Source organism: Embleya sp. NPDC056575 (genome assembly GCF_042793325.1).
Taxonomy (GTDB): Bacteria; Actinomycetota; Actinomycetes; order Streptomycetales; family Streptomycetaceae; genus Embleya.
This window is the reverse complement of record NZ_JBHTVA010000037.1, coordinates 1-111,458: the sequence shown is the minus strand read 5'-3', so window position 1 is coordinate 111,458 and position 111,458 is coordinate 1. Positions and strand designations below refer to the sequence as shown.

Sequence of the window (111,458 nt, the reverse complement as noted above, 5' to 3'; positions counted from 1 at the left end):
CTCCCGCACCCGGGAGGGGGCCGACGCGCGAGGGTTCGGCGACTACTTGAACCCGATCCGGTCCATGAAGAAGACGCCGGTGTTGAACTGCACGACGCCGGTGATCTTCTTGTTGGAGATCACCGCGATCGAGGACTCCGCGTAGGTCCACGCCGGCAGGTCGGCGACCATCGCCTTGCTCAGGTCCGAGGCGGCCTTCTTGCGGACGGCCGGGTCGGTGGAGTTGCGGCCGGTCAGCAGCGCGGTGTCCACCGCGTCGCTCTTCCAGCCGACGAAGTTGGTCGGGCTCTTGGAGAACCAGTTGTTGAACGTCACCGGTTCGGGGTCGGCCAGCCACTGCTGGAAGAGCATCGCCTGGAAGTCCTTGCGGAACGCGTACTTCTCGACGTACGCGCCGATCTCCAGCGGCTCCAGCTTCATCGACACGTTCTTGTAGTCGGCCAGCTGGGTCTGCATCCACTCGGCGACCTTGATCGACGACGGGTTCTGCGGCAGCAGATAGGTGAACTCGACCTTCTTGCCCTCCCGCTCCAACTCGTCGAAGAGCTGCTTGGCCTTGGCCTTGTCCGGTGCGGCCTGCACGGCGGCCGGGTCGTAGAACGGCGACTTCTGGGCGAAGAAGCCCTTCGCCGGCACGTAGCCGTTGGCGAGCGTCTTGGGGATGCCGGCCGGGTCCAGGGCCAGCGTGATCGCCTGGCGCGCCCGCAGGTCGTCGAACGGCGGCCGGGTCATGTTGAACTGGATCATCTGGCCGCCGTCGACCGTGCGCTGGACGACGCCGATCTCCTTCTCCGCCTGCGCGATGGTGGCGTTGTCGGAGCTGACGAACACGTCGGCGCCACCGCTGGTGACGGTGCTGTACTGCTGCTTGATGTCCGGCACGTTCTTGATCGTCAGCTTGTCCAGCTTGGGCAGACCCTTGTCCTTCTGCCAGTACTTGTCGTTCTTGACGAAGACCTGCTGGCTGCCGCGCGTCCAGCTCTCCAGCTTGAACGGCCCCGCGCCCACGGGCCGGTTGCGGTACTCGTCCGGACCCTTGGCCAGCGAGGCGGGCGAGGCGATGTAGGTCAGGTCGATCGCGATCGCCCGGTCGAGGTTGGCGTTCGGCATGCCGAGCGGGGTGATCTCAAGGGTGTTCGGGTCGACCACCTTGGTGGTCAGCCCGGCGGCGATCTGGCGGTGCAGCGACTGCACTTCGGCCTTGGCGTGCATGTCCCAGTTGGTTTTGACCGCCTCGGCGTTCAGCGGCGTGCCGTCGGAGAACACGACTCCGGGACGGAGCTTGAGCAGCCACGTCTTGCCGTTGTCCGCGGTGGTCAGCGCCTCACCCAGGTGCGGCTTGACCGAGTTGTCCTTGTCTATATAGAAAAGCGGGTCGTACAGCGCCGCCAGGCGCGGCTCGTCCGCCACCGCGACCGAGGAAGCCTTGAACGGGTCGAGCGAGGCGGAGTCCTGGACGGCCAGCATGGTCATGCCGCCGCCGGACTTGGCCTCGCCCTGGACCGCGGACTGATTGCCGCCGGAGGACTTCGAGTCGTCCGAACCGCCACACGCGGTGGCCGTGATGCCGAGAGCCAGCGTCATCGAGACCAGAGCCGTGCGACGTGCGGTCGTGCGTCGTGCAGACAACGTTCTTGCCACCTCCGCCGGGGAACAACACAAGTGGTGCCGGGAGCCTTGAGCGTGGAGCGTGGAGCGGGGACTGCCGAATCGGTACTGCGTGCGGCACACCGTAGATCCACTCGGCGCAACATGCACGACCTGTACGCCGATCTGTTACATCGTTACAGGCAGTCGTTGAATCGTGTCGGAACCTCGCCCCGCACGGCCCCGCGGAACCGGCCGGGAAGCCCGTCCGCGATGTGCGAACGGGCCTCCCGAACACCGTCGGTGACGGTGCGTCGGATCCGGCCGGGGTCGATCCGGCGCGCGGGATCGGCTACTTCAGCCCGACCCGGTCCATCAGCATGCCACCGTCCTGGACGCCGACCACACCCACGGCCCGGGGGCCGGAGATGATGTTGGTGACCGCCTCCTGGTAGGCGAGCATCGGCAGATCCTTGACCAGCGCCTTCTGCAGATCCGCGTAGGCGGCCTTGCGCACCGTCTCGTCGGTGGTGGAGCGGCCCTTGATCAGCGCCGCGTCCGCCTCGGGGCTCTTGTAGCCGGTGAAGTTCAGCGGGGTCTGCGAGAACAGGCTGTTGAACAGGATCGGTTCCGGGTCGCTCGACCAGATCTGGTAGAGCGCCGCGGTGTAGTTCTTCTGCACGGTCAGTCGCAGGTAGTAACTGCCGACCTCGGCCTTGTCGAGCTTGACCTCGACGTTCTTGAAGGCGTTCAGCGCCGTCATGGTGTATTCGGAGGTCGCGTTGGAGGTCGGGTTCTCCGGGACCAGGTAGTTGAACTTGACCGGCTTGCCCTCGCCCGCCAACTCGTCGAAGAGCTTTTGCGCCTCGGCCTTGTTCGGGCTCGGCTGCACGGCGGTGGGGTCGGTGAAGTTCTTGCCGCTGTGGAAGATGCTCTTGGCCGGGGTCGCCGTGCCCGCGAACATCTTCTGGTTCAGGTCGGCCGGGTCGAGCGCGAGCGCGACCGCACGGCGGGCGCGCGGGTCGTCGAACGGCGCCTGCGAGGTGTTGAACACGATCATCTGGCCGCCGTCGAGGGTGAACGGCGTGACGCCCAGGCCCGCTTCCTGGGCGGCCTTGGTCTTTTGCGCGTCGATGGTGAAGGTGATGTCGGCGCCGCCGGCCTTGATCGTGTCGACCTGCTGCTTGACGTCGTTGACCACCTTGATGGTCAGCGTGTCCAGATACGGTTTGTCCGCGCCCTGCCAGTAGCCGGGGTTCTTCTCGAACACCATCTGGCTGTCCCGGTTCCAGGTCTTGAGGATGAACGGCCCCGCGCCGACCGGCCGTTCGCCCTTCGGGTCGATCCCGTACTGCTTGGGCGACTCGATGTAGGACAACTCCGTGGCCACGGTGCGGTCGAAGTTGGCGTTCGGCATCGGCAGGGTGACCTTGAGCGTCAGCGGGTCGGCCACCTCCAACCCAAGGCCGGACGCCGCCGGGCGGTGCTGGCTGAGCACCTCCGGCTTGGCGTGCATCTCCCAGTTGAACTTGACCGCCGCCGCGTCCAGCGGGGTGCCGTCGCTGAACTTGACGTTCGGCTTGACCTTCAGCTCCCAGGTCTTGCCGCCGTCGTCGCTCTTCAGGCTCTCGCCGATCTGCGGGACGACCTTGTTCTGCGTGTTGTCCACGTAGAACAGCGCGTCGTAGACCGCGAGCATGCGGTTGAGGTCGGTGACCGCCGCATAGGACGCGTTGAACGGTGTCATGCTGCGGGCGTCGGACACGGTCAGCAGGGTGAGGTTGCCACCCTTCTTCGCGCCCGCCGAGGCGTTCGGGTCCGCCTTTCCGCCCGGGGCGTCGTCACCGCCGCCGCACGCGGCGAGGGTCAGGGCCAGGACCGAGGCGCCGGCGAGGACCGCCGTACGCCGTCGTGCGATGGTGCCGTGGTGCTTGCTCATGTGACTCCTCCGTTGTCACAAGGCACACCGGTCCCCGTTCGGACCGGATGTGGTGGTGCGGTGGTGCACGGCCGGGTGGTGCCCGCGGCGCCCGAAACGCGGCGTCGTGGCGGCCACCCGGCCGGGTCTGTGGGGTCAGCCGTCCATCAGCGCCGCCCGATGGCGTCGAAGTGGATCAGCCCGTCGTTGTACAGCTGGATCCCGACCACGTCGGAGCGGTGGACCGCGCCGATCACCGCCGACGAGTAGACCCAGAACGGCAGATCACGATTGACCTGGTTCTGCAGCCGGGTGTAGGCGTCGCGGCGAGAGGCGGCGTCGGTGGAGCGCCGGCCGTCCTCGAGGGCGGCGTCCACGACGTCGTTGGCGTAGCCGGTGATATTGCTCAACCCGGCCTTGCTGTACAGGAACTGATAGATCGTCGGTTCCACGTCGTCGGCCCACAGCTGACACACCGTGGCGTCGAAGTCGCTGCCGGCCAGCCGGGTCACCAGCGAGGCCATGTCGGTGACCTCGACGATCACGGTCACGCCCGGATAGCCCTCCAGGGTCTGCCGGATGTATTCCGCGGTGTCCCGCATCTTGCCCGCGTCGGGCACCAGATAGCGGAAGACGAACGGTTTCTTGCCGTTCGCGGTGATCTGCGCGAACAGCGCCCTGGCCTCCTCCGGCCGGTTCTCCGGCGCGGCCAGGTTGACGTTGGCCAGCGGCGAGGAGGCGTCGAAGATGCCCCGCGCCGAGTCGTCCCGGCCGCCGTAGAAGCGCCGGTTGATCTCCGTACTGCTCAGCGCGAGCGCCACCGCCCGGCGGGCGTTCGGGTCCTGGAAGGGGCCCTTGCGCACGTTGAAGGCGACCATCAGGCCGCCGTTGAGCCGGGCGTCCTCGACGACGAGCCCGTCCGCGCGGGCCTGGGCGATGCTCTGCGGATCGGTGCTCAGGGTGAGGTCGGCCCGCTTCGCGCGGATCGTCTTGTTGCCCGACTCCGCGTCCTTGTCGACCCGGAAGACCACCTCGTCCAGATAGGGGCGATTGTGTTGCCAGTACTGGGGGTTGCGCTCCAGACGCAGTTCCCTGCCCGGCTCCCAGCTCTTGAGCTTGAACGGGCCCGCGCCGACCGGCGCGTGCTTGAGCTCGAAGCGGCCCTCCGGGGTGGCGGCGAGCCGCCGGGGCGCCACGAACGACAGGTTGCGGGCGACCGTGTGGTCGAAGTTCGCGTTGGGAGACGGGAGTTCGATCTTCAGCTGGAGCGCCGAAACCTCGGTCAGCTGCACCTTCTGCAGCGGACCGCCGACCAGCGAGCGCACCGAAGGGTCGCGATGCGCCTCCCAGTTGGCCTTGACCGTGCCGGCGTCGAGCAGGCTGCCGTCGGTGAAGCGCACGTCCGGGCGCAGCGTCAGCGTCCAGATCCGCGAGGTCTGGTCCGACACCAGCGACTCGGCCAGTTTCGGGCGCACCCCGCCGGTGGTCGGATCGGTCCACACGAGGACGTCGTACAGCGCGGAGAGTCGGTTCGAGTCGGCGATGCTGGAGTAGGACGCGGTGAACGGATCGAGCCCGCGTTCCTCTCCCGGCATCAGGATCGTCACCGAACCGCCGTGTGGGGGTTCGCCGGACGAGCCCTTGGAGTCGGACGAGCCCAGCCCGCAGCCCGCCGCGGCCAGCACCGTCATCGCCGCGAGCGCGAGGGCGAGCGAGAGCCGGCGGCGCGGGCCCCGGTGTCCTGGTGGTAAGGGTGTCTTCTTATCGGGTACCACTGCCGGCCTACCTACCTATCACTGTGGGGTTCGAACGTGCGTCGTGCGTCGGTGCAGTCGTGCAGTCGTTCCAAAAGTGCGGTAGCGCTGTGGTGCGAGGGTGCGGATCGGCGGAGGGATCGGGCCCGTCCGCGGTTCGGGGGAGGGGCGGACCCGGATGCGCCGGGGGCGTCCCGCCCGGGTTCACGGATTCCGGGCGGGACGGGGTGGAACGACTAGCCGGTGGTTCCGATCCGGTCCCACAGGACGATGCCGTCGTTCATCAGCTGGACGCCGGTGACCCCGGGGGCGTAGATCGCGGCGGTGACCGCTTCCTGGTACACCCAGAACGGCATGTCCTTGTTCACCTGCAGCTGTACCCGCGTGTACGCGTCACGTCGGGCCGCGGGGTCGGTCGTCTTGCGCGCGTCCTCGAGCGCGGTGTCGACCGAGGCGTTCTCGTAGCCGCTGTTGTTCGTCATGCTCTTGCCGTGCAGGAGATCGTAGATGCCCGGCTCCGGGTCGTCGATCCACTGCTGCCCGAGGGCGGCCTGCCATTCGGTGCTGCCGCCGCCGCGGACGGTCTTGACGTAGGTCGCGATGTCGACGACCTTGACCTCCATCTCGACGCCGGCATACGTGCCGAGCACCTGCTTCATGTACTCCGCGACCCGGATCGAGGCCGGGGCCTGCGGCACCCAGTACGTGAACTTGATCGGCTTGGTGCCGTTCGCGGTGACGTCGTCGAAGAGTTCCTTCGCCCGCTGCTTGTCGTTCTCCGACGCGGCCAGCTGGATGTTGGCGACGGGGGAGGACGCCGCGAAGATGCCCTTGGCGGGGATGCCCTTGGAGCCGAAGAACTTCTGGTTGATCTCGGCGCCGCTGAACGCGAAGACGAACGCGCGGCGGGCGCGCAGGTCCTTGAACGGCGCGACGTTCATGTTGAACACGACCATCTGGCCGCCGTTGAGGCCGATCCGCAACACGCCGAGCTTCTTGTCCTCACCCTGCGCGACGGCGAGGGGGTCCACCGCGACGGTGAGATCGGTCTTGCCGTCGTCGACCGCCGCCACCGAGTGGGTGACGTCCGTGTCGACGGTGATGGTCAGGTTGTCCAGGTGCGGCAGCCCCTTCTCGCGTTGCCAGTAGTCGGGGTTGCGGGTGAAGGTCTGCTTGACCCCGCGCTCCCACGTCACCAGCTTGTAGGGGCCCGCGCCGACCGGCTTGTCGGCGATTCCGGCCGGGCTGGCCCGCAGCGCGGTGGGCGAGGCGATGAAGGCGAGCGAACGGGTCACCAAGTGGTCGAAGTTCGCGTTCTCGGAGATCAGTTTGACGTCGAGCGTGAGCGGGTCGCTGACGGTGAGCGAGAGGATGTTGCTCGCCGCGCCCCGCTGGAAGGAACCGACCTTGGGGTCCTTGTGCCGGTCCCAGTTGAAGCGGACCGCCTCGGCGTCCAACACCGTGCCGTCGCTGAACTTCACGTTGGGGCGGAGCTTGAGTCGCCACGTGTCGGCTTTGTTGCCGAGGACGGCCAGCGACTCGGCGAGCTGCGGGCGCACGCTGCCGGTGGTGGGATCGGTCCACACCAGCGAGTCGTACAGCGCGGACATCCGACTTCCGTCGGCGACGTTCACGTACGAGGTGGAGAAGGGGTCCAGGCTCGTGGAGTCGCCCGGGAGGCTCATCGTGAGCGAGCCGCCCTGCTTGGGCGTGCCCGCGGCCGACGGTTTGGTGTCGTCGTCGTTCCCGCAGCCGGCGAGGCCGCCGGCCAGCGCGGTCGCCGCGACCAGCGCGACTATTCGGCGGCGGGTACGACACGAGGATCGAAGGGACAACAGGGAAGTACGAGTCACTGCAAGGCCAACCTTCACCTGACGGACCGTCCGGGCAACCGGGCCCGGGCGGCGGACGTGCTTGGTGCCGGGGGCGCCGGCCGACTCGGGGGGAGAGGGCGACGGTGCCCCGGGTGGAGCATGGTGGTGCGTCCGTGCGGTTGTGCTGTCGTGCGGTGGTACGGGGTGTACGGGAGTACTCGACTGTCTGCGACCTGGAGACGAGATGCGTGAAGGCCGGGAATCGAGGAATGATTCCCGGCCTCCACGAACCGACTGGTAAGGGCGCCGTCCCTTTCTACTGCCTTCCGGCGAACGGGTCCATCAAGATCGGGTCACCGTTGTACTTCTGATGACCAGTCAGCCCTTTTTGCCGAGCCGGTCGAACAGGAAGATGCCGTCGTTGCACAGCTGCACGCCGGTGACCCCGGAGTTGAACACGCCCGCGACCACCGCCTCCTGGTAGACCCACAGCGGCATGTCACGGTCCAACTGCAGCTGGAGCTGGGTGTAGGCGGCGCGCCGGCGGGAGGGGTCGGTGGTGTTGCGCGCGTCGTCGAGCGCGCGGTCCACCGCGTCGTCGCCGTAGAAGCAGCAGTTGCTCGGGCTGCCGCGGTGCAGGTACTGGTAGACCACCGGCTCCGGGTCGTCGGCGAGGAGTTGGCTGACCTTGACGTCGAACGCGTCGGCCAGATTCGATCGTTTGACGAACTCGGACAGGTCGGCGGTCTCCACGTCGAGGGTGACGCCGGGGAACTTCTCCAGCGTCTCCTTCATATAGCGGCCGAGTTCGTCGATCGCGGCGCTCTTGGGCGCGATGAACTTGATCCGCATCGGCTTGGCGCCCTTGTCGGTCGCCTTGGCGAACAGCTCGGCCGCCTGCTGCGGCTTGTTCTCCGGCGCCGACAACTGCGGATTGGCCAGCGCGGTCGACTGGTTGAAGATGCCGCGGGCGGGGGTGCCGGCGCCGCCGAACACGCGCCGGTTGATCTCCTCGCTGCTCAGCGCCAGCACGATCGCGCGCCGTACGTCCGGGTTGGCGGTCGGGCCGCCGGAGGTGTCGAAGCTGAGCAACTGGCCGCCGGACAGCGCCAGTGACTCGACACCGATCCCGAGCGCGCGCGCGGCCTTGAGGGTGAACGCGTCGCTGACGTTCGCGACGTCGGCCCTGCCCTTCTTCACCTGGTTGACCGCCGTGAGGCCGTCCGACTCGTAGCGGAACGTGAGGGAGTCCAGATACGGCTTGGCCGGACCCTGCCAGTAGGTCGGGTTCTTCACCAGGGTCAGGTGGTCGCCCTTGACCCAGCCGCCCGGGGCCAGCATGAACGGTCCGGCACCGACCGGGCGTTCGGCGAGCTTGTCGATGCCCTCGGCGATCGCCTTGGGCGAGGCGATGAAGGACAGGCTGCGCGCGACCAGGCGGTCGAAGTTGCCGTTCGGCTTGTCCAGGATGATCCGCAGCTCCAGCGCGTCCGCGCCGATCTGGCTCTTCATCCCCACGGTGGCGTCGCGCTGGCGGGAGTTGGTGGTGGGGATCGCGTGCGTGTCCCAGTTGATCTTGACCGCCGCGGCGTCGAAGACGGTGCCGTCGGTGAACTTCAGATTGGGCCGCATCCGCAGGCTCCAGATCTTGTTCCCGCCGCCCTCCACCGGGTTCAGGCTCTCCGCCAACTGCGGCTGTACGGCGCCTGTGACCGGGTTCGTCCACAGCAGGCTGTCGTACAGCGCCGCCATCCGGTTGCCGTCGGCCTGCGCGGCGTAGGAGGGCAGGAAGGGGTCCAGGCTGCGCGCGTCGGAGGTGGCCAGGACCTCCAGCGAGCCGCCGGCCCGGGGCTTGCCCACCGCGCTGGGCGGCTCACCGGAGTCGGAGCCGCAGCCGGCCGCGGCCAGCAGGCCGATCACCGCGACGACGGCGGCGGCGCGGCGGCGGGCCCGAAGGGCGAAAGGTCGTGCGTGTGCCACAGAAAACGTCCTCAAGCGTGGAGCAGGCCGGCCGGAGGCCGGTTGCCGCGCGAACAGCGCGGTCAGCGCCGTGAGGCTATAGCTCGACACGTGCCGCATCGAGGGTGGGATGCCTGATTCGGGCCCCGATCGGGCCGCCCGGACACGGCCGTGTACGCACAGCGACGCGGTACGGCCGGTCGTGGGCCGTACCGCGTCGGACGAGGGCGGGTCAGTCCTGCTTCGGGGCCTCGGAACCGGGCTCCGCGACCGGTTCGACGGCCGCGGGCTCCGCGGCGGCGGGCGCGGCCTCGGCCTTCGGCACGCCGGCGGTCGCGCCGGCGGTGAACACCGCCGCCTCGCCCACCAGCGGGAAGTGACACGCGACCCGGTGTCCCGGCGCGATCTCGCGCAGCGTGGGCACATGCGCGGCGCACTCCGCGCGGGCGATCGGGCAGCGGGTGCGGAATCGGCACCCGCTGGGCGGGTTCATCGGCGAGGGGATCTCGCCGCCGAGCGCGGGACCGGACGGGGCGGCCGCCGGATCGGGCGCGGGCACCGCGTCCAGCAGGGCCCGGGTGTACGGGTGCGCGGGCGTGTCGTAGATCGCCGCGGTGTCCCCGGTCTCGGCGATGGTGCCCAGGTACATCACCGCGACGTCGTCGCTGATGTTGCGCACCACCGCGAGGTCGTGCGCGACGAAGATCATCGACACGCCGGTGCGGTGCTTCATCTCGTCGAGCAGGTCCAGCACCTGCGCCTGTACCGACACGTCGAGCGACGCCACCGGTTCGTCGCAGATCAGCAGGTCGGGGTCGACGACCATGGCCCGGGCGATGGCGATCCGCTGGCACTGGCCGCCGGAGAACTGGTGCGGCCGGCGATCGGAGACCAGCTCCGGGTCCAGCCCCACCTGGCGCAGCACCGCCTCCACGCGCGGGCGGATCTGCTCGGCGGGCAGGCCGGAGATGACCAGGCCCTCGGCGACGATGTCGAAGATCTTCCGGCGCGGGTTCAGCGCCGAGATGGGGTCCTGGAACACCATCTGGATGCGCCGGCGCATGGTGCGCAGGCCCGCCTTGGGCAGCGTGGTCAACTCCTGCCCGTCGAACCGCACCGAGCCCTCGGACGGCTTGGTCAGCTGCAGGATCGCGCGGGCGAGGGTGGACTTGCCGCAGCCGGATTCGCCGACCAGGCCGAGGGTGCGGCCGCGGCCGAGTTCGAAGCTGACCCCGGCGACCGCGTTCATCATCCCGCCGGGGACCCGGAAACGCTGGACCAGGTCGGTGACCGTGAGCAGCGGGTCGGTGCCCGTGGCGGCCGCGGGCTTGTCGTCGAGGGCGAGCGCGCCCGGCGCGGTGTCGTCGGCCGTCATGCGGGGGTCTCCTTCATCAGGGACGGCTTCTCGTCGGCGCCGGTGCCCGAGGCGGCGTCGTCGGCGCCGTCGGCCGGCGCGTCGGTGCCGACCGGGTGGTGGCAGGCGAACCGGTGCGTGCCCAAGTCCTCGCCCAACTCCGGGCGTTGCGCGCGGCACAGGTCGTCGGCCGCGCCGCAGCGGGCCGCGAACGCGCACCCGGAGGCGAGCGTGATCAGGTCGGGCGGGCTGCCCGGGATCGCGCGCGGCCGCTGGTCCCGCGGTACGTCCAGGCGCGGCACGGCGCCGAGCAGGGCCTCGGTGTAGCGGTGCCGGCGATGCGCGAACAAGTCTGCGGTGGGCGAGTGTTCGACCATCCGACCGGCGTACATCACGGCGATCTGGTCGGTGCGTCCGGCCACCACGCCCAGGTCGTGGCTGACCAGGATCATGCCCATGCCGCGCTCGGCCTGGATCTCCTGGAGCAGGTCGAGGATCTGGCGCTGCACGGTCACGTCGAGGGCGGTGGTGGCCTCGTCCGCGATCAGCACGTCGGGGTCGCAGGCGAGCGCCATCGCGATGGTCACCCGCTGGCGCATGCCGCCGGAGAGCTGGTGCGGGTATTGCCGGGAGCGCTTGAGCGGTTCGGGGATGCCGACCAGCGTGAGCAGTTCGATCGCCCGCTCGCCGGCCTCCTTCTTGCCCAGGCCCAGGTGCAGCCGCATCGACTCGGTGAGCTGGCGGTCGATCCGCAACACCGGGTTGAGCGAGGTCATCGGGTCCTGGAAGACCATCGCGATCCGGTTGCCCCAGATCTTCCGGGCCTCCTTGCGCGGCACCCCGACCAGTTCGCGTCCGTCCAGACGCACGCTGCCCCGGATGTTGGCGATCGAGGGGCAGATGCCCATCAGCGAACGCACCAGCATCGACTTGCCCGAGCCGGACTCGCCGACCAGCCCGAGGGTTTGGCCGCGTTCGATGGCGAAGGACACGCCGTCCACGGCCTTGAGCAGGCCGCGCGGGGTGTCCAGGTGCACCCGCAGGTCCTCGGCCCGCAGCAGGGGCTCGTCCGGCGTGGGCGAGTCGGTCGTGCTCGGCTCCGCCATGGTCACCACGCCACCTTCGTGCCGCGCGGCCGTTGGATCCCATTCATGAGAGCGGTCCCGTCTGTGTGATGGGGTCGAAGCAGGGCACCGGCGACGGCCGTTCGGGAGGGGCCGTCGCCGGTGCCGCGGCTACAGCTTGGTGTCGCGGACGTCGAACTTCGCGCGCAGCCGGTCGCCGATGACGTTGAGCGAGAAGACGGTCAGGAACAGCACGGCGCAGGGCACGAACACCTGGGACGGATACAGCGACAGATCGTCCTTCGCGGAGTTGATCATGCCGCCCCAACTGGGCATCGGCGGCGGGATGCTGAGCCCGAGGAAGGACAGCGAGCCCTCCGCGACGATCAGCACGGCCATCACGATCACCGAGTAGGACATCACCGCGGGGAAGGTGTTGGGCAACAGTTCCTTGAAGATGATCCGGCCCGGACCCGCGCCCATCGCCTTGGCCACCGTGACGTATTCGCGGTTGGACTGGGCGATCGCGCTCGCCTTGGTCAATCGGGTGAAGCCGGGGATGGTGAGCACGGCGAGGCCCGCGGTGATGCTGGTCTGCGACGGCTCGTACACCGAGGACAGCGCGAGCAGCAGGATCAGCGGCGGGAAGGCGAGCAGCGCGTCGGAGAACAGGTCGATGACCATCTCGGTGACGCCGCGGAAGTAGGCCGCGACCAGGCCGAGCAGGCCGCCGACGAGCACGCCGACCACGACCGACACCAGCGCGACGATCATCGACACACGCGCGCCGAAGGCGAGCCGGGTCAGGTGGCTGCGGCCGAGGCCGTCGGTGCCGAGGAATTCCGGCCAACTGGAGAACGGTGCCTGCTTGGCCTCGCCGAACGCCTTGTCGTACCCGTGCGGGAAGACGCCGGAGGCGACCAGGCTGAGCAGCGCGCCGAGCAGGACGACGGCCATCCACGCGATGGCGAACCAGAGCAGGAAGCTCGGCCGCTTGCGGGCCTTGCCGCTCTTGGCGGCGGCCACCGTCGCGGGGGTCTCGCCGACGGCGGGGGCGGTTTCGAGTGTGCTCATCGGGCCCTCACTCTCGGGTCGATGAGGGAGTAGCCGATGTCCACGAGCGTATTGAGCAGCACGTAGATCAGCGCGATGACCACGACCGTGCCCTGCACGACGGGGATGTCCTTGCCGTTGATCGCCTGGTACATGCCCTGTCCGAGGCCGGGGATGGCGAAGTAGGACTCGACGATGACGGTACCGCCGATCAACCGGCCCAGGGTCAGCCCGGAGACGGTCAGCAGCGAGAACGACGAGGGCCGCAACGCGTGCCGGAAGAGCACGTACGGCGTGGACAGGCCCTTGGAGCGGGCGGTGAGGATGAAGTCCTCCTGCAGCGTGGCCAGCATGTCGCTGCGCAACAGGCGCTGGAACTGCGGGATCTCGGCGAGTGCGAGGGCGAGCGCGGGCAGGAACGCGAACTCGATGTTCTTGGCGAAGTCGACCGAGATGTACTCCCATCCGGTCGGCTTGAACGCGAGCATCATCTTCGGGTTGGCGAAGAAGTAGACCAGGATGAACACGCTCACGAAGGTGGGGATGGACAGCAGCCCGGAGGAGACGCCGCCGATCACGCGGTCCACCCGGCCGCCGGCCTTGGCGGCCGTCCACACACCCAGCGGCACGGCCACGATCAGGGCCATGAGCAGGGCGAAGACGGCGAGTTCCAGGGTCACCGGGAAACGTTCGGCGATGCCGTCCATCACGGAGGTCCGGGTCTTCAGGGACTCCCCGAGGTCGCCGGTGAGCGCATTGCCCACCCAGGTCACGTATCGGACGGGCAGCGACTTGTCGTACCCGAACTCGTGCTCCAGGTCCTTCAGGTCCTGCGGCGTGGAACCGGGGCCGAGCATCTGGGCGACCGGTGAACCGTCCACCAGGTCGGGCAGGGCCGTGGTCGCGAAGGTGACCAGGAACAGCACCGGAATCAGGGCCAGCAACTTGCGACCGAGCAGGCGCAACACGACGGTGTCACCCCCTCTCGCTGGTCTGGTCGGTTGACGAGGTCTGTTGAACATTCCGTGCGGTGGTACACCCGCGCCGAGGCGACGAGGCCCGGGTCGGCCGGATCACCGGTGGTGACACGTGCCTTGACGGGTCGTCAGTTAAGCGCGGTGATTAATTACGGCAGTGGGCGCGATCAATGTCAATGGATTCATCGCAACCGTTAGCGGGTCGAAAACGTCCGTCGCGAGCCGGCGCGCCGCCGGCCGTCGGCACGTGTCGACCTGCGGGAACAAGGTGTGGAGAGCAGCTAACTGACGGTGCGTCAGATGTCGTCGACGGGCCGTGTGCGGGACGCGTTCCGCTCGCCCGGCGGACACCCCTCGGACACTCCCGGCGACCGGTCGGGACGGTCTCGGTGACCGGCTCGGCGGGTGCGGGTCGGCGCTGTGGATGCTCCCGGTGACCACCCCGGACGTGTCGGTGACCGGCGGGATCCGGCCGTCCGGGGGCGTGAGCGGACGTTCATCCACCGGAAACACTCGTGCGGCAAGCGTCACGTCGGCGAAACACGGGGCGCCACGGCGTGAAACCTCACACCCCGAAGCTCCTTCCCATGAGCTCCCGGAGGTCGGCCGGGGCCACGGAGAAGAGAGGCAGAGTATGGACACGGGTAACACCGCATTCGTACTCCTGAGCGCCGCACTGGTGATGCTCATGACGCCCGGGCTGGCGTTCTTCTACGGCGGCATGGTCCGCGTGAAGAGCGTCCTGAACATGTTGATGATGAGCTTCATCTGCCTGGCTGTCGTGACGGTGCTGTGGGTGCTCTACGGGTTTTCCATGACGTTCTCCACGGACGCCTTCGGCGGAGTGGTGGGCAACCTCGACTGGTACGGCATGCGCGACATCGGAGTCGCGGAACTGTGGGACGGCTACACGATCCCGGTCACGGTGTTCGCGGCCTTCCAGCTGATGTTCGCGATCATCACCCCCGCGCTGATCAGCGGCGCCGTCGCGGACCGCACCAAGTTCACCGCCTGGGCCCTGTTCGTCGCGTTCTGGGTCACCCTGGTCTACTTCCCCGTCGCGCACTGGGTCTGGGCCGCGGACGGCTGGTTGTTCGAGAAGGGCGTGATCGACTTCGCCGGCGGCACCGCCGTACACATCAACGCGGGCATCGCGGCACTGGCCCTGGTCCTGGTGATCGGCAAGCGGGTCGGCTTCAAGCGCGACCCGATGCGCCCGCACAACCTGCCGCTGGTGATGATCGGCGCCGGGCTGCTGTGGTTCGGCTGGTTCGGCTTCAACGCCGGCTCCTGGCTGGCCGCCGACGGCGTCACCGGACGAGCCCTGATCAACACCCAGATCGCCACCGCCGCGGCGATGCTCGGCTGGCTGTTCCTGGAGAAGATCCGCGACGGACACCTGACCACGCTCGGCGCCGCCTCCGGCGCGGTGGCCGGCCTGGTCGCCATCACTCCCGCGTGCGGCGCGCTCAGCCCGCTCGGCTCGATCGCGCTCGGCGTGGTCGCGGGCGCGGTCTGCGCGTGGGCGGTGGGCCTGAAGTACCGGCTCGGCTACGACGATTCGCTCGATGTGGTCGGCGTGCACCTGGTCGGCGGCATCATCGGCTCGCTCGCCCCCGGCCTGCTGGCCACCGGCCACGTCCAGAGCGACGCGAAGGGCCTGTTCTACGGTGGGGGCTTCGACCAGCTGGGCAAGCAGCTGATCGGCGTCGGTGCCGTCCTCGGTTACTCCTTCGTGGTCACGTACATCCTGGGCACGGTCATTCACAAGACCATCGGCTTCCGGGTGTCCGAGGACGACGAGGTGGCCGGCATCGACCGGGTCGAGCACGCCGAGACCGGGTACGACTTCGCCGCTCTCGGCGGTTCCACCCGACCGACGGCGGGCATCGGCACCGCTACCGGCGCGGGTGCCGCGGCACCCGCCGACACGAAGGTGGACGCGTGAAGCTCATCACGGCGGTGATCAAGCCGCACCGGCTCGACGACGTCAAGAACGCCCTCCAGGCGTTCGGCGTGCACGGCCTGACCGTGACCGAGGCGAGCGGCTACGGCCGGCAGCGCGGCCACACCGAGGTCTACCGGGGCGCCGAGTACCAGGTCGACCTCGTGCCCAAGGTCCGCATCGAGGTGCTCGCCGACGACGAGGACGCCGAGGAACTGCTCGAAGTCCTGGTCAAGGCCGCCCGCACCGGCAAGATCGGCGACGGCAAGGCGTGGATCGTCCCCGTGGACAGCGTGGTCCGGGTCCGCACCGGCGAACGCGGCCCGGAAGCCCTGTAGGACCCGATGGCCGGTCCCGCCCCGAAGCGCGTGCTCGGGAACGGGTCCGGCCATCGACCTTTTCGGGTCGAGCGCGCGGCGCGCGCCGATGCCCGTGAACGAGGGAGCAGTCACCATGGAACCGACCGCCGGCTCGCGCTACACCCGGGCCCGGGACGACCTCCTGGCCGATCCGGCCGGGCCCGCCGGCGCCGCCCGCCGGCAGGCGCTCTGCGCGCTGACCGACCGCTGGCTGACCGAATTGTTCACCGCCGCCGGCGCCCCACCGCAGGGCGTGGCCCTGGTCGCCGTCGGCGGCTACGGCCGCCGGGAGTTGTCCCCGGGCAGCGACCTCGACGTGGTCCTGCTGCACGACGGCCGCGCCGGCGTCGCCGAACTCGCCGAGGCGATCTGGTACCCGGTCTGGGACGCGGGCATCGCCCTCGACCACTCGGTGCGCACCCCCGACGAGGCCCGCCGGGCCGCCGCCGACGACCTGCGGGTACAGACCGGCCTGCTCGACATCCGGCACATCGCCGGCGACCCCGAACCCACCGCCGCGCTGCGCACGACGATGTTCACCGCGTGGCGCGCCGCAGCGGTCGAGCGGCTGCCCGAACTGCACCGGGCCGGCCGCGAGCGCGCGGAACGCCACGGCGAGGTCGCCTTCCTGCTCGAACCCGACCTCAAGGAGGCCCGCGGCGGGCTGCGCGACGCCACCGCCCTGCGCGCGATCTCCGCCTCCTGGATCGCGGACGCCCCGCACGAGGAGGTGGACGCCGCCCGCGCCACCCTGCTCGACGTGCGCGACGCGCTGCACCTGGTCACCGGGCGCGGCGCGGACCGGCTGCTGCTCCAGGAACAGGACGCGGTGGCCCGCCGGCTCGGCCTGCTCGACGCGGACACCCTGCTGCGCCGGGTCTCCGAGGCGGCCCGGGCGCTGGCCTACGCCGGCGATGTGACCTGGCGCGAGGTCTCCCGGGTGCTGGCCGCGCGCGAGGCGGGCGCGGGGCTGCGCCGGTTGCGCCGGGCGCGCACCGGGGTGTCCGCCCGTACGCCGCTGGCCGAGGGCGTGGTCGAGCACGCCGGCGAGGTGGTGCTCGCCCAGGCCGCCCGGCCCGCCACGGATCCGGTCCTGCTGCTGCGCGCCGCGGCCGCCGCGGCCCGGGCCGGATTGCCGCTGTCGCGGCACACCGTGGACCGGCTGGCGAACGAGTGCCCGCCGCCGAGCGATCCGTGGCCGGCCGACGCGCGCGAGGCGTTCGTGGCGCTGATCGGCGCCGGGCGCGACGTGCTGCCGGTCTGGGAGGCGCTGGAGTCGCGGCGGCTGATCACCCGGTTGCTGCCGGACTGGGAGCGGGTGCGCTGCCGGCCGCAGCGCAACGCCGTACACCGCTTCACGGTCGACCGGCACCTGATCGAGACCGCGGTCGAGGCCGCCGCGCACACCCGCCGGGTGGCCCGGCCCGACCTGCTCCTGGTGGCCGCGCTGCTGCACGACATCGGCAAGGGCTGGCCCGGCGACCACAGCGTGAGCGGCGAGGTGATCGCGCGCGAGGCGGCCACGCGGATGGGCTTCGCCAAGGACGACGTGGACGTGATCGGCACGCTGGTGCGCCACCACCTGCTCCTGGTGGACACCGCGACCCGGCGCGACCTGGACGACCCGACCACCGTGGCGGCGTTCGCCGAGGCGGTGGGCAGCGTGGAAACCCTCGAACTGCTCCACGCGCTCACCGAGGCCGACGCCGCCGCCACCGGACCCGCCGCGTGGAGCGACTGGCGGGACGCCCTGGTCCGGGACCTCGTCGCCCGGACCAGGGCGGTGTTCGCCGGCCGCCCCGCACCGGCGGCGCTCGCGCTGCCGGCCGAGCGGATCGTGCTCGCCGAGGTCTTCGGCGACCTGCCGGTGGTGCGCCTGGAGCCGCTGCCGTTCGGCGCCGAGGTGACCATCGCCGCCGCCGACCGGGTCGGCCTGCTGGCGCTGGCGGCGGGCGTGCTCGCGCTGCACCGGCTCACCGTGCGCGCGGCCGCGATCGACGTCGTCGACGCGCTCGGCGTCACGGTATGGACGGTGGAGACCGAGTTCGGCCGGCTGCCCGACCCGGCGGCGCTGCGCGAGGACGTGCGCAAGGCCCTGGACGGGGGGCTCGACGTGGCCGCCCGGCTGGCCAAACGCGAGGCCGCCTACCCGCCCCGGCGCGGCGCCCCGCGCGCCCCCGCCCGGGTCGAGGTGATCCCCGACGCGTCCGCGACCGCGACCGTCCTGGAGGTACGCGCGCCCGACAGCCCCGGCCTGCTGCACCGGATCGGGCAGGCCCTCGCCGACGCGCACGTCAGCGTCCGGCAGGCCCGGGTGGGTACCCACGGCGCGGACGCGGTGGACGCCTTCTACGTGGTCGACCCCGACGGCGCGCCGCTGGCCGCCGCCGAGGCCCGCGGCCTGGCCAGGACCCTGGAGAAGGCGCTGGCGCCGTGACCGCTCGGGCCCGCGGCCGGCGGAACCGGGACGCGTGCCCCCGTCACGACCGCCCGGTGGGCGGTTAGGCTGGGCCCGACACCACCCGTATCTGACGAAGGACCTCTGCCGACGTGTTCGACACTCTCTCCGACCGCCTCGCAGCGACCTTCAAGAACCTTCGCGGCAAGGGGCGGCTCTCCGAAGCCGACATCGACGCCACCGCCCGCGAGATCCGGGTCGCCCTCCTCGAGGCCGACGTGGCGCTCCCGGTGGTCCGCGAGTTCATCGCCCGGGTCAAGGAACGCGCCCGCGGCGCCGAGGTGTCGGGCGCGCTCAACCCGGCCCAGCAGATCGTCAAGATCGTCAACGAGGAACTGGTCGGGATCCTCGGCGGCGAGACCCGCCGGCTGCGCTTCGCCAAGTCCGGCCCCACGGTGATCATGCTCGCCGGCCTCCAGGGCGCGGGCAAGACCACGCTCGCGGGCAAGCTGGGCAAGTGGCTCAAGGCGCAGAAGCACCAGCCGCTCCTGGTCGCCTGCGACCTCCAGCGCCCGAACGCGGTCAACCAGCTCTCCGTGGTCGCCGAGCGCGCGGGCGTCGCGGTCTACGCGCCCGAGCCCGGCAACGGTGTGGGCGACCCGGTCAAGGTGGCCCGCGACTCGATCGAGTTCGCCAAGACCAAGCAGTACGACGTGGTCGTCGTCGACACCGCCGGCCGGCTCGGCATCGACGCCGAGATGATGCGGCAGGCCGCCGACATCCGCGACGCGGTCAAGCCGGACGAGATCCTGTTCGTCGTCGACGCGATGATCGGCCAGGACGCGGTGGTCACCGCGCAGGCGTTCCTCGACGGCGTCGGCTTCGACGGCGTGGTGCTCTCCAAGCTCGACGGCGACGCGCGCGGTGGTGCGGCCCTGTCGGTCGCCTCGGTGACCGGCCGGCAGATCATGTTCGCCTCCAGCGGGGAAAAGCTCGAGGACTTCGACGCGTTCCACCCCGACCGGATGGCCTCGCGCATCCTGGGCATGGGCGACATGCTCAGCCTGATCGAGATCGCCGAGGCCAAGTACGACCAGGACCTCGCGCTCAAGGCCGCGGAGAAGCTGCACGGCGGCGGCAACAACTTCACCCTGGAGGACTTCCTCCAGCAGATGGAGCAGGTCAAGAAGCTCGGCTCGATCTCGAAGCTGCTCGGCATGCTGCCCGGCATGGGCGCGATGAAGGACCAGATCGACAACATCGACGACCGCGACCTGGACCGGGTCGCGGCGATCATCAAGTCGATGACGCCGGCCGAGCGGGCCGACGTGAAGATCCTCAACGGCTCGCGCCGGGCGCGCATCGCCAAGGGCGCCGGCACCGAGGTCAACGCGGTCAACAACCTGATCGAGCGGTTCGTCGAGGCTCGCAAGATGATGGGCCAGATGGCCAAGGGCGGCGGCATGCCGGGGATGCCCGGCATCCCGGGCATGGGCGGCGGCGCCGGCAAGAAGAAGGGCAAGGCGCCCAAGCAGGCCAAGGGCAAGCGCCAGTCGGGCAACCCGATGAAGCGCAAGCAGGAGGCGGCGGCCGAGGCGGCTCGGCGCGAGGAGCGCGCCGCCAACCCGTTCGGGCTGCCGGCCGGCAACGGCGCGGGCGGCGCGGCCGACTTCGAACTGCCCGACGAGTTCAAGAACTTCCTGCCGCCGGGGCAGAAGTAGCGGCGGGGTACGACCGGCGGGCCGGGGCCGCGACGTGGGCGCACCACGTCGCGGCACACCCGCGGGTGCGGTCCCGACCCGCTCGGACGACGAGGCGAGGATGGAGATGACGGGGGCCATGGACCTGTACACCGTGCAGGGGTGCCGGGTGGGCGTGCGACCGCCGACCGGGGCCGACGCGGCCGCCTCCGCCGAGGCGATCCGCCGCTCCGAGCACATCTCCCGCTGGAACCCGGCCGATCCGAACGACCTGCCGGACCTGATCCGCCGCCAGGGCGACACCTTCCGCACGTTCTTGGCGATCGACCTCGCCGAGCGCGGCCTGGCCGGCCGGATCAACGTCTCGAACATCGTGCGGGCGCGCTTTTGCAACGCGACGCTCGGCTACGACGCCTACACGCCCTACGCGGGCACCGGGCGGATGACCGAGGCGCTGGCCCTGGTGATCGATCGGGTGTTCGCCGCGGACGGCCTCGCGCTGCACCGCCTGGAGATCAACGTACAGCCGGGCAACGACGGTTCGATCGCGCTCGCGCGCCGCATGGGCTTTCGCTACGAGGGCTTCACCCCGCGCATGTTGTTCATCAACGACGCCTGGCGCGACCACGAGCGCTTCGCCCTGACCGCCGAGGAGTGGCCGGGCGCGGAGAAGACCATTCTTCCCTCGTAGGGCCGGACATGGCAGGCTGCCCGCCCATGACGTACGAGGTCGAGCCTGCCGTTCATCCAGAACTCGCCGCGCACACCGCGCACTTCGCCAAGCACGTATACACCGTGGCGGGACACGTGCACGTCGCCGTGGGCTGGTCCTCGGCCAACGCCGCGGTGATCGAGGGCCCCGAGGGCCTGGTGGTGGTCGACACCGGCAGCGGGGCGGACCTGGCCGCGGTGATCGAGGCCGAACTGCGACCGCAACTGCGCGACCCCCGGGCCCCGGTGCGGGCCGTGGTGGTCACCCACCACCACCCCGACCATGTGAACGGGCTGAGCCACTGGGCCGCGACGCCCGACGTGGACGTGTACGCGCACCGGACCTTCCTGGCCGCGCTCACCGACCAGTCCGGGCCCACGCTGCACATCATGGGCCTGCGCTCGGTGTACTCGCTCGGCAACCTCCTCGGCCCCTCGGACACCGAGGGCGTCAACGACGCGGTCGGCCCGCACGCCGGGGTGGGCACGCCGTCGTTCGTGATGCCCACCGTGCTGGTGGGGGACGCGCTGGAGACCGAGGTCGCGGGGGTGCGGCTGCGGCTGTTCCACAATCCCGGCGAGACCGACGACGCGATCAGCGTGTACCTGCCGGACAGCGACGTGCTGCTGTGCGGCGACACCATCCAGGGGCCGACCCTGCCCAACATCCACACCCTGCGCGGGTGCCGCTACCGCGACCCGATGCAGTGGGTGCGCAGCATCGACGCGCTGCGCGCACACGGGGCCGCGCACCTGATCCCCAGCCACGGGCAACCGGTGTCGGGGGCGGACCGGGTCGCCGAGGTGCTGGCCGTGGAGCGGGACTGCATCCAGTACATCCACGACCAGACCGTGCGCCGGATGAACGAGGGGCTGACCCCGGACGAGTTGGCCGAGACGATCGAACTGCCCGAGCACCTGGCCTCGTACGCGCCGTACGCGCGGGAGTACTACGGCACCGTCAAGCACACCGTGCGGCAGATCTTCTTCGGCTACCTCGGCTGGTTCGGCGGCGATCCGGTGGACCTGGATCCGCTGCCCCGGGCCGAACACGCGCGCCGGACGGTGGCGCTGATGGGCGGCCGGGAGCGGGTGCTCGGCGCGGCGACCGAGGCGTACGAGGCGGGCGAGTACCAGTGGGCGGCCGAGCTGGCCACCCACCTGACCCGGATCGACCGCGAGGACACGGACGCGCGGGCGGTCAAGGCCGCCGCGTTTCGCCGACTCGGCTATGCCCAGCTCAACGTCAACTGGCGCAACTGGTACCTGACCAGCGCGGACGAGCTGGAGGACCGGATCCAGCCGATCCTGCCGCTGATCAACTTCGCCGCGGTCTTCGCGCCCAGGGACCTGGTCGCCCGGATCCCGGCGGCCTGGCTGATCGAGCTGTACACCACCCGGCTGCGTGCGGAGGAGGCGCTGGAGGTGGACACCGTGCTCGGCTGGCGGGTGCTCGGCGGCGTGCACGGCGAGGAGGAGGTGGCGCTGCACATCCATCGCGGTGTGGCCCGCTTCCTGCGGGAGATTCCGGCGGACGCCGCCGTGGTGCTCGAACTGCCGCGCGAGACCGTGGAGTCGCTGCATCTGGGCCGGACCGATCTGCGCGGCGCGCTGGCCGGCGGGGACGCCCGGGCGATTCGCGGCGGCGCGGCGGAGGCGGCGGCCCTGCTCGACCTGTTCGACCCGCTCCAGCCGCGCAGGCCCACCGAGTTGACGCTGCGCTGACCGATCCGCGCCCCCGCCGGAGGGCGACGAGCGCCCCCGCCGGGTGTGTTCGGCGGGGGCGCTCGGGGTTCACGCGAGGGGGTCAGCTCGCGTCGAGGACCAGCTTGCGTACGTACTCGACCGCCTCGGCGACCGGGACCAGGGCCTTCTCGCCGCTCGCGCGCGAGACGATCTCCACGTTGCCCTCGGCCAGGCTGCGGGCGCCGACGGTCACCCGGAACGGGATGCCGACCAGTTCGATGTCCTTGAACTTCACCCCGGGGCGCTCGGCGCGGTCGTCCAGGATCGTGTCCACCCGCTGCCGCCGCAGTTCCGCGTAGATCTCCTCGGCGGTGGTGCGCGACTTCTCGTCCTCGACGTCGAGCAGCGCGACCGCGACCTCGAACGGCGCCACCGCGACCGGCCACACGATGCCGTTCCTGTCGTGGTGCGTCTCGACCATCGCGGCCATCGCGCGCTCGACGCCGATGCCGTAGCTACCCATGACCGGGGTGATCCGCTCACCGTCCGCGCCGAGCACGTTCACCCCGAGCACATCGGTGTACTTGTCGCCGAGCTTGAAGATGTGGCCGATCTCGACCGTCTGCTCGACCTCCAGGCCGGTGCCGCACTTCGGGCACGGCTCGCCGGCCACCACCTCGCGCAGGTCCACCCAGCGACCCACCGCGATGTCCCGCTCGACGTCCACGCCGCGCACGTGCATCTTGTCCACGTTGGCGCCGGTGACCATGTCCCGGCGACCGCGCAGCGCCTCGTCGGCCAGGATCGGCAGGTCGGTCACGCCGACCCCGCCCAGGCTGCCCGGGTACGCGCCGAGCGCGGCCTTGATCTCGTCCGGCGTGGCCGGGCGCACGTCGTTGGAGCCGGTGGTGTCGATCAGCTTCTGCTCGACCAGCGCGTGGTCCCCGCGCAGCAGGGCCAGCGTGAGCTGCCCGCCGACCATGTAGACCAGCGTCTTGATCTGCCGGTCGGCCGCGACGCCGTGCGCCCTGGTCAGGTTCTCGATGGTCTTGACGCCGGGGGTGTCGAACCGCTCCGGCGCGTCGAGCCCCGGGCCGTCCTCGATCGCCGCGAGCGTGGACGTGGCCTTCTCCACGTTGGCCGCGTAGTCGCAGTTCGGACAGTGCACGACCAGGTCCTCGCCGGCCGCCGACGGGCACATGAACTCGGTCGAGCCGCTGCCGCCCATCGTGCCGCTGGACGCCTGCACCGCGATCGCGGGGATGTTCAGCCGCTGGAAGATGCGGACGTACGCCTGCCGGTGCGCCTCGAACGAACGGTCCAGCCCCTCGGCGTCCAGGTCGAAGCTGTACGAGTCCTTCATGGTGAACTCGCGCACCCGGATCAGGCCGCTCTTGGGCCTCGGCTCGTCCCGGAACTTGGTCTGGAACTGGTACCAGGTCTGCGGCAGGTCGCGGTAGGAGCTGAGTTCGAGCGCGAGGGTCGTGAAGATCTCCTCGTGCGTCATGCCCAGGGCCAGGTCGGTGCCCTTGCGGTCCTTGAGCCGGAACATCTCGTCGCCCATGACCTCCCAGCGACCGCTCCTCTGCCAGATCTCGGCCGGATGCATGGTCGGCAGGATCATCTCCTGCGCGCCGATCCGGTCCATCTCCTCGCGGATGATCCGCACCACCTTCGCGCGCACCCGCACCGCGAGCGGCAGCAGCGAGTAGTGGCCGGCCATCAGCTGCCGGATGTAGCCCGCGCGCACGAGCAGACGGTGGCTGACCGCGTCGGCGTCGGCGGGGTCCTGACGGAGAGTGGGTACGTACAGTTCGGACCAACGCATGAGACCGTGGCGACCTAACGACTAGGGGGAAGGGCGTGCGACCTGCATTCTAAAAGCCGCGCGAGGTGCGACCACCCGGGTTTTCCCCCGGTCCTCGCCCCGGCTTTGGTCGGCGCCCGGAAGTCTGGCAGAATGGCGAGCTGAGTACCCGGGGCATTGCCGGACCCTCTCTCCGCATGCTTACCGTGTCCACGATCAGCCGAGCCTCATGTCCCCACGTGAACGCCGGCTGTTCACCCACGTCAAGATGCAGGAGACACCACTCTCGTGGCAGTCAAGATCAAGCTGAAGCGCCTGGGCAAGATCCGTTCGCCCCACTACCGCATCGTCGTCGCCGACGCCCGCACCAAGCGTGACGGTCGGGCGATCGAGGAGATCGGTATCTACCACCCGATGGAGAACCCCTCGCGTATCGAGGTCGACTCCGAGCGTGCGCTCTACTGGCTGGGCGTCGGCGCGCAGCCGACCGAGCCCGTCGCGCACATCCTCAAGCTGACCGGCGACTGGCAGAAGTACAAGGGCGAGCCGGCCCCGGCCCCGCTCCTGGTCGCCGCGGAGAAGGCCGACAAGAAGTCGCTCTTCGAGGCCGCCGCCCGCGAGGCGATGGACGAGCCCAAGGACGGCGCCACCACGCCGAAGGCCAAGAAGGAGAAGAAGGTCGAGGCCGCCGCCGAGACCGAGACTCCGGCCGCCGAGGGCGAAGCCGCCGCCGAGACCGCCGCTAACGAGGGCTGACCGTGCTCGAGGAAGCCCTCGAACACTTGGTCAAGGGCATCGTCGAGCATCCGGACGAGGTCAAGGTACGGGCGCGTAATCTTCGCCGCGGTCGCATTCTCGAGGTCCGGGTCCACCCCGAAGACCTCGGGAAGGTCATCGGGCGAGGTGGCCGCACCGCGCGTGCGCTGCGTACCGTCGTGACCGCGCTCGGCGGCCGGGGAGTCCGCGTCGACCTCGTCGACGTCGACCAGGTTCGCTGACGTACCCGGACATCACGTCCAACCGGGAGCTGCCCGGCGGAGTCACATCCGCCGGGCAGCTTCTTGGCATTTCCGGTGCTCGGGCCATCGGGTTCCAGGAGTTTCCGGGTTTCCGGGCAGAGATTGAGGAGTCGCAGGTGCAGCTTGTGGTCGGCCGTATCGGCAAGGCACACGGCATCAAGGGCCAGGTGACCGTCGAGGTCCGTACCGACGAGCCCGAACTGCGGCTCGCGCCCGGAGCGGTGCTGATGACCGACCCGCCGTCGGTCGGTCCGCTGACCATCGCCGACGGTCGGGTGCACAGCGGTCGACTGCTGCTGAGCATCGAGGGTGTGACCACCCGCAGCGGCGCCGAGGCGCTGCGCAACACGCTGCTGATCGCCGAGATCGACCCGGACGAACTCCCCGAGGATCCCGAGGAGTTCTACGACCATCAGCTGATCGGCCTGGACGTGGTCACCGCCGACGGCGAGGCGGTCGGCGAGATCACCGAGGTGGCCCACCTGCCCTCGCAGGACCTGCTCATGGTCCGCCGGGCGGACGGGCGCGAGGTGATGATCCCGTTCGTCCAGCAGATCGTGCCGGAGATCGACCTGGAGAATCAGCGCGCGGTGATCACCCCGCCGCCGGGCCTGCTCGACGCGCAGGACGCGGTGCTCGCGGTGCCGGACCCGGCGGAGGGCGACACGTCAGAGGACCCGTCGTGAGGATCGACGTCGTCACCATCTTTCCCGAATACCTGGCCCCGCTCGACGTCTCGCTGGTCGGCAAGGCGTGCGCCAAGGGCCTGCTGGACGTGCACCTGCACCAGCTCCGGGACTGGACGTACGACGTGCACAAGACCGTCGACGACACCCCGTACGGCGGCGGCCCCGGCATGGTGATGAAGCCCGAGCCGTGGGGGCTCGCGCTGGACGCCGTGCTGGAGCAGGGCGAGAGCGCGGCGGCCCCGGTACCCCGGATGATCGTGCCCACGCCGTCGGGCCGGCCGTTCACCCAGGACCTCGCGGTCGAACTGGCCGCGGAGCCGTGGCTGCTGTTCGCGCCCGCCCGGTACGAGGGCATCGACCGGCGGGTCCTGGACGAGGCGGCGACCCGGATGCGGGTGGACGAGGTGTCCATCGGCGACTACGTGCTCGCGGGCGGCGAGGTGGCCGTGCTGGTCATCGTCGAGGCGGTGGCGCGGCTGCTGCCGGGAGTGCTGGGCAACGCGGAATCGCACCGGGACGACTCGTTCGCGCCGGGCGCGATGGCCAACCTCCTGGAGGGGCCGGTATACACCAAGCCCGCCGAGTGGCGCGGGCGCGAGGTGCCGCCGATCACGGTGTCCGGGAACCACGGCGCGATCGCCCGCTGGCGGCGGGACGAGGCGCTGCGCCGGACCTCGGCCCACCGGCCCGATCTGATCGGCCGGATAGATCCCGCGGCGGTGGACAAGAAGGACCGGGCGCTGCTCGCCGAGCTGGGCTGGGTCGAGCGGGACGGCCGGTTTCATCGGGGCGACCCACCTGTGGCAGACTGAGACGCTGTTGCCATGTCCCGATCCGGACCGGGTTCCCCGGGAGCCGGACGGCACCCCTGCCACAGGGGGAGCGCCATTCGGGACCGGCGACCCCCCTTTCGTAACCACGAATCCCCGTGGGTGACCTGTGGCACCCCCGAGAAAGCGACGCGAGATGAACAAGCTCGACCACATCGATGCCGCATCCCTGCGGGACGACGTCCCGGACTTCCGCCCCGGTGACACCCTCAAGGTGCACGTGCGCGTCATCGAAGGCAACAAGTCCCGCGTCCAGGTCTTCCAGGGCTTCGTGCTGCGTCGCCAGGGCGACGGCGTCCGCGAGACCTTCACGGTCCGCAAGGTCAGCTACGGCGTCGGCGTGGAGCGCACCTTCCCGGTGCACACCCCGGTGATCGAGAAGATCGAGCTGGTCACCCGCGGCGCCGTGCGTCGCGCGAAGCTCTACTACATGCGTGACCTGCGCGGCAAGGCCGCGAAGATCAAGGAGAAGCGCTCGGACCGTCCGACGCGCTGACCCGTGCGCCACACCCGGGGTGCCTCGCCCATGGCGAGCCGACCCGGACGCTACGCTCGTTCGTGATGGACGACGCAGAGCAGAGCAGAGGCCGTGCCTCCACGGCGGAGGAATCCGCCGGTACCTCGTCCACCGAGGTCGTGGAGGCGCGGCCTTCGCGTGTCCCGGGACGGGCGTCGGGCGGGAGTGGTCACGGGGGCGGGCTCGACGGGGCGCTCGGGACGGTGCCGGCGGCGCCGAAGTCCCCTGATTTCGCAAAGGATTCGACGGTGGGCACGGGCGGCGGTGCGGGCGTCGGCTCGGCGGCCGAGGCGAGTGTCGATGCTCCGTCGAAGGGCCCGGAGAAGGCCGACACCCCCGAGGACGGGGCGGGTTCGGCGGCCGAGACGGCACCCGAGCCCGGGACCGCGTCCGAGGCCGCGACCGCATCCGGGACCGACGTTGTCGCCGGGACCGAGTCCGACGGCGACCCCGACGGTGACGCCGAGGGCGATTCCGAGGCCGAGTCGGGCCCCGAGGCCGAGGGTGCTCCCGACGCGCCGCGTCGGCGGCGAATGCCCGCGTGGGTCGAACTTCCGCTCCTGGTCGCGATCGCAATGGTCGTCGTCCTGGTGGTGAACTCGTGGGTCGCCCAGCCGTTCGTGATCCCCAGCGGTTCGATGGAGAACACGCTAGAGGTCGGCGATCGGGTCCTGGTGAACAAACTCGCCTACAAGTACGGGGACATCCACCGCGGCGACATGATCGTCTTCGACGGGCGCGGCTCGTTCACCCCCGAGGGCACCGGCTCGCCCGACCCGGTGACCGGCGCGCTGCGCAAGCTCGGCGGGGTGTTCGGCTTCACCAACCCCGACGACAACGACTTCGTGAAGCGCGTCATCGGGATCGGCGGCGACGTGGTCAAGTGTTGCGACACGCAGGGTCGGGTCACCGTCAACGGGGTGGCGCTGGACGAGGGCGACTACCTGCATCCGGGCGACAAGCCCTCCGACTTCCCGTTCGAGGCCGAGGTGCCCAAGGGAAAGCTCTGGGTCATGGGCGACCATCGCAGCAACTCGGCCGACTCGCGCGACCACCTGGGCGACCCCGGTGGCGGCATGGTGCCGGAGAGCCGGGTGATCGGGCGCGCGCAGTGGATCATCTGGCCGTTCGGGCGGATCCAGGGCGCGGATCGGCCGAAGACGTTCGATCGGTCGGACTTCGACCGCCGTGGGTAAACGCGGCAAGCCCAAGGGCGCCCGGGCCGCCGATCCGGCGCCCGCGCGGCCGAGTGCCCACCCCGAGGGCGGGGCCGGTCCGCTCCCGACTCCGGAGGTCGTGGGCGCGGTGGCGCTCGGCGAGGCCGAACCGGTCCGGGCGGCGCCGTCGGTCGAGGCGCGGACCCCCGCCCCCGCGCGCCGACGCCGGGGCAGGCGTTCGCGCCGCAAGGACAAGGTGGTGCCGCTGTGGCGAGAACTGCCGATGCTCGCGGTGATCGCGCTCGCCCTCGCGCTGCTGATCAAGACGTTTCTGGTGCAGGCGTTCTACATCCCGTCGGGATCGATGGAGCACACCATCGACGTCGGCGACCGGGTCCTGGTGGACAAGTTCTCGCCGTGGTTCGGGTGGACCCCCGAGCGCGGCCAGGTGGTCGTCTTCAAGGACCCGGGCGGCTGGCTGGGCAAGAAGAAGACGGACGATCCGCCGCCCGGCCTCAAGCAGTTCAAGCAGGGTCTCGTGTTCGTGGGCATGTTGCCCTCGGACGACGAACAGGACCTGATCAAGCGAGTGATCGGGGTCGGCGGCGACACGGTGGCCTGCTGTGACCCGTCCGGGCGAATCACCGTCAACGGTGTTCCGCTGGACGAGCCCTACCTGTACAAGGGCAACGCGCCCTCGGAGAAGCGCTTCAGTGTGACCGTGCCCAAGGGGCGACTGTGGGTGATGGGCGACCATCGTGGTGACTCGGCCGACTCGCGGGCACATATGGATCGGCCCTATCAGGGCACGATCCCGGTGGACGACGTGGTCGGGCGGGCCGTCATGGTGGCCTGGCCGTTCGGTCGCGCGCATCGGCTGCCGGTTCCGGACACGTTCGGGAACAAAGCCCTGTCGGTTGCGATCCTCCCGCCCACCCCGGTCGTTATGGGAATGGTGGGTGCGGTTCCGCTGGTCCTGCTACGCCGACGTGTACGCTCGCGCCGGCGCATGCCGGCCCCGTGGGGTCGACATCGACCCGGCGACGTGCGCGGCACGGGTCGGAAATCATCAAGACAGAGCTGTGGGCAGCCGGTGGACAGCCCCGACCGGGTGCCGTGTGGCCTGCACGGGTACGAGGAGGCGCCGTGGGGGAAGTCGTGATCGGAGCGCGATCCGCTGGTGGAGACGACGATCGTGGGCGGGAGCCGCACGAGCGGCATCCGACCGACGCGCCGCACGATCCCGGAGCGCCACCGACCCAACCAACGAGCGGGGACGGGCCCCGGCAGTCGCCCGATCTGGTGAAGCATCCGAAGAACGGGGCCGCCGCCGACGCGGCGCCGATCTTTCCGCCGGTGGCGCCGACCCCCGCGACCGGTGGTCCGGGTGCGGGCGGACCGCCGGACGCGGACGGCCCCGGCGGTCCCGGTGGTCCGGGCGACTCCGGGGGATCGGGCGACTCCGGCGAGCCGGAGGGTGCCGGTGGACCGGAGGGCACCGGCACCGACGAGGGCGCCTCGGCCTCGGGCGAACGGCGCAAGAAGAAGGGGTCGTTCTGGAAGGAGCTGCCGCTGCTTCTGGTGATCGCGGTGGTCCTGGCGCTGCTCATCAAGACCTTCCTCGTGCAGGCCTTCTCGATTCCGTCGGAGTCGATGGAGAACACCATCAAGGTCGGCGACCGGGTCCTGGTGAACAAGTTCTCGCCGTGGTTCGGCGCGGAGCCGGAGCGCGGGCAGGTGGTGGTCTTCCACGACCCGGGCAACTGGCTCCAGGAGGCGCCGAAGCAGTCCGACAACGCGGTGGTGCGCGGGCTGCAAAAGGGCATGTCCTGGGTCGGCCTGATGCCGTCCGCCGACGAGAAGGACCTGATCAAGCGGGTGATCGGGGTCGGCGGCGACCGGGTGCAGTGTTGCGACGCGCAGGGCCGGCTCATGGTCAACGGCAAGCCGTTGGACGAGAGCTCGTACCTGAAGAAGGGCGTGGCCCCGTCGACGAAGGTGTTCGACGTGACCGTGCCCAAGGGCCGGATCTGGCTGATGGGCGACAACCGGGACAACTCGTCCGACTCGCGCTATCACATGGACCAGCCGTTCAACGGGACGGTGGACAAGGACCAGGTGATCGGGCGCGCGTTCACCGTGGTGTGGCCGCTGAACCGGATCCACGGCCTCGGCGTGCCGAGCACCTTCGACCAGCCGGGCCTCGGGCTCGACGTGATCGGCGGCACCCCGATGGCGGCCGGGCTGATCGGGGCGGTGCCGCTGGTGTGGTGGCGGCGCAGGCGGCGCGGCGGGCCCGAGGAGCGTACGGCCACGCGCCCGCCCTCGGCGGCGCCGCCGGCCTGACGGCCGACCTCTCGCATCCGGCCGGGCGCTCGGGAACCCCCTCCCGCGCGACCCGGCCGTTCGCGGCTCGGGGCACAATCCGGGGATGACGACTCAACCCGTGTCATGGCCCGGAGACGTACCGGAGCCGGTGCCGGACTATCCCGCCGACCTGGCTCCCGACCTGGAACGACGCGCCGTGCGCGTGGTGATTCTCGACCCCGACGACCGGGTGCTGCTGTTTCGCACCCGGGTCCCCGAATCCGATCCGTCCGACTGGTACGACCTGCCGGGCGGCGGCCTGGACCCCGGGGAGACCTATGTGGACGCGGCCGTTCGGGAGATTCGGGAGGAGACCGGCCTGCGGATCGAGCCCGCCGAGGTGGGACCGCCGACCTGGCGGCGGAGTGTGACCTGGGTGCGGCCGGGGCATCGGCGGGTGCAACACGAGTTCGTGGTCCTGGTCCGGGTCGCCGAGCGGGCGCCCGCGGTCTGCGAGGACCGTTCGTTGTGGACCGCGGACGAGCTGGCCGAGTACCAGGAGGCGGTGTGGTGGCCGGTGGACGAGATCCGGGCGGCGCCGGCGCGGTTCTACCCGGGCCGGCTGCCCGAGCTGCTGCCGAGGTTCCTGGCCGGCGAGCTGATCGACGAGCCGTTCGAGTGGTGGAACGGCTGAGCACCGCGGCGCCGGCGGCTCGACGGCCGGTCGATCCGGGCCGCCCGGGGTGTCCCGGACGGTTGTGCCATGGTGCGCCGGTGGGCGCGAGGGTCGCCGGTACACAATGGGAGGCGTCAGCGAAGCGCAGGAGCGAGGGGCGCGCATGAGTGCGGAAGATCTCGAAAAGTACGAGACCGAGATGGAGCTGCAGCTCTACCGCGAGTACCGCGACGTCGTGGGTCTCTTCAAGTACGTCATCGAGACGGAAAGGCGCTTCTACCTCACCAACCAGTACGAGCTGCACGTGAGGTCGGCCGACGGGGAGGTCTTCTTCGAGTTGTCCATGGCGGACGCGTGGGTGTGGGACATGTATCGACCCGCGCGATTCGTGAAGAATGTTCGGGTTCTTACGTTCAAGGACGTCAACGTCGAGGAACTGACCAAGAGCGAATTCGAGATGCCCGCGGGCAACGAAGGGTTCGGCGGCTGAGCGGACTCCGCGCGCCCGCAAGGGCGACATCCACAACGACCGGTTTGTCCACAGGTCGCGGTGGGTCGACACACGACCACCTCCGGCTCCGGCAGCGTCGAGCCCGGAGGTGGTTGTCGTGCGGACCGACGAGAGTGGCAGGGAGGGCCGGGGCGGCCCGGCCCGGCAGTCCCGGAACGGCGCGGTGGGGCGCTACGGCGAGCGGGTCGCGGCGCGCTATCTGACCGAGGCGGGCATGGCCGTCCTGGCGCGCAATTGGCGGTGTCGGGACGGCGAGATCGACATCGTCGCGCGCGACGGGCCGGTCCTGGTGGTGTGCGAGGTCAAGACCCGGCGCGCGGGTGGGTTCGAGCACCCGCTGGAGGCGATCGGCCCGGTCAAGGCCGCCCGGCTGCGGGTGCTGGCCGAGCGCTGGCGGGCGGCGAACCCGCTTGCCGGGCCGCCGGGGCGCGAGGTGCGGATCGACCTGGTCGCGGTGGTCGCGGCGGTGCGTGGGGCGGCCGGGGTCGAGCACGTCCGGGGGGTGTGCTGAGCATGGGCTTCGCGCGCACCCGGTCGGTCACCCTGGTCGGGGTGGACGGCGTCGTGGTCGAGGTACAGGCCGACCTGGAGCCGGGGGTGACCACGTTCACCCTCGTGGGCCTGCCGGACCGGACTTTGGTGGAGTCCAAGGAGCGGGTCCGGGCGGCGGTGGTCAACAGCGGCGAGGAGTGGCCGCAGCGCAGGCTGACGGTGGGGTTGTCGCCGGCGACGGTGCCCAAGACGGGATCGGGCTTCGATCTGCCGATCGCGGTCGCGATGCTGGCCGCGGCGGGCGTGCTGGACCCGCGCGCGATCGAGGACCTGGTGATGATCGGCGAGCTGGGCCTGGACGGGCGCTTGCGGCCGGTGCGCGGGGTGTTGCCGGCGGTGATGGCCGCCGCGGCGGCCGGGTGCGCCCGGGTGGTGGTGCCCTCCGTGGCGGCCGGCGAGGCCGAGTTGGTGCCGGGGGTCGCCGTGTGGGGGGCGACGTCGCTGCGGCACCTGCTGGCGAGGCTGCGCGGGGAGCCGGCGCCGGCCGAGCCGGCGGCGGTGCGCGACATCGGTCTGGGCCCCGATCCGCTCGCCGTGGTCGGCACCTTGACGGCGGGCCCGCCCGCCGGGTCGGCGTCGGCCGATCTGGCCGACGTGGCCGGTCAGGGCCGGGCCCGCCGGGCCCTCGAGGTGTGCGCCGCGGGCGGGCACCACCTGTTCCTGCTCGGCAGTCCGGGTGCGGGCAAGACCATGTTGGCCGAGCGGTTGCCCGGGATCCTGCCGGCGCTGGACGGACCGGCCTCGCTCGAAGTCAGCGCGGTGCACTCGATCGCGGGCACGCTGCGCCCCGACCTGCCGCTGGTGACCACGCCGCCGTTCTGCGCGCCGCACCACAGCGCGACGATGCCGGCGATCGTCGGCGGCGGCAACGGCCTCCCACGCCCGGGCGCGGTCTCGCTGGCCCATCGGGGCGTGTTGTTTCTGGACGAGAGCCCGGAATTCAGCGGGCGGGTACTGGACGCGCTGCGCCAGCCGCTGGAGTCGGGCACGGTCACCGTGGCGCGCAGCGGGGGGATGTTGTGCTTCCCGGCCCGGTTCCTGCTGGTGATGGCGGCCAACCCGTGCCCGTGCGGGCGGTTCTCCGGGCGTGGTCTGGACTGCACGTGCTCGTCGCTGATGCGGCACAAGTACCTGGCCCGGCTGTCCGGGCCGCTGATGGACCGGATCGATGTGCGGGTCACGGTGGATACGGTCTCCCGCGCCGAGCTGTTCGCCCCGGAGGGGGCGGGGGAGCGGTCGGAGGTGGTGGCCGCACGGGTGCTGGCGGCCCGGGAGCGGGCCGCGCGGAGGCTGGCCGACACGGGGTGGACGGTCAACGCGGAGGTGCCGGGGCGCGAGCTGCGCACGCGGTGGACGGTCGACGCCGACGCCCTCGACCGGGCGGCGCGCGACATGGAGCGCGGCTTCCTGACCGCCCGAGGTCTCGACCGCGTCCTCCGCGTCGCCTGGACCCTGGCCGACCTGCACGCCCACCCCCGCCCCACCCGCGCCGACGTGGACACGGCCCTCGAACTGCGCACGGGAGTGATCCGAGGCGACACGGCGGACGACGACGGGTTCGAGGGATGAGGAACCGCCGACACGACAGGCCGGTCGCGGATGCGGAAGGCGGGGGCGGGCCCGTGGGGTGGGTGGGAGTTGCGACGGGGTGGTCCGGGTCGAACGGAGCACCGCCCGTGCCACCGCGTCACCACGTAGGTCCGGCAGCGTCGGATGTGGACCCGCCCCTGACCACGCGTCCGGGGCACCGCCGTCGCCTCGCCCCGGGGCTCACCCGCACCGCGGCCCCCGACCGGGCCCGCGCGCCCGCGCTCGCCCGGCGGCTCGCGGCCTCGTGTGCGGCCGGTGGGGGTGGTGCGGGTGTGCGGGGCGGACGGTCGGGGGCGGCCACGGCGGGGTGGATGGGAGTTGCGCATGGGTGGCCCGGGGGGAGCGCGGGGCGCCCGTGCCGGTCCGGCACCGCACGCGGTCGGCATCCGAGGGGTTGGCGGTCTTTTGGCGGGTGGGGGCTTTGCCGGGCCCGGTGGGGCGTTGGGGGATGGAAGGTGTGGGGGTGGGTGGGGTGGAGTCGTTGCCTTGGGGGGATGGGGACTTTCCCGAGCGGGATGTGGAGGGGGAGCGCGCGGCTCGGGCGGTGTTGAGTCGGCTGGTGGAGCCCGGGGACGCGGTGTTCGGGCGGGCCGTGCGGGTGTACGGGGCCGCTCGGTTGTTGCGGGATCTGCGGGGGCGTGGTGCGTTGCCCGGGGAGTTGGCTCGGCGGGATCCGGCGGGGTATCGGGTTCGGCTCGGGGCGCGTGATCCGGACGAGGACCGGGCTCGGCTCGCCGAGGTGGGTGGGAGCTTTCTGGTTCCCGGTGATCCGGGGTGGCCCACCCAGCTCGACGACCTCGGGGACGCCCGGCCGCTGGGGCTGTGGACGCGCGGCGCGACCCCGCTGCGGCTCGCCGCGCTGCGGTCGGTGGCGGTGGTGGGCGCGCGGGCGTGCACCGACTACGGCGCGCACGTCGCGGGGGCGTTCGCGGCCGAGTTGGCCGAGGCGGGCTGGACGGTCGTCTCCGGCGGCGCGTACGGGGTGGACGGGGCCGCGCACCGGGGGGCGCTCGCGGTGCGCGGGTCCACCGTCGCCGTGCTGGCGTGTGGCATCGACGTGAACTATCCGCGTGGGCACGAGCGGCTGCTGGCCCGGATCGCCGAGAAGGGCGTGCTGGTCACCGAGCTGCCGCCGGGCGCGCACCCGACCCGCTACCGCTTCATCGAGCGCAATCGGGTCATCGCGGCACTGACCCGGGGCACCGTGGTGGTCGAGGCGGCGCTGCGCAGCGGTGCGCTGATCAGTGCCCGGCGGGCCGCGCTGCTCGGCCGTCAGGTGATGGGCGTGCCGGGGCCGATCGGCTCGCCGAGTTCGGCGGGCGTACACGTGCTGCTGCGCGAGCCGGGGTCGGTCCTGGTGACCCGGGCGGCCGAGGTGATCGAGCAGGTCGGGGTGATCGGTGACGACCTCGCGCCGGTCCTGGCCGGCCCGAGCCGCCCGGGGGACGACCTGCCGCCCGAGATCCGCCGGATCCTGGACGTGGTGCCGTGGCGTGGCGCGCTGTCCACGGCCGCGATCGCGCACGAGGCGGGATCGGCGCCGGCCGCCACGCGACGCCGACTCGACGTGCTGGCGGCCCGCGAACTCGTGGATCGCACCTCGAAGGGGTGGCGTCGCCGTGGCGGTGCTTGACCTGGGGCCGCAGTGATCATCACCGTGAGGGGAGGAGGCCCGATCGAGGAGGTGTGCCATACCCGTGACCGACGAGCGCGCCCGAGAACGCCGCCCCGGACAGGATCACCCCACCGGCGACCGCGGTCGCCCCGACGGCGACTCGTCGCCGCCCCACCGGACCCACCCACCACACTCCGACACGGCCCACGACGAAGCCTCCGGCGCGCCCCGCCCCCGAGCCCACCCCCACCACCGGCGCGCCCCCCGGGGCGTCGGTTGCCTGGGCGCCGGTGCCGGAGCGTGGAGGAGTGCGGGGGGCGGGGTGTGCGCCCCCTGGGGTGCGGGTGCTGTCCGTGGGCAATGCCGTGCGGGCCGGGCCGGTGGGTCCGCCGCAGGGGGGTCGCCGCGTGCGCGGGTGTGTCGAGGGGCGTGGTGCGGGTGGCGCCGAGCGACCCCTACGCCTCGGTCCGAGGCGGTTCGGCGCGCGCCGGGCGGCTTCGGGCGGGATGCCGTGATTCGGGCGATCGGGGCCGAGCCCCGTCGTTGTAGCGCTCGGGAGTCGTCAGGTCACGCTACGCTCGCGAGGACGCAGATCTACACGCACGTTTCCGTGGAACGACACAAGGCCACGTATGCCCAAGCACACCCCAGGGCGTAAGAGCGCCACCGCGGCCGCGTCCGAGAACGGACCGGCCGTCACCGTCGAGGACGGTGGCGCTTCCAACCGCGCGCTGGAGAACCTTTGGAGCGACTTCAAGCGCTCGGGGGACCCCACCCTGCGGGAACGCCTCATCCTGAATTACTCGCCGCTCGTGAAGTACGTCGCCGGGCGGGTCGGCGTCGGCCTTCCGGCCAATGTGGACCAGGCCGATTTCGTCTCGTACGGGATGTTCGGCCTGATCGACGCGATCGAGAAGTTCGATCTTGATCGCGCGATCAAATTCGAAACCTATGCGATCAGTCGCATCCGCGGCGCGATCATCGACGAACTGCGCGCGCTGGACTGGATCCCCCGATCCGTCCGACAGAAGGCCCGCGCGGTCGAACTGGCGTACGCGGGGCTGGAGGCCAAGCTCAACCGCACCCCCTCGGAGGTCGAGGTGGCCCGCGAGATGGGCATCGCGCTCGAGGACCTGCACGCGATCTTCAGCCAGCTCTCGCTGATCAACGTGATGGCCCTCGACGAACTCCTGCACACCGGCCAGGACGGCGGCGACCGGCTCAGCCTGGTCGACACGCTGGAGGACACCACCGCCGACGACCCGGTCGAGGTGGCCGAGAGCCGCGAGATGCGCCACCTGCTCGCCCGCGCGGTCAACGCGCTGCCGGAACGGGAGAAGACCGTGGTCACGCTCTACTACTTCGAGGGACTGACCCTGTCCCAGATCGGCCAGGTGCTCGGGGTGACCGAGAGCCGCACCTGCCAGATCCACACCAAGGCCGTGCTCCAACTGCGCGGCAAGTTGTCCGACGCGCGGTGAAGGCTTCGCGCGGTGTTCGCGGCCCGGCCTTCGTCGAATGTCGGGGTGATTCCTTAATGTGGACAAGTGGACAGCACATCGGCAGCCCCGGCGACACCCCGCTCCGTACCGCGGCGATACGGCCCCGACGACCTCGCCCGCTGGGTCCCCGAGCCCAACAAACGACGCGGGCGCACCGCGTTCCAGCGGGACCGGGCCCGGGTGCTGCACTCGGCCGCGCTGCGCCGACTCGCCGGCAAGACCCAGGTGGTGACCCCCGGCGAGAGCACCCCGGCCGGCCAGGACAGCCCGCGCACCCGGCTCACCCACTCGCTCGAATGCGCCCAGATCGGCCGTGAGCTGGGCCAGGCGCTCGGCTGCGACCCGGACCTCGTGGAGACCGCCTGCCTGGCGCACGACCTGGGCCACCCGCCGTTCGGCCACAACGGCGAACGCGCCCTCGACGAGGCGGCCAAGAGTTGCGGCGGCTTCGAGGGCAACGCGCAGAGCCTGCGCCTGCTCACCCGGCTCGAACCCAAGACGTTCGCCCCCGACGGCCGCAGCGTCGGCCTGAACCTGACCCGCGCCGGCCTCGACGCGGTGCTCAAATACCCGTGGCCCCGCCGCCAGGACAAGCACGCCTACGGCGCGTACGACGACGACCGGGCCGTGTTCGACTGGGTGCGCGAGGGTGCCGACCCCGGCCGCCGCTGCCTGGAGGCCCAGGTGATGGACTGGTCCGACGACGTCGCCTACTCCGTGCACGACCTGGAGGACGCCGTCCAGTCGCACCGCCTCGACCTGGTCCGCCTGCGCGACGCGGGCGAGCGCCGCGAACTGCTCGACCTCACCGTGCGCCGCTACCGCCCCGACTGCGTGGCCGACGAACTCGGCGAGGCGCTGGACCGGTTGCTCGCGCTCGACTTCTGGCCGGCGGGCTACGACGGCTCGCGCCGCGCCCAGGCCCGGCTCAAGAACGCCACCAGCGGCCTGATCGGCCGCTTCTGCCTGGCCGCCGAGCACGCCACCCGGGAGCTGTACGGCACCGCGCCGGTCCTTCGCTACGCCGCCGACCTGATCGTCCCGCGCGAGATCCGCCTCGAATGCGCGGTGCTCAAGGCGGTCACCGCGCGCTACGTAATGGCCCGCGAGGGCGCCGAACAACTGCGCGAGCGCCAGCGCACCGTCCTCACCGACCTGGTCGAACTGCTCGCCGCCGGCGCCCCCGAGCGGCTGGACGCGTCCCTGCGCGAGGACTGGATCGAAGCCGACACCGACGCGGCCCGGCTGCGCGTGGTGATCGACCAGGTCGCCTCCCTGACCGACCGCGCCGCCCTCACCCTGCACGCCACGCTGACCACCCGATGAACCGGCCCGACCCGTCACCGCCCCCGAGTGTCGGACGGACCCGTAGACTCGACGATCGTGGCCGGCCGTATCCGTGAAGAAGACGTCAGGCGGGTCCGCGAGACGGCACGCATCGCGGAGATCGCCGAACAACACCTGCAACTGCGCAACGCGGGCGGAGGAAACTTCAAGGGGCTCTGCCCCTTCCACGACGAGAAGTCCCCCTCCTTCCAGGTCAGCCCCGCCAAGAACCTCTGGTACTGCTTCGGCTGCGGCGAAGGCGGCGACGTTCTCGACTTCGTCATGCGCCTGGACCACACCACGTTCTCCGAGACGGTGGAGCGGCTGGCCCAGCAGTACGGCATCGAGCTGCACTACGAGGAGGGCGGCTACACCCCCGGGCGCCAGCAGGGCCGGCGCACCCGCCTGGTCGAGGCGCACCGGATCGCCGCCGCGTGGTTCGCCGACCAGCTCGGCACCCCCGAGGCGGAGACCGCCCGCCGATTCCTCGCCGACCGGGGCTTCCCGCAGGACGCCGCCGAGCGGTTCTCGCTCGGCTACGCGCCCAAGGGCTGGGAGAACCTGGTCCGATTCCTGCGCGGCAAGGGCTTCACCCCGCAGGAGATGCTGGAGGGCGGGCTGGCCAGCGAGGGCCGCAACGGCCCGATGGACCGCTTCCGCGGCCGGCTGGTCTGGCCGATCCGCGACATCACGGGCGACGTGATCGGCTTCGGCGCGCGCAAGCTCTACGACGACGACAACGGCCCCAAGTACCTGAACACCCCCGAGACGCCCATCTACAAGAAGTCCCAGGTGCTCTACGGCCTCGACCTGGCCAAGAAGGAGATCGCCAAGTCCGGCCGGGCGGTCATCGTCGAGGGCTACACCGACGTGATGGCCTGCCACCTCGCCGGCGCCGGCACCGCGATCGCCACCTGCGGCACCTCCTTCGGCGACGAGCACATCAAGGTGCTGCGCCGACTGCTGATGGACTCCGGCGAGTTCCGCGGCGAGGTGATCTTCACCTTCGACGGCGACGCCGCCGGCCGAAAGGCCGCGCTGCGCGCGTTCGAGGAGGACCAGAAGTTCGTCACCCGCACGTTCGTCGCGGTCGAGCCGGGCGGCCTGGACCCGTGCGACCTGCGCCTGGAACAGGGCGACGAGGCCGTACTCGCCCTGATCGACGCGCGTGTCCCGCTCTTCGAGTTCGCCATCCGCAGCCGGATCGAGGGCCACGACCTGTCCACCGCCGAGGGCCGGGTCGCCGCCCTCGACGCCGCCGCGCCGGTCATCGCCGGCATCAAGGACCAGGCGCTGCGTCACACCTACGCGGTCCGACTCGACTCGATGCTGGGCTTCTTGGACGAGAAGTTCGTGGTCGGCCGAGTCGCCCAGGTCAACCGGTGGCAGCGCGAGCGGGCCGCGCGCGGCGAGCGCGGCGGCGGCCCCACCCAGGGGCCCGCCACCCCGGCCAACGGCCGACAGCCGGCGGCCCCGCAGCGCCCCGCGGGCTTTCGCCCCGACCCGCGCGACATGTGCCAGGCGGTCCAGCGCGAGGTGCTCAAGCTCGCGCTCCAGGCGCCCGCGCTGGTCGCGCCCGCGTTCGACCACTACGAGGCGGACGAGTTCACCGCCGCGCCGTACGCGGCGGTGCGCACGGCGATCGCGACCGCCGGCGGCGTGTGCTGCGACCTCGCGCAGACCCCGAACTGGGTCGGCGAGGTGCGCGTCGCGGCGCCCGACGACGCCGTGCGGCACATGGTCACCGAACTGGCCGTGGAGAACATGCGGTTGAGCAGCGACCCGGACCGGGCGTACGCCGACGGCAACCTGGTCCGGCTGCGGGTGTTCTCCGCCGAACGCCGGATCGCCGACGCCAAATCCCGTCTGCTGCGCCTGGACCCGGGCCGCGACGCGGAGGAGTACGGGTGGGTCTGGCAGGAGCTGACCACCCTGGAGACGTACAAGCGGGCCCTGCTCGACCGCGGCGCCGAGGCCCTCTACGCCCCCGGCGGCTGAGCACCGTCGGGCCGGGCACCCCAAAGCCCCCTCCCGGCCGGCCGAATCGGGCGAACCGCCCACGCCGGGCGAGATTTCCCCGCCCGGACTCTCGGCTACAGGCCCCCTCGTGCAGCAGACTGGGGAAGGTGCATCGGCGCACCAGAGGGGGGAAAACGCCCGGCGGCGACCCCGCCCACACGGAACGGACGGATGAGCCTGAACCGGGCCCGGCCACCGTCCTCACGAAGCACGTCACCCCAGGAACCGCGCCACCCACCCCGACCGTGGTCGAGGCGACCGCCGCGCCGGCCGGCGACGGCGAACCCGACGAACTCGCCCGCCCCGCCGAATCCGCCGGCTCCTCCGCCGACCTGCTGCGCCAGTACCTGCGCGAGATCGGCCGGGTGCCGCTGCTGAGCGCCGCCGACGAGGTCGACCTGGCCCGCAGGGTCGAGGCCGGACTGTTCGCCGGGGCCCGCCTGCTCGACGACCCGCCCGCCGACCCCGCCGCCCGGGACGCGCTCGCCATCCTGGTCCGCGACGGCGAACGCGCCAAACGCCGGCTGATCGAGGCCAATCTGCGCCTGGTGGTCTCGATCGCAAAACGCTACGTCGGCCGCGGTCTGGGCCTGCTCGACCTGGTCCAGGAGGGCAACCTGGGGCTGATCCGCGCGGTGGAGAAGTTCGACTACACCAAGGGCTTCAAGTTCTCCACCTACGCCACGTGGTGGATCCGCCAGGCGATGAGCCGGGCGCTGGCCGACCAGGCCCGGACCATCCGGGTCCCGGTACACGTGGTCGAACTGATCAACCGGGTCATCCGGGTCCAGCGCCGCCTGTTGCAGGAGCGCGGCGAGGAACCCACCGCCGAGGACGTCGCCGCCGTGCTCGACCTCACCGCCGAGCGGGTCACCGAGATCCTGCGGCTGGCCCAGGAGCCGGTGTCGCTGCACACCCCCGTCGGCGAGGACGAGGTGCTGCTCGGCGACATCGTCGAGGACACCGACGCGACCGCCCCGGCCGAGGCCGCCGCCTACCTGATGCTGCGCGAGCACCTGGAGGCACTGTTGTCCACACTCGGCGACCGCGAGCGGCAGGTGGTACAGCTCCGCTACGGGCTCGCCGACGGTGAACCGCACACGCTCGAGGAGATCGGCCGGGTCTTCGGGGTGACCCGGGAGCGCATACGCCAGATCGAGTCACGCACCCTGTCCCGGCTCCGCGAGCGGTCGTACTCGGAGCAACTGCGGGGCTATCTCGACTGATCCCTGGCGTTTCGGCTTACGTCTGCTGTCAGAATTCGCCCATGCCGACAAGCCCGACACCCACCCTCGTCGCCGGGGTGCACTGCTCAGCGCACCAGTTGCGCATTCTCGTCTGCGACGCCGCGACCGGTACGCCGCTGCGCCAGGGGCGCGCCGCGTACGCCGAGGGCGCCTCGACCACGCCGGGCGCGTGGTTGCGGGCCTTCGGGGAGGCCGCGGCGGGCGGTCTCCTCGACGGCGTGGCGGCGATCGCGGTGGCCGCGCAGAACCACGGCGCGGTGCCGCTGGACGCCCAGGGGGTGATCCTGGGGCATCCGCTGCCCGACGAGGACTCCTCGGCCTCCGGCGCCGCCGCCGACCTGGTGGACGCGCTCGGCGGCCCGGCCGCGTGGACGGCCGCCACCGGCGCGGTGCCGGGCTCCTCGTCCGCGATCGCGCAACTGCGCCGGTTCGCCCGGTTCGAGCCCGAGGCGGTGACCCGGATCGCCACCGTGCTGCTGCCGCACGACTGGGTGACCTGGCAACTGCTCGGCTGCCCGCCGGACCCGGTCACCGACCGGGCGGACGCCTCCACCACCGGCTACTACGCGACCACGGGGGAGTGGCGCGAGGACCTCATACACCTGGCCATCGGCCGGGTGCCGCGCGCGCCGATCGTGCTGCCGCCGGGCGCCGCCGCCGGGCGTACGCCGGAGGGGATCCTGGTCGCACCCGGCACCGGTGCCGAGGCGGCGCTGGCCCTCGGCGCGGACCTGGCCGACGGCGACGTGGTGGTGTCGCTCGGCACCACCGGCGTCGCGTTCGCGGTCCACCCCGTGCCCTTGGCCGACCCCGCGGGCGTGGTCGGCTCGTACGCCGACGCCACCGGGCGATACCTGCCGCTGGTGCGCACCCTCAACGCGGCCCGGGTGCTGCGCGGCACCGCCTCGATGCTCGGCGTGGACGCCGAGGAGTTCGATCGCATCGCGCTGGAGTGCACGCCGGGCGCGAGCGGGCTGGTCCTGCTCCCCTACCTGGAGGGCGAACACATCCCCGACCTGCCGCACGCGGCGGGCACGCTCACCGGGCTGCGCCGGGAGAGCATGACCCCGCCGGCGCTCGCGCGTGCCGGGGTCGAGGGGATGTTGTGCGGCGTTTCGGACGCGTTGGACGCGCTGCGCGATCGGGATGTGGCGGTGGAGCGGCTGATCCTGATCGGTCCGGGAGCACGCTCGGCGGCGGTGGCGGGGATCGCGCCCGCGCTGTTCGGCGTGCCGACCGCGGTGCCGCCGGCGGCGCTCGCGGGCCGGTTCGTGGCCCGTGGCGCGGCCCGGCAGGCGGCCTGGGCGCTGTTCGGGGTGCTGCCGGAGTGGCCTGCGGACATAGACACGTTCATCCGGGCCGACGAGGACGAACTCGCCCTCGGCGACGCGGTCCGGGCCCAGTACCGCGAGGTACGCAACCGCCTGCACCCCGGCGCCGTGACCCCACCACGGGAAAACGCCGAGACGAGCGGCCGCCACAGAAGAGACTGACAAACGCCCGAGACCCCGCCGCCCGCGCCCGCCGCCTGGGCCATGCCGGTCGCCGGCGTGCGGGAATCGACGGATGTGGGTGGAGGTGCCGGCTCGCCCGTCCGGGCGTGCCATGGGTGCCCGCGCCGGTGGTCCCGGGCGGGTCCACGGGTATCCCCGTCGTTCCGCCCGGGACCACCGGCGCGTTGTGGGCGTGGTCCGAGGTGTTACAGCCCCTGGCCGTGGCGCGACGACGTCACCGACGTGCCGTTCGTGCCGTGTCCGCCGAAGCGGTCCGGCAGGTGCCGACCCACCCGCTCGGGCAGGTGCTCGCCGATCGCGCGGCCGGCCTTGGCGCCCGCCTCGCGACCGAGCCCGGCCGCCGCGTGCCCGGCCTTCTGCGCCGGCGGGCTGCTCGCCACCGTGCCGGAAAGCTTGCGGATCTGCTCGTACCGCTCCCGCCCGGCCTTCGCCCCCAGGACGTAGCCGATGGCGAGGCCGGTGACGAAGGTGAGCTTGTTGATCATGGTGTCCTCCGCGGTCGTTTGTCCCGCCCGTGCACGTCAGCGCCTACCCGGGCGACGTGCGTAGGCAACCTGTGAGGTCCTACCGGAAAAACCCTGGTGCGGGCCACCCCTCGGAATGCGCTAATGTATTCCACGCAGCGACCGCCAGACGGTCCGACGCAATCCCGCATAGCTCAATTGGCAGAGCAGCCGGCTGTTAACCGGCAGGTTATTGGTTCGAGTCCAATTGCGGGAGCCATCGACAGCGCCCGCCGGTCCACCGGCGGGCGCTGTCGCGTATCCGGGCCGCGTCGGCTCATTCGCTCCCGGTCCGGGCCCAGAACTCCTGCCAGGACGGCCACTCCTCGGGCAACCGCGCATCGGTGATCATCGGGTTGTCGGGGAAGTGGAAGCGCCCCGGCACGGCCAGCGGATGCTCCAGCACGTCGGCGGCGTAGAAGGCCCTGGGCTTGCGGCTGCGGAAGTACCAGCGCCCGTCCCGCCGTTCGTAGCGATCCCGATACTGCATCGGCATCACCACCCACAGGTCGCCCACCTCGTGCTCGGGACGGCAGTACACGACACCCGTCGCGTGGTCCTCGTCGACCAGGTCGATCACGTGGTTCCCGATCAGGTGGAAGGTGATCCCGTACGGCCGCAACACCGGATCGAACCACTCGGCGAGCGCGGCCCGACCCACACCGCCCGCCCCCGTGCGCACGTCCGGCACGAACAGGTCGGCCAGCGCCGGCACGTCCCGGCTGTCCAGCGCCAGCGCGTAGCGGGCGGCCAGTTGGCGAATCTGCTCGTGCGCCTCCAGGCGATCGAGCCGGGTGGTGATCGAATCCGACATGCTGCCTCCGTAAGCTGACGGCCAGTCAGATATCACGGTGTCAGACGACCGACCCGGACCACGCTCCGGGTCGGCCCGTCGGGACGCCCACCCCGTGGGGAGCGCGCATGGTCGACGTCGGCATCTATCTGGACCTGCGCAATCCGGTCGAGTGGCGCCAGGACTGGTCCCGGCTGTACGCCTTCACACTGGAGCTGTGCGAGGAGGCGGACCGGCTCGGCGTGCACTCGATCTGGACCACCGAGCACCACGGCTTCGACGACGGCTACCTCAGCCAGCCGCTCACGCTGGCCGCCGCGATCGCCGCGCGCACGAAGCGGGCCCGGATCGGCACCGGTGTGACCATCGCGCCGCTGCGCCACCCCGCGCACCTGGCCGAGGAGGCCGCGGTCGTGGACCTGGTCAGCGGCGGGCGGCTGGAGCTGGGCATCGGCACCGGCTACCGCAGGCCCGAGTACGACCTCTTCGACCGAGGCGACCTGCTCGCGACCCGATTCGGCGCCACCGACGCGAGCGCGCGCGAGATTCGCAGGTTGTGGGAGACCGGCACGATCAGCCCGCCGCCCGTGCAGCGCCGGCCGCGGATCTGGCTCGGCTACCAGGGGCCGCAGGGCGCGCGGCGGGCCGGACTGCTCGGCGAGTCGCTGCTCACCGCGAACCCGGCGATGGCCGCGCCGTACCTGGACGGCCTGCGCGCCGGGGGGCACGATCCGGCGACCGCGCGGATGGCCGGGCTGCTCAACGGCTGGATCACCGAGGATCCCGAGCGGGACTGGCCGGTGGTCTCCCGCCACCTCGCGCACCAGTGGGACGGCTACCACCGGTACGCGGCGGAGGGCACCGGGGCCGCGCCGCCGCGCCCGATCGACCCGAACCGTTGGCGAGCACGCGGGTTGTCCGCGGCGCCCGGCCACTTCCTGCACGCCACCCCGGAGGACGCGGCGCGGGAGATCCGGGCCTACGTGGCCGATACGCCGATCGAGACGGTGTGGTTCTTCGCCTCGCTGAGCGGGATGACCGAGGACATGGTCCGCGCCCACGTGACCACGCTGTGCTCCCGCCTGGCGCCGCTGGTGGCATAGCGCGGCGCCCCACCCCTGGCGCGCCCCCCACCTCGCCCCCCGCGCCTCACCCCCGGCGTCGTGACGGGCGCCGAGGGCGAGGAAGCGGCGGACGGATCGCGCGTATGGCACGGACGATCGACTGTCTGCGATCGACGGCGGGATGCGAACGGTTTCGGGCAGGATGAGACCACGCCCGCGAGGATCCCCCCGGGCGTTGGTCGGGCCTGACCGGTTATGCTGCGTCAGGCTGTCCGGCAGCGGACGGCAAGGGGCGGTAGCTCAGCTGGTTAGAGCAGGGGACTCATAATCCTCTGGCCGTGGGTTCGAGTCCCACCCGCCCCACCCGTTCTTCTCGGCGCCGTCGAGTGCCGACCGCATTCGAGTTCCCATGCCGTGCCCTCGTACCGTGTGCTTGCGTGTCGGCTCGTCCCACCCGATGTGTTGGTTGCTGTGTGTCGTCGGGCGACTCTTTTCCGTAGTCGAGTCAGAGCTTAGCGGGCTTTTGATGGATTCCGGGAGTGAAATCACTCGAACGGGCTATCCCCATGTATATCCCTGGCGGGACGTCACCTCGGCGAGCGTGCGCTGGCCGGACGCGCTCGGGTGGAACCAGTCCCAGTGGCTCACGTCGTTCTTGCCGAACCGCTGGGTGTTGACCACGCCGCCGTCGTAGCGGCAGTTGGCCCAGGTCGAACACACCTCGCGCAGCTTGGCGTTGTACGCGGTCACCCGGTCACGGACCCGCTGTCGGCGGTCCAGCGCGTCGGGCTTGGTCGACTGCGGGTCGTCCAGCATCGACTGGCACACGTTGCCCACCGACCACACCGTGCGGGCCAGGAACTCGTCGTGCCCGGTCTCCCACATGCGACCCAGGTCCGGGATGCTGACCACGAGCACACGCGTGTTCGGCAGGCCCGTGCGCAGGACGCCCAGCGCGTCGCGGAACTGGCTCTCGTAGGTGCCCGGCGAGGTCATCTCGTCCACGGTGTGCCGACAGGCGTCGTTGGCGCCGATCAGGATCGTGACGTAGTCGACCCGCTGGCCGACCGCCTGCCGGGCCTGACCCGCCAGATCGGTCATCTTCGCGCCGGTCTTGGCGTTGTTGAACACGGCGTCGGCCGGCAGGCCGAGCCGCTTCGCGTGGCTGTTCACATCGGCCGAGGTGCCCGTGGCCCACGACTTCTCCGGGCAGTCCTGGAGCGGTGAACAGGTATCGAACCCCCGGGTGATCGAGTCGCCCAGGGCCGCCATCGAATGGGGCCGGGGCGGCACGGTCGCGGTGGGTGGTTTCTCGGGTGCAGGCGACAGCACCTTGCCGTTGGGCTGTTCGGCCGCGGTCGGGTTGCCGGGTGTCGGGGTTTGCCCACCACTCGGCCCGGCAATAAGTCGATCCCCGGCAGCCGCCGGATCGGCCTTGTCGCCGTCGCCCGAATCCATGCAGGAGGACAACGTCAACAACGCCGCGACCACCATCGCGGTTGCCGCCCCTACTCGTCGTTTCCGACCCACGCCGCCCCCTCCGCCCCCTAGCATCGACACGACGATGTCCATCGACGGTATGTCACTCCTTCGTGTGAAGGCCGACAATGCCGGGAGTGGCGTCGTCGGCGGCCGGGCACGTTGAGTGCAGTGGCTCACCATTCCGATACGGTGAGTAACGAATTGTTCCTGCACATCGGACAATTGCCCACATGTGATTACGGACAGCAACTGGTGCCTGTGGTACATCCGTGGTCTGTGGGGCACAATGGAAGACCGGGATTCGAACAGGCAGTCCGAGACAAGGCTTGAGGCCGCTGGGGAAGGCGAACCTCGTCCTTGAAGCCTGGAGGTCCCGGTGACGACACGTGGAGTTCTGTACGTGCACTCCGCGCCGCGTGCGCTGTGCCCGCACGTCGAGTGGGCCGCAGCGGGCGTTCTTGGCGTGCGCGTGAGTCTGGACTGGGTCCGCCAACCGGTGGCGCCCGGGATGTTGCGGGCCGAGCTGTGCTGGCAGGGCGCGCCCGGTACCGCGTCGCGCCTCGCCTCGGCGTTGCGCGGCTGGCACCTGCTGCGCTTCGAGGCCACCGAGGAGCCCTCGGCCAACACGGAGGGGGAGCGCTACAGCAACACCCCCGAGCTCGGCATCTTCCACGCCGTCACGGGGGCGCACGGCGACATCCTGATCCCGGAGGACCGGCTGCGCGCGGTGCTCGGTCGGGCGGCGCGGGGCGAGGTCGATCTGCGCTCCGAGGTGGAGAAGCTGCTCGGCAAGCCGTGGGACGACGAGTTGGAGCCCTTCCGCTACGCGGGCGAGGGCACCCCGGTGCGCTGGCTGCACCAGGTGGTTTGAGCACGCGGGGGATCCCCGAGACGAAGACATGCGTATAGACATACCGACACGAGCGGCCCTCCCGAATCATCCGGAAGGGTCGCTCGCGTCTCCGCCTTGGGATCGAGAGCGGCCGTCGGAGCGGGTTGCCGGTGGATGCGCCCCGGGGGCACGGCGGGACGAACGGTCGCCCCGGCGTGGGTGATTCGTCCCTCTTGTGGGTTGCCTCGGGTCGGTCGGCGCCGGTACGCGAGTACTCCCGGGCACGTCGATCACCCGGTCGGCGGCGCCGGATTCGGCCGCGAACATTCGTGCCCCCGCCGCGAGATCCGCGACGGGGGCACGAACGGGTGTGCGACTGTGGGGCCTTACTCGAAGCTGCGGAAGGCGACCACGACGTTGTGCCCGCCGAAGCCGAACGAGTTGTTCAGCGCCGCGATCGTGCCGTCGGGCAGCGTGCGCGGCTCGCCCCGCACGATGTCCATGTCGACCTCGTCGTCGAGATCGTCGACGTTGATCGTGGGCGGCGCGAGGCGGTGGTGCAGGGCGAGCACGGTGGCCACCGACTCGACCGCGCCGGTGCCGCCGAGCAGGTGGCCTGTCATCGACTTGGTGCTGGTGACGGTGACCTTGTCGGCCGCCGCGTCGCCCAGCGTCGCGCGGATCGCCTTGAGTTCGGTGACGTCGCCCGCCGGGGTCGAGGTGCCGTGCGCGTTGACGTGCACGATCTCCTCCGGCGCCAGGTCGCCGTCCGCCAGCGCGAGCGCCATCGCGCGGGCGATGTCGCGGCCGGTGGGCTCGGGCTGGGCGATGTGGTGGCCGTCGGAGCTGAGCCCGGCGCCCGCGACCTCGGCGTACACGCGGGCCCCGCGGGCCGCCGCGTGCTCGGCGCTCTCCAGGATCAGGACGCCGGCGCCCTCGCCCATCACGAAGCCGTCGCGGCCCTTGTCGTACGGGCGGGACGCGCGCTGCGGCTCGTCGTTGCGCTTGGACATCGCCATCATGTTCGCGAACGCGGCCATCGGCAGCGGGTGGATCGCGGCCTCGGTGCCGCCGCAGACCACCACGTCGGCGCGGCCCGAGCGGATCATCTCCAGGCCGTAGGCGACCGCCTCGGCGCCGGACGCGCACGCGCTCACGGGGGTGTGCACACCGGCCCGCGCGCCCAGTTCGATGCCGACGTTGGCGGCCGGGCTGTTGGGCATGAGCATCGGCACGGTCAGCGGGCCGACCCGGCGCGGGCCCTTCTCGTGGAAGGTGTCCCACGCGTCGAGCAGGGTGGTGACGCCGCCGATGCCCGAGGCGATGGCCACACCCAGGCGGGTCGGGTCCACCACGAGGGCGTCCGGGGCGTCCTCGGGCACGGTGTTCTTCGCGGCGTAGCCGGCGTCGAGCCAGGCCTCGCGCGCGGCGATCATGGCGAACTGGCCGGAGCGGTCCAGGCGCCGCGCCTCGACCTTCGGCATGACCTCGAGGGGCTCGACCGCGATCCGCGCGGCGAAGGTGACCGGCAGTTGCTCGGCCCATTCCTCGGTCAGCGCCCGCGCGCCGGACGTGCCCGCGAGCAACGCGGACCACGTGGTCGCGACATCGCCGCCGACCGGCGTGGTCGCACCCAGGCCGGTGACCACCACGGCCCGCGTGGCGTCGTTGCGCTCGGTCGACTTCACTGTCTTCTCACTCTCACGCTGTGGGTTCGGGCGGCCGGCGTGCCGAGGGTGCGGCGATGCCGGGGCCCGTGGTGTGACTGCGACGGACCGGGCCGGACGCGCGAACGCGGTCCGGCCCGGAGAACGACCGGCGCTACATCCGACCTAGGCGGCGGCCTTGACGATGTAGTCCACCGCGTCGCGGACGGTCTTGAGGCCCTTGACGTCGTCGTCCGGGATCTTGACCTCGAACTTCTCCTCGGCCGCCACGACGACCTCGACCATCGACAGCGAGTCCACGTCCAGGTCGTCGATGAAGGACTTGTCCAGCTCGACCTCGTCCTGGGGGACGCCGGCGATCTCGTTGACGATGTCGGCGAGGCCCTCGAGGACCTGCTCCTGGCTAGCCATGATGCTCCTTGATTGGAATCTTGCGGTGACGTAAAGCTGTGCTGCTCGTCCGATCGGCGCCTCGCGGCGACCGACGGGGGACTACGGAAGCGTAATGACCTGCCCCGCGTACACGAGGCCGGCCCCGAATCCCATGATCAACGCGGTCCCGCCGCTGACCGCTTCGCCACTTTCGAGCATGCGCTCCATGGCGAGCGGGATGGACGCGGCGGAGGTGTTTCCGTTCTCGGCGATGTCGCGGGCGACCGGCACCTCGGGGGGCAGCTTGAGCGCCTTGATCATCGCGTCGGTGATCCGCATGTTGGCCTGGTGCGGGATGAACGCGTCCAGGTCCTCGGCCTTGACGCCGGCGGCGTCCAGGGCCTGTTCGCAGACCTTGGCCATCTCCCACACGGCCCAGCGGAAGACCTTCTGGCCCTCCATCTTGAGCGTGGGGAACTCCTGCTCGCGGTCGTCGCGCAGGTCGTTCCAGTCGACGGTCTGGGTGATCGCCTCGGCCTGGGAACCGTCCGAACCCCACACCACGGGGCCGATGCCCGGGGTCGTCGAGGGTCCGATCACCACGGCGCCCGCGCCGTCGCCGAAGATGAACGCGGTGCCCCGGTCGGACAGGTTGGTCAGGTCGCTCAGCCGCTCGACGCCGATCACCAGGACGTATTCGGCGCTGCCGCCGCGGACCATGTCACTGGCGAGCGAGACGCCGTAGCAAAAGCCCGCGCAGGCCGCGGAGACGTCGAACGCCGCCGCCCGGCCGCCACCCGCGCCCAGGCGGTGTGCGATCTCGGTGGCGATCGCCGGGGTCTGCTTGAGGTGGGTGACCGTGGAGACGATCACGCAGCCGACCTGCGAGGCGTCCAGACCCGCGTGCGCGAGGGCCTTGCCGGCCGCCGCGACGGACATCTCGGCGACGGTCTCCTCGGGGGAGGCCCAGCGCCGGGTCCGGATCCCGGAACGGGACTGGATCCACTCGTCGGAGGAGTCGATCCGGTCCACCAGCTCGGAGTTGGGCACGATCCGGGCCGGACGGTAACCGCCGACGCCGAGGATGCGCGCGTGCGCGGCTCCGGCGCGGGGGGTGATGGTTGCGGTCACGCGTGGTCCTCCCGTACGGGTTCGAGGCCGGGTGGGTTCGCGGCCGGGTGCAGAGCGGGTGTCGCGACGGGCATCACGACGGGCTCTGGGGGCCGGTCGGGCCACCGTGCGCCTCGACCAGCTTCCGGGCGGCCTCGAGGTCGTCCGGAGTCTTCAGCGCGACCGTCTCCACGCCCGGCATGGCGCGCTTGGCCAGAGCGGTCAGGGTGCCGGCGGGGGTGACCTCGATCAGGCCGGTCACGCCCAGGTCCTTCATGGTCTCCGTGCACAGGTCCCAGCGGACCGGGTTGGAGACCTGGCTGACCAGGCGCGCGACCACGTCGTGGCCGTCGTGCAGGACGGTGCCGTCGGCGTTGGACAGGAACGGGACGCTCGGATTGCGCACGCTCACGCCCGGGACCAGTTCGGCCAGGCGGTTCACCGCCGGTGCCATGTGCTCGGTGTGGAACGCGCCGGCCACGGCCAGCGGTCGCAGGCGCGCCTTCTCCGGCGGATCGGCGGCGAACGCGGCCAACTGCTCCAGGGTGCCGGCGGCGACGATCTGGCCCGCGCCGTTCATGTTGGCCGGGGTCAGGCCGTGTTCGGCGATCTTGGCGAGCACCGTCTCGGGGTCGCCGCCCAGGACCGCGCTCATCCCGGTCTGCGTGACCGCGGCGGCGGCGGCCATCGCCCGGCCCCGCTCGCGCACCAGGGTCAGCGCCGTCTCGGCGGAGATCACGCCGGTGGCGGCCGCGGCGGTCAGCTCGCCGACGCTGTGGCCGGCGGCGGCGCGTACCGCACCGGGGACGTCGTCGGGCTGCGGGAACAGTGCGAACGCGGCCACCAGACCCGAGGCGACGAGCAGCGGCTGGGCCACCGCCGTGTCACGGATCTCGTCGGCGTCGGCCTTGGTGCCGTAGTGGATCAGGTCGAGGCCGGTGACGGCCGACCACCAGCGCAGCCGGTCGGCCACGCCGTCGAGGTCGAGCCAGGGGGCGAGGAATCCGGGCGTCTGAGCGCCCTGTCCGGGGGCGACGAGTACGAGCACGAGGTCAAGCCTCTCTCCTGCGAGGGGTGGCATCCCCTTATCGGCAGGGACGAAGATCCGATGGTGACTTTGTTGGGTTCGTACAAATAGGTGCGGACTAGCTCTCGATCGCGGCCAGTCGGCCGAGGATCAGCGAGACCTGGAGGGTGAATGCGGAACGGGTCTCGGTCGGTACGAGGCCGGTGACGTCCACGACGCGTCGCAGCCGGTAGCGCACGGTATTGGGGTGGACGAAGAGCATCCGGGCGGCTCCTTCGAGACTCGCCGCCTGCTCCAGGTAGACGGAGAGCGTCTCCAGGAGCGCGGAGCCGGCCGCGTGCAGGGGTATGTAGATCTCCTCCACCAACTGCTCCCGGGCCTCGTCGTCTCCCGCGAGCGCGCGCTCGGGCAGGAGATCGTCCGCGGAAACCGGGCGCGGCGCGTCGGGCCAGGCCACGCACGCGCGGTGTCCCGACATCGCGGCTTGGGCGGAGCGTACGGCGGCCAACAGGTCGGGCACCTGGGGGCCGACCACCACCGGACCGGGGGCGAACTGGCCGATCAGCGACCGGGTCGCGCGGATCGGGTCGTCGGTGCCGCCGAGGATCACCACGAGCCGTTCGCCCTGTACTCCGGTGAGCACGTTCAGCCGGGCGTGTCGGCCCGCCCGGTGGATGCCGTCGACAACCTCCTGGGCGTCCGCGTCCGGGGCGTTGCCCACCACGACCATGACCGAGTCCGGCGAGCCCCAGCCGAGTGCCGAGGCCCGGGACAGGATGCCCTCGTCGGCCTCGCCGCGCAGCAGCGAGTGCACCACCAGGGCCTCCAGGCGGGCGTCCCACGCGCCGCGCGTCTCGGCGGCGTGCGCGTACACCTGCGCGGTGGCGAAGGCGATCTCCCGGGAGTACAGCAACAGCGACTCGCGCAACTCCTGTTCGTAGCCGGGCGCGGCCAGGGTGGCGATCTCCGCCTCGACCACCTCGATGGTGGTGCGGATCAACTCGACCGTGTGCGGCAGGGTGATGGTGCGGGTCAATTCGCGCGGCGCGGTGCCGAATACGTCGGCGCTGACCTTTTGCGGGGTCTCCGGATGCCGGAACCACTCGGTGAACGCGGAGATGCCGGCCTGGGCCACCAGACCGATCCAGGACCGGTTGTCGGCGGGCATGTTCCGGTACCAGGGAAGCGCCTCGTCCATCCTTGCGAGCGCCGCGCCCGCCAGGGCACCGGCGGACTTCTCGAGCCTGCGGACGGTCGCGGCACGAAGATCGGGTTGGGGGCTCACGGGGCCATTGTCCTCTGCCTGATGAGCGGCTCTGCCGCCGGCTCGCGAGGGACCACTTTTTCTTTCCCCCGCTTCGCTCCGCCAAGAAAGAGCGGCTCCGCCGCTCTCCGCGCCGTGCGCGTCGATCGTGTGGGCGGCCTGAGGCGTGGGCACTGACACGCCTCGGGGGTGGTGGTGGGCCGAAGGCTCGGATGTTTCGGGGGGCGGGGCGCGGTCATGCGGGGGCGTGGAGGGTGGTGGTGCGGCGGGTTCGGTCGTTGTGGGCGCCGGTGAGGACCGCGGTGTGCACGGCTCGGGCCAGGCGGGCGCCCCAGGTGGAGCGGGGGCCGGCGAAGGGTTCCACCGGGGTGTTCGGGTGGGGGATCGCGGCCGCTATGCAGATCGCGTCGGACGGGGTGCCGGTACACCGGTGGCCGGCTTCGAGGAGGGCCTGGACCTTGGCCTCTGTGGCCGTGGCGACGGCGTTGACCAGGGCCGCGTCGGACAGGGCGACCGGGATCGCGGCGATGATGTTGATCGTGCCGGGGGGCGGGGTGCCCGGCCGGCCCGGGCCGGGGGCGGCGGCCCAGGTGGGGATGCCGATTCCGGTGGTGGCCAGGGCCTCCACGCCCTCGTCCGCGCCGCGGGTCCACGCGGTGACGTCGGCGGCGGTCATCAGGCCCACGCCGGGGCCGGTCAGGCCGAGCGAGGCGGCCACCTCGGCCAGGTGGGCGGCCGGGTCCATGCGGTCGTAGCCCGGGCGGACCTGGAGGTTGAGCACCCACCCGCGTTCGCCGATCCCGCCGCCGAGCAGGGCGGAGGAGATCATCCGGTGCGGCCCGGCGCGCCAGAGCAGGGCCGGGCGACGGGTGCCGTCCTCGTCGCGGACGGGCTGCTCCGGGGTGAGCAGGGCGGACGGGGTCGGGCGCGGGTGTGGCGGTGCGGTCACGGGGCCTCCTCGGCGGTGTCTCGGGCCGGCCGGCGGGGGCGGACCGGGTGGACCCGGGGGCGGCCGTCCGGGCCCCGGTCGACGGTGACGGTCGCCTGGTAGTGCTCGGCGATCGTGTCGGGGGTGAGTACGTCGGCGGCCGGGCCGGAGGAGACCGCCCGGCCGCCGACCAGCATCAGCAGACGGTCCGCGTATTGGGCGGCCACACCCAGGTCGTGCAGGGTGGTCAGGACGGTCAGGCCGTCGGTGATCCGCAGCGTGTCGACCAGTTCCAGGACCTGCTGCTGGTGGCCCAGGTCGAGTGCGGTGGTCGGCTCGTCCAAGAGCAGCACCGGCGCCTGCTGGGCCAGCGCGCGGGCCAGCACCACGCGCTGCCGTTCGCCGCCGGAGAGCCGGCCCACGTCGCGGGCGGCGAATCGGCCCAGGTCGAGGCGGTCGATCACCTCGCTCGCGATGGCGCGGTCTCGACGCCCCGGACGAGCCAGGTAGCCCAGGTGGGGGGTGCGGCCGAGAAGGACGTACTCGTGGACGGGCATCTGGTCGGGCACGACCGGGTTTTGGGCCGTGTAGGCGATGGTCCGGGCCAGCTCGCGGGCGGAGAGGCCGCGGACCGGGCGGCCCGCCACGGTGATCTCACCCACGTGGGGGAGCAGGCCGGCGACCGCCTTCAGGAGGGTGGACTTGCCGGCGCCGTTGGGGCCGATCACCGCCACCCACTCGCCGGGCTGGACGTCGGCGCGCACATCGCGCAACACCGGGACCCCGTCCCGGTCGACCCCGGCCTCGCGCAGCGACAGACGCGCGCTCACACGTCCACCTTCCGGGTGCCGCGCAGCACGAGGACGAAGAACGGCGCGCCGACGAACGCGGTGACCACGCCGATCGGCAGTTCGCCGGGCGCGGTCAGGGTGCGGGCGAGCACGTCGGTCAGGACCAGGAACGTGGCCCCGCACAGCAGCGACATCGGCAACACCCGCCGGTAGCTGCCGCCGACGAAGCGGCGCACGAGGTGCGGCACGACGATGCCGACGAAGCCGATCAGGCCGCTGATCGCGACCGCCGACGCGGTGGCCAGCGACGCGGCGAGCAGCACCACGAGGCGGACCCGGCCGGCCCGCACGCCCAGGCCCGCGGCCTCCTCGTCGCCCACCGACATCACGTCCAAAAGCCGGCCGTGCAGCACCAGCACCACCGTGCTGAGCAGCGCGTACGGCAGGACCATACGCAGGTCGGACCAGCCGATCCCGGACAACCGGCCGAAGATCCACGAGTAGATCCGGCGCAGCTCGTCGGTGTTGGCGGACTGCACGTAGGTCTGCGCGGCGGCCAGGAACTGGGCGACCGCCACGCCCGACAGGACCAGGTTCGCGGTGCCGCCGGAGCGGTTCGCGCCGGCGCCGATGCCATACGCGAGCAGCACCCCGCCCATCGCCCCGACGAAGGAGGCCAGCGGCACCACCGGCACGCCGCCCACGCTGTCCCCGTGCGCGTACACGATCACCAGCGTCGCGCCCAGCCCCGCGCCGGACGCGGCGCCGAGCAGGTACGGGTCGGCCAGCGGATTGCGGAAGACGCCCTGATACCCGGCCCCGGCCAGGGCGAGCAGCCCGCCCACGGTCACCGCGGCCAGCACGCGCGGCAGGCGCAGGTCCATCAGCACGGCGTGCTGCACCGGGGACAGCCCGTGGTCGACGTGCACGAGCGGCAACTCGTCGAGCAGCGCGAGCACCACCCCGCGCGCGGGCAGGTCGGCCGCGCCCACGATCAGACCGAGCACGACCGCGCCGACCAGCGCCGCGCCCGCGCAGAGCAGGGGCAGCAGTGCCGGCCGGCGTCGGGGCGCCGCGAGATCCCGCATGGGCGGGCCGTCAGCCCTTCGCCGCACCGGCCTTGGTGACCGCGTCCGCCACGGCCCGGACCAGGTCCACCACACGCGGACCCCAGCGCGAGGCGATGTCGTCGTCGAGCGCGACCACACCGCCGCCGCGCACGGCCCGCAGCCGGTCCCAGCCCGGGCGCTTGGCCACCGTCTCGGCGCTTTGGCCGCCGCCCTTGGCGTCGGCGAGGAAGATCAGGTCGGGGTCGGACTGCACCAGGGCCTCGGCGGACAGCTGCGGGTAACCCGAACCGCTCTTGTCCGCCTCGTCGGCGATGTTCTTCAGACCGAACTGCGCGTACACCTGACCGATGAAGGTCTTCGAGGTCGAGGTGAACAGCGTGTTGTCCAGCTCGTGGAAGTAGGTCAGCGGCTTCGCCGGCTTGGGCGTCGCGGCGACGACGGCCGCGATGTCGGCCTTCATCTTCGTCGCCACCTCGCCCGCCTCGCGGCTGTGGCCGGTGGCCGCGCCCAGCGTGTTCAGCTGCGCGTAGGAGTCCTCGAAGGTCTTCGCGGCGGGCGTCAGCACCACCGGGATCTTCAACTTGCCCAGTGCCGCGACCACGCCGTCGGTGTCGTCGGTGGTCACCACCAGGTCGGGCGTGTAGTTGCTGATCGCCTCGACGTTCGGCTTGAAGCCGGACAGCTTGGTCTTGGGCGCGTTCGCCGGGAAGTTCGACTGGTCGTCGACCGCGGTGACCTGGCCGCCCGCGCCGATCGCGTACAACATCTCGGTCGCGGTGGGCGCGAGCGAGACGATCTTCTTCGGCGCGGCGGGGATGGTGACCTTGGCGCCGCCCGAGTCCACCGTCGCGGGGAACGCCTTGGTGTCGGGGCCCGACCCGGTGCCGGAGCCGGACGCCGCGGGCGTGCCCTGGGACTTGTCGTCCTTCGAGTCGTCCGAGTCACCGCACCCGGTGAGGACGAGCGCGCCGAACAGCAGCACGGCGGCGGAGCGCAGCAGGGGTACGGATCTCAACGGAAACTCCAGGTCCACGGGACGCGGCAGGCGTCGGGACCCGTGGGGACGGATCGCCCCTCCTGCGAGGCCGATGTCGTCGGCGCGGACGAGGCGACCCGGCTCGGCCGCGCCCCCGGGGAGCGGGGTGGGCCATCACGGTTGCGGGACAGCGCCGGGATCACACCGGACTTCGCTGCGTTCGACGCCGTCGGCGACAAACCGGTCGCCGACGCGCGAACGATATCAACGCCCTCGTTCACCCTCGGTGATTGGGGGTGGTTTGCCGCCCCTCGCCCACACGGTCCGGCGCCGCTCCGGACTTGACCGACCCGTGAGAGCGGGTGCTTGCTTGGAGTGCGCTCGAACTCCGTAGCGTTCCCGTCATGCCCGTCCCACCGGGGCGGGCCTCCCACCGGAGGCTTCTCGATGTCGGTACAGCAGGCCCGGCCGTCCGCGGACTACGAGGTCGGCAAGTACTCGATCGGCGAGGTGGCCGAACGCACCGGTCTGACCGCGCACACGCTGCGCTGGTACGAGCGGATCGGCCTGATGCGGCACGTCAGCCGCCAGCGCCCCCGGACGGGAGGGGACGGTAGCGGGCAGGGGAGTCGTCGTCGCTACAGCGACCACGATCTCGACTGGCTGGAGTTCGTCGGCAAGATGCGCCTGACCGGGATGCCGGTCGCGGACATGCTCCGGTACGCGGAGCTGGTCCGCCAGGGCGATCACACCCGGCGCGCGCGCAGAGAGCTGTTGGCGGAGCACCGCGAGGAGGTCCGCAACCGCATCAGCGATCTCCAGAGTTGCCTGCTCGTCATCGACCACAAGATCGAGATGTACGCGGACGCGGAGGCGAGCGACGACGATGAGCACTCTCAAGCTGGGTGAGCACGGCCCGGAGATCTTCCCCCAGGGCCTGGGCTGCATGGGCATGAGCGCCTTCTACGCGGGTGCCGAGCACGACGAGTCGGTGGCCACCCTGGAGCGGGCCCTCGACCTGGGGGTCGACCTGTTCGACACCTCCGACGTCTACGGCCCGCACACCAACGAGGAACTGCTCGGGGCCTTCCTGGCCGAGGGCGACCGGCGTGCCCGGGTCACCCTGGCCACCAAGTTCGCGATCAGGTACACCGCCGAGGGCGCGCGGGAGATCCGCGGCGACGCGGCCTACGTCAAGCAGGCCGCCGAGGCCAGCCTGCGCCGGCTGCGCACCGATGTGATCGACCTGTACTACATGCACCGCCGCGACGTCCGGGTGCCGATCGAGGAGACGGTCGGCGCGATGGCGGAACTGGTGCGCGAGGGCAAGGTCCGGCACCTGGGCCTGTCCGAGGTGACCGCGAAGGAACTGCACGCGGCGGCGGCCGTGCACCCGATCGCCGCCGTGCAGTCGGAGTGGAGCCTGTTCACCCGCGACATCGAGGAGAGCGTGGTGCCCGCCGTGCGTGAGGTCGGCGCCGCCCTGGTGGCCTACTCGCCGCTCGGCCGGGGCTTCCTCACCGGTGCCTGGGCCAGCGCCGAGACGCTGCCCGAGGGCGACTTCCGCCGTCTCCAGCCGCGCTTCACCGGCGACAACGCCGCGGCGAACGCGGCGATCCTGGCGCCGCTGCGGACCATCGCCGAGGCACACGGCGTCACCCCCGCGCAGGTCGCGCTCGCCTGGGTGCAGTCGCGCACCCGGGCCTGGGGCCTGTCGGTGGTGCCGATCCCCGGGACCACCAAGCGACACCGCCTGGAGGAGAACGTGGCGGCGGTCGACCTGGTTTTGACCGACGCCGAACTGGCCGCGCTCGAACCGATCGCCGGACGGGTCACCGGTGGGCGCTACCCGGACATGACGGGCACCTTCAACGACCGCGACTGAGCCGAACTCCGAGTCCGCCCCACGCGGGGCGGACTCAGCGGCGACGGCCCTCGCGCTCCAGGCGCTCCACCACGTGCTGCCGCAGCAGGCCCTCGAACCCGGACTCGCGGATCCGCCGGGCCAGCGCCGACGGCGTGGTGTGCAGGGCGGTCGCCGCCGCGTCCAGGGCCCAGTCGTGCGCGTGCAGCGTGGACAGCAGGTGACCCCGACGGACCTGCGCCGCGGACAGTCGAAACGTCTTGCAGTAGGCGAGCCGCCCGTCCCGGTGCACGATCCGCTCGCCGATGTGGTTCTCCTCGTCGAGCCGGAACGAGGGCAGGAAGCGGGACAGCTCGAACGGCCCCAGCCGGTACACCGACTCGCTCGTGTAGGCGCCCTCGCCGGTGAGGCCGGACAACATCAACCGGTGGAACCGCTCCCAGGCCCCGGCCTGCCCCGCCGCCGCCCGGCGCAGATCGGCGAGCGAGGACACCCGAGCGGCCTCGATCCCCACCACGAAGTCCGGCACCGCCTCGACATAGTTCGCGTAGTGGAACAGCACCTCGCCGTACAGGTCTTCGAGCAGCGTCGCGTGCAGGGCCCGGTAGTCGGACGGATGCGGCACCACGAACACGCTCGCGAGCGCGTCCGCGACGTAGAGCGCGACCCCGCACTGGTTCCGATGGATCTCGAACACCTTGAGCGCGTCGGCCAGACCGCGCACCGCGTATCCGCAGTACGCCTCCTCCATCCGCGGCGACAAACCCTCGCGGACGGCCCGATCGGTCCACTCCTCCCACACGATCGAGGGCCCGCCGAAGTGCAGCGCGAGATACCCCTCCATGGCCAGGTGCATCGGCAGGAAACGCAGCCGATCGTTGTTCACGCCGCGGGCCATCCGGCGCAGCGCGCGCCGGCCCGGCATCTTCATCCGCGCGTTGCGCGGCGTGACCGGGCGCTCCTGGAGCTGGGTACCGAACGCCGCCGTTCGATCGCCGTCGGGATCCCACGACGCGACGAAGGCGTGCGGAATGAAGGAGTGGTAGTAGGTGCCGTCGCCGACCTCCACGATCGAGGGGTCGCCGACCTCGTAGACCCGCCGGTCCAGCCGCAGGCCGACCAGCGGCTCCTCGCGCACCAGGGGCACCAGTCGCACCGCGCCCCACACCTGCGCGGGCCGGGCGATCAGCCCGGTCGCCGCGAAACCGCCGTTCACGCCGCCGCCTTCCCGGACCGGAACCGGTCCCGACGATCCGCCAGATAGCGGCGCAGCTCGGCGAACCCGGCCCTCCCCTCGGCGAACCGGGCCAACTCCACCAGCGCCGGCACGTCCTCGGCGTCGCGCACCCCCACCGTCGGCACGCTCGCCGACAGCCGCTTCACGTCGAAGCCCTCGGCGTCGTACACCGGGTTCAGATGCACCACCGCGGTCGCCCCCGTCGGATCCAACCGCTCGCGCCACACCCGCAACACCTCGGCGGCCAGCCCCGGCGGACTGTTGTCCCAGCCGTCCGAGACCACGATCAGCCGGTCGGGGGCCAGTTCCAGCGCGTCGATCAAGCGCTCGCCCAGCGGCGTCGGCCCGCTCGGCCGCACCAGCAGCGGATCGTGCGTGCCCGAGGTCCACAACCCGGTGAACTCCCCGGCCAGCGCCTTGAGCAGGAACCGACACGCGAGCGCCACGGCCAGCGGACGCTGCCGCTTCGCGGTCGAACCGAACGACGAGAAACTGTCGTCGAGCACCGCGACCACCCGCCCCCAGGTGCCCGCCGCGGGGCCCGCCACGCGGCGTGCGGAGACGGTCATCGCGTGCCGCAACTCATCGTGCCGGACCGCCCGTTCGGCCTGCGACAGGGACAGTACGTACGACGCGAGCCGGGTCAGCGGCATCGTGGTGAGATCGGCCCGGACCGCCGCCACCCCGGCCCGCTCGGCCGCGTCCTGCAGGCGCAGGCGCTCCAGGCGGGTCAGCTGCGGGGCGATCTTCTCCAGGAAGGTGGCCCGCTTGATGCCGTGCATCGAGGCCAGCCCCTCGGCCACGCTGTACGGCAGGTCGTAGAGCGCGCGCTGCGCGTAGTGCGCCTGTCGCCACGTCTCGAACAGCGGCGTGCCGAACACCGACACCTTCCGGGGCGAGCTGAACAGGAACGTCCCGGTCTCGGCGGGCACTTCCAGGTGCGCGTGCCGCATCGTCGCCTTCACCCCGGTGCGGTACTTCACCGCGTCGAAGACCGGATCGCGGCGCTGCGCGGTCCAGTCGCGCATGATCGCCCGGGTGCGCCGGTTGTTGACGCCGCGTCGGGCCAGCTCGCGAAACAGCCGCCAGACTCGCTGAGGGGCCATCAGTTCCAGCCGGCGGGCGATCAGTTCGCCCTCGCGGCGGCGCACCTCGGGAGTCAGGTCGCGGCTGCTCACCAGCAGGTTGCGGACGATCAGCGCGGCGTTGAAGTCGTTGATGTCCAGGGCCAGGGACGCGGCGTAGAGCTCGCGGTAGTTGCCCAGGATGTATTCGTGCAGGAACTCCACCGACAACCGCTGTGCGGTCGCGTCGTCACGGAACTCGCGCTGCCCGGTGGAGGTCACCGCCGCGTTGACGAACATCACCACGTCCTCGCACGCGACCAGGTCCCGGCGCTCCACCACGCATCCCCTCGGCCCGACGAAAAGTGGATGCCGGCCGGGGAATGGAGGAGCGAACAGCGAAGTGACGCTTAAGAGGCGATTCCGAAAGTCGCAAACCGAAGTCCCGCGGCCGGCCCGGAAAGTCTAGACCGGGGTGATCCCGAAGGAGCGGGAAATAACGGCCGAGGCCCCGATCCGCGCGTGGATCGGGGCCTCGGCCGCACTATCGGCAGGTCATCGGCGGGTCAGGCGTCGCCGCCGACCGTGCCCACTCCGGCCGCCTTGACGTCCAGGAGCTGGTACTGCGCGATGGCCTTGGCCACCACGCCCGGGTCGATCTCGCCCCGGCGGGACAGCTCCGACAGCACGCCCACCACGACGGACTCGGTGTCCACGTGGAAGTAGCGCCGGGCCGCGCCGCGGGTGTCGGCGAAGCCGAAACCGTCGGTGCCCAGCGACGCGAAGTCGGCCGGGACCCAGCGCGAGATCTGGTCCGGGACGGCCCGCATCCAGTCGCTGACCGCCACCACCGGGCCGGGCCGGCCGTCGAGTACGCGGGTCACGTACGGGATGTGCGGCTCGGCCTCGGGGTGGAGCAGGTTGTGCTCCTCCGCCGCGACCGCGTCGCGCCGCAGCTCGTTCCAGGACGTGACCGACCAGACGTCGGCGACCACGTTCCAGTCCTGGGCGAGCAGCTTCTGCGCGTCCAGCGCCCACGGCATGCCGACACCGGAGGCGAGGATCTGGGCGCGCAGCGCGCCCTCCTTGGCGGGGCCGTCCTGGTAGAGGTACAGGCCCTTGAGGATGCCGTCCACGTCGACGTTCGCGGGCTCCGCCGGCTGCGCGATGGGCTCGTTGTAGACCGTCATGTAGTAGAAGACGTCCTCGGCGTTCTCGCCGTACATCCGCCGCAGACCGTCCTTGACGATGTGCGCGATCTCGTACGAGAAGGCCGGGTCGTACGCCACACAGGCCGGGTTCGTCGAGGCCAGCAGCTGCGAGTGCCCGTCCGCGTGCTGGGTGCCCTCGCCGGTCAGCGTGGTGCGACCGGCGGTGGCGCCGAGCACGAAGCCGCGGCTGAGCTGGTCGGCCATCTGCCAGAACTGGTCGCCGGTGCGCTGGAACCCGAACATCGAGTAGAAGACGTACACGGGGATCATCTGCTCGCCGTGCGTCGAGTACGTCGAGCCCGCGGCGATCAGCGACGCCACACAACCGGCCTCGGAGATGCCGTCGTGCAACATCTGGCCCTGCGCCGACTCCTTGTACGACAGCAGCAGTTCCCGGTCGACCGAGTCGTAGGTCTGCCCGTGCGGGTTGTAGACCTTCGCGGTCGGGAACATCGCGTCCATGCCGAAGGTGCGGTACTCGTCCGGCGCGATCGGCACGAAGCGCTTGCCGACCTCCGGGTCGCGCATCAGGTCCTTGAGCAGGCGCACGAACGCCTGCGTCGTGGCGACCGGCTGCTTCGAGCCCTTCTTCAGCACGCTGTAGACCGGGTCGCCGGGCAGCTTGAGCGCCTTGGACCGGTCGAGCCGCTGCGGCAGCGAGCCACCGAGCGCGGCGCGCCGCTCGCGCATGTACTCCATTTCCTCGGACTTCTCACCGGGGTGGAAGTACGGGGGGAGGTCGGCTTCGAGCTGCTCGTCCGAGATCGGCAGGTAGAGCCGGTCGCGGAACGCCTTCAGGTCCGACTTGGTGAGCTTCTTCATCTGGTGCGTGGCGTTGCGCGACTCGAAGTTCGGGCCGAGCGTCCACCCCTTCACCGTCTGCGCCAGGATCACCGTCGGCTGGCCGACGTGCTCACGTGCCGACTTGAAGGCCGCGTAGACCTTGCGGTAGTCGTGCCCGCCGCGACCGAGCTTTTGGATGTCCTCGTCGCTCAGGTCCTGCACCATGCGGCGCAGCCGCGCGTCGTCGCCGAAGAAGTGCTCGCGCACGTAGGCGCCGGACTCCACCGCGTAGGTCTGGAACTGGCCGTCGGGCGTCGTGTTCATCTTGTTCACGAGCGCGCCGTCGGTGTCCTGGGCCAGCAGCGGGTCCCAGTCGCGACCCCAGACGACCTTGATCACGTTCCAGCCGGCGCCGCGGAAGTACGACTCCAGCTCCTGGATGATCTTGCCGTTGCCGCGCACCGGACCGTCGAGTCGCTGCAGGTTGCAGTTGATCACGAAGGTGAGGTTGTCCAGCTCCTCGCGCGCGGCCAGGCCGATGTTGCCGAGCGACTCCGGCTCGTCCATCTCGCCGTCGCCGAGGAAGGCCCAGACGTGGCTGCGCGAGGTGTCCTTGATGTTGCGGTTGTGCAGGTAGCGGTTGAACCGGGCCTGGTAGATCGCCCCGAGCGGGCCGAGGCCCATCGAGACGGTCGGGAACTCCCAGAACTCCGGCATCATCCGCGGGTGCGGGTAGCTGGGCAGCCCGTTCGGCGCGGCCGACTTCTCCTGCCGGAAGCCGTCGAGCTGGGCCTCGCTCAGACGTCCTTCCAGGAAGGCACGTGCGTAGATGCCCGGCGACGCGTGTCCCTGGAAGTAGATCTGGTCGCCCGACTCCCCATGGTCCTTGCCGCGGAAGAAGTGGTTGAAGCCCACCTCGTACAGGCTCGCCGAGGACGCGTAGGTGGCGATGTGACCACCGACGCCCAGGCCGGGGCGGTTGGCCCGCGACACCATGATCGCGGCGTTCCACCGGACGAACGCACGGATGCGCCGTTCGATGTTCTCGTCGCCGGGGAACCAGGGCTCGCTCTCCGGGGCAATCGTGTTGATGTAGTCCGTGCTCCGCAGGCCCGGCACGCCGACCTGACGTTCACGGGCCCGTTCGAGCAGCTTGAGCATGATGTATCGGGCTCGCTGGCGGCCCTGCTCGTTGATGACTGCGTCCAGCGACTCCAGCCATTCCCCGGTCTCGTTCGGATCGATGTCGGGGAGCTGGCTCGGGAGGCCGTCGCTGATGATCGAGAAGCGCTCTCGTCCGGAAGCCACGCTGTTCCTTCGCCTTATCGGTAGATGGGGACCCTCCCCGCGAGAGCGGGGTCGACCACCCTGAGCGGTGTCGCGCCGTCCCCATCGTGGTACCCGGACGTCGGATCCGTCATCTCTACCGACCGGTAATGGACCGGCGGGGTGCCCGCCTGCGTCTCATCCACCGATCATGTACCGAGCCCGATCCGTGTTCGGTTACCGCGACAGGAGCGGAGCTGCCCTGATCGTCCGGCTGTCACCGGACGCTCCACACGGCGGTTCGCGATTGCGGGGTGATGCAACCGTGAACCTCCAAGACCTTACGCCGACTGTCTTACGGACAGCGCACTGGCGTAGTTCCCCGGGAGGGTGTGAGGGGTTTCGCACCCGTTCGACAGGGAGGTCGGGGCCGATGCGGGCACCGATCGGCGACCGGCTCCGGCGCCGACGCGGTGATCGAGCCGATCGGGGGCGCGGATCCGGCCGCGGGACGGCCCCGGCGCACCCGGTGAGCTTTCGTCTGTCAGGCTGGACCTTCGAATACGTTGCGTGATCCATGCCCGGCGGGGGTAGCTTCCGCACTACATGTGGTGTGGCGTTTGCGCGAGTACGTGACCTGGGTACTTGCGCGAACAGCCTGGCGCGTGTGGACTTACGCGCGTGAGCCCCGAAGCGTTGTGGGGCCGGACAAGGGAGGTTGATTCGTGAGCGCGACCGCGGACCACGCGGAAGAGCGGGCCAACTCGGCCGTTCGACTTGGGTTCCAGCCCGGACAGGTGGTCCAGGAGCTCGGTTACGACGACGACGTGGACGAGGAGCTGCGCGAGGAGATCGCGGAACTCACCGGAAACGAACTCGTCGATGAGGACTACGAGGATGACGTTGCCGACGTCGTCCTGCTGTGGTTCCGGGAGGACGACGGCGATCTCGTCGACACCCTCGTGGATGCCCTCGCCACGCTCACGGATGGCGGCCATATCTGGTTGCTGACCCCGAAGACCGGCCGGGACGGATATGTAGAACCCTCGGACATCGGTGAAGCCGCGCCGACGGCGGGATTGGCCCGCACGACGAGCTTCGGCGCCGTCAAGGACTGGTCGGCGACCCGTCTGGTGTCGCCCAAGGCGGTGCGCAGCGGCAAGAAGTGACTCGACGCCACTGCGGTAAGCAGACGAAGAGACCCCGGTGCGGTGACAAAGGTCACCGCACCGGGGTCTCGGCTGTTCGGGGTCGTCCCGGCGCTCTCGGGTCAGGGGCGGCTTCGGGGGAGGGCGGGGAGCAGGGCCGTTATGCGGCCGACGCCGCCGAGCGCGGCGGCGGTCAGGCGCAGGGCCGGGCCGCCGGGTAGGCCCGGGACGTGGTCGAGCAGGGGGGCCAGGGACAGCAGGCCCGGGAGGTTGTGCGGTTTCAGGTCGCGGCGGGCCAGGAGGGCGGGGACCGCGCGGCGGCCGGCGGAGGCGTCCAGGAGCAGGGCGGCGGTGCGGGCCTCGACGGCGGGCAGGTTCGGCCGGCCGGGCGGGAGCGGGAAGACCTCCCAGCCGGTGCCGGCCGCGCCGGGGGCGGCGAAGCCCCAGCCGCCGCCGGGCACGGCCAGGCCGGTGCGGGCCCGGACGCCGTGCCGGGCGGCGAGCGCGCCGGTGATGTCGGCCAGGGCCAGGACGCCGGCGTCCAGCAGCTCCGGGGGCGGTTCGCCCGCGCCGCAGGGGGCCAGGTCGAGCGCGTGTACGGCCAGCTCGTAGGCGATCGCGCCGAGCTGGGTGAGCAGCGGGACCGGGCCGACCTGCGAGCCGGTGCGGGCCAGGGCCAGGGCCGGGTCCTCGGTGGTGGCGTCGAACGCGGCGACCAGTCGGGCCCGGCCGTCGTCGAGCGCGGCGAGCAGTTCCTCCCGATCGGCGTCGCGGTGGGCCCGGACCAGGCGCGCGTTGACCTCGTCCTGGTGCATCGGCGCCGCGTCCGGGGCCCGTCGGCCGCTCGCCTCGGCCAGCAGGCGGGCCAGCAGCGGGGCGTCGGGCCAGGACGCGAGGTGGGTGATCACGGCGCGGCCGTCCCAGCCCGGCAGGCGGGACGGCGCGTCGAGGTCGACCCGGTCGGCCAGGTCGCGGAAGGCGTCCCAGGCGGCCAGGGCCCGCGTGCGCTGCGCCTCGGCGGGCATGGAGGCGGTGCCCCACGGGCCGCTGACGATCTCGATCGAGGACATGCCCGCATACTGCCCGCTCCCCCGACCCCCGAACGCCGCCCCCCACCCGCGCGTGCCGGCTCCCGCTAGGCTCGCCGGCGCGAAGCGGACGTTGCCCGGGACGAGGAGATGCGCACGATGGCCGTGGAGATCGGTAGCGAGGCCCCCGACTTCGAGCTGCGGAACCAGCACGGTGAGGGCGTGCGGCTCGCGGACTTCCGGGGGGAGAAGAACGTGCTCCTCGTCTTCTATCCGTTCGCGTTCACCGGTGTGTGCACGGCCGAGCTGGGTGCGCTGCGCGACGAGCTGTCCGCCTTCCAGAACGACGATGTGCAGGTGCTCGCGCTCTCCTGCGACGCGCCGTTCTCGCTGCGGGTGTTCGCCGAGGCGGAGGGTTACGGGTTTCCGCTGCTCTCGGACTTTTGGCCGCACGGCGCCGCGGCTCGGGCGTACGGGGTCTTCGCCGAGGACAAGGGGTGCGCGCTGCGGGCGAGCTTCGTGGTCGACCGGGGCGGCGTGATCCGCTGGAGCGTGGTCAACGCGATGCCCGACGCGCGGGACCGGATGGAGTACCACAGGGCGCTCGCGGCGCTGTGAGGCGAGGTTCGCCGGCCGGTTCGCGCGTAGCTCGGGCCGGGGCGGGTACCCATGCCGCGGCGAGACCTCCCGCCGGTCAGGAACTCATGACTAGGATCGGCGCGTTGTCACGTCGTAGGCGAAAACCCCGGGGCACCCGTTGCTCCATGAACTTTTTGGAGGACTCGTGGGCGTCAGCCTGAGCAAGGGCGGCAACGTCTCGCTCTCGAAGGAGGCTCCCGGCCTGACCGCCGTTCTCGTCGGCCTGGGTTGGGACGTGCGTACGACCACCGGCACGGACTTCGACCTCGACGCGAGCGCGATCCTGCTCAACGGAAGCGGCCAGGCGCCGTCGGACGGGCACTTCGTCTTCTTCAACAACCTGAAGAGCCCGGACGGCTCCGTCGAGCACACCGGCGACAACCTCACCGGTGAGGGCGAGGGCGACGACGAGGCGATCAAGGTCAACCTCGCGGGTGTCCCCGGCGATGTCGAGCGGATCGTCTTCCCGGTCTCGATCTACGACGCCGAGACGCGGCAGCAGAGCTTCGGCCAGGTCCGCAACGCGTTCATTCGCATCGTGAACCAGGCCGACAACAAGGAACTCGCCCGGTACGACCTCACCGAGGACGCGTCGACCGAGACCGCGATGGTGTTCGGCGAGTTGTACCGCAACGGCGCGGAGTGGAAGTTCCGCGCGGTGGGCCAGGGCTACGCCTCGGGCCTGCGCGGCATCGCCAAGGACTTCGGGGTCAACGTCTGACCCGGGCGCACGTGATCGACGCCCGCCGACCGCTCACCGCGGTCGGCGGGCGTTCGTCGTCCCGGACCGGTCGGGCCCGCGCCGAGGGTTGTCGAAATGTGCCCCTGTGCACGTCCAGAGCTGTGCAAAAAGGGGGCCCCGGGGGGTCGGGGGCGTGGCAAGGTTGAACGCGAATGTACGACGATCAGGAGGATTCGATGGGGGTCACCCTCGCCAAGGGCGGAAACGTCTCGCTGAGCAAGGCCGCACCCAACCTCACCAATGTGCTGGTGGGTCTGGGCTGGGACGCGCGCGCCACCACGGGCGCCTCGTTCGACCTGGACGCGAGTGCGCTGCTGTGCGGTGGGGCGGGCAAGGTGCTCGGCGACGACTATTTCGTTTTCTACAACAACCTGAAGAGCCCCGAGGGGTCGATCGAGCACACCGGTGACAACCTCACCGGCGACGGCGACGGTGACGACGAGGTGATCCTGGTCGACCTGACGGCTGTCCCGGAGCAGGTCGAGAAGGTGGTTTTCCCGGTCTCCATCTACGACGCGGAGATGCGCGGGCAGACCTTCGGCCAGGTCCGCAACGCCTACATTCGGATCGTGAATCAGGCGGACAACAACGAGCTGGCGCGTTACGACCTGACCGAGGATGCGTCAAGCGAGACTGCCATGATCTTTGGAGAACTTTACCGTTACCAGGGGGAGTGGAAGTTCCGCGCGGTAGGGCAGGGGTACGCTTCGGGCCTGCGGGGGATCGCACTCGACTTCGGCGTCAGCGTGCAATGAGTACGCGCTGACGGTGTGTCAGGGTCGGTCACCCGGTGGGGCCGGCCCTGACGCCTTTTCCGAGGACTCTCGGATGGGGGACGAGGACCGGTCTTCCTGATGACCCACCCGGAGATTGCAATCCCAGGTAGATAAGGACCTCATCCGTGGTAATCCGTACGTTCGGCTGGTCGTTCGCGGTGACGGCGGTCGGTCTCGCCGTCGCCGCCTATTTCTGGGGGGCGACCGGATTCGGCATCGTGCTGATCCTGTCGATCCTCGAGATCTCGTTGTCTTTCGACAACGCTGTAGTAAATGCCACGATCCTCAAGAAGATGAATGCCTTCTGGCAGAAGATGTTCCTGACGGTCGGCATTCTCATCGCCGTCTTCGGCATGCGTCTCGTCTTCCCGCTGCTCATCGTGAGTCTCACCGCGGGGATGAGCCCGACGGATGTGGTCGACCTCGCGTTCCACGAGAACAAGATGATCGACGGCATGACCTACGCCGATCACCTCGACGAGGCGCACCCGGCGATCGCCGCTTTCGGTGGGCTGTTCCTGCTGATGATCTTCCTTGACTTCATGTTCGACGAGGAGCGCGAGCACCACTGGGTCGGCCCGCTGGAACGGTTCACCGGCAAGCTGGGCAACTTCGACGTGCTGTCCACCCTGATCGCGCTGATCACCCTGGTGGTCGTGGCGCAGTCGCTCGCGCCCGCGCACAAGGAGGGCACGGTCATGGTGGCGGGCGTGCTCGGCCTGATCGCGTACCTGGCCGTCGGCGGGCTCTCCGACTACTTCGAATCGCACGGCACGCTCGGCGAGATCAACGCCGAGGAGGACGAGGACGAGGACGCCGAGGAGGGCGCCGGGGCGGTCCAGGCCGCGCGCAGCGGCCCGAACACCGCGCAGCTCGCCGCCGGCAAGGCCGCGTTCTTCATGTTCCTCTACCTCGAGGTGTTGGACGCGTCGTTCTCCTTCGACGGTGTGGTCGGCGCGTTCGCCATCACCCAGGACCTGCTGATGATCACGCTGGGTCTGGGCATCGGCGCGATGTACATCCGGTCGCTCACCGTCTACCTGGTGCGCCAGGGCACGCTGGACGACTACGTGTACCTGGAGCACGGCGCGATGTACGCGATCGGCGCGCTCGCCGGCATCCTCCTGGCGTCGATCAAGTGGGAGATCCACGAGGTGATCACCGGCGTGGTCGGGGTGGGATTCATCGGCGTCGCGCTGATCTCCTCGATCGTCCGCAACAAGCGCATCGGGCACGTCCCCGGGCAGAACGGCGAGGCCAAGACCAAGGCCGGGGTCGCCTAACCACCCGGCGGCACGTCCCGCGAGCACGACCGGTACCGCGTCCGAGCATCCGTCGGGCGCGGTACCGGTTTTTTCCGGCCCGGTTATGTTGTGTACTGAAGCCGCCACCACGCGTACGCGGGCTCGGGATCAGGGGAGGGCTTGATGCCGCTTTTCGACTGGCGTCGGGGATTGATCGAACGCGAGCCGGACCACGGCGGGCACAAGGTCGCGCTGACCCGCTCGACGCCCGAGGTCTCGCTGACCCAGGCGGGCTCGGCGACCGGCACGCTGCGGGTCAACCTGCACTGGAACCCGCAGGTCGAGCAGGCGCCGCCGCGGCAGCGCAGCGGCGGGCTGTTCCGGCCGCTCGCCGTGCAGTCGCCGCCGCTGCCGCAGAAGATCGACCTCGACCTGGGCTGCATGTGGGAGATGTCCGACGGCTCCAAGGGCGTGGTCCAGGCGCTCGGCAACCTGTACGGGCAGTTCAGCCAGCCGCCGTACGTGCGCCTGGACACCGACGACCGCTCCGGGTCGGCGTCGGGCGAGACGCTGTTCATCAACATCGACCAGGCCCGCAACGTGCGCCGACTGCTCATCTTCGTCTACATCTACGAGGGCATTCCGGCGTTCGACCAGGTCAACGGCGTGGTCACGCTGTTCCCGAACGCGGGTCTGCCGATCGAGGTGCGGTTGGACGAGCACGCGCGCGAGGCGCACACCTGCGCGGTGGCGGTGGTGGAGAACCACGGCGACGACATCGTGGTCCGCCGCGAGGTCCGCTACGTGCACGGCTATCAGGCCGAGCTGGACCGCGAGTACGGGTGGGGTCTGCTGTGGGCGCGCGGCTACAAGTGAGCCGCGGGCGCCGGTGATGCGGTGCGCGGGGTGACCCGGTCCGTCGGCGGACCGGGTCACCCGTGCGTGAGGCGGGTCAGCCCTGGAACTGCGGGCCCTGCGGCGGCGAGTCCAGACGGCGCAGTTGCGGCGGGCCGCCGTGGCCCTGGGGCGGGGTGCCCTGGTGCGGCTGCGGGGGCATGCCCATGCCCTGCGGCGGGGTCATGCCCGGTTGGTACTGCCCGGGCGGCTGCGGGGCGCCGTGGGAGGGCGTGTACGGGCCCGGGGGCTGCGGGGCGCCGTGTGCGGGCGTGTAATGCCCCGGAGCCGGGAGCTGCGGGCCGCCCGGAGGCATGTGCATCACGCCCGGCGGGGTCTGGAAGGCGACGCCGTGCGAGGGGGTGCCGGGAGGCTGCGCGAAGCCCTGCGGCGGGGTGCCGCCCGGGCCGGGCGGCGGCGGTACGGGCGCGCCGGCGGAGGGCGTCTGCGGGTAGCCCGGGGGCGGGCCGCCGAACGTGTGCGGGGCCGGCGGCGGCGGGATCGTCGGGCCGTCGTGGCGCGGCGGGGGCGGCACCGAGGCGCCGCCGTACGGCGCGTTGCCCGAGACGGGCAGCACGCCCTGGGGCGGCGCCGGCTGCTGTCCCGCGGGCGGGGCGGGCAGGGGGCCCCGGTCGTATTGCGGCAGCACGGCGGTGGGCGCCGCGTCCTGGTAGGTCGGCTGCGGCTGCGGCGCCGGGGGGTTGCCGAAGGCCGGGGCCGGCGGCGGGGCCGGTGCGGTGGGCGGCGACTGGTGCACCGGCGGCAGCGGCGCGGGAGCCGGGGCCGGCGGGGCGCTCGCGGGGGCCGGTTCGTCGTCGACGCTGATCCCGTAGTCGGTGGCCAGACCGGCGAGGCCGCTCGCGTAGCCCTGGCCGACCGCGCGGAACTTCCACTGGTTACCGCGCCGGTAGATCTCGCCGAACACGAACGCGGTCTCGGTGGTCGCGCCGGTGATCGGGAAGTTGAGCAGCTCGCCGCCGCCGTCGACGTCGTACAGTCGAAGGACCAGACCGGGCACCGCGCCGATCGTGCCGCCGTCGGCGGACGCGGCCACGATCACGTGTCGGACATCCGGGGTGAGCGCGGCGACGTCCACGCGGACGCCGTCGGTGCAGCGGTCGGGGGCGGCGTGCTTGCCCTCGTGGACGACCGTGCCGGAAGGGTGTCTGGGCTGGTTGTAGAAAACGAAATCGTGGTCGCCGCGCACCTTGTCGTCCGCGCCGAGCAGCAGGGCCGAGGCGTCCATGTCCGGGACACCGGCTCCCGGCCGCCATTCGAGGACCACGCGCACGGACCGGGCGGGGAGGGCAGTATTCGCTCCCTTGGACATCACCTGGGTCATGTCCCCATCCTGCCGTCCCGACGGAGTCGGGCTCAACGTGGGTCGGTGCCGTGACGATTGTGTGAACACATGGTCCTATAACCGGATCGTACGTCTTCGATTTTGCTTTTCGGTTACCGTAGGCAGCACCTGCCGGCGGCTCACCGGCTTGGCGCGTAATGCGCCTTTCGATACATCCGGGGCGGGTACGGGTTCCCTTCCCGACGCGCCTGTGTCATCACCACCGACGGTCGAGGGGGATCAGATCACGATGCGGCATTTCGGCTACCTGGACGATGCGGTCCGCGACCATCTGTTCCACCGCGAGCCGCAGACGTTCGACCGGGACAGCGATGCCGCCGTGCTCGCCTCGGCTCTCGGCGCGACCCTGTACAGTCCCGCCACGCGCGCGACGCTCGCGAAGGACATCGCCAAGCAGGCCGCCCGCGGGGTGATCTCGATGGTGTTGTGCCTGGAGGACTCGATCGACGACCGCGAGGTGGTCGGCGCCGAGCAGAACCTGGTCGAGCAGTTGGCCACGTTCGCCGGCTCCGGGGCCGAGGGGCCGCTGCTGTTCATCCGGGTCCGCCACCCCGAGCAGATCACCGACCTCGCCGAGCGGCTCGGCGACACGCTCGGCGTGCTGACCGGATTCGTACTGCCCAAGTTCGAGCCGGACAGCGGCGCGCGCTACCTCAAGGCGCTGGACGAGGCGATCACGATGAGTGGTCGCCGACTGTTCGCGATGCCCGTCCTGGAATCGCCGTCGATCGCCTACATCGAGCACCGGCGGGCCGTGCTCGCCGAACTCGCCGAGCTGATCGCCGTGCACCGCGAGCGCATCCTGGCGGTACGGATCGGGGCCACCGACTTCCAGTCCGCGTACGCGCTGCGCCGCTCGCGCGATCTGACCGCCTACGACGTGCACCTGGTGGCCCAGCTGATCGGCGACATCGTCAACGTCTTCGGTCGGGCCGACGGCACCGGACACGTGATCAGCGGGCCGGTGTGGGAGTACTTCCCGCAGGGCGAGCGGCTGTTCAAGCCGCAACTGCGGCGCACGCCGTTCGCCGAGGCGGAGGACCCGGAGGCGGTCGAGCTGCGCACCCGGCTGATCTCCGCCGACCTGGACGGGCTGATCCGCGAACTCGAACTGGACAAGGCCAACGGCCTGCTCGGCAAGACCGCGATCCACCCCAGCCACGTGGCGGTGATCCACGCGATGTCGGTGGTCACGCACGAGGAGTACTGCGACGCCGGCGACATCCTCGCGGAGAGCGCGGCCGGCGGCGGGGTGCTGCGCTCGGCGTACACCAACAAGATGAACGAGGTGAAGCCGCACCGCGCGTGGGCGCAGGCGGTGATGCGCCGGGCGCACGCGTTCGGCGTGGCCCGCGAGGACGTCACATTCGTGGACCTGCTCGCGGCGGGGGTCATGGAGTGAGCCGGCGGCCGGGGCGAACGCCCCGGCGGGATCGGTCGATACGGGGCAACGAGGGAAGCGGGTTCGTGCGTGACGCAACATCGGATGGAAACCTGGTCGGGAGGGTCGGGCGGGCCGGCGGAGTCGGGCGGGTCGACGGATACGGCGACCTGGTCGGGCAGTTGGGTCGCCCAGCGGCTCGACGTGGCGCTTGCCGGGGACGGGCTCGACGCGCTGGTCGGGCTCGCGCTGCGGCGCAACCCGCGCCGGGCCCACCTGCTGGTGTCCACCGTGTTGGGCAAGCACGTCCCGCAACTGCCCGAGGTGGTGCACGACGCGGGCCGCGACCTGGGCATGCGCGTGGCGCGCGTGCTGGCCGACGAGCCGACGCCGGTGGTGCTCGGCTACGCGGAGACCGCCACGGGCCTGGGGCACTGCGTGGCCGAGGCGCTGCCGGGGGCGGCCTACCTGCACTCCACTCGACGTCCGGTGGCCGGGGTGGACCGGTTCGGCTCCTTCGAGGAGGAGCACTCGCACGCCACCTCGCACCTGATCCTGCCGCGTGATCGCGAACTGCTCTCCGGGAGCGGGCCGTTGGTTCTGGTGGACGACGAACTGTCCACCGGGCGCACGGTGTCCAACACGATCCGGGCACTGCACGCGGTCGCGCCTCGGGCGCACTACGTGATCGCCGCGCTGATCGACGTGCGCGGTCGCGCCGACCGGGCCGAGTTCGAGGCCTTCGCGGCCGAACTCGGCGCCCGGGTGGACGTGGTGGCGCTCGCGGCCGGCACCGTCGACCTGCCCGAGGACGTGCTCGCGCGCGGCACCGCGCTGGTCGCCGCGCACGAGGCGGGCGGGCCGGCGGACGAGCCGCCCGGCACGGTGCGCACCCTCGACCTGGACTGGCCGGCCGACCTGCCCGACGGCGGGCGGCACGGGTTCACCCAGGCCGACCAGGACACCCTGGAGCGGGTCCTGCCCGCCCTCGGCGCGGCGCTGGCCGGGCAGGTGGTGGGCCGGCGGATCCTGGTCCTCGGCTTCGAGGAACTGATGTACACGCCGCTGCGGTTGGCCCGCGCGCTGGCCGAGCACGTGCCGGCCGGGGTCGAGGTGCGCTACTCGACCACGACCCGCTCGCCGGTGCTGGCCGTGGACGATCCGGGCTATGCGATCCGTACCCGGCTGCAATTCCCCGCCCACGACGATCCGGCGGACGGGCCCGGCGAACGCTACGCGTACAACGTCGCGGCCGGCGCCGATCCCCGGCGGCGCTTCGACGAGGTGCTGATCGTCGTCGACTCGGTCGCCGACACCCCCGAACTGCGCGCGCCCGGCGGGCTGTTGGACGCGCTGTCCCGGGTCACCGACCACGTCGGTCTGCTCGTCGTCCCCTCCTTCACCCCCGAGGTGCGCAGGTCATGAACCACCAGTCCGTGAACGATCGGCCCGATGCGGCCGGACCCGACACCGGGAAGCTGCCGGAGCCGCTGTACGGTCCCGCGTTCTCCTCCTACGCCGCCGACGAGGTCGCCTGGCTGCTCAAGGACCTGTCCGCGGTCGAGCTGGAAGCGCCGCTGGAGGAGCGCGAGGAGGCGATCCAGCACGCGGGCGCGCACTACGCCGAGTCGCTGCCCATCGAGTACCAGCCCTCGCCCGAGTACCAGGCGTTGTTCCACGCCGCGCTGGACGCCTCGGCGGAGCGGATCGCGCACGCGGTCGGCGCGGTCACCGAGACCATCCTCGCCGAACGCGGCCGGGACGCGGTGCTGGTCTCGCTGGCCCGCGCCGGCACCCCGGTGGGCGTGCTGATGCGCCGCTGGGCCCGGCGCGCGCACGGCCTGACGCTGCCGCACTTCGCCGTGTCGATCGTGCGCGGACGCGGCATCGACACCACCGCGCTGCGTTGGCTGGGCCGCGAGTTCGACCCGTCGCGGATCGTCTTCGTGGACGGCTGGACCGGCAAGGGCGCGATCACCCGCGAGTTGTCCGACGCGCTGGACGTGACCGCGGCGACCACCGGCATGCGGTTCGATCCGGAGTTGGCCGTGCTCGCCGACCCGGGTTCGTGCGTGCGTACCTACGGCACCCGGGACGACTTCCTGATCCCGTCGGCGTGCCTGAACTCGACGGTGTCCGGGCTGGTCTCGCGCACCGTGCTGCGCGACGACCTGATCGGGCCGGACGAGTTCCACGGCGCGAAGTTCTACGCCGAGTTGGCCGGCTCGGACGTGTCCGGGCTGTTCCTGGACGCCGTCGCCGAACGGTTCGACGTGGTGGCCGAGGACGTGGCGCGCGACCAACCCGTGCTCGCCGCGAGCGACCGCACGCCGACCTGGGCCGGATGGCGCGCGGTCGAGCGGATCGGCGCCGAGTACGGGATCGACAACATCAACCTGATCAAGCCCGGGGTCGGCGAGACCACGCGGGTGCTGCTGCGCCGGGTGCCGTGGCAGATCCTGGCCCGCGAGGGGGTCGGCGCGGAGCTGGACCACGTGCGGATGCTCGCCGCCCAGCGCGGGGTGCCGGTGATCGACGTGGACGACCTGCCGTACTCGTGCGTGGGTCTGGTCAAACCGGGCTTTCGCCGGGACGGGAGCGCCGCGTGAACGTGCTGGTGGCCAGTGACCTGGACCGGACCCTGATCTACTCCAAGGCCGCGGCGCGGCTGGGGTTGGCCCCCGAGGAGCCGACGCCCGAGCTGGTGTGCGTGGAGGAGTACGAGGGCGCGCCGATGTCCTTCGTCACCCGCCGGGCCGGCGAGCTGCTGGCCGAACTCGCCGAGCACAGCACCTTCGTGCCCACCACCACGCGCACCCGGGAGCAGTACGGGCGGATCGTGCTGCCCGGTCGGGCACCGGAGTTCGCGATCTGCGCCAATGGCGGCCACCTGCTCGTGCACGGCGAGAGCGACCCGGACTGGCACGCGGGGGTGCGCAAGACGCTCGCCGCGAAGGCCGCGCCGCTGCCGGAGGTGATCGCCCACCTCGAAGTGGTCGCCCGACCCGAGTGGACGCTCAAACTGCGGGTGGCCGAGGACCTGTTCGGCTACCTGGTGGTGGAACGCGAGGCGCTGCCGCCGGAGTTCGTGCCGGAGCTGACCGAGTGGGCGAACGCGCGCGGCTACGGCGTCTCGCTCCAGGGGCGCAAGCTCTACCTCGTCCCCGACGCGCTGACCAAGGGCGACGCGGTGCGCGAGGTGGCCCGACGGGCCTCCGCCGACGCGGTGTTCGCGGCGGGCGACTCGCTCCTGGACATCGAACTGTTGCGGGCCGCGGTCGCCGGGGTACGGCCCGGGCATGGCGAACTGGCCGACAGTGACTGGTCGGCGCCGCATGTGGAGGCGTTGGCCGCGATGGGGCTGTCCGCGGGGGAGCGGATCGCGGAGTGGCTGCTGGAGCGCAGTCGGAGTCGGCCGGTGGTCGGCGCGTAGGGGCCGGCGCTCCGGCGCGGCGGGTTGGCGCACCTGTTTCGGAGGATCGGGGCCGGGGCCGGTGGTGCGCGGCCCGGCCGGGCTCGACTTCTCCATCTCGCACGCGGGGGAGCGGATCGCCACCGTCGAGGGCACGCTGTCCAGCGCCGAGCCGGCCGCGCGGGACCGGCTCCCGGCGCGCCTGCGGGCGGCCGACGCGATCACCCGGTGGACCCGCGAGGAGGCATTGCTCAAGGTGTACGGGCTCGGTCCGACCGTCGATCCGCGCCGGTTGACGGTGTCCGGCGTGGGCGAGCCGCCCCGATTGTTGGACTGGCCGGACCCGCCGGAGGTGGCGGGGGTGTCGGGCGACCTCGTGGCGGTCGACCATCCGGCGCCGGGTCGTACATCCGCACCGCGGGCAGGATGCGGTGCGGATGTACGACCTGGCGCCGGGTGTCGGCTGTGCGGCGACGGTGGCGCTGCGCGGACACGGTGCGCGAGTGCCGGCCGGACGCGGTTTCGACGCCGGGTGGGGTGGCGCGGGGCGGAGTGGCGCCGGACCGGTCAGACGCAGGCGCCGCGGACGGTCAGTAGTTCGGCGCGGGCGTGCAGCTGTCGGCCGCACTCCATGTCGAAGGTCAGCTCGAAGCCGTCGCGCGCGGCGCGCACCCGGGTCAGCGCGACCTCGGTGAACCGGTCGAGCGCGCCGCACAACTCGTGCATGACCACCCCGGTCGAGGACAGGCCGAGCACCGTGCCGTCGCCGAGGGTGACCAGGTCGCAACCTCGGTTGCCGGCCGCCGCCTGGGCGTCGGTCACCCGCAGCGGACCGCGCCCGAGCGAGTGCAGCCAGCTGACCGCCCGGTGATGCAGCACCGCGCGCTCCTCCTCGTAGGCGACGGCCATCATGCGGTGCATGTCGGTCATGTCGTCGGTGTGCAGGGGCAACACCGGAGCCGTCCGCGGAGCCCGGCGCAGCGCGCGCAGGCAGGGCGGCACCAGGACGAGGAGAAACACGAACAGCAGCATCAAGAGCACGGGCATGTGCGACTTCCCGGTGTCAGCATCGTGGTCGCCGGCGCGGTGCGCGGGATCCGTCCCCGGCGCCTCGGCTCTCCGCCCCGAGCGCCCGGGGTCTCGCACCCGAGCGCCACGGGGTCTCGCCCCCGTGAAATCGGGACCAAGGTCCCGAAGACGGCCGGTCCGTCGACTTTAAACCTTGAATTTCGGGAAAGTGGCCACCGGTGCCGATTCTTTACCCGACCGGTCGAACGTGGCGACGAAATCGCTACGTGGAGTTGCCGAATGTGCGCCGACTGCGGAAAATGTCAGCTTTCGGGCGGCCGATGATCGCTGTGCGTAGTGTCCGGGTTTGGCGTCAGTGCGGGCCGGGGCCGGCCCGGTCCTCGCGGATCACCTGCACGGTGGCCGCGACCTCGGCGCGGATGTCCCGGGTCTCGCTGAGAAAGCGCCACCAGTCGGGGCGGGGCTGTTCCGGCTCCGCGGCGATCGCCTCCAGGCGGTACACCAGCGCGTCCAACCGGCGGGCGTAGCGCTCCTCGGCGTTGGCCCGGCCGCCGAGGGCGAGCCGCTGGGCGTCGCGCAGCGCGAATCGGGTGCGCTCCAACTCGGCCTCCGGGTCGCGGGCCACCTCCTCCAGCGCGTGCAGCCGGTCGTTGACCGAGGCCATCGCCTCGTCGGCGTCCTTGAGGGTGGCCCGGGCGGTGGCGAGCCGGCTGACCGCGTCGGCGTACTCGCCGCGCCCGGCCGCGGCGCCGGCCTCCTCCAGGCGGCTGCGGGCCACGCCCAGGGACTGGCGAGTGCGCGCCGGGACCTGCTCCAGGTCGGCCCAGCAGGACTGTACGTAGTCGCGGCGCAGCCGGTGCAGGGCCGGCTCGATCGTGCCCAGGCGGGATTCCAGAGCCTGGGCGCGGGTGCGCAGCGAGGACAGCCGGTTGGTGACCTCCTCGCGCTGCCTGGGCAGCCGCTCGGCCTCCGCGCGCAGCTCGCCGGCCGCGGTCTCGATCCGCCGGGCCACCTCCAGCGTGCCGGGGATGCCGAGCGCGGCCGGGCCCCGGTCCAGCTCGGTCAGGTCGGCGCGTACGGCGGCCAGTCGGGTGGTGAGTGTGGTCGAGCCGAGGCCGGCCCGCTGGGTCTCGGCGACCGCCTGTTCGGCCTCGGCGGCGGCGCGACGGGCCCGGTCCACGGCGGGGGGCAGTTGGCCGAGCGCCTGTTCGGCGTCGGCGAGCAGCGGGCCGAGCGAGGTGCCGAAGCGGTCCAACTCCTGGCGCACGGCGTCGAGCCGGCTCGCAACCTCCGCCAACTCCCGCCGGGCGGACTCGTACTCGTCGGTCTCCAGCTCCACGTCGAGCGGATGCCGGTCCATCAGCGCGATGTAGGCCGCGCTCGCCTCGTCGATCCGCAGGCTCACCGCGGCGAAGCCGCGCAGCGCGTCCTCGGTGCCGCGCGCGCCGCGCACGGCTCGGACCGTCTCCAGCGAGAGCATCATGTCCCGCTGTGCGGTGTCCAGCTGGAGGAACGCCTCGCCCGCCGCCTCGCGCGCGGCCAGCGCGGCCGAGCGGGCGGCGTCCTTGCGCCGGCGCCACGGGCGGGTCTCGCCGCCGGCGAACGCGCCCGGGAGCAGCGCCAAGAGCAGCGGCGCGAGCGTGATCGACAGGGGAAGGCCGCCCCCGAGGGACCGTCGTGCGGATCCGACCACCACGCCTGCTCCCGTCACCGTGTGAACTGTGCGCACTCCATCCTGCCCATCCTTCCAGGTGCCGTCCGATGGAGGTCCACCAACCGTCCCTTCGGCGCGTGTCCGGGGTCGGACGAGGCGCTCGGGGGCGGTGTGGGGGGTGGGCCGTCGGGCCTGGTGGGGGCGGGTGCGTGGGCGTGGGGTGTGGGCGTGGCGCGCCCGGCGGTCTTGTGGGTGACCGCCGGGCGGGGTGTGACGGGGTGGTACCGGTGGGGCTTCGGTCAGAAGGTCACGTCGGAGCAGGAGTAGAAGGCGTTGTCGGTGTCGTCGATGTCCCAGACGGCGAAGATCAGCGCGCGGCCGGTGCGGCCGGCCGGGAGGGTGCCGGTGTGCACCTGGTGCGCGGCGGGCTGGGCACCGTGGTAGGGGACGGTCAGGAACGGGGTGCTCTCGATCTGGGCGCGGCTGATCGGAGTCGCGGGATTCCAGCTCGGCTTGGTGATGTAGTAGCGGAACGACGTGGTCGAGTGCCGGGCCTCGATCTCCCAGGTGAAGCTGAACGAGGCCCCGGAGGTGAGCGGGGTGGCCGGCCAGGCGCCGTTGCGGGGGTTGTCGAGCGGGGCCCAGCGGCCGTCAGCGCCGGCGCACAGCTGCCCGTCGGGCGGTCCGCCCGCGGGGTAGCCCTTGGGGCCCTCGACGCTCTGCGGCTCCCACTGGATGTCGCCGCAGCGCTTGACCTTGCCCTCGCCGCACAACGCGGAGCGGCTGGCCGGGCTGGAGATGTACCCGTGGGCGGAGGCGGAGGACGCCGGCAGCAGGAACGGCAGGGCGAGCACCGAAGCGCTCAGCGTGGCCAGAATGGTGCTCTTGCGCATCGAACTTCTCCTCGTGAACGCAGTCGTGCCGGGACGGGCAGACTCGTTCGGACGCGGCCTCGAAACGGTCCGCGCGCGTGCGCACGTGCGCCGGAGCGCGGATGTCGCGAGTCGATGGGACGTCGACATCCGCATCCGAACGTGGAACCACACGATCCGGGTGCGGATCGTGTCGGGTGCGACCTGCGCGAGTCGCGTGCCTTCGTTACCGGGGGCGCTCTTTCACGCTAGAAGCGGTGATTCCGGTCGGTCAATGGTCTGGACCACGTACGGCACAAATTGGCTAACCCGGATCGGGGCCGTCGACGGCGCGGGTGGGCGGCGGCGTCGGTCACGGGCTCAGCCGGCCGGGTCGGGGATCGGGACGGCCGGGCCGGAGACGCGGACGCGGGGGTCGTGTTCGTCGAGGTCGACGGTGAGTACGCCGGGGCGGCCGAGGTCGTCGCCCTGGTGCAGGGTGAGGGTGGCCCGCGCGGGGACCAGGGACAGGGCGCGCAGGTAGTGGCCGAGGGCCGCCGCGGCGGCGCCGGTGGCCGGATCCTCGATCACGCCGCCGACCGGGAAGGGGTCGCGCACGTGGAAGGTGTCCGCCGAGGTGCGTCGCACCAGTTGCAGCGTGGTCAGGTCGCGGGCCCGCATGAAGGCGGCGAGGCCGTCGAAGTCGTAGTCCAGGTCGGCCAGGCGGGATCGGGTCGCGGCGGCCAGGATCAGGTGGTGCGCACCGGCGTAGGCGTAGCCGGGTGGCAGTTCGGGGTCGAGGTCGTCGGCGCTCCAGCCGAGCAGGGCCAGCGCCTCGGCGACGTCGGCGGCCGGGGCGGGGGTGTGGTGCGGCTCGACGCTGGTGAGCGTGGCGCGGAGCCGGCCGTCGGGGCCGGGGGTGACGTCGACCGGGACGAGGCCGGCCGGGGTGGTGAAGGCGAGCGGTCCGGGGCCGATGCGTTCGGCGAGGGCGATCGCGGCGGCGATGGTGGCGTGGCCGCAGAAGGAGACCTCGGCGAGGGGGCTGAAGTAGCGGACGGTGTAGGTGCGATGGGCTTCGGCCGGGGCTTCCGCTGTGGCTGTGGCTGTGGCTGTGGCTGTGGCTGTGGCTGTGGGTTCGGGTCCGGCTTCGGTGCGGGTGAGGAACGCTGTCTCGGAGTAGCCGAGTTCGGCGGCGATCGTGAGCATGTCCCGGTCGGTCAGGGCGCCGGCGTCAAGGACCACGCCGGCGGGGTTGCCGCCGTTCGGGTCGGTGGAGAAGGCGGTGTAGCGAAGTGGGGCGGCGGCGGTGATGGGTGCCGGGTCCGATGTCGTCATGTCGCAGGGCAACGTTGCCGGGTGGCGGGACGATTCCCGCGACCGCCGGCGGGTCGTGGGGTCAGGCGTGGGCGGCGAGTTGCCAGAACGCGCGCATCACGGCGGGCGGAGTGGGGCCCGCGAGTTGCACCTGGGTGAACAGGATGGCGGTACTGCCGGTCGCCGGGACGATGTGGGCCGTGGTGCCGGTGCCGCCGACCCATCCGTAGCGGCCGGGGACGTTCCACGGGTTGACGGCCTCGATGTCGACGGAGCCGCCGAAGCCCCACCCCTGGCCCTCCAGGAACAGGTCGGTGGCCTTGCGCTGCACCGGGGTCAGGTGGTTGGTGGTCATCCGGCGGATCGACTCCGGGGAGAGCAGACGCCGCCCGGCGACGGTGCCCTCGGCGAGGAGCAGGCGGGCGAAGGCGTGGTAGTCGTCCACGGTGGAGACCAGGCCGCCTCCGCCGGACGGGAAGGCGGGTGGGGTGCTCCACTGGCCGGTGGGACCGTCGACGGTGCGGAGGGTGCCGTCCGAGTCGGCGAGGTGGCAGGTGGTGAACCGCTCCAGGTCGGCGGGCGGTACCGCGAAGCCGGTGTCGACCATGGCGAGTGGTTCGAACAGTCGTTCGGCGAGGAATTCGGGCAGTGGACGACCGGACGCCCGGGCGATCAGTACGCCGAGGATGTCCGAACAGGTGTTGTAGAGCCAGGCCTCGCCCGGCTGGTGGAGCAGCGGGATGCCGGACAGCCGCGCCATCCACTCGTCGGGCGCGGGGACCTGTTGCGGCTGTGGCGGACCCTGGCCCAGCTTCTCCATCAGCGGGGCGAGCGCGGGCAGCGAGAAGTCGCTCGGGAAGCCGTAGCCGGCCCGGAAGGTGAGCAGGTCGAGCACGGTGATCGGACGATCGGCGGGGACCACGTCGTCGATCGCGGCGGTGGGTGTGCGGACCACGCTTCGGTCGGCCAGTTCCGGGAGGAGGTCGTCCACCGGGTCGTCCGGGGTGATCCGGCCGTCCTCGATCAGCATCATGGCGGCGGCGGCGACGACGGGCTTGGTGAGGGACGCGATGCGGAAGATCGAGTCCCGGGCCATCGGGGCGGTGCCGGCGGTGTCGAGGGAGCCGGCGGCCCGTACCTCGACGCGGTCGCCGCGGGCGATCAGGGCGACGGCGCCCGGGAGTGTTCCCTCGGCGATGTGGGTTTCGAGCAGCGTTCGCAGGTCGTCGGGAGTGTTCGAATTCATCGGATCGGCTCCTCGGGGGCGATGTGCGGGTCGGCTGCGCGTGCGCGCGGAGGGCGTGGGGTGCGGTTCAATATCGTGGCTTCGGAATTCAACTGCCTTGGCGTGGAACGTACTTCATGTTCCGGGCGAATTTCCGTGACGCGCCGTGGGGTCCACTGCGTTCTATCTAGTGGGTGAGCGGGCGGCATGCGGCGCGGTCCGGCGGGTTGCCGGTCGCGCTCCGTGGTCGCGCCCGTATCCGGCACGGAAGGGTACGGAACGGAACGGAACGGCCGCCCGATCCGAGTCGGGAGCGGGCGACCTGCCGACACCGCTCGGGGCGGGGCACGACACGTGGTGGAACGGATGTCTAGGAGACAGCAGGCCGATGGGATCCCCGGGTTCTGAGGAGCAGCAGTTGGCCGCCGCGATGCGCGGGGCGGCGACCGAATTGATCCCGCCCGCGGGGTTGGTCGCGGGCGGGATCACCCGGGGGCGACGGATGCGCCGGGCGCGTCGGATGCGGATCGGCGCGTCGGCGCTGGCGGTGGTGGCGCTGGGCGGGGCCGCCGCGGTGGTGCTCCCGGGGATGGACGACGGCCGGTCGGCGGTACGGGCGACGTCGGGGCCGGCGGGCGTGCAGAGCGGTGCGCCCGGGCCGAGTACGAGTCCTCCTCCCGATCCGGCGACCGTTGCGCCGGCGGGCAAGGAAGTCGTCTCGCCGCAGGAGATCGTGCGGATCCTGCGACAGATGCCGATGGGCGACAACATGCGGGACCCCACCGGGGCCGGGATCGTGCCGAAGACGGGGGACCCGACTTCGGTGGGTGCGTTCGCCGCGATGCTGGTGGTGACCAACAAGGGAGCGGCGACGCTCACGGTGACGGTGCAGGCGAGCGGTCAGGATCCCGCGGGTGACGACTGCGCGGCGGTACGGAAGGTGTACCGCCTGTGTGATGTCTTCGTGGAATCCGACGGTACGCACGGCTACCTCGCGCAGACTCGGCCCGAGGGGCAGACGGCGGATCCCGGCAGCAAGGAACCCTCGGCATGGGCCGCGCAGGTGATCCGGCGCGACGGTGTGCGGGTTTCGGCGACGTCGACGTCGAGGATCGACGTCGGGATCGTGGGGATGCCGGGGTACGCGATCGTGTCGATCAAGCAGCTTCGGGACATCGTGATGTCGCCGAGTTGGGCGCTCTGGGTCGCTCCGGAGATCAATCTGGCCGCGCGGGCGAAGATGCTCGATTTCCGGGGACAGGCCCCGACCGGCACTCCTCGGACGCCGTGGAATCGGGACCTGCCGGGCAGCACCGCGCTCCCGCCCGTGCCGACGGGTGAGCCCTCGCAGTTGCCGGACGCGGGCGGGGGGAGCGGGGGCGTGAGCGGGGGCACGAGCGCGGGGCGGTAGGTGGTTGGTGGTTGGTGGTGTTCAGCTCAGGCGGGTGCAGAGGAGGGCGTCCGGGGTGCCGGATGAGCCGACTCGGCGGGTGAAGGCGACGCCGGCCGCGTACTCGTCGGCGTTGCACTGACCCTTGTACGCGCCGGAGGCGAACTCACCGCCTGTGCCGTTGGTGCCGTTCGCCGGGCGGTTGTCGCCTCGGTCGAACCACAGGGTGCGGGCCCGGGTGCCGAGCGGGGCGCCGGCGGGTCGGGTGCACAGGGCCGCGGAGACGCTCGCGCCGCGCACGCTGTACCCGGTGATCGCCATGCCGGTGGGGCACTGGAGCTTGGTGTAGCCCGTCGCCCAGTCGTCGCGCACGTACGATTCGTCGCGCACCACCGTGGTCTCGGCACCCGGCGCGCCGAGGTCGGGGCCGCCGATCGTGGTGCACAGGCCCCGGTTGCCGGTGTGGGCCAGGCCGATGATCCGCTCGCCGTCGGGGCATACGCCCTTGCGGGCGCCGGAGTCCCAGTCCGGTCGGGCGCGCATGCGCAGGGACGGTTGGGCGTCGGTGCTGCCCAGGTCGAGCATGTTCCACCGGGCGGACGGGGCGATCGGGCCGGTGCGGCCGGCGGCGCCGATCAGCCTGGTCCAGGCGGCGGCGCGCCAGTCGTTCGGGTCGTCGAGGATGCCGCTGCGTACGCCGTTGGGGTCGTAGCGCAGGAGGGCCCAGGAGTCTCCCCGGCCGTTGCCCTTCCAGCCGAGCAACGGCCAGTAGGCGAAGTCGAGATCGCGTGCGACGAGGTAGTCGGTGAAGTTGGCGAACCAGGCCCGCGCGGCCGGGTCGGTCTCCTCCGCGCCGGTGCCGAACTCGCTGATCCAGACGGGGGCGGTGTGGTGTTGCCCGTCGGTGGTCACGTATTGCGCCGATCGGTCTATCTCCGCGAACAGTTGATCACGCGTCAGGTCCTGGTAGCGGGCGTCGTGGGTCTCGCCGGTGCCGTACGCGCCGCTGTGGTTGGGGCCGGTGTACCCGTAGAAGTGCGCCGAGTAGACCAGCTTGTTCGGGTCGACGAGGGTGTGCGACAGGGTGCGGACCGGGGTCAGGGTCGGGCGGCCGTGCGGCAGGCCGTCGAGCGGGATGCCGGTCCAGTTGATGCCCTCGACGATGATCAGCAGGTCCGGGTTGGCCTCGGTGAGGATGCGATTGCCCGCCAGGAGGGAGGCGGCCTGCCAGTCCTTGTCGTTGCCCCAGCCCCAGTTCGGGTCGTCGGTGATGTTGCGGCGGACCTCGTTGTACAGGTCGGCGCCGACGACCCGCTTGTTGGTTCGGTAGCGGCTCGCCATGGTGACCCAGTCGTTCGCCCAGTCGGTGGTGCTGCGCGAGGTGTTCCAGCGTTCGTTGCCGTCCAGGCCGCAACACCAACGGGTGGTGCCGGTGTGGTTGTTCAGCACGACCGCGAAGCCGTCGGCGGTCAATGCGGCGACCACGGCGTCGAAGACCTGGAGCGGGGTCTTGCCGCGCAGTTCGGGGTTGGCGGCGACTGCGGCGTCGGGCACGGGGGTGCTCGCGTGCACCATTTCGTTGGAGAAGGGCAGGCGGATGCTGTTGACGCCGACCGCGTGGAAGCCGGCCAGGATCGACGGCAGGCTCGCCCGATCGAGGCCGAGCGGCATGCCGTTCGCGTTCTCGCCGCTGTGGTGGTTGGCGGGGTCGGCGATGTCGCCGGAGCCGTTCCAGGTGCCTTGGGCGCCCGCCCAGTTGGCGGAACGCAGCTTGAATCGTTGTCCGTTGGCGTCGACGATCCAGCGGCCACTGGCGGAGAGGGGGGCGGCCCAGGAGGCGGTGGTCGGGGCGGCGGGGGCGGAGGCGGTTGGGGCGGAGGCGGTTGGGGTGGCTGGGGCGGCGGCGTCGGCTTGGGTGGTGCTCAGGAGGCCGCCGGTGAGCGCGGTGACGGCGGTGCACGCGGCGAGAGCGGCGCGGACGAGCGGTCGGTGCCGGTTGCGATGCATGAGTACCTGCCTCGGTCAGGGGTTTCGGAACCGGCCCGTGCAACCGCCCTACGACGACAGCACCGGCAGCCCCGCCTCGACACCCACGTCCACGCGGCCCCGGCCAACCAGGCCGGCCCGCGAGGCAGCGGACGAGCCGTGCCCATGCCCGTGCACGGCCACAGCCGCTAGACCCTCCCACCCCAACCCAACGAACTCCAGCCCCACCCAGCCACCCCCGAGCCCCCCCACTTCGCCCACCTTGGCCCCGCCACCCCACGACGTGACCACCCCCACCCCGATCCGGCACGACGCACCCCCGCGGATTCGGTAGGCTGTCCTCTCACATCCGGGCGCATAGCTCAGTTGGTTAGAGCACTGCTCTTACAAAGCAGGGGTCGACAGTTCGAGTCTGTCTGTGCCCACTCGAAATCAAGCCCAGGTCAGCGCGCTGACCTGGGCTTTTTCATGTTCCGGGCCGGTGCCCCCGCCGAGTGGAAGGCCGCGTGGGGTGGCGTGTGTGCGCGATATCCCGATGCGGTTCCCGCCCACTCGGGCGGGGGCGGAGCGAAACGGACACCTTGGCAGCTGTATCGATCCACGGAACAGCCCCGAGCGTGCCTGTCGGTCGTGCTCGCGCACGGGGGCACCCGGATTCCGGGCAGAGTCATGTTCACGGGCGGTGAAACGCTGAGCACACGGTCGGTGGTGGCGTGACCGGGCGCACGGTGGTCACGCCGGTTGGAGTTGCGGTTCCGGTTGCTCCGCCGGCGCGGTCTTCGGGTCCCACACGTTGGTGGTCCACACATAGGCGCAGATGACCGAGATCATCGCCAGAACAAGCAGTGGTCCAAACGCCCACGGATAGCTCGCCATCTCCATCGGCAGATAGCGGTACGACACCAGGAGCGCAGCGAAAACCGTCGCGCCGTAGACGACCAGACGAATTCCTTGCCAGTCCCAGCCGCGGTCGAGTGAGCGCATTGCGGTCTCGATCGTGAGCGCGAATACCACACCGGCCACGAGGTCCACGCCGTAGTGGTAGCCGAATCCCAGCGTGGCCGCGAGCGTGGCGATCAGCCAGAACGTTCCTGCGAATCTGATAAACCGCGAGCCCTTGCGAGAGTGAACGAAAATTATGGTGGCCCACGCCGTGTGCAGGCTGGGCATGCAGTTGCGAGGGGTGATGTCGTCGAACTGCATCGGGAGTGGCGTACTGATCGACGGCACCGCGTTCGGCCACAGGTCGGCCACTGCCCAGGGCCCGCCGTCGGGGCCGTATGCGAAGACCGGTCCGACCACCGGGAAGATCATGTAGATGCCCGGCCCGAGCAGGCCGATGGCCAGGAAGGTGCGCACCAGGTGATGGCTCGGAAAGCGGCGCTCGACCACCACGTTTCGCAGTTGGTACAGCGCGACGATCGCCGCTGCCAGGGGAAGTTGACCATAGACGGTGCCGAGGACATGGGTGCTGATCGGGTCGGTGGCCGCGACCATCCGGCCGGCCAGCCACGACGGGTCGTTCAGCGCGTGATCGGCGGTCGCCACGTACTGGTCGAGCACGGCCGGGCGGGTCTCCGACGTGATGAGCAGCCAGGTGGCGCCGGTCTTGTGGCCCGCCACCAGTAGCAGTCCCAGTCCGGCGCCCTTCAGCATCAGGACGCGTTCCCGGCCGGTGCGGCGCGTGAGAGCAAAGACCGCACAGCCGAAAATCACCCACAACGCGCCGTTGCCGTAGTTCATTCTGGCGTCGACCACCCACCGCACCAGCCAGAAGGCGATGTCGATGCCGATTGCCGCACCCACCGCGATAAACCGTTGCCGCCAGGTGAGAACCACCATCGTCAACGTCAAACCGGCATACAGCAGCTGCCCCGAACGGGGAGCGAATATCACCTCGCGCGCCTGGCCGGTGATCGGCCCCGGTAGCCCGTAGCGACGTGCGAAAATCTCCATCGTGATGAGAAATCCGAGGACCGCAACCCCGGCTGCGCCCCACCGAATCGCCTGCGGTCGGCGCCGCACGGCGACCATGGTCCTGCCACTTATTCGCGAGACTGTTCGCGGTATTATGGATGTCAATTACTTGGCCGATTCATTAGATTTTGGCAACATATCGAAGTCCGCTGGAGCACTGAAGCCGTGCTCCAATATCGCAGCCACGGCTCGCCCGCGTTCTCGGGGGTGTTCGACGCGGGCCCCCGGCTGTTCATCACGTCGTTGCGATTCGCCGACCGTCGACGGGTAGTGTCCCGCCTCGGCTGTCGACCGGGAGAGGGAACGGCGAAGTCGAGTCGTGACCCGACCCGCCCCACCCGGTCGACGACGACACGGCCCGCTCGGCCGCGACACGGGCCCGTGCGACTCGGCGGTGCCGGCCGACGAGACGCTGGTCATCCCGGACACGGTGGTGCAACGGACGCCGATACCACCGCTGTTGCCGGCGCTACCCGGCCTGGAGTCGGCCTGCCACTACCGGACGCCGCGGTCACCTCTTTGTTCCCCGAGTCGTCACAGGTGTAGGTGGGCGTGGTGAGGGGGCGTGGGAGGTGGTTGTGCGTGGATGTGTACGAGGCCGTGGCGACTCGGCGTGCGGTGCGCGGTTTCACCGGCGATCCGGTTCCGCGGGAGGTGCTGGAACGGGTGTTGTCCGCTGCGTCCCGGGCGCCTTCCGGGGCCAATCTTCAGCCCTGGAACACCTACGTGCTGACCGGCTCGGCGTTGGATCGGCTCAAGAAGCGCACCGCCGAGCGGGTGGTCGCGGGTGATCCCGGAGACGCGCGGGAGTACGAGATGTACCCGTCCGAACTGGGCGCGCCCTACCGCGAGCGGCGGTTCGCGGCTGCCGAGCAGCGCTATGGCGCGCTCGGCATTTCGCGTCGGGACACGCGGGCGCGTGCACAGGCCGTGACCGCGAACTGGGACTGCTTCGGGGCGCCCGCCGCGCTCTTTTGCTTCATCGACCGCGAGATGGGATCCGCCCAGTGGGCCGATCTCGGCATGTATCTCCAGACGGTCATGCTGCTGCTTCGCGCGGAGGGCCTGCACAGTTGCCCGCAGATGGCATGGTCGGTGTATCGGGCGACCGTCGCGGAGGTCGTGTCACCCCCGGAGGGGCTGATTCTGTACTGCGGCATGTCGATCGGCTTCGAGGACCCGACCACGCGTCCCTTCCGCACGGACCGGGCCCCGATCACCGAGACGACGACCTTCATGACGGACTGATCCGCTGTGTCGTGGTGGTCAGGGATTCGATGTGGGTTGTGCCGCTGTCGGTGAGGACCTCGGTGAGGGTCTGGGCCGGGCGGATCGGGGTGAAGGTGGTTTCGCTGGTCGGGGTGGTGCGGTAGCCGTGGATGGCCGGGCGGGGGAGCGAGTTGTAGGAGAAGTGGGTGGACAGGGAGTAGGCGCCCGTGTCGTGGAGGGCGAGGATGTCGCCCGGTTCGAGTACGGGCAGGTCGCGGGCGATCGCCGAGAGGTCGCCCGCGAAGCACAGCGGGCCCGCGATGTCGTGGGGTTCGGTCGGGCCGGACTTCGGCCGGCCCTTCGCGTCGAACGCGTCGATGCGGATCGGCCACGCCTCGGGCATCGACATGGCGCGGGTGAGGATCTGGCCGCCCGCGTGGGTGACCGCGATGCGTCGGCCGCCGGTGGTCTTGGTGTATTCGACGATCGACGCGACGGTGCCGTTCTTGGCGAAGATCGAGCGGCCGAACTCGGTGATCAGGTCATAGCGGCCGTCGAACAGGGTCGGTACGGCCCGGCGCAGCTCGGCGACGTAGTCCGCGAAGGTCGGCGTGTCGGTGTCGTCGGCGAAGTTCACCGGCAGGCCGCCGCCGATGTCCAGACCGGTGACCCGGCGCTGCCCCGTCTCGGCGTTCACCCGCTCGGCCAACGCGTGGGCCGCCGCCACGCCCTCGGCCATCAGCGACAACGGGCAGCCCAGCGAGCCGACATGGGTGTGGATGCGGGTCAGCCACGGGTGGCGGACGAACGCCTGGACGACCGCCTCGGTCGCGCCCTCGTCGCGCAGCGCCACGCCGAACTTCGACGTCGCCGTGGCCGTACTCGTGGAGTCCACCGAACCGCGGCCCACCTGGGGGTTGACCCGGATCCCGAGCGGCGCCGGCGCGGGCCCACCGGCGAGCAGGGCGTCGACGCGGGCCAGTTCCTGGAAGTTGTCCACGTTGAGCGCGATGCCGTGGGCGAGGGCGAACTCCAGCTCCGCGACGGTCTTGATCGGGCTGTCGTACACGATGCGCTCGGGCGGGAAGCCGGCCGCCAGCGCCAGCCGCAACTCGCCGGGTGAGGCGACCTCGCAGTCCATCCCCGCGTCCGCCATCAGCCGCATCACCGGGGCGAGGGCGCACGCCTTGGCCGCGAAGGCGTGCCGGACCGGGGCCGGGGCGAAGGCCGCGTGCAGCTTGGCGACCGTGTCGAGCAGCCCGTCCACGTCCAGCAGCCCGACCAGCGGTTCGGCCGCGCCCAGCAGCCCCTGCCGCACGGCCGCCGCCACCGCCGCGTCCCGCGCCGTGCGCCGCCGCCGAGCCGCATCGGAAGTCGTCTCCACCGGATCTCCTCGTCGCTCGTGGTTCGTCGCTCGTCGTTCGTCGTCAGCCGCGTGCCCACGCCCGCCTCGCGGGGGCATCACCGTACGCGCCGCCCCGGCGGACACCCGCCCAGCATCCCCACCCCGGCCGCGCCGAACATCGTCGAGCGCGACGAACCGTCGGCCCGACGTTGTGGCGGGCGACGACCGCGCCCTGCCTCTTCACCGCGGTCGTTTCGGCGGCGCGGCTCCGCGGCGGTTCGGACCGGCCCGCCTCGCGCGACCCACCCACCGACCCACCCGCGCCGGACCGATCCGGTGCGCTGTTCGCGTCATCATTCGGTCGCGTCGTGTGGTTGCCCGGCGTATCCCTCGTTACTACCGTGTTTGTTGAGTCTTCAAGGGACCAGACGCCACGCCGCGATTCTCGGCCGCGGCCGGACCGTTCAGCGCCGCCCCGCCCCGTCGGCACCCGCACCCGCACCCGCACCCGCGCCCGCGCGGTCCCTGTACCTCGCCGCGCCCGCACGCCCCCGCGCACTTCCCGCAACTTCGTCCCCATCCGTCCCCACCGGTCTCCGGGCCCGTCCTCGCCCGGAGCGCAAGGAGAGTTCGATGACCTACGTCTCCGCCACGCCCCCCGGCATCCTCGACTACCTGGTGATCGGCGCCGGCCCCGCCGGGCTCCAGATCGCGCAGTTACTCCGGGCCGCCGGGCACGGCTACCGGGTCCTGGAGAGTGGCCGCACTCCGGGCACCTTCTTCCGCACCTTCCCGCGGCACCGCAAACTGATCTCCGTCAACAAGGTGTACAACGGCACCGACGATCCCGAACTCAACATGCGGATGGACTGGAACTCGCTCCTGTCCCCGGATCCCGAGCTGTTGTTCACCCGGTACAGCAAGCGCTACTTCCCACACGCCGACGACCTCGTGCGCTATCTGGCCGACTTCGCCGCCGCGTTCGAGCTGGACATCGCCTACGACACCCGGGTCGAGCGGATCGGGCGCCGTGCCGACGGCGGATTCACCGTGACCGACCAGCGGGGGACGCGACACCACGCCCGACGGCTGATCGTGGCCACCGGACTGACCCGGCCCAACACCCCTGATATTCCGGGCATCGAGACCGCCGACGACTACTCGACGGTGTCCGTGGACCCGGAGGACTTCGTCGACCGGCGGGTCCTGATTCTCGGCAAGGGCAACTCCGCGCTGGAGACCGCGGACAACCTCCTGGAGACCGCGGCGGTGATCCACGTGGCCGGACCGCACTCCATCCGGCTCGCCTGGAACACCCACTTCGTCGGACACCTGCGCGCGATCAACGCCAACTTCCTCGACACCTACCAACTCAAGCTGCGCAACGCCGTGTTGGACGGCCGCGTGTTGTCCGTGGACAAGGGCGGCGACGCGGGGCGCTACCGGGTGCGGTTCGCGTTCTCGCGCGCCGACGAGGTGGTCAAGGAACTCCACTACGACCGGGTCATCGTCTGTACGGGCTTCCGCTTCGACGCCTCGATCTTCGCCCCGGACTGCCGCCCCGAACTCGCCATCGACGACCGGTTCGCCGCCCTGTCCCCGGCCTACGAGTCGGTGAACGTACCCGGCGTGTACTTCGCCGGCACCCTGATGCAGCAGCGCGACTTCAAGAAGTCCACCGGAGGCTTCATCCACGGCTTCCGCTACGCCGTGCGCGCGCTGAGCCACATCCTCGACGAGCGGTACCACCAACGACCCTGGCCGCACCGCACGTTGCCGGCCACGCCCGCGGCGCTCGCCGATGCCGTGGTGGCCCGGGTCAATCGCAGCTCGGCGCTGTGGCAGCAGTTCGGCGTGATCGGCGACCTGATCGTGGTCGACCACGACGGGCGTGCGCACTACCGCGAGGAGGTGCCGGTCGACTACGCGCACGAGAGCCGATCGCCGGACGGCGGCGACTACTTCACCATCACCCTCGAGTACGGGCCCGACCACGACAAGGTCGACCCGTTCGACATCACCGTGCGCCGCACCGCGCAGAACTCGGTGGACGGTTCCATCGACGCCGCCTATCTGCATCCGGTGATCCGGCACTTCCGGGACGGTGAGTTGTCGGCCACGCACAACATGACGGAGAACCTGGAGAACGAGTGGGACCACCCGCAGGTCCACCACGCCCCACTCGTGGCCTTCCTCGCCCGCGAACTGGACCGGCGGCCGAGCCCGGCCGGGCGGTGAGCGGGGTGCGGTTCACCGTGTACGACTTCGAGGAAGCCGCACGCGCCCGACTGGATCCCGTATACGCCGACTTCATCGCGGGTGGAGCGCGCGACGAGATCACCGTACGGGCCAACGAGGCGGCCTTCACCCGGCTGCGACTGCTGCCCCGGGTGCTGCGGGGCAGTGACGAAAGGGACCTGTGCGTAAGCCTGTTCGGCGGCCGTGCACGCCTGCCGATCCTGCTCTCGCCGACCGCCTTCCACAAGCTGGTCGATCCGGAGGGAGAGGCGGCCACCGCCCGGGCCGCGGCCGCCGCCGGGGCGATCATGATCGTCTCCATGGCGTCCACGGTGGCGGTGGGCGAGGTCGCCGACGCGGCCCGCGCCGCCGCCGAGCCCGGCCAGGCACCGCCGCTGTGGTTCCAGCTCTACCTCCAACCCGACCCGGGGATCACCGAGGCGCTGGTGCGGCGGGCCGAGGGGGCCGGCTGTACCGCCCTCGTGGTCACCGTCGACTCCCCGGTGCTCGGGGCGGGCGAGCGCAACCGGCGCAACGGCTTCCACGACCTGCCGCCGGGGATGCGCTGCGAGAACCTGGTGGATCTGCGGGAGGGCGAGCGCGGGCACGTACGGCAGATCGCGATGTCCCCGGAGTTGTCCTGGGAACACGTGGATCGATTAAAGCGGTTCACCGATCTGCCGGTCCTGCTCAAGGGCGTGCTGCATCCCGAGGACGCGCGGCTCGCGGTTCGGCACGGTGTCGACGGTCTGCTGCTGTCCAACCACGGCGGGCGCCAACTCGACACCGTGCCACCGACATTGGAGCTGCTGCCCGAGCTGGTCGGCGCGGTGGCGGGACGCATCCCGATCGTGCTGGACGGCGGGATCCGCAGGGGCACCGACGTGGTCAAGGCGCTGGCGCTCGGCGCGATCGCCGTGGGTATCGGCCGACCGGTGATGTGGGCGCTGGCCGAGGGCGGCGAGAAGGGCGTACGACGGCTGCTGCACCTGCTGCGGGACGAACTCGACGACGCGCTGGCCCTGTGCGGCGCCGCCGGACTCGCCGATCTGACGCCCGACCTGGTCCGGGTGCCGGGGTGGGGATCCGCGCCAGGCCCCACCGTGACGCCGGGGGCGGACACCCGATTCGGCGGGGTGGTCGCATGAGCGCCGTCGGCTGGTCGATCGTCGGCGCGGTCGCGCTCCCGGTGGCGATGCTGCCCTACTGGCTGCCGAGGATCGTGGTCGCGCTGCGCGTCCGCGTCTTCGCCCGGGCGGGCGGTGCGGACGGTGTGCCCGCGCCCGGACCCGAGGTGCCCGCCGAGGAGTTCAAGCGGGTGTACGGGCATCCGGCGGCGGACGGCCGCAGCCGCGGCGCCGCCCTGTCCGACCTGTTCTGGTACTGGCTGGCCCCGGGCCCGGAAGTACACCAGGAACACCTGGAACCCGGGCCCCGCTACGACGACGTGGCCAGGACCACCCGCCGGATCCTGGCGGGCGTCTCCCGGGAGCAGTGGACCGAACTGGTCGGCCGCTGCACGCGCGATGTCCTGGACGAACTGACCGCCGGCGAACCCACGCCCGACGGTAGGCGCGAACACGAGCGCGCCGCGAGGACTTTGCACGTGCGCCTGCGCGACCTGATGATGCCCGTCTGGGCCGAGGTCTACTACGAGGTGGTCTTCCGCGAGCCCTGCCCGCGCCACGTCCGAAACCTGATCACCGACCACGCGAACGACGTGGTCGACTCGATCAAGTGCCTGGGCCTTCGGCACATGGACCGGCGGGCCCGGCTCACCGACCACCTGCGGACCCGGCTCGCCGACGACCCGCCGCCCGGGCCGCTGCCGGAGTCGCTGGACCGGCGGGAGCAGGCGTACTACCTCCAGGGCACGTTCTTCAACACCGCCGTGGTGCAGATGTCCGAGGCGTCGGCCCACCTGCTGCTGGCCCTGGCCACACACCGCGACGTGCAGACCCGCCTCCAGGCGCCCGGCTCGGATCCGGACCGGCTGGACCGGATCATCGACGAGACGCTGCTGCACTTCCCACTCTTCGGCGTGGCGCACCGGATCACCTCGGGAGAGATCCCCCGGGAGGGACGCGAGCCCATCCCGACCGGCTCGGTACTGCTGTTCAACTACCCCGAGTATCAGGGCTCCCAGGGCCTCGCCTTCGACCCCGATCGGTGGTTGTATCCGGACACGCGGCCCACCGAATACATCCCGTTCGGCGTCACCGCCAACCGCCCGTGCCCGGCCCGCGGCTTCGCCCTGCTCACCCTGCGGGTCGCGGCCGAGGAGACGCTGCGCCGCTTTCGGCTCGACTCCTCGGCGCAGCACACCCGTTCCCTGCCCAACCGGGGACCCTGCCTGCTCATCCCGCGTACCGATCCGGCCGCCGCGAACCCGCGCCGGCCCCGGGTCCGGCTCGCGGTGATGCGCCTCACGGACCGATGGGCCGCCGTCCCGCGCAGCCTCACCCAGCTCGTGCTCGGCGCCTACATGGTCCACGACGCCCGCCGACGGGGGTTGTGCCGCGCCTACTTCGGCGCCGCGTCCGCCGGTCCCGCGTCCGCCGGTCCCGCGCCCTCCGTTCCGGCCGGCCGATGAGAGGGGCGAGGCGATGACTCCGTCGGAACTCGCGCCCGTGTTCTTCCTGGCCGTCGTGGTGATCCTGCTGACGTGTCGGCTGGTCGTCTTCGTGGTGGGCCGCTTCGGGCAGCCGCCCGTGGTCGGCGAGATGATCGCCGGGGTGCTGCTCGGCCCCTCCCTGTTCGGGCTCATCGCCCCCGGCGCCTCCGCCGAGGTGTTCCCGCCCGAGCTGAAGCCGGTGTTGTACGTGGCCGGTCAAATCGGCCTGGTGGCGCTGATGTTCGCCACCGGGTACGAGTTCCGGGCGCACGCCGGACGCGGACTGGCCGGCACCGCGGTCGCGGTCTCCGCCGCCGGGGTGGTGATCCCGCTGGTCCTGGGCATGGGGTTGACCCTGGCGGCGTACGGGCACGTGGGGATCTTCGTCGACGGGGTGTCGGTCTGGGTCACGGCGGCCTTCGTCGGCGTCGCCCTGGCCATCACCGCGTTTCCGATGCTGGCCCGGATCATCACCGAACGCGGCCTGTCCGGAACCAGGTTCGGCTCCCTCGCGCTGGCCTCCGGCGCCACCGACGACGCCCTCGCCTGGATCATGCTGGCGGGGGTGCTGGGCGGGGCGTCCGGCGAGGTGCGACCGGTCGTCAAGACGATCGGCGGCTCCCTGCTGTTCGTCGTGGTGCTGTTCCTGCTGGGGCGCCTGCTGCTTCGCTGGATCGTGGAGCGTCCGGGGCTCGGCGACGACACTCGGCTCCTGCTCGTCGTCGTGGTGCTGTTCTGCGCCGCCTGGTTCACCGACAAGATCGACCTCTACGCGGTGTTCGGCGCGTTCTGCGTCGGGATGGCCATGCCGCGCGGAGAGAACTCGGAGCGGCTGGTGCTGTCCACCCAGTCCGTGACCCAGGTGGTGTTCGTGCCGATGTTCTTCACCTACTCCGGACTGAACACCCGATTCGACGTGTTCGCCGACCCGTCGGTGATGGTGTTCGGGGCGACGGCGGTGATCGTCGCGGTGGTCGGCAAGTTCGGTGGCTGCTGGGCCGCCGCACGGCTGCGCGGGGAGCCCCGGCCGGTGGCCGTCCGGGTCGGCGTACTGATGAACGCCCGAGGGCTGATGCAGCTGATCGCGCTCAACATCGGCCTTGCGGCGGGCATCGTCGGTGACGAACTGTTCGCGGCGCTGGTCCTGGTCGCCCTGATCACCACGATCATGACGGTTCCGCTGTTGAGCCTGTTCGATCGGCGCGAGGCGGGCGCGCGGTCGCGTGTGCCGGCGAGCCCGGAGGAGGAGGCGGTGCCGGCCGGTCGAGCGACCGGTGCGCGCGGCTCGGGTTTCGGGTAATTCCGGGCGCGGGCATGGGAGTTCGAGGCTGGGGCGCGGCCCGGCGGGAGTGCCGGGCCGTGCCCTGTGCGGGTGGTGTGTCGATGGCGTCTGTGTCGTCGCCCGGGGACGGCCTCGCCGGGGCGGAGGGCGGTGACCCTTGCGACGGGTGCGTGCGGTGACGGTGGCGGCTCAGCGTTTCGCGATGCTTCGGGTGCGGGATCCGGCGTCGGTGCGGCGGCCGAGGAAGTGTGCGACGGCCGCGCCCAGGCCGGCGAGGCCGCCGGTGGCTCCGGGTCTGCGGGCGAATCCGGTCAGGCGGCTCTTCCGGTCGAGCCGGGCCGGGGGTTCGGCTCGTTTGCTCCGGTAGACGCGCGTAACCTCCCGGTCGGGCTTGCCGGTCGGATCGGTGCTCGGGGGACCGGGTGGTGTGGCGGGGGGCGCCGGGGAGCGGGCCGAGGTGTCGAGTGTGGGTGTGCCGAGGGTTTCCGTGCCGCCCAGGACGGTGCTTTCCCGGATCGCGGTCAACCGGGCCGCGCGTTCGGCCAACGCCCGTGCGTGTAGGTCGAGCAGGAGTCCCCGCGGAAGCTCGAACAGGCGCTCGTAGGCGATCAGGAGCGGCTCGCCGGGCATGCGTCGGGCCTTCTCGAAGTCGGCGAACGCACTGTGCGAGCTGTATCCGAGACATCGGGCGAGGGCCCGGAGGGATAGCCCGCGCTCCAGACGCAGGCGGTACAGGGTCAGCCCCAACTCCCGGTGGCACGAGCCGATCGGCCGGGGTGCCGGGAGTTCGGTGCCCGTCGGGTCCTCGGGTCGCGGCGCGGCCGTCATCTCGCGGTTCCTTCACGACGGGGTAAGTGCGACATCTGGTGGTTCCTCCTTGGGGTGAAGGTGGTGCCTCCGGTGCGCTTGACGCCCTGTCCCGTCGAGCCGTCGTCGAACCGGGCCGGGTACGTCGCGCCGGCCTCCCGTGGCGTGGCCGGCGGAGATCGGAGGGGTGATCTCCGCACGCGACGTGCCGAACCTCGACGTGGGAAAACGTGGTGCTCGGGAAGGGGATCGGGTCGCCACTGAGCATATCCAGCACCGATCGCGGGCATTCCGGCTCGCACATAACGGCGAATCCGGCCGCGATGGCCGATTGTTGCCGGTGCCCCACGGGCCGGATGACCGATGCGGGCGTGTATCGGGGCTGTACTCGATCTGTACCCAATATGTTCGCGGACACGAAAATCCCGGCCGGAGTGGCCGCATGACGGCCCGTCGAGTGCGCCGAGGAGGCGGTGGCGGTGCCGTCCCGCCCCCTCGGCGACGGGGCGGTCAGGCCGTGACCGGCTCGGGTGTGGGGGAGTTGGGGGTGGCGCGCAGCCGGTCGGCGATGTCGCGGGCGTGGCGGATCGTGTCCGCTCGGGCGTCGACGAGGCACCGGTGGGCGAGCGGACGCAGCTCCGCCAGGGCGGGATTGACGTCGGCGGCGGTGAGTTCGGCCGTGGCGGCGACCACGTCCAGCCCCCAGACGTCGCCGAGGATGCGGTTCAGGTACGGCGTGGCGTGGTCCCAGCCGGCGCGCGGGGTGCCGGGAGCGTAGCCGCCGCCCCGGGCCTGGACGAGCAGGGCCGGGCGGCCGGGCACGATCGGGCGGCTGACGTCGGCGGCGCGGTGGTCGGTGATGATCAGGTCGATCCAGGTCTTGACCTGCTGGGGGACGCCGAAGTTGTACATCGGCACGGCGAGGAGGAAGGCGTCGGCGGACAGGAACTCGTCGGCCAGTTCCGTGCCGAGCGCGGTCGCCGCGCGTTGTTCCCGGGTACGGGCGTGTTCCGGCGTCGTCCGGCTCGCCTCGGCGATCGGCCAGACCGGGGGCAGGGGATGACGACCCAGGTCGCGCCGGACGAACTCGGCGTCCGGAAACGCCCGGGCCCACGCGGCCTCGGCGAGGTCGGCGAGGGATCGGCTGATCGAGCCTTCGACGCGGATGGCGGCATCGAGACGGAAGAACTTCACGGGGGCTCCTGGGGTGTCGGGGTGGGGTGTCGGTGTGACGTCGGGCCGGGGTCGGGGCGTGCGGGGGCGCGCCGGGGCGGCCCGGCGTGGGGCGGGATCTCGAATTTTCGGGCTCGGGCCTCGCCGTGCCGCGCGCGGCACGGGTGCCGCGAGGGGCCGACGGGTCGGCGGTAAAGTCGGCTGTCGTCTCCTCCATCGATCGGCATCGTGCTCGGTAGCGGCTCTTCTCCCCTCTGACTGATGCCTGATCGGAAAGGTGACCATGAACGGAACCGAGGCCCTGGCCGAGCGCTTCGAGGCGCATCGTGAGCACCTGCGCACGGTCGCCTATCGCATGCTCGGCTCGCTGGACGACGCCGACGACGCCGTGCAGGCGGCCTGGTTGCGGGTCGACCGGGCGGGGATCGACGGCGTCGAGAACCTGGGCGGGTGGCTGACCACGGTCACCGCGCGGGTGTGTCTCGACATGTTGCGGATCCGTCGGACCCGGGGCGAGGAACCGCTGACGGCGGTGCCGGAGGCGGTCCTGGAGCGGCCGGGCGGCCCCGAACCCGAACACGAGGCGGTGCTGGCCGAGTCCGTCGGCCTGGCCATGCTGGTCGTACTCGGCCGGCTGACCCCCGCCGAGCGGGTCGCCTTCGTCCTGCACGACATGTTCGCCGTGCCGTTCGCCGAGATCGCGCCGGTGGTGGGACGTACGCCGGTGGCGAGCAAGAAGCTGGCCAGCCGGGCGCGCGAGCGGGTACGCGGGCGGGCCGCGCTCGACGAGGCCGACCTGGCCCGGCACTACACCGTCGTGGACGCGTTCCTGGCCGCCTCGCGCGGCGGCGATCTGGACACGCTGGTCGAACTGCTCGCGCCGGACGTGGTGCGCCGCGTCGACCGGTTCGCGGTGCCGACCGGGGTGGCCGGCGAGGTCCGGGGCGCGCGGTCGGTGGCCGAGGAGACCCGGATGTTCGCCCACCGGGCCCGGCTGGGCACGGTCGCCCTCGTCGACGGGCGGCCCGGCATCGTGATCGCGCCGGGTGGGCGACTGTTCGCGGTACTGCGGCTGAGCTTCGCGGACGGGCGGATCACCGACATCGAGGTGATCGCGGAGCCGGCGCGGCTGGCCGGGGTGTCGCTGGGCGCGGGGCGACCGGGCGACTGAGCCGGCCGCCCGGGCCCGGTGTCAGCGGGTGTGGGGCGGGGCGACGGTGCGGTGGGCGGTCGGGGCGACGGCGGGACCGGCCACCGTCGCGGATCCCGCCGCCGGGGCGATCGCGGTCCACGGCATCGCGATCGGGCCCACGTCGACCGGCAGCGCGAGCGCGGTCCACAGGGATGGCAGGGTCGGGGCGGTGGTCGTCAGACCCAGGAGCACGCCCAGTGCCACGGTCGGCCCCGCCTCGGTGGCCGCCGTGCGTCGCACCCGGGCCGGCGTCGCGCCGGCCGACCGCAACGCCCGCCAGGCGGGGACCTGGTCGGCGGCCGAGATCGCCGCCGTGTTCCGACCGCGGTACCGGCCAGGGCGTTGGTGGTGACCAGCGCGTCGTGCTCGTCGTCCGTGCCGTGGGCCGTGGGCCGTGGCCGACGACGCGAGCACGAGGAGCGTCGTGGTGACACCGGCGACGCCGAGCGCGAGTGTGGGGAAGCTTCCGGCGAGATCGGCGAGCCTGCCGCGCACGGCGGCGCGTACGGCGAGGCGCCCGTGGGCGCGGGCAAGGGTCGACGGCACCCCACAGTCGATCCACGCCGACCCCCGGTGCCCGTGGTGGCGACGTCCCGACGTTTCCCGGGGACAACTCCCGGCTGCCGGGAAAGTCCCAGGCCCCGCCGGGCGTGGCCGCCGTCCCGGTGCGCGGCGATCCGGGTCTTCGGGCCACCCGACCGGAGGTCAGTCGTTCGGGGGAGCTTCGGTCGCCGGGTGGGTGGGGCGGGGTTACGGTGTTGCGTGGGTCACATGTGGTCGGAGTCCAGGGTAATCCGGGTTCTGAGCTGACTCGGTGTCAGGAGGCTTGGCAGGTAAGAGATTTGAGATCTGACGCTTCGTCAACTTATAACTGACGATACGTCAGATTCCTTTGTTTCAGCGGTAGTTGATCGCATCACGAGTCGTGGCTTCGGGGCGAACGGAGTTAGTGTCGGTCGGGTTGCCACGCTCGAGAAGCGACCCGGTCGGCCAGGGGCCGGGCCCGCGACACCTCCCCGGGAGCCGATCGCAGGCCTTGACGGGGACCAGGGATGAGGACCTCATGGCCATAGCGCTACCGCTGCGCGCCACCGACGATCCGTTCGGTACCGCGCCCACGTCGACCCCCGCCGTCTACACCGGACGGCCCGCGTCGACCCCCCGCACGCTCGTGGACATCCTGGACGCCACCGTCCGTGCCCACCCCAACGAACCCGCCCTCGACGACGGCCACCGTACGCTCACGTATCGTGCGCTGGCCGCCGAGGTGGAGGGCCTGCGCCGACGGCTCGCCGAGGCCGGGATCGGGGTCGGCGACCGGGTCGGCGTCCGGGTGCCCTCCGGCAGCAACGACCTGTACATCTGCATCCTCGCCGTGCTCGCCGCCGGCGCCGCCTACGTCCCGGTCGACGCCGAGGACCCCGACGAGCGCGCCGACCTGGTATTCGGCGAGGCCGGCGTGGCCGCCGTACTGGGCGCCGAACGCGACCTGCGCGTCACTCACGTGAGTGACCCGCGCCCGCCCGCCCGCCCCACCCCCGCCGACGACGCCTGGATCATCTTCACCTCCGGCTCCACCGGCAAGCCCAAGGGCGTCGCGGTCACCCACCGCAACGCCGCCGCCTTCGTCGACGCCGAGGCCGGCCTCTTCCTCCGGGACGAGCCGATCGGCCCCGGCGACCGGGTGATGGCGGGCCTGTCGGTCGCCTTCGACGCCTCCTGCGAGGAGATGTGGCTGGCCTGGCGCCACGGCGCCTGCCTGGTCACCGTGCCCCGCTCGCGCGTGCGCTCCGGCGCCGACCTCGGACCCTGGCTGGCCGAGCAGGAGATCACCGTGGTCTCCACCGTGCCCACCCTCGCCGCGCTGTGGCCGACCGAGGCGCTGCTCGATGTACGCCTGCTGATCTTCGGCGGCGAGGCCTGCCCGCCGGAGCTGGTCGAGCGGGTGGTCGCCGAGGGCCGCGAGGTGTGGAACACGTACGGCCCGACCGAGGCCACCGTGGTCGCCTGCGGCGCGCCGCTCACCGGCGAGGGCCCGGTCCGCATCGGCCTGCCGCTCGACGGCTGGGAGCTGGCCGTGGTGGACGCCGAGGGCCGCCCCGTCGCCATGGGCGAGACCGGCGAGCTGGTGATCGGCGGCGTCGGCCTGGCCCGCTACCTCGACCCGGCCAAGGACGCGGAGAAGTACGCCCCGCTGGAATCGATGGGGTGGACGCGCGCCTACCGCAGCGGCGACGTGGTCCGCGCCGACGCCGAGGGCCTGGTCTTCGTCGGCCGCGGCGACGAGCAGATCAAGCTCGGCGGCCGGCGCATCGAACTGGGCGAGATCGACGCGGCCCTTCAGGCACTGCCCGGAGTGGTGGGCGCCGCCGCGGCCGTCCGCACCGTCAAGGGCGGCAACCAGCTCCTGGTCGGCTACCTGGTCACCGGCGACGGCTGGGACCGCGAGGACGCGGTGGCCAGGCTGCGCGCCGAACTGCCCGCCGCCCTCGTACCCCGCCTCGCCCCGGTCGCCGACCTGCCCACCCGCACCTCCGGCAAGGTGGACCGCGACGCGCTGCCCTGGCCGCTCGCCGACACCGAGGACAGCGGCCCCGCCGAACAGCTGTACGGCACCGAAGCCTGGCTCGCCGAGCAGTGGACCGACGTGCTCGGCATCGCCCCCGACACCGCGCAGGACGACTTCTTCGCGATCGGCGGGAACAGCCTGGCCGCCGCCCGGCTCACCACGCTGCTGCGCGAGCGATATCCGGCCGCCGCCGTCGCGGACATCTACCAGCAGCCCACGCTGCGCAAACTCGCCCGCCGGCTGGAGCGCTCCGCCCAGGACGCGGGCGCGAGCCGCAAGGTGGCGCCCACGCCGACCCGGGCCCGGGTGGCCCAGCTGCTCCTGCTCGTCCCGCTGTACACGCTGATCGGCCTGCGCTGGACGGTCGGGCTGCTCGCGCTCGGCAACGTCGCCGCCTGGTTCGGCCACTACCCGTGGGCGCCCACCGCGTCCTGGTGGTGGGTCGCCGCCGGCGCGGTCGTGCTGTTCAGCCCGCCCGGCCGGGTGGCCATCTCCGCCGGCGGCGCCCGACTGCTGCTGCGCGGGCTGCGCCCGGGGACGTATCCGCGCGGCGGCGGGGTGCACCTGCGCCTGTGGGCGGCCGAGCAGCTGGCCGACGCGAGCGGGGCGACCTCGCTGTCCGGGGCCTGGCTGCTGCGCTACGCCCGCGCGCTCGGCGCCAAGGTCGGCCGCGACGTCGACCTGCACACGCTGCCGCCGGTCACCGGCCTGCTCAAGCTCGGCCGGGGCTGTGCGGTGGAGGCCGAGGTGGACCTGTCCGGCCACTGGCTGGACGGCGACCGCCTGGAGATCGGCGCGATCAAGGTCGGCGCCGGCGCGATCGTGGGCACCCGCAGCACGCTCTTCCCGGGCGCGCGGATCGGCCGCTCGGCAGAGGTGGCGGCGGGCTCCGCGGTCACCGGCAACGTGCCGCCGAGCCGGCGCTGGGGCGGGGTGCCGGCGGTACGGCTGGGCAAGGTGGACCGGGGCCGGTTCGGCGACCGGCCGCCGCGTCGGGCCTCCTGGTCGGTGCTGTACGGGGTGGCCGGGCTGCTGCCGACGCTGCTCCCGGTCCTGGCCGCGCTGCCCGCGCTGGCCGTGCTCGGCGCGTTCGTGCACCCCGGCGACGGGCTCGGTACGGCGCTCGGCGGCGCGCTGCTCGCGCTGGTTCCGGCGGTGGCCGCGTTCGCCGCGGTGTACGCGCTGTCGATCGTGCTGCTGGTCCGGCTGCTCAGCGTGGGCCTGCGTCCCGGCTACCACCCGCTGCACGGCCGGATCGGCTGGCAGGCGTGGACCGTCACCCAGTTGATGGACCTGGCCCGGGAGAAGTTGTTCCCGATCTACGCGAGCCTGTTCACGCCGGTGTGGTTGCGGGCGCTGGGGATGAAGGTGGGCAAGGGCGTGGAGGCGTCCACCGTGCTGGCGCTGCCGAGCCTGACCACCGTCGGCGACGGGGCGTTCCTGGCCGACGACACGCTCATCGCCTCCTACGAACTCGGCGGCGGGTGGATCCGGATCGGCGCGGCGACGATCGGCGAGCGGGCCTTCCTGGGCAACTCCGGGATGACCGCGCCCGGCCGCTCGGTGCCCGCGCGCGGCCTGGTCGGCGTGTTGTCGGCGACGCCGAAGAAGACCAAGAAGGGCGGCTCGTACCTGGGCATGCCGCCGATGCGCCTGCCGCGCTCGGCCGACGTCGCCGACCAGGGCCTGACCTACGACCCGCCGGCCCGGCTGCGCTGGGCGCGCGGCCTGGTCGAGCTGTGCCGGGCGATCCCGGTGTTGTGCTCGGCGGCGCTGGCGCTGCTCACGCTCGCGGTGCTGGCCTGGCTCGGCACGTACTCGCTCGTCCTGGCCGCGCTGCTCTCCGGCCTGGTCCTGCTCGCCTGCGGGGTGGCGGCGTGTGTGGTGTCGATCGCGGCCAAGTGGCTCCTGGTCGGGCGTTTCCGCCCCGTCGAGCACCCGCTGTGGAGCGGCTTCGTGTGGCGCAACGAGCTGGCCGACACCTTCGTCGAGGTGCTGGCCGTGCCGTGGCTGGTCGGCCGGGTCTCCGGGACGTCCGTGCTCAACCTGTGGCTGCGCGGCCTGGGCGCGCACATCGGGCGCGGCGTGTGGTGCGAGAGCTACTGGCTGCCCGAGGCCGACCTGGTCACCCTGGAGGACGCGGCGAGCGTGGGACGCGGCTGCGTACTCCAGACGCATCTCTTCCACGACCGGATCATGCGCATGGATACTGTGATCCTTCGCGAGGGCGCCACGCTCGGCCCGCGCGGGATCGTACTGCCCGGCAGCACGATCGGGGCACGCAGCACGCTGGGCCCCGCCTCGCTGGTGATGCGGGGCGAGACCGTTCCGGAGGACACCGGCTGGCTGGGCAATCCGATCGAGGTCTGGCGACGGTAATGCGTTTCGAGACGGCGTCGCGCGACGCGGCTCGTCCCGCGACGGTGGGCGCGACGGGGACGGAGCACGAATCGGTGAGCGACCAGGGGCCGCGCACGGGTGCCGGCGAGGCGTACTTCGCCACACACGGCGACCCGCGCTATCGCGTCCACCGCTACGAGTTGACCCTGGACTACCGCCCGGGTCCCAACCGCCTGGCCGGCAGCGCCCGGATCGGCGCGGTGGCCGGTGACCGCCCGCTCGGCGACATCGTGCTCGACCTGGCCGAGTTCCGCATCGGCCGGGTGCTCGTGGACGGTCACCAGGCGCGCTACACGCACCGCGCGGGCAAGTTGCGGGTGCGGCCGGGCACGGCGATCCGGGCTCGGGCGGCGTTCACCGTCGAGGTGCACTACGTCGGCAATCCCAAGCCGGTACGCAGCCCCTGGGGAGGGGTCGGCTGGGAGGAGTTGACCGACGGCTCGCTCGTGGCCGGTCAGCCGATCGGCGCGCCGTCCTGGTACCCGTGCAACGACCGGGTCGACGACAAGGCGGCCTACCAGATCTCGGTCACCGCGCCGTCGATGTACGCCGTGGTGGTCGGCGGCCGGCTGCTCACCCGCAGCAGCCGGGGCGGCAACTCCACCTGGGTCTACGAGCAGCCCGCGCCCACCGCGAGCTACCTGGTCACCGTCTCGATCGGGCGCTACGAGAGCGTCCCGCTCCCGGGGACGGGCGTGCCGCAGGTCGCGCACGTGCCGGCGCGGCTGGTGTCCCGGTTCCGGTCGGACTTCGGCCGGCAGCCGCAGATGATGACGCTGTTCGAGGAGCTGTTCGGGCCGTACCCGTTCGGCGAGTACACCGTGGTGGTCACCGACGACGACCTGGACATCCCGATAGAGGCGCAGGGGATGGCCACCTTCGGGGCCAATCACGTGGACGGGGCGCGCGGCGCCGAACGGCTGGTCGCGCACGAGTTGGCGCACCAGTGGTTCGGGAACAGCGTGGGCCTGGCCGACTGGCGGCACATCTGGCTGAACGAGGGCTTCGCGCGCTACGCGGAGTGGTTGTGGTCCGAGCGCTCGGGCGGGCGCAGCGCCGCCGTGCAGGCCGCGATCGAGCACACCGACCTGAGCGGTCGGCCGCAGGACCTGCTGCTCGGGTCGCCGCGCCCGAAGCTGATCTTCGACGACCGGATCTACGGGCGGGGCGCGCTGACCGTGCACGCGGTGCGGTGTGCGCTGGGCGATGCGGCGTTCTTCGCGATGTTGCGGGACTGGGCCACGGCACACCGGCACGGGCTGGTGAGCACCGACGACTTCACCGCGCACGTCGCGCGGTACGCCTCCCGGCCGCTGGACACGTTGTTCGAGGCGTGGTTGGACCGCGAGGCGCTGCCACCGTTGCCGGTGGGGCAGGCCGCCTCGGCGCCGCCGGCCGGGCGTGCCGATTCGGCCGCGCCGCCGCAGCGGCGGGGGCGGTTGGGGTGGCCCTGGACGTCGGGGCAGGGCGGATCCTCCGGCTGAACCGGAGGCCGGCGATGTGGGGGCGGGGCGATCCGGCATACGGTGCGGGGAGGCCGGCGTCGACGAGAGGAATGCCGTGATGAGCCAGGACGAGACCGCGAACCCTGCTTCCGCGCCCCGAGGTTGTGCGGTGGTGACCGGCGCAAGCAGCGGGATCGGCGCCGCGACCGCCGTGCACCTGGCGGGTCTGGGCTACGACGTGGTGCTCGGCGCGCGGCGCAAGGACCGGTTGGAGGAGGTGGTCGCGCGCTGCGCCGGAAGGGGCCGGGCGCTGCCGTTGGACGTCGCCGATCCGGACTCGGTCGCCGCGTTCGCCGCCGAGGTGGAGCGGTGTGACGTGCTGGTCAACAACGCGGGCTTCGCGCGCGGCACGGAGTCGGTGGCGGAGGCCGACGAGGCGGCGTGGACGGCGATGTACGAGACGAATGTGCTCGGGACGTTGCGGGTGACGAAGGCGTTCCTGCCACTGCTGATCGCCTCCGGCGACGGTCAGGTGATCACGATCGGGTCGGTGGCGGGGCGGGAGCCGTACGAGGGCGGCGCCGGGTACAACGCGGCCAAGCACGCGGTGACGGCGATGACGCGGGTGTTGCGACTGGAGCTGCGCGGGCAGCCGGTGCGGGTGTGCCAGATCGATCCGGGCATGGTCGAGACCGAGTTCACGCTGAACCGGCTCGGCGGGGACGCCGAGGGCGCGTCGGCGGTGTACGCGGGGATGACGCCGCTGGTGGCCCAGGACATCGCGGAATGCGTGGGGTGGGTGGCGACCCGGCCGCCGCACGTGAACATCGACGCGATGACGGTGCTGGCCCGCGACCAGACGTCGGCGCGCGTGGTGCACCGGCGGGCCTGAACGCGGGCGGCGTGCCTGCGGGTTCACGCCATCACCCCCGCCGCGCGCGCGGCCACGGCCCAGTCGTGGGCGGGCCGCGTGCGGGCGTCGGCCTGCGCGGGTCCTTCGGCGTAGCGTCGTCGCCGCGCGGCGAGTTCGCCCGGCGTCATCAGGTACGGCGGAACGACTGTCGCCGAGTCCTGCACCGGTGGTTCGTCACCGGCGGGCCCCGGCGGCACGAACTCCCGCCACCCGCCTCGCCGGTCCGCCGGTTTCGGCGCGGAGGGCCCGCCCGCTCCCGGGGCTCGCACGGCCCGGCCCCCGGGCCGGTCGCGGGACGCGGGGGCCAAGAGTCGCAGCACCCAAGAACGCGCGCGGGCAAGAGAATTCCTCACGTGGTCGACGTCCTTCCCGGAGGTGGGGACAAGGTCGCGCGCGGCGGCGTGCCGGAACCCGGGTAGCGGCAATCCGGCGAGCACGTGCACGGTGGGTTTGTGGACATGGATACGTCGCCGAACGGCCACGAAGCGAGCCCGCCGGTGAACAGTTCGGGTGGCTTCACCATGTGGGTTCCCGACTGGTCGACGCGGTAGACCGCAAGCCACATCCGGCCACTGCCGGCTGCACGCTGCGGGCTGCGTTCGTTCGGTTCCAGGTCTCGCATTCGACTGCGCTCCTCACGATGTCCGCGCTTCACTGTGCGTATTGCGATGGTGGCGCGGCGCATAGCCACTTTGGAGTGAGCGCCCGTCCCGACTTTTTGTGGGAAAGGTGGGTGACCCCATGCGCTTCGAGGCAGCTCCCGATGGCGAAAAACGTTTGCACCGGTTCGGACTCGCTATCAGGGCACAGCGCGAACGGATGGGCTTGACGCTGGCCGACATGGCGGCGGCGTACGGCTATTCGACGTCGACATGGTCTCGCTACGAAAACGGCAGTCCCATCCCGCCGGAGCTGCCTGCGAAGTTGGACGAACTCATGGGAACCCACGGCATGTTCGCCGTTCTCTGGGACATGATCAAGGATGAGCGGTGGCCGAACCGGTATCGCGATTACATGCGACTCGAAGATGGGGCAAAGGAGATCGCCGAGTACGCGCCGTACGTAGTCCCAGGTCTGTTGCAGACCCCCGAGTACGCTCGTGCGCTGTTCGAAGCCGTGAACCCGGATGCCACCGCCGACACGATCGAGTCCATGGTGGATCTTCGAATGAGTCGTCAGGCTCGGCTGCGCGGCTCCGACCCGCCCTACGTTTCCGCCGTGCTCGACGAAACAGTCATCAGGCGGGCGGTTGGCGGTCCGGCCGTTCTATGTGCGCAACTCGAAGCGCTGTTGCCCCTCGTGGATACGTCGCGAACGCTCCTGCGGGTTGCTCCGCTTGCCAGAGGTGCACACGCCGCTCTGGGCGCTCCGCTGATCATGCTTGGCTTGCCCGATGGCGGGCAGATCGCGTATCTCGAAGGGCTCGTCAACGGGCAACTTCTCGAAGACCCGGATACTGTGCGGGCTCGTCGGCGGTCCTACGATCGGGTTAGCGCCGAAGCGCTGACGCCGGGTGAATCGGCAGCCCTGATTACGGCGGTCATCAAGGAGAAGCAGTCATGATCCAAGTTCCCCGTCTCGGCGATGCGGTGTGGCGCAAGTCGAGCCACAGCAACGGGGATGGAGGTGCCTGCGTGGAAGTTGCCCCCGGCTTCGAGGTCGTGCCGGTTCGGGACTCAAAGGACCCGAGCGTGGGTTACCTGGTCGTTGCCCCGGGCTCCTGGTCGGCGCTGGTGTCGATGTTGCGTGAAGTCTGACGCGCGGTCGGCGTGAAGGCACGCAGGCGCTCGACCGGGCTTCCGGTCGAGCGCCTTGCATGTGCGGCGTGTGTCTCAGGCGGGGATCGGATCCGGCTCGGCGTACGGGCTGAGCATGGTGTCGAAGTAGACCTCCGGGGCCTCCTCCAGGTAGGTCGACAGGTTGTCCAGGAAGGCGCGCAGCGGCGGCAGCGCGTTGTGTCGGTCCAGGTCTTCCCGGGAGCGCCAGACCTCGTAGAGGAAGAAGCGGCCGTCCTCGTGCTCGTGGAGGTGGTACTGCAGGTTGCCGGGCTCCTGCCGGGTGGGTTCCACCAAAGATGAGAGGACGCGCCGGACTTCGTCCGCGTACTCCGGCCGGGGGCGCAGGAATCCGTAAAGGGCCAGGGGGCGAGCTGTGTTCGTCATGGCCCCACGCTAAGATCTCACATCGATGTGAGATTCAAGGGGATGTGAGGAGCAGCACATGAAGATCGGTGAGCTCGCCGCCATCACCGGCACCCCGGTCCGACTGCTGCGCTACTACGAGGAGCAGGGGCTCCTGGAGCCCGACCGCCTCGACAGCGGCCACCGCCGCTACGGCGACGGCGCGCCCGCCGTGGTCCGACGCATCCGCGCGCTGCTGGACGCCGGCCTGCCGACCCGCGTCATCCGCGACCTGCAGCCGTGCATCCGCCAAGACGGCACGATCGCCGAATGCACGCTGGAGACCCTCCAACAACACCTCGAAGGTCTGGACAACCGGATCTCCGCACTCTCGGAAACCCGCACCTCCCTGGCCGACCTCATCTCCGCCACCCAGGCCCACGAACGGGCCCTCGTCTAGGGCGGCAGCCTCTCACACGCGTCGGGGCCCGACGCCCTCCCCGCCGAGCGTGTCGCCCGGGTTCAGCAAGGCACATGCCTTCATCGACAGGCATCCGCAGCCGATGCACCCGGTGAGTTCGGCTTCGAGTCGCTCGATGGTCTGCCGACGCTCCTCCAGTCGCCGCTTCCAACCACGCGAGGCGCGCTGCCACTCCTGATGGCTGGGCGGCCGGTCGAGCGGCACATCGGCGAACGCCTCCCGAAGGTCCTGCAACGGGATGCCGATCCGCTTCGCGACCGAGATCAACGCGACGCGGCGAAGCATGTGGCGCGGGTAGCGGCGCTGGTTGCGATCGTCGCGCTCGGATGCGATCAGACCGAGTTCCTCGTAGAACCGCAGAGCGGAGACGGCCGCCCCGGTCCGGGCGCTCACCTCACCGATGGTCAGCCAGTCGTCCGGCCGGGGTCGAACCTTGCCGGAACGGTAGCTCGTCATGGGCGGCCTCCTGTTGACCTCAACATTACTTGAGGTCATACGTTCGGCCGCGCCGCAACGGTACGAACGACCTGGAAGGGACCGCAGTTCGATGACGTATGTGATCGCTTTGCCCTGTGTGGACGTCACCGACAAAGCATGTATCGAGGAGTGCCCCATCGACTGCATCTATGAGGGCGAGCGCATGCTCTACATCCAGCCGTACGAGTGCATCGACTGCGGCGCGTGCGAGCCGGTATGCCCCGTCGAAGCGATCTACTCCGAGGACGACATGCCGCAGGAGTGGCAGCACTTCAACGAAGTCAACGCCGAGTTCTTCGCCACCCTCGGCGATCCCGGCGGCAGCGCGAAGCTCGGCCCGACAGGCCGAGACCACCCGCTCGTGACCGCACTGCCACCCCAGGGCGACGCGGCTTGACCCTGTCGGTCGCTCAGGCCGTGTCCAACGATGCGTGAGTATCCACCGGGCCCTGGCCGGACATCACAAAGCCCGGGCGTACCCCGATGTCGTCGAGGCGGCCCACGCCGACTTCGCGGCCCTGCGTCAACGTTGGACGACCGCGTCCACCCGCTCGCGGCGGACCGCTACCGGTCGGTCCAATCCTCCTCAAGGGCCCGTTTGGCGTCACCCCCGGTCTTCGCCTGTGTTGCCCCCGTGGTCCCGCCGTGCCGGGGCCGATGTCGCCGGCCCCGGCAC

The 111,458-nt window shown here is 71.5% G+C and carries 91 protein-coding genes, 3 tRNA genes and 1 pseudogene; 54 read left to right on the top strand and 41 right to left on the bottom strand.

Annotated elements, in window-relative coordinates; genetic code table 11:
* Positions 1 to 42: 42 nt before the first annotated feature.
* From ACFRCG_RS27760 to ACFRCG_RS27720, 9 genes are all read right to left on the bottom strand, one after another.
* Positions 43 to 1,584: an ABC transporter substrate-binding protein gene (locus ACFRCG_RS27760; protein WP_380036333.1), complete on the bottom strand. Its 1,542-nt coding sequence runs from the start codon at positions 1,582 to 1,584 to the stop codon at positions 43 to 45.
* A 355-nt stretch (positions 1,585 to 1,939) separates the two neighbouring features.
* On the bottom strand, positions 1,940 to 3,526 hold the full coding sequence (locus tag ACFRCG_RS27755) for an ABC transporter substrate-binding protein (RefSeq protein ID WP_380036331.1): 1,587 nt from the start codon (positions 3,524 to 3,526) through the stop codon (positions 1,940 to 1,942).
* 146 nt (positions 3,527 to 3,672) lie between these two features.
* A complete protein-coding gene (locus ACFRCG_RS27750) occupies positions 3,673 to 5,196 on the bottom strand; it encodes an ABC transporter substrate-binding protein (RefSeq protein WP_380036329.1) in 1,524 nt (507 codons plus the stop codon).
* A 299-nt stretch (positions 5,197 to 5,495) separates the two neighbouring features.
* Entirely contained in the window at positions 5,496 to 7,112 is a 1,617-nt protein-coding gene (locus tag ACFRCG_RS27745) for an ABC transporter substrate-binding protein (RefSeq protein WP_380036327.1), read from the bottom strand.
* 339 nt (positions 7,113 to 7,451) lie between these two features.
* The gene (locus ACFRCG_RS27740; RefSeq protein WP_380036325.1) at positions 7,452 to 9,053 is read right to left on the bottom strand and encodes an ABC transporter substrate-binding protein; all 1,602 of its coding nucleotides are present in this window, start codon (positions 9,051 to 9,053) and stop codon (positions 7,452 to 7,454) included.
* A 211-nt stretch (positions 9,054 to 9,264) separates the two neighbouring features.
* Positions 9,265 to 10,407, bottom strand: coding sequence for an ABC transporter ATP-binding protein (locus ACFRCG_RS27735; RefSeq protein ID WP_380036323.1), 1,143 nt, complete (start codon positions 10,405 to 10,407; stop codon positions 9,265 to 9,267).
* Entirely contained in the window at positions 10,404 to 11,492 is a 1,089-nt protein-coding gene (locus ACFRCG_RS27730; RefSeq protein ID WP_380036337.1) for an ABC transporter ATP-binding protein, read from the bottom strand. The genes ACFRCG_RS27735 and ACFRCG_RS27730 overlap by 4 nt, the downstream gene beginning before the upstream one ends.
* A gap of 129 nt (positions 11,493 to 11,621) precedes the next feature.
* A complete protein-coding gene (locus ACFRCG_RS27725; RefSeq protein ID WP_379995273.1) occupies positions 11,622 to 12,524 on the bottom strand; it encodes an ABC transporter permease in 903 nt (300 codons plus the stop codon).
* A complete protein-coding gene (locus ACFRCG_RS27720) occupies positions 12,521 to 13,471 on the bottom strand; it encodes an ABC transporter permease (protein ID WP_126642836.1) in 951 nt (316 codons plus the stop codon). The genes ACFRCG_RS27725 and ACFRCG_RS27720 overlap by 4 nt, the downstream gene beginning before the upstream one ends.
* A 643-nt stretch (positions 13,472 to 14,114) precedes the next feature.
* On the opposite strand from ACFRCG_RS27720, the gene ACFRCG_RS27715 reads away from it, so the two are divergent.
* From ACFRCG_RS27715 to ACFRCG_RS27690, 6 genes are all read left to right on the top strand, one after another.
* A complete protein-coding gene (locus ACFRCG_RS27715; protein ID WP_379995275.1) occupies positions 14,115 to 15,428 on the top strand; it encodes an ammonium transporter in 1,314 nt (437 codons plus the stop codon).
* The gene (locus ACFRCG_RS27710) at positions 15,425 to 15,763 is read left to right on the top strand and encodes a P-II family nitrogen regulator (RefSeq protein WP_078975244.1); all 339 of its coding nucleotides are present in this window, start codon (positions 15,425 to 15,427) and stop codon (positions 15,761 to 15,763) included. Before ACFRCG_RS27715 ends, ACFRCG_RS27710 begins: the two co-directional genes overlap by 4 nt.
* An 88-nt stretch (positions 15,764 to 15,851) precedes the next feature.
* A complete protein-coding gene (locus ACFRCG_RS27705) occupies positions 15,852 to 18,221 on the top strand; it encodes a [protein-PII] uridylyltransferase (protein WP_380036320.1) in 2,370 nt (789 codons plus the stop codon).
* A gap of 113 nt (positions 18,222 to 18,334) precedes the next feature.
* The gene (ffh, locus tag ACFRCG_RS27700; protein ID WP_380036318.1) at positions 18,335 to 19,903 is read left to right on the top strand and encodes a signal recognition particle protein; all 1,569 of its coding nucleotides are present in this window, start codon (positions 18,335 to 18,337) and stop codon (positions 19,901 to 19,903) included.
* Positions 19,904 to 20,009: 106 nt separating this feature from the next.
* Positions 20,010 to 20,573, top strand: coding sequence for a GNAT family N-acetyltransferase (locus ACFRCG_RS27695; RefSeq protein ID WP_380036316.1), 564 nt, complete (start codon positions 20,010 to 20,012; stop codon positions 20,571 to 20,573).
* Positions 20,574 to 20,599: 26 nt separating this feature from the next.
* Positions 20,600 to 22,318: an alkyl sulfatase dimerization domain-containing protein gene (locus ACFRCG_RS27690; RefSeq protein WP_380036314.1), complete on the top strand. Its 1,719-nt coding sequence runs from the start codon at positions 20,600 to 20,602 to the stop codon at positions 22,316 to 22,318.
* An 82-nt stretch (positions 22,319 to 22,400) separates the two neighbouring features.
* On the opposite strand, the gene ACFRCG_RS27685 is transcribed toward ACFRCG_RS27690, so the two are convergent.
* On the bottom strand, positions 22,401 to 24,107 hold the full coding sequence (locus tag ACFRCG_RS27685; protein WP_380036312.1) for a proline--tRNA ligase: 1,707 nt from the start codon (positions 24,105 to 24,107) through the stop codon (positions 22,401 to 22,403).
* Between the two features lie 267 nt (positions 24,108 to 24,374).
* On the opposite strand from ACFRCG_RS27685, the gene rpsP reads away from it, so the two are divergent.
* The 18 genes from rpsP to ACFRCG_RS27595 all read left to right on the top strand — a co-directional run bounded on the left by rpsP (position 24,375) and on the right by ACFRCG_RS27595 (position 43,136).
* Positions 24,375 to 24,842, top strand: a complete 468-nt coding sequence (rpsP, locus tag ACFRCG_RS27680) for a 30S ribosomal protein S16 (protein ID WP_078975239.1) — start codon at positions 24,375 to 24,377, stop codon at positions 24,840 to 24,842.
* 2 nt (positions 24,843 to 24,844) lie between these two features.
* Complete coding sequence (locus ACFRCG_RS27675) at positions 24,845 to 25,084, top strand: RNA-binding protein (RefSeq protein WP_020553237.1); 240 nt, start codon at positions 24,845 to 24,847, stop codon at positions 25,082 to 25,084.
* A 137-nt stretch (positions 25,085 to 25,221) separates the two neighbouring features.
* Positions 25,222 to 25,791, top strand: coding sequence for a ribosome maturation factor RimM (gene rimM, locus ACFRCG_RS27670; RefSeq protein WP_380036310.1), 570 nt, complete (start codon positions 25,222 to 25,224; stop codon positions 25,789 to 25,791).
* Positions 25,788 to 26,606: a tRNA (guanosine(37)-N1)-methyltransferase TrmD gene (gene trmD / locus ACFRCG_RS27665; RefSeq protein WP_380036308.1), complete on the top strand. Its 819-nt coding sequence runs from the start codon at positions 25,788 to 25,790 to the stop codon at positions 26,604 to 26,606. Before rimM ends, trmD begins: the two co-directional genes overlap by 4 nt.
* Before the next feature lie 154 nt (positions 26,607 to 26,760).
* Positions 26,761 to 27,120 (top strand): 50S ribosomal protein L19, encoded by a 360-nt coding sequence (gene rplS / locus ACFRCG_RS27660; protein WP_078975236.1) that lies wholly within the window; start codon positions 26,761 to 26,763, stop codon positions 27,118 to 27,120.
* A gap of 269 nt (positions 27,121 to 27,389) precedes the next feature.
* Entirely contained in the window at positions 27,390 to 28,337 is a 948-nt protein-coding gene (gene lepB / locus ACFRCG_RS27655) for a signal peptidase I (RefSeq protein WP_380036306.1), read from the top strand.
* Positions 28,330 to 29,460 carry a signal peptidase I gene (gene lepB, locus ACFRCG_RS27650; RefSeq protein ID WP_380036304.1) on the top strand — a complete coding sequence of 377 codons (1,131 nt, stop codon included), beginning with the start codon at positions 28,330 to 28,332 and terminating at the stop codon, positions 29,458 to 29,460. Before lepB (ACFRCG_RS27655) ends, lepB (ACFRCG_RS27650) begins: the two co-directional genes overlap by 8 nt.
* 140 nt (positions 29,461 to 29,600) lie before the next feature.
* Positions 29,601 to 30,644, top strand: coding sequence for a signal peptidase I (lepB, locus tag ACFRCG_RS27645; protein WP_380036302.1), 1,044 nt, complete (start codon positions 29,601 to 29,603; stop codon positions 30,642 to 30,644).
* Positions 30,645 to 30,729: 85 nt separating this feature from the next.
* Positions 30,730 to 31,299, top strand: a complete 570-nt coding sequence (locus tag ACFRCG_RS27640) for an NUDIX hydrolase (RefSeq protein ID WP_380036300.1) — start codon at positions 30,730 to 30,732, stop codon at positions 31,297 to 31,299.
* Positions 31,300 to 31,444: 145 nt separating this feature from the next.
* Positions 31,445 to 31,771, top strand: coding sequence for a DUF2469 domain-containing protein (locus ACFRCG_RS27635; RefSeq protein ID WP_078979196.1), 327 nt, complete (start codon positions 31,445 to 31,447; stop codon positions 31,769 to 31,771).
* A 118-nt stretch (positions 31,772 to 31,889) separates the two neighbouring features.
* Positions 31,890 to 32,303 carry a YraN family protein gene (locus ACFRCG_RS27630; protein WP_380036298.1) on the top strand — a complete coding sequence of 138 codons (414 nt, stop codon included), beginning with the start codon at positions 31,890 to 31,892 and terminating at the stop codon, positions 32,301 to 32,303.
* 2 nt (positions 32,304 to 32,305) lie between these two features.
* Complete coding sequence (locus ACFRCG_RS27625) at positions 32,306 to 33,913, top strand: YifB family Mg chelatase-like AAA ATPase (RefSeq protein WP_380036296.1); 1,608 nt, start codon at positions 32,306 to 32,308, stop codon at positions 33,911 to 33,913.
* A gap of 493 nt (positions 33,914 to 34,406) precedes the next feature.
* A complete protein-coding gene (gene dprA / locus ACFRCG_RS27620; protein ID WP_380036294.1) occupies positions 34,407 to 35,567 on the top strand; it encodes a DNA-processing protein DprA in 1,161 nt (386 codons plus the stop codon).
* A gap of 614 nt (positions 35,568 to 36,181) precedes the next feature.
* The gene (gene whiG / locus ACFRCG_RS27615) at positions 36,182 to 37,030 is read left to right on the top strand and encodes an RNA polymerase sigma factor WhiG (protein WP_379995307.1); all 849 of its coding nucleotides are present in this window, start codon (positions 36,182 to 36,184) and stop codon (positions 37,028 to 37,030) included.
* A 66-nt stretch (positions 37,031 to 37,096) separates the two neighbouring features.
* The gene (locus ACFRCG_RS27610; RefSeq protein WP_380036292.1) at positions 37,097 to 38,377 is read left to right on the top strand and encodes a deoxyguanosinetriphosphate triphosphohydrolase; all 1,281 of its coding nucleotides are present in this window, start codon (positions 37,097 to 37,099) and stop codon (positions 38,375 to 38,377) included.
* A 57-nt stretch (positions 38,378 to 38,434) separates the two neighbouring features.
* Complete coding sequence (dnaG, locus tag ACFRCG_RS27605) at positions 38,435 to 40,375, top strand: DNA primase (RefSeq protein WP_380036290.1); 1,941 nt, start codon at positions 38,435 to 38,437, stop codon at positions 40,373 to 40,375.
* A 128-nt stretch (positions 40,376 to 40,503) separates the two neighbouring features.
* Positions 40,504 to 41,622 carry an RNA polymerase sigma factor gene (locus tag ACFRCG_RS27600; RefSeq protein WP_380036288.1) on the top strand — a complete coding sequence of 373 codons (1,119 nt, stop codon included), beginning with the start codon at positions 40,504 to 40,506 and terminating at the stop codon, positions 41,620 to 41,622.
* Between the two features lie 41 nt (positions 41,623 to 41,663).
* Entirely contained in the window at positions 41,664 to 43,136 is a 1,473-nt protein-coding gene (locus ACFRCG_RS27595) for an FGGY-family carbohydrate kinase (RefSeq protein WP_380036286.1), read from the top strand.
* 206 nt (positions 43,137 to 43,342) lie between these two features.
* On the opposite strand, the gene ACFRCG_RS27590 is transcribed toward ACFRCG_RS27595, so the two are convergent.
* Positions 43,343 to 43,642 carry a YtxH domain-containing protein gene (locus ACFRCG_RS27590; protein WP_380036284.1) on the bottom strand — a complete coding sequence of 100 codons (300 nt, stop codon included), beginning with the start codon at positions 43,640 to 43,642 and terminating at the stop codon, positions 43,343 to 43,345.
* Positions 43,643 to 43,804: 162 nt separating this feature from the next.
* Here ACFRCG_RS27590 and ACFRCG_RS27585 point away from each other — a divergent pair.
* Positions 43,805 to 43,880, top strand: a tRNA-Asn gene (locus ACFRCG_RS27585).
* Between the two features lie 57 nt (positions 43,881 to 43,937).
* On the opposite strand, the gene ACFRCG_RS27580 is transcribed toward ACFRCG_RS27585, so the two are convergent.
* Positions 43,938 to 44,474, bottom strand: coding sequence for a nuclear transport factor 2 family protein (locus ACFRCG_RS27580; RefSeq protein ID WP_380036282.1), 537 nt, complete (start codon positions 44,472 to 44,474; stop codon positions 43,938 to 43,940).
* A 107-nt stretch (positions 44,475 to 44,581) separates the two neighbouring features.
* Here ACFRCG_RS27580 and ACFRCG_RS27575 point away from each other — a divergent pair, with 107 nt between their 5' ends.
* Together ACFRCG_RS27575 and ACFRCG_RS27570 are read left to right on the top strand one after the other, a co-directional pair.
* Positions 44,582 to 45,556, top strand: coding sequence for an LLM class flavin-dependent oxidoreductase (locus ACFRCG_RS27575; RefSeq protein ID WP_380036280.1), 975 nt, complete (start codon positions 44,582 to 44,584; stop codon positions 45,554 to 45,556).
* Positions 45,557 to 45,806: 250 nt separating this feature from the next.
* Positions 45,807 to 45,880: transfer RNA gene (locus ACFRCG_RS27570), tRNA-Ile, on the top strand.
* Between the two features lie 195 nt (positions 45,881 to 46,075).
* Here the strand turns inward: ACFRCG_RS27570 and ACFRCG_RS27565 are convergent.
* Positions 46,076 to 47,047 carry an SGNH/GDSL hydrolase family protein gene (locus ACFRCG_RS27565; protein ID WP_380036278.1) on the bottom strand — a complete coding sequence of 324 codons (972 nt, stop codon included), beginning with the start codon at positions 47,045 to 47,047 and terminating at the stop codon, positions 46,076 to 46,078.
* 328 nt (positions 47,048 to 47,375) lie between these two features.
* On the opposite strand from ACFRCG_RS27565, the gene ACFRCG_RS27560 reads away from it, so the two are divergent.
* On the top strand, positions 47,376 to 47,870 hold the full coding sequence (locus ACFRCG_RS27560; RefSeq protein ID WP_379995325.1) for a DUF3145 domain-containing protein: 495 nt from the start codon (positions 47,376 to 47,378) through the stop codon (positions 47,868 to 47,870).
* 347 nt (positions 47,871 to 48,217) lie between these two features.
* Here the strand turns inward: ACFRCG_RS27560 and fabF are convergent, their stop codons facing one another.
* The 9 genes from fabF to ACFRCG_RS27515 form a co-directional block, all read right to left on the bottom strand.
* Positions 48,218 to 49,519, bottom strand: coding sequence for a beta-ketoacyl-ACP synthase II (gene fabF / locus ACFRCG_RS27555; protein WP_380036276.1), 1,302 nt, complete (start codon positions 49,517 to 49,519; stop codon positions 48,218 to 48,220).
* 144 nt (positions 49,520 to 49,663) lie between these two features.
* Positions 49,664 to 49,909: an acyl carrier protein gene (locus ACFRCG_RS27550; RefSeq protein WP_371863166.1), complete on the bottom strand. Its 246-nt coding sequence runs from the start codon at positions 49,907 to 49,909 to the stop codon at positions 49,664 to 49,666.
* 81 nt (positions 49,910 to 49,990) lie between these two features.
* On the bottom strand, positions 49,991 to 51,001 hold the full coding sequence (locus ACFRCG_RS27545; protein WP_380036274.1) for a beta-ketoacyl-ACP synthase III: 1,011 nt from the start codon (positions 50,999 to 51,001) through the stop codon (positions 49,991 to 49,993).
* Positions 51,002 to 51,074: 73 nt separating this feature from the next.
* Positions 51,075 to 52,028, bottom strand: coding sequence for an ACP S-malonyltransferase (locus tag ACFRCG_RS27540; RefSeq protein WP_380036272.1), 954 nt, complete (start codon positions 52,026 to 52,028; stop codon positions 51,075 to 51,077).
* A 97-nt stretch (positions 52,029 to 52,125) separates the two neighbouring features.
* Positions 52,126 to 53,292 (bottom strand): CdaR family transcriptional regulator, encoded by a 1,167-nt coding sequence (locus ACFRCG_RS27535; protein WP_078975217.1) that lies wholly within the window; start codon positions 53,290 to 53,292, stop codon positions 52,126 to 52,128.
* Positions 53,293 to 53,506: 214 nt separating this feature from the next.
* Positions 53,507 to 54,220, bottom strand: coding sequence for an adenosylcobinamide amidohydrolase (locus ACFRCG_RS27530; protein WP_380036270.1), 714 nt, complete (start codon positions 54,218 to 54,220; stop codon positions 53,507 to 53,509).
* Positions 54,217 to 55,029 carry an ABC transporter ATP-binding protein gene (locus ACFRCG_RS27525; protein ID WP_380036268.1) on the bottom strand — a complete coding sequence of 271 codons (813 nt, stop codon included), beginning with the start codon at positions 55,027 to 55,029 and terminating at the stop codon, positions 54,217 to 54,219. The genes ACFRCG_RS27530 and ACFRCG_RS27525 overlap by 4 nt, the downstream gene beginning before the upstream one ends.
* A complete protein-coding gene (locus ACFRCG_RS27520) occupies positions 55,026 to 56,078 on the bottom strand; it encodes a FecCD family ABC transporter permease (RefSeq protein ID WP_380036266.1) in 1,053 nt (350 codons plus the stop codon). The genes ACFRCG_RS27525 and ACFRCG_RS27520 overlap by 4 nt, the downstream gene beginning before the upstream one ends.
* 10 nt (positions 56,079 to 56,088) lie before the next feature.
* Positions 56,089 to 57,075: an ABC transporter substrate-binding protein gene (locus ACFRCG_RS27515; RefSeq protein WP_380036264.1), complete on the bottom strand. Its 987-nt coding sequence runs from the start codon at positions 57,073 to 57,075 to the stop codon at positions 56,089 to 56,091.
* Between the two features lie 408 nt (positions 57,076 to 57,483).
* Between ACFRCG_RS27515 and ACFRCG_RS27510 the strand changes: the two genes are divergently transcribed.
* Together ACFRCG_RS27510 and ACFRCG_RS27505 are read left to right on the top strand one after the other, a co-directional pair.
* Positions 57,484 to 57,945 carry a MerR family transcriptional regulator gene (locus tag ACFRCG_RS27510; RefSeq protein WP_380036262.1) on the top strand — a complete coding sequence of 154 codons (462 nt, stop codon included), beginning with the start codon at positions 57,484 to 57,486 and terminating at the stop codon, positions 57,943 to 57,945.
* Complete coding sequence (locus ACFRCG_RS27505; protein WP_380036260.1) at positions 57,923 to 58,921, top strand: aldo/keto reductase; 999 nt, start codon at positions 57,923 to 57,925, stop codon at positions 58,919 to 58,921. Before ACFRCG_RS27510 ends, ACFRCG_RS27505 begins: the two co-directional genes overlap by 23 nt.
* 34 nt (positions 58,922 to 58,955) lie before the next feature.
* Here the strand turns inward: ACFRCG_RS27505 and ACFRCG_RS27500 are convergent, their stop codons facing one another.
* The 3 genes from ACFRCG_RS27500 to aceE form a co-directional block, all read right to left on the bottom strand.
* Positions 58,956 to 60,116 carry a hypothetical protein gene (locus tag ACFRCG_RS27500; RefSeq protein WP_380036258.1) on the bottom strand — a complete coding sequence of 387 codons (1,161 nt, stop codon included), beginning with the start codon at positions 60,114 to 60,116 and terminating at the stop codon, positions 58,956 to 58,958.
* Positions 60,113 to 61,543 carry a hypothetical protein gene (locus ACFRCG_RS27495; RefSeq protein ID WP_380036256.1) on the bottom strand — a complete coding sequence of 477 codons (1,431 nt, stop codon included), beginning with the start codon at positions 61,541 to 61,543 and terminating at the stop codon, positions 60,113 to 60,115. The genes ACFRCG_RS27500 and ACFRCG_RS27495 overlap by 4 nt, the downstream gene beginning before the upstream one ends.
* Positions 61,544 to 61,767: 224 nt before the next feature.
* The gene (gene aceE / locus ACFRCG_RS27490) at positions 61,768 to 64,503 is read right to left on the bottom strand and encodes a pyruvate dehydrogenase (acetyl-transferring), homodimeric type (protein WP_380036254.1); all 2,736 of its coding nucleotides are present in this window, start codon (positions 64,501 to 64,503) and stop codon (positions 61,768 to 61,770) included.
* A 683-nt stretch (positions 64,504 to 65,186) separates the two neighbouring features.
* Between aceE and ACFRCG_RS27485 the strand changes: the two genes are divergently transcribed.
* Positions 65,187 to 65,630, top strand: a complete 444-nt coding sequence (locus ACFRCG_RS27485) for a DUF3052 domain-containing protein (RefSeq protein ID WP_379995360.1) — start codon at positions 65,187 to 65,189, stop codon at positions 65,628 to 65,630.
* A gap of 101 nt (positions 65,631 to 65,731) precedes the next feature.
* Here ACFRCG_RS27485 and ACFRCG_RS27480 read toward each other — a convergent pair whose 3' ends face one another.
* Entirely contained in the window at positions 65,732 to 66,679 is a 948-nt protein-coding gene (locus ACFRCG_RS27480) for a maleylpyruvate isomerase family mycothiol-dependent enzyme (RefSeq protein WP_380036252.1), read from the bottom strand.
* Positions 66,680 to 66,796: 117 nt separating this feature from the next.
* On the opposite strand from ACFRCG_RS27480, the gene ACFRCG_RS27475 reads away from it, so the two are divergent.
* The 5 genes from ACFRCG_RS27475 to ACFRCG_RS27455 all read left to right on the top strand — a co-directional run bounded on the left by ACFRCG_RS27475 (position 66,797) and on the right by ACFRCG_RS27455 (position 70,914).
* Positions 66,797 to 67,255 (top strand): peroxiredoxin, encoded by a 459-nt coding sequence (locus tag ACFRCG_RS27475; RefSeq protein WP_380036250.1) that lies wholly within the window; start codon positions 66,797 to 66,799, stop codon positions 67,253 to 67,255.
* A gap of 166 nt (positions 67,256 to 67,421) precedes the next feature.
* Positions 67,422 to 67,997 (top strand): TerD family protein, encoded by a 576-nt coding sequence (locus ACFRCG_RS27470; RefSeq protein ID WP_380036248.1) that lies wholly within the window; start codon positions 67,422 to 67,424, stop codon positions 67,995 to 67,997.
* A gap of 197 nt (positions 67,998 to 68,194) precedes the next feature.
* Positions 68,195 to 68,773: a TerD family protein gene (locus tag ACFRCG_RS27465; protein ID WP_126642955.1), complete on the top strand. Its 579-nt coding sequence runs from the start codon at positions 68,195 to 68,197 to the stop codon at positions 68,771 to 68,773.
* Positions 68,774 to 68,919: 146 nt separating this feature from the next.
* A complete protein-coding gene (locus ACFRCG_RS27460) occupies positions 68,920 to 70,077 on the top strand; it encodes a DUF475 domain-containing protein (RefSeq protein WP_380036246.1) in 1,158 nt (385 codons plus the stop codon).
* Positions 70,078 to 70,221: 144 nt separating this feature from the next.
* Positions 70,222 to 70,914 (top strand): Tellurium resistance, encoded by a 693-nt coding sequence (locus ACFRCG_RS27455; RefSeq protein ID WP_078975205.1) that lies wholly within the window; start codon positions 70,222 to 70,224, stop codon positions 70,912 to 70,914.
* Positions 70,915 to 70,990: 76 nt separating this feature from the next.
* On the opposite strand, the gene ACFRCG_RS27450 is transcribed toward ACFRCG_RS27455, so the two are convergent.
* Positions 70,991 to 72,274, bottom strand: a complete 1,284-nt coding sequence (locus ACFRCG_RS27450) for a TerD family protein (protein ID WP_380036244.1) — start codon at positions 72,272 to 72,274, stop codon at positions 70,991 to 70,993.
* Positions 72,275 to 72,524: 250 nt separating this feature from the next.
* Here ACFRCG_RS27450 and ACFRCG_RS27445 point away from each other — a divergent pair, with 250 nt between their 5' ends.
* The 3 genes and pseudogenes from ACFRCG_RS27445 (at position 72,525) to ACFRCG_RS27435 (ending at position 77,109) form a co-directional block, all read left to right on the top strand.
* A complete protein-coding gene (locus tag ACFRCG_RS27445) occupies positions 72,525 to 73,697 on the top strand; it encodes an HpcH/HpaI aldolase/citrate lyase family protein (RefSeq protein WP_380036242.1) in 1,173 nt (390 codons plus the stop codon).
* A gap of 84 nt (positions 73,698 to 73,781) precedes the next feature.
* Positions 73,782 to 76,285: pseudogene (locus ACFRCG_RS27440) on the top strand (phosphoribosyltransferase).
* Positions 76,282 to 77,109 carry an HAD family hydrolase gene (locus ACFRCG_RS27435; RefSeq protein WP_380036240.1) on the top strand — a complete coding sequence of 276 codons (828 nt, stop codon included), beginning with the start codon at positions 76,282 to 76,284 and terminating at the stop codon, positions 77,107 to 77,109. The pseudogene ACFRCG_RS27440 and the gene ACFRCG_RS27435 overlap by 4 nt, the downstream one beginning before the upstream one ends.
* Before the next feature lie 546 nt (positions 77,110 to 77,655).
* Here the strand turns inward: ACFRCG_RS27435 and ACFRCG_RS27430 are convergent.
* From ACFRCG_RS27430 to ACFRCG_RS27410, 5 genes are all read right to left on the bottom strand, one after another.
* Entirely contained in the window at positions 77,656 to 78,135 is a 480-nt protein-coding gene (locus ACFRCG_RS27430) for a hypothetical protein (RefSeq protein WP_380036238.1), read from the bottom strand.
* A 334-nt stretch (positions 78,136 to 78,469) separates the two neighbouring features.
* Entirely contained in the window at positions 78,470 to 79,828 is a 1,359-nt protein-coding gene (locus ACFRCG_RS27425) for a hypothetical protein (protein ID WP_380036236.1), read from the bottom strand.
* A gap of 242 nt (positions 79,829 to 80,070) precedes the next feature.
* Positions 80,071 to 80,664, bottom strand: a complete 594-nt coding sequence (locus ACFRCG_RS27420; RefSeq protein WP_380036234.1) for a lytic polysaccharide monooxygenase — start codon at positions 80,662 to 80,664, stop codon at positions 80,071 to 80,073.
* A gap of 339 nt (positions 80,665 to 81,003) precedes the next feature.
* Complete coding sequence (locus ACFRCG_RS27415; protein ID WP_380036232.1) at positions 81,004 to 81,960, bottom strand: PhzF family phenazine biosynthesis protein; 957 nt, start codon at positions 81,958 to 81,960, stop codon at positions 81,004 to 81,006.
* A gap of 61 nt (positions 81,961 to 82,021) precedes the next feature.
* A complete protein-coding gene (locus tag ACFRCG_RS27410; RefSeq protein WP_380036230.1) occupies positions 82,022 to 83,185 on the bottom strand; it encodes a serine hydrolase domain-containing protein in 1,164 nt (387 codons plus the stop codon).
* A gap of 367 nt (positions 83,186 to 83,552) precedes the next feature.
* On the opposite strand from ACFRCG_RS27410, the gene ACFRCG_RS27405 reads away from it, so the two are divergent.
* Entirely contained in the window at positions 83,553 to 84,575 is a 1,023-nt protein-coding gene (locus ACFRCG_RS27405; RefSeq protein ID WP_380036228.1) for a hypothetical protein, read from the top strand.
* 21 nt (positions 84,576 to 84,596) lie between these two features.
* Here ACFRCG_RS27405 and ACFRCG_RS27400 read toward each other — a convergent pair whose 3' ends face one another.
* A complete protein-coding gene (locus ACFRCG_RS27400; protein ID WP_380036226.1) occupies positions 84,597 to 86,561 on the bottom strand; it encodes a glycoside hydrolase family 5 protein in 1,965 nt (654 codons plus the stop codon).
* 330 nt (positions 86,562 to 86,891) lie between these two features.
* On the opposite strand from ACFRCG_RS27400, the gene ACFRCG_RS27395 reads away from it, so the two are divergent.
* Positions 86,892 to 86,965, top strand: a tRNA-Val gene (locus ACFRCG_RS27395).
* Between the two features lie 307 nt (positions 86,966 to 87,272).
* On the opposite strand, the gene ACFRCG_RS27390 is transcribed toward ACFRCG_RS27395, so the two are convergent.
* Complete coding sequence (locus ACFRCG_RS27390) at positions 87,273 to 88,574, bottom strand: phosphatase PAP2 family protein (RefSeq protein ID WP_380036224.1); 1,302 nt, start codon at positions 88,572 to 88,574, stop codon at positions 87,273 to 87,275.
* Between the two features lie 525 nt (positions 88,575 to 89,099).
* On the opposite strand from ACFRCG_RS27390, the gene ACFRCG_RS27385 reads away from it, so the two are divergent.
* A complete protein-coding gene (locus ACFRCG_RS27385) occupies positions 89,100 to 89,765 on the top strand; it encodes a nitroreductase (RefSeq protein WP_380036222.1) in 666 nt (221 codons plus the stop codon).
* Here ACFRCG_RS27385 and ACFRCG_RS27380 read toward each other — a convergent pair.
* The gene (locus tag ACFRCG_RS27380; RefSeq protein WP_380036335.1) at positions 89,752 to 91,188 is read right to left on the bottom strand and encodes a diaminopimelate decarboxylase; all 1,437 of its coding nucleotides are present in this window, start codon (positions 91,186 to 91,188) and stop codon (positions 89,752 to 89,754) included. The two genes, ACFRCG_RS27385 and ACFRCG_RS27380, sit on opposite strands and share 14 nt — an antisense overlap.
* Before the next feature lie 516 nt (positions 91,189 to 91,704).
* Here ACFRCG_RS27380 and ACFRCG_RS27375 point away from each other — a divergent pair.
* Genes ACFRCG_RS27375 through ACFRCG_RS27360 form a run of 4 tightly spaced genes read left to right on the top strand, consistent with a single transcriptional unit; the run spans position 91,705 to position 97,223 of the window.
* Positions 91,705 to 93,309 carry an NAD(P)-binding domain-containing protein gene (locus ACFRCG_RS27375; RefSeq protein ID WP_380036220.1) on the top strand — a complete coding sequence of 535 codons (1,605 nt, stop codon included), beginning with the start codon at positions 91,705 to 91,707 and terminating at the stop codon, positions 93,307 to 93,309.
* 5 nt (positions 93,310 to 93,314) lie between these two features.
* On the top strand, positions 93,315 to 94,457 hold the full coding sequence (locus tag ACFRCG_RS27370; protein ID WP_380036218.1) for an alpha-hydroxy acid oxidase: 1,143 nt from the start codon (positions 93,315 to 93,317) through the stop codon (positions 94,455 to 94,457).
* Positions 94,454 to 95,902 (top strand): cytochrome P450, encoded by a 1,449-nt coding sequence (locus ACFRCG_RS27365; RefSeq protein WP_380036216.1) that lies wholly within the window; start codon positions 94,454 to 94,456, stop codon positions 95,900 to 95,902. Before ACFRCG_RS27370 ends, ACFRCG_RS27365 begins: the two co-directional genes overlap by 4 nt.
* A gap of 13 nt (positions 95,903 to 95,915) precedes the next feature.
* Entirely contained in the window at positions 95,916 to 97,223 is a 1,308-nt protein-coding gene (locus ACFRCG_RS27360; RefSeq protein ID WP_380036214.1) for a cation:proton antiporter, read from the top strand.
* Between the two features lie 171 nt (positions 97,224 to 97,394).
* Here the strand turns inward: ACFRCG_RS27360 and ACFRCG_RS27355 are convergent, their stop codons facing one another.
* Positions 97,395 to 98,033 (bottom strand): helix-turn-helix domain-containing protein, encoded by a 639-nt coding sequence (locus tag ACFRCG_RS27355; RefSeq protein WP_380036212.1) that lies wholly within the window; start codon positions 98,031 to 98,033, stop codon positions 97,395 to 97,397.
* A 489-nt stretch (positions 98,034 to 98,522) separates the two neighbouring features.
* The gene (locus ACFRCG_RS27350) at positions 98,523 to 99,206 is read right to left on the bottom strand and encodes an FMN-dependent NADH-azoreductase (protein WP_380036210.1); all 684 of its coding nucleotides are present in this window, start codon (positions 99,204 to 99,206) and stop codon (positions 98,523 to 98,525) included.
* Between the two features lie 262 nt (positions 99,207 to 99,468).
* Here ACFRCG_RS27350 and ACFRCG_RS27345 point away from each other — a divergent pair, with 262 nt between their 5' ends.
* Positions 99,469 to 100,356, top strand: coding sequence for a sigma-70 family RNA polymerase sigma factor (locus tag ACFRCG_RS27345; protein ID WP_380036208.1), 888 nt, complete (start codon positions 99,469 to 99,471; stop codon positions 100,354 to 100,356).
* Between the two features lie 21 nt (positions 100,357 to 100,377).
* Here ACFRCG_RS27345 and ACFRCG_RS27340 read toward each other — a convergent pair whose 3' ends face one another.
* Positions 100,378 to 100,923 carry a hypothetical protein gene (locus ACFRCG_RS27340; protein ID WP_380036206.1) on the bottom strand — a complete coding sequence of 182 codons (546 nt, stop codon included), beginning with the start codon at positions 100,921 to 100,923 and terminating at the stop codon, positions 100,378 to 100,380.
* Positions 100,924 to 101,440: 517 nt separating this feature from the next.
* On the opposite strand from ACFRCG_RS27340, the gene ACFRCG_RS27335 reads away from it, so the two are divergent.
* From ACFRCG_RS27335 to ACFRCG_RS27325, 3 genes are all read left to right on the top strand, one after another.
* Positions 101,441 to 105,325 (top strand): Pls/PosA family non-ribosomal peptide synthetase, encoded by a 3,885-nt coding sequence (locus ACFRCG_RS27335; RefSeq protein WP_380036204.1) that lies wholly within the window; start codon positions 101,441 to 101,443, stop codon positions 105,323 to 105,325.
* Positions 105,325 to 106,830 (top strand): M1 family metallopeptidase, encoded by a 1,506-nt coding sequence (locus ACFRCG_RS27330; RefSeq protein WP_380036202.1) that lies wholly within the window; start codon positions 105,325 to 105,327, stop codon positions 106,828 to 106,830. Before ACFRCG_RS27335 ends, ACFRCG_RS27330 begins: the two co-directional genes overlap by 1 nt.
* 79 nt (positions 106,831 to 106,909) lie before the next feature.
* Entirely contained in the window at positions 106,910 to 107,683 is a 774-nt protein-coding gene (locus ACFRCG_RS27325; RefSeq protein WP_380036200.1) for an SDR family NAD(P)-dependent oxidoreductase, read from the top strand.
* Positions 107,684 to 107,706: 23 nt separating this feature from the next.
* Here ACFRCG_RS27325 and ACFRCG_RS27320 read toward each other — a convergent pair whose 3' ends face one another.
* The gene (locus tag ACFRCG_RS27320; protein WP_380036198.1) at positions 107,707 to 107,868 is read right to left on the bottom strand and encodes a hypothetical protein; all 162 of its coding nucleotides are present in this window, start codon (positions 107,866 to 107,868) and stop codon (positions 107,707 to 107,709) included.
* A gap of 577 nt (positions 107,869 to 108,445) precedes the next feature.
* On the opposite strand from ACFRCG_RS27320, the gene ACFRCG_RS27315 reads away from it, so the two are divergent.
* Positions 108,446 to 109,267 carry a helix-turn-helix domain-containing protein gene (locus ACFRCG_RS27315; protein ID WP_380036196.1) on the top strand — a complete coding sequence of 274 codons (822 nt, stop codon included), beginning with the start codon at positions 108,446 to 108,448 and terminating at the stop codon, positions 109,265 to 109,267.
* Complete coding sequence (locus ACFRCG_RS27310; protein ID WP_380036194.1) at positions 109,264 to 109,461, top strand: DUF397 domain-containing protein; 198 nt, start codon at positions 109,264 to 109,266, stop codon at positions 109,459 to 109,461. Before ACFRCG_RS27315 ends, ACFRCG_RS27310 begins: the two co-directional genes overlap by 4 nt.
* A gap of 75 nt (positions 109,462 to 109,536) precedes the next feature.
* Here the strand turns inward: ACFRCG_RS27310 and ACFRCG_RS27305 are convergent, their stop codons facing one another.
* Positions 109,537 to 109,866, bottom strand: coding sequence for a putative quinol monooxygenase (locus ACFRCG_RS27305; protein ID WP_380036192.1), 330 nt, complete (start codon positions 109,864 to 109,866; stop codon positions 109,537 to 109,539).
* 58 nt (positions 109,867 to 109,924) lie between these two features.
* Here ACFRCG_RS27305 and ACFRCG_RS27300 point away from each other — a divergent pair, with 58 nt between their 5' ends.
* Positions 109,925 to 110,284 (top strand): MerR family transcriptional regulator, encoded by a 360-nt coding sequence (locus tag ACFRCG_RS27300; protein ID WP_380036190.1) that lies wholly within the window; start codon positions 109,925 to 109,927, stop codon positions 110,282 to 110,284.
* A 12-nt stretch (positions 110,285 to 110,296) separates the two neighbouring features.
* Here the strand turns inward: ACFRCG_RS27300 and soxR are convergent, their stop codons facing one another.
* Positions 110,297 to 110,761, bottom strand: coding sequence for a redox-sensitive transcriptional activator SoxR (soxR, locus tag ACFRCG_RS27295; protein WP_380036188.1), 465 nt, complete (start codon positions 110,759 to 110,761; stop codon positions 110,297 to 110,299).
* 91 nt (positions 110,762 to 110,852) lie between these two features.
* Between soxR and fdxA the strand changes: the two genes are divergently transcribed.
* Positions 110,853 to 111,179: a ferredoxin gene (fdxA, locus tag ACFRCG_RS27290; RefSeq protein WP_380036186.1), complete on the top strand. Its 327-nt coding sequence runs from the start codon at positions 110,853 to 110,855 to the stop codon at positions 111,177 to 111,179.
* The last annotated feature ends 279 nt before the right edge of the window (positions 111,180 to 111,458 follow it).

Coding starts and splice junctions, on each gene's coding strand:
- ACFRCG_RS27760 (WP_380036333.1), bottom strand. CDS start 1,584: ATGACGCTGGCTCTCGGCATCACGGCCACCGCGTGTGGCGGTTCGGAC.
- ACFRCG_RS27755 (WP_380036331.1), bottom strand. CDS start 3,526: ATGAGCAAGCACCACGGCACCATCGCACGACGGCGTACGGCGGTCCTC.
- ACFRCG_RS27750 (WP_380036329.1), bottom strand. CDS start 5,196: ATGACGGTGCTGGCCGCGGCGGGCTGCGGGCTGGGCTCGTCCGACTCC.
- ACFRCG_RS27735 (WP_380036323.1), bottom strand. CDS start 10,407: ATGACGGCCGACGACACCGCGCCGGGCGCGCTCGCCCTCGACGACAAG.
- ACFRCG_RS27730 (WP_380036337.1), bottom strand. CDS start 11,492: ATGGCGGAGCCGAGCACGACCGACTCGCCCACGCCGGACGAGCCCCTG.
- ACFRCG_RS27725 (WP_379995273.1), bottom strand. CDS start 12,524: ATGAGCACACTCGAAACCGCCCCCGCCGTCGGCGAGACCCCCGCGACG.
- ACFRCG_RS27715 (WP_379995275.1), top strand. CDS start 14,115: ATGGACACGGGTAACACCGCATTCGTACTCCTGAGCGCCGCACTGGTG.
- ACFRCG_RS27705 (WP_380036320.1), top strand. CDS start 15,852: ATGCCCGTGAACGAGGGAGCAGTCACCATGGAACCGACCGCCGGCTCG.
- ACFRCG_RS27695 (WP_380036316.1), top strand. CDS start 20,010: ATGACGGGGGCCATGGACCTGTACACCGTGCAGGGGTGCCGGGTGGGC.
- ACFRCG_RS27690 (WP_380036314.1), top strand. CDS start 20,600: ATGACGTACGAGGTCGAGCCTGCCGTTCATCCAGAACTCGCCGCGCAC.
- ACFRCG_RS27685 (WP_380036312.1), bottom strand. CDS start 24,107: ATGCGTTGGTCCGAACTGTACGTACCCACTCTCCGTCAGGACCCCGCC.
- rplS (WP_078975236.1), top strand. CDS start 26,761: ATGAACAAGCTCGACCACATCGATGCCGCATCCCTGCGGGACGACGTC.
- ACFRCG_RS27640 (WP_380036300.1), top strand. CDS start 30,730: ATGACGACTCAACCCGTGTCATGGCCCGGAGACGTACCGGAGCCGGTG.
- ACFRCG_RS27635 (WP_078979196.1), top strand. CDS start 31,445: ATGAGTGCGGAAGATCTCGAAAAGTACGAGACCGAGATGGAGCTGCAG.
- ACFRCG_RS27625 (WP_380036296.1), top strand. CDS start 32,306: ATGGGCTTCGCGCGCACCCGGTCGGTCACCCTGGTCGGGGTGGACGGC.
- whiG (WP_379995307.1), top strand. CDS start 36,182: ATGCCCAAGCACACCCCAGGGCGTAAGAGCGCCACCGCGGCCGCGTCC.
- ACFRCG_RS27595 (WP_380036286.1), top strand. CDS start 41,664: ATGCCGACAAGCCCGACACCCACCCTCGTCGCCGGGGTGCACTGCTCA.
- ACFRCG_RS27590 (WP_380036284.1), bottom strand. CDS start 43,642: ATGATCAACAAGCTCACCTTCGTCACCGGCCTCGCCATCGGCTACGTC.
- ACFRCG_RS27580 (WP_380036282.1), bottom strand. CDS start 44,474: ATGTCGGATTCGATCACCACCCGGCTCGATCGCCTGGAGGCGCACGAG.
- ACFRCG_RS27575 (WP_380036280.1), top strand. CDS start 44,582: ATGGTCGACGTCGGCATCTATCTGGACCTGCGCAATCCGGTCGAGTGG.
- ACFRCG_RS27550 (WP_371863166.1), bottom strand. CDS start 49,909: ATGGCTAGCCAGGAGCAGGTCCTCGAGGGCCTCGCCGACATCGTCAAC.
- ACFRCG_RS27520 (WP_380036266.1), bottom strand. CDS start 56,078: ATGCGGGATCTCGCGGCGCCCCGACGCCGGCCGGCACTGCTGCCCCTG.
- ACFRCG_RS27510 (WP_380036262.1), top strand. CDS start 57,484: ATGTCGGTACAGCAGGCCCGGCCGTCCGCGGACTACGAGGTCGGCAAG.
- ACFRCG_RS27505 (WP_380036260.1), top strand. CDS start 57,923: ATGAGCACTCTCAAGCTGGGTGAGCACGGCCCGGAGATCTTCCCCCAG.
- ACFRCG_RS27480 (WP_380036252.1), bottom strand. CDS start 66,679: ATGTCCTCGATCGAGATCGTCAGCGGCCCGTGGGGCACCGCCTCCATG.
- ACFRCG_RS27475 (WP_380036250.1), top strand. CDS start 66,797: ATGGCCGTGGAGATCGGTAGCGAGGCCCCCGACTTCGAGCTGCGGAAC.
- ACFRCG_RS27465 (WP_126642955.1), top strand. CDS start 68,195: ATGGGGGTCACCCTCGCCAAGGGCGGAAACGTCTCGCTGAGCAAGGCC.
- ACFRCG_RS27455 (WP_078975205.1), top strand. CDS start 70,222: ATGCCGCTTTTCGACTGGCGTCGGGGATTGATCGAACGCGAGCCGGAC.
- ACFRCG_RS27450 (WP_380036244.1), bottom strand. CDS start 72,274: ATGACCCAGGTGATGTCCAAGGGAGCGAATACTGCCCTCCCCGCCCGG.
- ACFRCG_RS27445 (WP_380036242.1), top strand. CDS start 72,525: ATGCGGCATTTCGGCTACCTGGACGATGCGGTCCGCGACCATCTGTTC.
- ACFRCG_RS27430 (WP_380036238.1), bottom strand. CDS start 78,135: ATGCCCGTGCTCTTGATGCTGCTGTTCGTGTTTCTCCTCGTCCTGGTG.
- ACFRCG_RS27420 (WP_380036234.1), bottom strand. CDS start 80,664: ATGCGCAAGAGCACCATTCTGGCCACGCTGAGCGCTTCGGTGCTCGCC.
- ACFRCG_RS27415 (WP_380036232.1), bottom strand. CDS start 81,960: ATGACGACATCGGACCCGGCACCCATCACCGCCGCCGCCCCACTTCGC.
- ACFRCG_RS27410 (WP_380036230.1), bottom strand. CDS start 83,185: ATGAATTCGAACACTCCCGACGACCTGCGAACGCTGCTCGAAACCCAC.
- ACFRCG_RS27405 (WP_380036228.1), top strand. CDS start 83,553: ATGGGATCCCCGGGTTCTGAGGAGCAGCAGTTGGCCGCCGCGATGCGC.
- ACFRCG_RS27400 (WP_380036226.1), bottom strand. CDS start 86,561: ATGCATCGCAACCGGCACCGACCGCTCGTCCGCGCCGCTCTCGCCGCG.
- ACFRCG_RS27390 (WP_380036224.1), bottom strand. CDS start 88,574: ATGGTCGCCGTGCGGCGCCGACCGCAGGCGATTCGGTGGGGCGCAGCC.
- ACFRCG_RS27380 (WP_380036335.1), bottom strand. CDS start 91,188: ATGCCCCCGCGAGGCGGGCGTGGGCACGCGGCTGACGACGAACGACGA.
- ACFRCG_RS27375 (WP_380036220.1), top strand. CDS start 91,705: ATGACCTACGTCTCCGCCACGCCCCCCGGCATCCTCGACTACCTGGTG.
- ACFRCG_RS27365 (WP_380036216.1), top strand. CDS start 94,454: ATGAGCGCCGTCGGCTGGTCGATCGTCGGCGCGGTCGCGCTCCCGGTG.
- ACFRCG_RS27360 (WP_380036214.1), top strand. CDS start 95,916: ATGACTCCGTCGGAACTCGCGCCCGTGTTCTTCCTGGCCGTCGTGGTG.
- ACFRCG_RS27355 (WP_380036212.1), bottom strand. CDS start 98,033: ATGACGGCCGCGCCGCGACCCGAGGACCCGACGGGCACCGAACTCCCG.
- ACFRCG_RS27345 (WP_380036208.1), top strand. CDS start 99,469: ATGAACGGAACCGAGGCCCTGGCCGAGCGCTTCGAGGCGCATCGTGAG.
- ACFRCG_RS27335 (WP_380036204.1), top strand. CDS start 101,441: ATGGCCATAGCGCTACCGCTGCGCGCCACCGACGATCCGTTCGGTACC.
- ACFRCG_RS27330 (WP_380036202.1), top strand. CDS start 105,325: ATGCGTTTCGAGACGGCGTCGCGCGACGCGGCTCGTCCCGCGACGGTG.
- ACFRCG_RS27325 (WP_380036200.1), top strand. CDS start 106,910: ATGAGCCAGGACGAGACCGCGAACCCTGCTTCCGCGCCCCGAGGTTGT.
- ACFRCG_RS27315 (WP_380036196.1), top strand. CDS start 108,446: ATGCGCTTCGAGGCAGCTCCCGATGGCGAAAAACGTTTGCACCGGTTC.
- ACFRCG_RS27310 (WP_380036194.1), top strand. CDS start 109,264: ATGATCCAAGTTCCCCGTCTCGGCGATGCGGTGTGGCGCAAGTCGAGC.
- ACFRCG_RS27305 (WP_380036192.1), bottom strand. CDS start 109,866: ATGACGAACACAGCTCGCCCCCTGGCCCTTTACGGATTCCTGCGCCCC.
- ACFRCG_RS27300 (WP_380036190.1), top strand. CDS start 109,925: ATGAAGATCGGTGAGCTCGCCGCCATCACCGGCACCCCGGTCCGACTG.
- soxR (WP_380036188.1), bottom strand. CDS start 110,761: ATGACGAGCTACCGTTCCGGCAAGGTTCGACCCCGGCCGGACGACTGG.
- fdxA (WP_380036186.1), top strand. CDS start 110,853: ATGACGTATGTGATCGCTTTGCCCTGTGTGGACGTCACCGACAAAGCA.